Below are 107,810 nucleotides of genomic sequence, written 5' to 3'. Positions count from 1 at the left end.
ACCGCCGGCGAGGACAACAGGCATTTTTCGCTGGGCTTCCCTTGCGGCGGCGGCACCACGGCGATGGCGTTGTGGGAGTGCATGCGCAGTTACATGGAGGTTGGGCCTGATTCCGTGCCGGAAAGTCGGGTCGGCATAGCGCCTTACGAAGAAACGCAAGTCGGGTTGCTCATCACCGATTTGCGCAAAGGGGAAATACTGGGCGTTCTGTGGAGCATTTTCTGCATTACGATTCTGGGCACCTACCTGGCGGAAAAGCTGCAGGATTGGAAGCTTTCCTATCCACCGGAACTGCCCCACCCCGACATCCTCGAATGGTCAAAACCCCTGCCCCCCGAGCAATGGGCCCAACGCTCCCCGGCGCTTGCAGCCGCCATCGTCCAGCGCGAAGCGGAATTGGCCGCTCAAGCCGAGGCGCCGGCATGAGCACGACCGCCGGGGAGCGCATCCTGGCTCCCCGGCGGTCGTGCCGCTCACGCGGCGTCGATGGCGCGCTCCTCCGGCGAGTACATCCAGCGCATCAGCGAGTGCCGGCCGCTGATGCCCAGCTTGATCGCCGCGCGCTTGAGGTAGCTCTCCACGGTGTTGACCTTCAGTTGCAGCTGCTCGGCCAGCTCCGGCGCCGTGCGCCCGGCGAGCAGGCCGACGCACACCTCCGTTTCCCGGTTGGACAGGCGCAGGCCCTGAAGCCGCACGCGGTCGTGGAAGCGTTGGCGCAGGGTGTCCAGGCCTTGCTGCACGATCTCGGGCGAAGGGTGCAGGTGTTCGGCGGGCGGGTGGAGGGCGGTGATGTGTTTCTCCACCATCGGCAGCAGCACCGGCGAGATGTCCTGCAGCAGGCTGCGCTCCTGGGCGGAAAAACGCTGCGACGGGCAGCGGTACACCGAGATCACATAACGGTAGCCGTCCTTGCGCCGGGTCAGGTGCAGCTGCGACGCGTCGGAGATGGTGGCGGGCCCGCATTCGGCCGCCCGGTCGGCCGGGGCGACCGTGCTCAGCTCGGAGAACACCGTCTCGGCCAGCAGGGCGGGGTTCTTCACCGCTTCCGGCTCGTTGCGGGCCGCCGAACGGCCCACCGGCTCAACGCGCATCTGCCGGATGTGCATGGCATCCACCGCCAGTTGCGTGCGGATCAGGTCATGCAGCATCCGCGGAAAGTGGCGGCTGCCGGTGCTGGCGATGACCTTGCCGATGTGGGGGAACAGATGTGAGTTCATATGGTTCATCCATGAGTGGCTATGGGGTACTCGTTTCCGACACACCGGATGCCAACTCCGTGGCTAATGGCTGCGCGTCGGAGATTGGATCCTATCCTAATACAACGATTCAGAGACGGTTTAATGAAGGGGCTATTAGCTAATAACCGCGCAAGGGCCGCCGTTCATTCGCGCACCGGGATGGACAGCGTCGCCCGCAGCCCGCGTCCAGGCAGGTTGACCAGCTCGATGCGCCCGCCCAGGCGCGTGGCGATGGCGTTGACGATGGTCAGGCCCAATCCGGCGCCTTGGGCGTTGCCGCGGCTGTAGAACCGTTCGAACAGACGCTCGCGGTCCGCTTCGTCGATTCCCGGCCCCTGGTCCTCGACGCTCAAGTGGCAGAAGCCGTCGGACAGGGCCAGCCGCACGCTGATCACGCCGTTTTCCGGCGAGAAGTTGGCCGCGTTGGTGATCAGGTTGTTCAGGGCGATGTCGATGGCGGCCGCGTCGGCCCGCACCCGCAAGGGCCGGTCGTCGGCGTCGAAGGCCAGTTCCAGGTGCTTGCTCAGCAACCAGGGGGTGAGCTGCACCAGAGTGCTGCGCACGGTTTCGCTGAGGTCGATGCGCTGCAGGGCCGGCGCGTTGGCCTTGGGGTCGACGCGGGCCATGGTCAGCAGTTGGTTGACCAGACGGCTGGTGCGGTCCACGCCGGCGATCAGGAACGCCAGGGACTCGCGCCGCTCCTGTTCGGTGCCGGCCTCCAGCAGGTTTTGCGCATGCACGCGCAGCACCGCCAACGGCGTGCGCATCTCATGGGCGGCGTCGGCGATGAACCGCCGCTCCCGGCCCAGCACTTCCTGGAGTTGCGCGAGCATCCGGTTCAGGGCGGCTTGCATCGGTTCCAGCTCGCTGGGCAACGGCGTCAGTTGCAGCGGTTCGAAGGAGCCGCTGTCGCGGGCGCGCAGGGTGGCGGCCATGTTCGCCAGCGGCTTGAGGCCCCAGCCGATGGCCAGCCAGATCATCGCGGCCAGGATCAGGCTGCCGATCACGTTCGGCCCCAGGGTGTGGCGGACGATGCGGTCGACCAGGTCGGCGCGCACGTCGCCGCGCTCGCCCACCCAGATGCGCAGACCGTTCTGCTTATCCTCCAGGATGAAGGCCCGCCAGCGGTGTTCCTTCAGGTCCACCACATCGCTGAAGCCGGGATCGCTCGGCGGCGCGGTGAACGACGGTGCGCTGGCGGTGTGCACCAGCACCTCGCCTTTGCTGTTCCACACCTGAAAGGCCAACTTGCGTTCGTAGGGGTGGCCGTCGCCCCGGGGCACCGCCTCGGCCAGCGCCGTGTTGAAGGCGCGGTAGAGGTCGGTCTGCTCCCGCTCCGCCAGCGGCATGCGCATCACCCCTTGCAGCAGGCGGGCGTTCTGCGCCAGTTGCGCGTCGTAGATCTCGGCGATCTCGTGGTTGCTGTCGTGCAGGTTGAACACGCTGAGCACCGTCAGCCCGAACAGCATCAGGCCGATGATGAGGGTCAGGGTGCGGCGTCGGATCGAGGTCAACGGCGCTCCTCCACCAGGTAGCCGACGCCACGGATGGTGCGGATCAGGTCGGTGGAGAACTTCTTGCGCAGGTGGTGGATGTGCACTTCCAGGGTGTTGCTTTCGGCTTCCTCGTTCCAGCCGTAGAGCAGTTGCGTGAGGTGGTCGCGGGTCATGACCCGGCCCGGCGGCGACAGCAGTTCGTGCAGCAGTTGGTATTCCTTGGGCGTGAGCACCACCGGTTCGCCCAGATAAGTGACTTGCTGGGTGCCGGGGTTGAGGCTGATGCCGGCATGCTCGATCAGCATCTGCGCCCGGCCGGCGCTGCGCCGCAGCAGGGCGCGCAGGCGGGCCTTGAGCTCGGCCAGGTCGAAGGGCTTGATCAGATAGTCGTCGGCGCCGGCGTCCAGCCCGGCGATCCGGTCTTCGGTGGCGTCGCGGGCGGTGAGGATGAGCACCGGCAGGTTCGAGCCGCCGCCGCGCAGGCGGCGCAGCACCTCCAGGCCGTCCATGCGCGGCAGGCCCAGATCCAGCACCGCCAGGTCGAAGGTCTCGGTGAGCAAGGCGTGCAAGGCGCTGCTGCCGTCCTTGATCCAGTCGACCGTATAGCCTTCGCGGCTCAGCGCCTGGTGGATGCCCTCGCCGAGGGCCTCGTCGTCTTCGATCAGCAGTAGGCGCACACCGGTTCCTCAGTCGAGTTTCTTGTTGACGTCCGCCAGCAGCGCGGCGATTTCCTTGCGGCGGCCGCTGTCCGCGCTTTCACGGCCCGGACGGGGCGCCGCCTGCTGGGCCTTCAGCAGCGCGGCCCTGGCTTCAGCGTAGCGTTTCTGACGGTAGAGGTGATCGCCCCAAAAGTACAGGCTGTCGATGCCGTCGGGGTTGAGCTGCAGGGCCTGCTTGAGCAGTTGCTCGGCCTTGTCGCTGTCGCCGAAGCCGATCGGCCAGCCCGGCACCCGGTCGTACAGCGCGGCGAGGCTGGTGTAGGCCGAGCCTTGCAGCGCCTTGGGATCCAGGGTCAGGGATTTTTCCAGGTCGGCCTTGGCGTCCTTGGCCTTGCCCAAGGCGCCGAGCCCGCCCTGGGCGCCGGCCCAGCTGCTGGTGACGATGCCTTTCCAGATCCAGGCCTCGGCGACGGCGGGGCGTTCGGCGGTGAAGGCCGTCGCTTGGGCGGCCAGCTGTTCGAAGGCGGCGGCGCGTTGCTTTTCCGGCGTCTCGTATTGGATGTGCGCCCAGCCCTGCTGGATGGCGCTCAGGCGTTGCTGATCGGCGGCGTCCAGCGCCCAGGCGCTCTGGCCGAGTACGGTCAATAGCAGGCACGCGAAGAGTCTTTTCATGGTTTTGGCGTCTCGTTCTCGGTTTTTTCGCTCAGGTGACGGATCAGCGGCAATTGCTTGCGCAGGCCGCGGTCCACCAGGTTGGGCAGCAGGCTGTTCAGGCGCACGAAGAAGCGCTCGGGCCAGCCCAGATACAGGTCGCGGCGGTCGCCGGCGATGGCGTGGAGCACGGCCGACGCGACGGCCTGGGGCGCGTCGACGCTGGCCTTGAGCGCATCGTTCAAGGCTTGGGCGGCGGGGCTGTTCATTGCCGTCCGGGTGGCGCGGGGCGCGACATAGAGGACGTTGATCCGGGTGTCGGCCAGCTCGCGGCGCAACGCCTCGGAAAAGCCGCGCAACGCGAATTTGGTGGCGCAGTAGCTGGCGTAGCCGGGGTAGCCGATCGAGCCGTAGGTCGAACCGACGTTGACCACCATGGCGCTGTCGGCCTGCTTGAGCAGCGGCACCAACAGTTTGGTCAGGCAGATCGGCGCCGTGATGTTCACCGCCATCATCGTGTGGATCTCGCTGTCGTCGAGCTGCTCCAGCATGGCGAAGTGATTGACCCCGGCGGCGTTGATCAGCAGGTTGACGCCGCCGATGGCTTCGGCGGCGACCAGCACCTTGCGGCGGTCGCTCAGGAACGTCAGGTCGGCGGCGACCCAGGACAGCGTATCGGGGTAGCGCTGGAGCAAGGGCGCCAGGGCCTCGTGGTGGCGGGCGACGGCCAGCACCCGGGCCCCGGCCCGGCACAGGGCGTCGGTGATGGCCAGGCCGATGCCGCCGCTGGCGCCGGTCAGCACCACGCGGGCATCACGCAGCTGCATGATCGGCCTCCCCGCCGCGGGGCAAGCCGCGGAACATGTCGGCGTAGAGCCGGTAGACGACTTTCGAGGCGTGGATCACCGCTGCCTGGTCGGCCGGATCGTCCAGCCGGTTCATCAGTCGACGGTAGGTCTGCATGTGCTCGACGTCGAGCGAGCCGTGGGAGCTGAGGTAGCTGAACGCCGTCTCCGGCAGCGCCAGGCGTTCGCGGATGCTGCCCGCCGCATGGGTCGCCAGGGCGATGCTGGTGCCTTCCAGCACGTTGACCATGCCGAACAGGCCCACCGGGTTGCCCCGGGCGATCAGGTCGTAGAGGAAGCTGACCATCAGCTCGATGGGCAGCGACGGCTGCCCGTCGCGCACCGCATCGCGGTCGCCGCCGCACGCGGCAATGTCATCGAGCACCCATTGCTCGTGGCCGTACTCGTCTTCGATGTATTCGCACACCGCCTTGCGCAGCCATTCCAGGCGTGCCGGCAGGCGCGCGCCGCACGCCATCATCAGCGGCACAGTGTGGCGGACGTGGTAGTAGGCCTGGGCGAGGAACGCCCGGTAGCTCTCCAGGGTGACCTGGCCTTGCAGCGCGTCGACGATGACCGGCAGGTTGAACAGCGCGTGGCGTTCCTGCTGCGTGGCTTCTTGCAGGGTGTCGAAAAAACTCATGATGCGGAGTCCTCGGAAAGGGCAGGTTCGGTGAGCAGGCCGTGGTACTGCGCGACGATCGCGTCGCGGCGCGGGCGGCCGTTGGCGGTGAGCAGGCCGTTGGCCGGTGTGAAGGGTTGTGTCAGGCGCGTCCAGCGGTGCACCTGGGCGTAGTCGGGCAACGCCTCGTTGGCGGCGGCGACGGCGGCCGCCAGTTGTTCGTCGGTGCAGTCCGGGCGGTGCGGCCAGAGCAGGGCATGGTTGTGCGCCAAGGCCTCGCCGTACACGAAGGCCTGGGCGATGTGCTGGCGTTGGGTCAGCTCCGACTCGACCCACTCCGGATTGACGTTGCGGCCGAAACTGGTGATGAACTGATGCTTCTTGCGGCCCTTGAGGTAGAGAAAGCCTTCCGGGTCGAACTCGCCGAGGTCGCCGCTGGGCCACCACTCGCCGCTGTGCGGCGGTTCGCCCAGGTAGCCGAGCAGGGTCGAGCCCTTGATCAGCACCTCGCCGTCCTCGGCCAGCCGCACCTCGACGTGGGGCAGGGGCTGGCCGACGCTGCCCGGCCGCCGTGCGCCGGGCCGGTTGAGGCAGACCACCGAGGCGCATTCGGACAGGCCGTAGCCTTCGTAGACCGGCAGGCCGACCCGTTGCGCCCGGTACAGCAGGTCCTGAGAGACCCGCGCGCCGCCGACGGCGGCAAAGCGCAGCGATTGCGGATTGAAGGCTTTCTGTTCGGCGGCGCTGACCAGCAGCAACAGCAACTGCGGCACCAGGATCAGGCTCTCGGGCGCCCGGCCGGCCAGGCAGCCGAGCAGCGCCGGCAGGTCGACGCCGCTGGCGCCGCGGATGCCCAAGGTCTGCTGGCTCGGCAGGCTCAGCGTCGCGCCGGCGTACAGCGCGGCGTAGCTGCCGAGGTTTTCCAGCAGGATCGCCAGCGGCAGCAGGGTCAGGTGATGGCGCGGCGCCGTGGGGGCGCTGGCTTGTTCCAGTTCCCGCGCCACCCGCAGCAGGCTGTCGGCGCTCAGGCACACACCTTTGGGGGTGCCGGACGTGCCGGAGGTAAAGGTCAGCTTGGCGGTGCCGGCGGGCAGGCGGCCGGGGCCGTCGAACGAACGGCACCAGAACTCACCGTTTGGGGTGTAGCCGACGGCGAGCAGTTCCGCGGCCAGTTCCGGCTCGGCGATCACCCGTTCGGCCTGGCTTTGCGCCAGGCAGTGGGCCCTTTGCGCCGGGCTGAAGAACGGCGGCAGGGTCACGCAGGCCAGGCCTTCGAACAGCACCGCCAAGTCCCAGAGCATCGCCTCGACCCCGTTGTCCAGGGCCAGGGCGACCACCTTCACCTGCTCATCGCGCAGACGTTGCTGGCGGTACATCACCTCGGCGTACAGCGTCGTGTAATTGATTTTCAGGGTGTCGCCCCACAGCGCCAGGGCGTTGTCGTTGCGCCCGGCGTGTTCGCGCAGGGTTTCCTGGAATCGTTGCCGTTCAAGCGACATGGCAGGCTCCTTCGAGGGAGGTCGGCAATCCCAGCCGGCTGAACAGTCCGATGTTGCGCAAATGGATGAAGCCGGCGCGGATATTGCCGACGTGCACCCAGGGCTTGCTTTCGTAGTAGCTGCCCCACTGGTGACGGTCGTCGCCCAGGCGTTGCGGGTCGGCGGCGCACAGCGTCACCGGTTTGAGCCCGAGGCGGTGGAAGCTGTTGACCAGGCCGACGTTGCCGGTGAAGGTCACCCATTCCAGGCCGCCCATGGCCAGCAGGTAGGTGATGGCGATGATGCTCATGCGGGCGCTGCCGGTGTCGCTGGCGGCGAGGTTGCCGACTTCGACGATGGCGGTGCGCATCACCGTGCGGTCGGCTGCGGCGCTGATCAGCGGCTCGATCGGTTCGTCCAGGTAACGCTCCAGGAACAGCGGTTCAAGATGGGCGCGGCGCACGCCGGCCACCGCGCACAGCTCACCGGCGCCGTCGTGCATGCCGAACAGCTGCGGCATGAAATGGCGGATGTCGGCGCCGTGGGCCTTTCGGAAACGCTGTTGGATGAACGCTTCGAACGTCTCGCGCAAAGGCTCGTCGGGCAGGGCGCCCGACAGGCGCATCTGCGGTGTCTCGGCCTGACCGAAGTGCAGGGGCAGGGGGATGTTCCAGTCGGAGCCGGGCATGGGGCGGGCGCCTCCCTCAATGGGTTCGGGGACAGTATCCGAGCCATTTCTTAACGAAGTCTGAAGGTGAGAAAAGCGAGGGCCGGGCGGCCATCTTCAGATTGGCTTAAGACTTCGCGGGCAGGGTGTCGCCGTCGGTTCGCCGGCAACCGGATCGAGTCGCCCACACAATCAGGAGGTTCCCCCCATGGCCCGCGACACTGGCGTCAACCGTTACGGAAAACTGTCGATCACCTTGCACTGGCTCATGCTGGCGCTGTTCGTCGGGGTGTACGCCTGCGTCGAACTCAAAGGCTTCATGCCCCGCGGCAGCGAAGCGCGGGGCTTGCTGATGGGCCTGCACGGCGTGTTCGGCGCCAGCATCTTCGTGCTGGTGTGGCTGCGCCTGTTCGGGCGCCTGACCCCGCGCCCGCCGATCACCCCCGCGCCGCCGGCCTGGCAGACCGGCGTGTCGCACCTCATGCACCTGGCGCTGTACGTGCTGATGATCGCCACCCCGGTGCTGGCGTGGCTGATGCTCGCCGCCGGCGACAAGCCGTTCCCCTATTTCGGCTTTCACCTGCCGGCACCGGTGGCCGTGGATCCGGACCTGGCCAAGCAGCTCAAGCATTGGCACGAACTGCTGGGCAGCGCCGGCTACTGGCTGATCGGCCTGCATGCGGCCGCCGGGCTGTTCCACCACTATTGGGTGGGCGACGACACCCTCGACCGCATGCTCGGCGGGCGTGACCGCAGCTGACGCAGCGCGCCGGGCTCAGAGCGTCTGCGGTGCGATCACCCAGACGCTGCACGGTATCTTGTACAGCAGGTGTTCCACCGTGCTGCCGACCAACCGGCCCGCGCCATGGTGGCCGACCCGGCCCATGACGATCATGTCGATGTCATACCCGGCCGCGTAGCTGCACAGCACCTTGGCCGGGTTGCCCATCACCATGTGCCGGCGTTCCGGCGCGATGCCGTTGCGTTCGGCCATGTCTCGGAAGGCGTCGGCCTGGGCGTCGAACAGCGATTTGGCGGCGCTGGAGGAGAAGAACGCCGAGGCATTGTCGAAGCCGAACTCATCGGCGCTGATCGACGACAGGTCATGGGCGTAGATCACATCGAGCTCGGCGTTGCAGATGCTCGCCAGCTTCACGGCCTCGCGCAGGATGCTGTCGTTGAGGTCGGCGTACTGGCCCTCACGGTGGAACGGATCCACCGCCGCCAGGATCCTGCGCGGCAGGGCGTGCCCGACGTGGCTGACGAAATGCAGCGGCACCGGGCATTCGCGCAGCAGGTGGATGTCCAGCGGGGTGAACATCAGGCGCGACAGGAACGATTCCGGCTCCAGGGCTTTGATCAGCGCCGCCATGGGCTGCTCCCTGAGGTGGATGAGGATTTCCTGCAGCGGCCGCTCCACCCACACCACTTCGGTGGTGACCGGCACCCCGATCTTGCGCAGGGGCCGCGCCTGCTCTTCGAGCCACTGGCGATGGCGCTCGGTGTAGCCGATGCGCATCTGTTCCAGCGCCTGTTCATTGACCATCCCGGCGGTGGCCAGCCCCTCCAGATAATCGAAGGCCACGATGTGCAGGGCCGCGTCCGACGCCTTGGCCAACGCCGCGGCGCGGTCGAACGCGGGGCTGTTTTCCATCAGCGGTGAGGCGACCAGCATGAAACGCGAGGGCTCGGACATGACGAAACTCCTGTGGCGAGGCGTTTGGGATCGATGCCCACAGGGTGCGACCGGCGGTGGCGGGGGGCTTGACCTTTATCAACAACCGGCGACGGGCCCGCGTGCCGCCGACGGGCGGTCGGACGTGGCCCGCGTCATGGATTGTTGATCATTATCAAGTGCCGCCAGGGCCCGGCGGCGCAGTCTGGGCGGGGTGCGAGACGCTCGGGGGACAGGCTCATGAATGCCGCGCTGGAACTGGCGGGCGCCGCCGCCGCGCTGGGGATCGGATTGCTCATCGGCCTGGAGCGCGAGCGGCACAAGGGGCGGGGCGACAGCCGCGCCTGCGCCGGGCTGCGCACGTTCGCCATCGCCGCGTTGCTCGGTTACGTCGCGATGCAGGTGGGCGGCCCGCCGCTGGTGGGCGTCGTCGGCGGCTGCCTGGCCGTGCTGGTCAGCGTGGCCTATTGGCGCAGCCTGAGCCGCGATCCCGGCGTGACCAGCGAAGTGGCCTTGATCACCGTGGCCCTGCTGGGCGCGCTGTGCGGCACCGCGCCGGAACTGGCGGTCGCCATCGGCGTGGTGATGGCCGGGCTGTTGGCTTACCGGCGCCGGCTGCACCACTTCGCCCGCAGCCAGTTGAGCGACGCAGAGATGCGCGACGGCCTGGTGCTGCTGATCGCCGCACTGGTGGTGCTGCCCCTCACACCCGACCGCTACCTCGGCCCGTACTCGGCGCTCAACCTGCGCACGCTGTGCACGTTGACCGTGCTGCTGATGGGCGTCGGCGCCGTCGGGCACATCGCCGTGCGCACGCTGGGGGTGCGCTACGGCTACGTCGTCAGCGCCATCGCGTCCGGTTTCGCCTCCGGCACCATGACCGTCGCCGCCATGGGGCACATCGCCCGCCAGGAGCCGGACAACCTCAAAGTGTTGAGCGCAGCCGCCATCGTGTCGAACCTGGCGACGGTGACCCAGATCGCGCTGATCCTCGGCACGGTCGACACGGCGCTGCTGCCGTACCTGCGCAACCCGCTGCTGGCCGGGTTCGGCGCCGCGTTGCTGTTCAGTCTCGGTTTGCTGTTCCTGCGGCCGGCGGCCAACGCCGGGCAGCCGGTCAAGGTCGGCGGGGCGTTCAACCTCAAGCTCGCGCTGGCGGTCGCCTTGACCATGGCCGGGGTGACGTTCCTGTCGTCGCTGATGCTCGACCGCTTCGGCGAGGCGGGCGTGAGGGTGACGGCGCTGCTCGGCGGGTTCGCCGATGCCCATTCATCGACAGCCTCCATCGCCTCGCTGGCCAAGGGCGGGCTGCTGGCCTACAGCGCCGTCGCGACGCCGGTGCTGCTGGCCCTGACCAGCAACGCCCTGAGCAAATGCCTGGTGGCCTGGGTCAGCGGCGGGCGGCGGTACGCCGCGTATGTCATCCCCGGACAGCTCCTGCTGACTCTGGCCATGTGGGCCGGTCTGCTGGTGCATTGAGCGGCGATTCGCCCAAGGGCTGACAAAGATCAACGCGCGCCCGGCGCACAGGCCCATGCTGCAGACGCAAGCCCGACGAGGGCGGGCCGCGCATGGCGCCCGGTTGACGTAAATCAAACGGGTGCGCAGCCCCCGAGGCCAAGCTGAAGGCCTGAAATTGTCTTGCGGAGGCGTGAAATGGATCGATACCGGCGTTTGCTGCTGATCGCTGACCGGACCCTGCATCCGTCCCCGGCCATGTCACGTGCCGTGGCATTGGCGGGGGCGAGCGGGGCCGCGTTGGACGTGCGGGTGTTCGCGGAGCCCGCACCGGTCGTTCACCTGTGGGAAGACAAGATCGACGAGGCCGAATACCAGCGCTACCTGCGCCATCACCGCCGCTGGGTCGCCGATCAGTTGGAGCAACTGTCGGGGCTGGGCCTGGACGTGACGGTGGAGGTGGTGTTCACCACCCACCCGCAATTGGACATCCTGCGCTGCGTGCAGGATCTGCAGCCCGACCTGCTGATCAAGGACGTGACCCTGGAGCCGTTGCTCAAGCGGGTGTTCGTCACGCCGCTGGACTGCCACCTGCTGCGCGAATGCCCGGTGCCCGTGCACCTGGTCAACCAGATCCGCTACAGCCTGCCGCACCGTGTCGTGGCGGCGGTCGACCCGTTCGACCCCGCCGGCATGGCCAGCGGCCTGAACGACACCATCATCCGCTCCGCCAGCGCCTTGGCGATCCAATGCGACGCGCCGCTGCACCTGCTGTATGCCTACGACCTGACGCCGGCGTTCAACGGCGATGCGCCGTTGGTCAGCGGCTGGGGGGCGGACTTCGTCGAGTCCCTGCGCGAATCCATGCACCGGGCCTTCATTGACCTGGCGGAGCGCCATGGCGTGCCGCCCGAACGCCGGCATTTCGTGATGGGCCTGCCGGTGCCGGTCATCAGCGAGTTCGTCGAACAGTACCTGGCCGATGTGGTGGTGATGGGCACCGTGCACCGCACCGGCCTTGACCGGTGGCTGGGCAGCAACACCGAACGGGCGCTCTACTCGGTGCCGGGCAGCCTGCTGGCGGTGGGGCATGCCGCGGGTGAGACACGAACGGGCGATGCCGCCGGCATTGCCGATTGAGGGGACAGACGTGGGTTTCACCCACCTGAAGGGAGATTGGCATGAGCCAGTATCAACGGTTGCTATTGATCACTAACCCGCTCCTGCGCCAGTCGTCGGCGCTGAACCATGCCGCAGCGCTGGCCAAGGCCAGCGGCGCCGGCCTGCACATCCTGGCGCTGATGCCGTCGCTCAAGGGGCTGTCGCTGCTCGAAGAGGGCAACCGCGCGCAGGCGCGGGAGAGCTTCCTGCAGGAGCACCGGCAGATGCTCGACGCTCAGGTGGACAACCTGCGCAGCCGCCGGATCGAGGTGACGTCGCAGGTGGTCTGGGCGCAGGACATCGAGCGCGACATCCTCCAGCACGTCGCCGAGTACCGGCCCGATTTGCTGATCAAGGAAATCGAGCAGGTCTCGTCCCTCAAGCGCGCGTTCTTCACCCCGCTGGACTGGCACCTGCTGCGCCATTGCCCCGTGCCGATCTACCTGGTGGGCGGCAACGGCTACGTGCTGCCGCGCAAAGTGGTGGCGGCGGTCGAGGTCTCGGACAGCGAGTCCGCCGACAGCGAACTGAACGAACGGATCATCCGCCAGGCCAACGCCCTGGCCATCCAGTGCGACGCGGAGCTGCACCTGGTGAGCGCCTGCGACCTGTCGGCGGCCTACCTGGCGGACATGGGCGGCTTCCCCCTGGCCGACCTCACGCGGGCCATGCGCGACGACATGCAAAAGGCCTTTCTGCACCTGGCCAGCCGTTTCGGCGTGCCGTCCGAGTGCCGTCACTTCATCGACGGCCAGCCGGTCAACGTGCTGAGCCAGTTCGCCGAAGAGCGCCACGTCGACGTCATCGTGATGGGCCGGGTGCAGTCCCGCGGCCTGAGCAAACTGCTGGGCAGCACCACCGAGCACATCCTCTACCAGGTGCCTTGCTGCGTCTTGGCGGTGTGAACACGCAGCGCCGGCCACGGCCCTTCGGGAGCGTGCGATGGTCAAGCTCAAGCGGATTCTGTTGATCGCGCCCCGCGAAACGGTGCGCACCCCGGCCTTCGAACGGGCGCGGGCCCTGGCCTGCGCAAGCGGCGCGCTGCTGCACATTGTCGCGTTCGATTACGTCCGGGTGCTGGCCGTGGCCGGCCTGCTGGATCACGAAGCCATGGCCCAGGCGCGGGAAGGCTATCTGCAGGTGCACCGCCACTGGCTGGAACAGCAGGCGCGGTTCCAGCAGTGCGCGGGCCTGCAGGTGACCACCGAAGTGGTCTGGTCCAAGGCGAGCCCGGCGCACCTGCTGGACTACGTGAACGATTTCCATCCCGACCTGGTGATCAAGGACGCCCGCTATGTCGTGGCGCTGGGCCGGGCCTTCCATCGCCCGGCGGACTGGCAACTGATGCGCGAGTGCCCGGCGCCCCTGCACCTGGTCACCGACGCCGTCCACCCCGCGCCGCAGAAGATTCTGGCGGCGGTCGACCTGTCCCACCTCGAAGAACTCACCCAAGGCCTGAACGACCGGATACTGGACGTGGCCGCGACGCTCGCCGAGCGCTGCGGCGCCTCGCTGCACGTGTTGAACGTGACGCGCTGGGCGGTGACGGACGGCGCTCCCTTGAGCAGGCCGACCGCTTGCCTCGACCCGCGCCTGAGCGAGGCGATCAACGACGCCCAGGAAGAGGCGTTCGCGACCCTGGCCGAGCGTTACGGCATCGCCCCGGCGTGTCGGCACCTGCTGACGGGCATTCCCGACGAGGTCATCGTCCGGTTCGCCCGCCAAGGCGCCTTCGACATGTTGGTGTTGGGTTCGGCGTATCGCGGGATCGTGGGGCGCTTGCTCGGCCGCACCGCCGAAAGCGTGCTGAACCGTGCGCCGTGCAGCCTGGTCGTGGTCAAGCCCGCCTCGTGGGAGGACTGAGCGCGGCCCGTGCAGGTTCGGCCCGGCCGACGCGCAGGGCAGGGGAGAGGGCCGACGCCAGTGGTGTTTAAGTCGTGGTGTTTAAAGACACCCACGGTTACTTCCCCAAGGCTACGACGCCTTGCGCCGTTGCCTACGCCTGCGCCAGAATCCGCCGGCTTGTGCGTCTGGGGGGTGGGTCTTATCGTTTTCGGGTCACTGAAGAACAGTGATCGGGTTTGGTAGCCCGGCTTACCTGTCGCATCGCAAAAGCCGTATGCAGGGACTTTTCGTCCTCTGTTTTATGGTGGCCATGCGTAGGGCGTTTTCGGACGCGCCGGGTATCCAGGTGACCGGTCTACCAACCTGCGTATGGCCACCACCCTTCGTTTGGTAGCGAAGCTGATGGCTCCATTTTTCACTCTGGAGATTCATCTATGTTCAAGCCAACACCGAATCCACCCGTCACCGATCCGGCATCCCCGTACGAATCCGCCGATTCGCGAAAACTCAACGAAGCCGCCGAACGCGCCCTCGACCACTACCTCAACCCTCCGTCCCCCCTGTTGGGCCACCGTCAGGCGCCCGAACCGATGTACCTGGCCAACCCGGTCTACGACACCGAATCCCTGCTGGCCAACGCCAGCGAATCCCTGGGCTCGGCCGGCGCCATGCTCAACAACTTCGCCGCCGTGCTGGAGCCCATCCACCGCAAGACCGCCGTCGGCATCGCGCAACTGGTGATGCTGGGGGAGGTGGCGGTGAATCAGGCGCTGGATAACGTCGAGCCCAAGACGTAAGGGACGTAAGGGCAAAACCTCTGCGGCGGGCCGATGAGGGCTGGCCGCAGAGTGAGTATTTGCAGGCCGGTTGTTGAGTGTCGGCCGGAAAACCAACTACAGGAACTCAACATCCGGCGCGAATTCCGGGTATTCGGTTTTCATGTGTGCGAGGCATTTCTGCAGGAGCCTTGCCTCTTCCGGCAAGCGCCCCGACAGAATGTTCCACCCTAAAAGATGCAAGTGCCGGGGCATTTCAACGAGCCCTGTAATGGCATCCCAGAAAGCGTCCCAGTTGCAGCCGTACCAGCCAGGGAACTGAAGTGCATCTCTCAGGATGGCATGCAGTTCGGCGGAACTTCTGACTTCACTCAAGTCAATTTTCACGAGCGATAAGCGGGACATCGTCATTGTCTCGAAGGCTGTTCGCTGGCCTTTTTGGCGTGAGCCTTCAGCAGTTGATTGATCTTTTTCCGGCGGTTCATCGTTTCAGGTCTCTCTAGAGGTCATCCATCTCACCGCAAGACCGCCGTCGGCATCGCGCAACTGTGATGCTGGGCGGGGCTTGCGACGGTGGATTGCGCCGGTCATCGGCCAGAGAGCGTCTGGGCCAGAAACTCGGTGATCAGCGTAGTCACCTGCTGCTGGATCGCCTCACGCGGGCGGCCGTTGTCGCCATCCCGGCAAATGATGCCGTCGCCGGGCGAGTCTTCTTCGAGCAACGCCTGCGCGCCGGGTTTGCACCGCGAAAGGAAGCTGAAGTGACTGGCGTCGCTGATTTCGACGTAAGCGCTTGAGGCCGGGGGCAAACGCTTGGCCAAGTGGGCGGACTCCAGCTGTGCGGGCAGCTCCGGCGACGGCACGCCGGCGGCGATCACCAACGTGGGCACCGGCAGCGCGGCAAGGCTCGCATCGGTCAGCCCCCGTGCCAGGCCCAGGTCCAAGGTGACCACCGCCGTGACGCGTTTATCGCGCCAGTCGGCGCCCTGGGCGGTTCTGGATTCTGCGGTGCCTGCGGGGTTCATCTGCCGGTAAACGGTGCAACTGGCCAACTTCGGGTGGGCTTTGCAGTCATCGGCGAAACGCTCCGGATCGAATCGGGCACCGGCGATCTCGAGCGCAGTCCAGCCGCCCAGCGAGTGGCCCATGACCGCGATCCGGCGCTCGGCCACCGCTCCGAACCTCTCAGGCTGGGCGGTGACGGCCTCGATGGCCCGGCTGATGTCGACGGGACGTTGCCACAACTGCGCTGCGGCCTCAGGGCTGCGGTCGTGGGTGGTGGTGCCGGGGTGGTTGACGGCGGCGACGATGTAACCCCGGTGGGCCAAGGCACTGGCCAGCCAAGTCTGGTTGTTCCAGTTGCCCCTGAACCCGTGGGACAGCACGACCAAGGGATGCTCGCCGGCCGCGGGCGGCGCGTCGCGCACGGCGGGTGCGCCGATGAACACCACGTCATCGCCGATCAGTTGCGTTGCTGCGGCCGTCGCGCCGGGATACCAGACGACCATTTCCACGGCACGCCCGTTGCCCGTGTCCGGCAGTGTCGAAGCATGGAAGCCGACCGGGGGCTCGTCAGCCAGTGCGAGGGTTGTCAGGCCGGTCAGGAGCAGGGCGCCGAAAGCTGTTTTCAATGTCGTTATCGTCCTTGAGCAGAAAAGATCACGAACAACCGGGGCCGCCGTTGGGTGCGCCTGCCTTCGTCCGTGGTCGATACCCGATGCGAGTGCCATTCAGTTGCCTGGGCATTAAGCCTGTTTTCACGTCGGCGCGCACGGGGAGAAAGGCCCCCGGTTGCTTTCGGCGGCCAGATCAGGATAACTGTGGCGCTGAACTGCCTTGAGGGGGATACGCGATGTTCGATCCGGCATCTATCGTGACGTACGTGGCCGTGGTGATCGGCCTGTTCTTGATTCCCGGCCCCGCCGTGCTGTTGGTCATCACGCGCACCCTGCAGGGCGGACGCAAAGTGGGCATCGCCACCGGGCTGGGCGTCGCCTCCGGCGACCTGGTGCATACGCTGAGCGCGGCGCTGGGGCTGTCGGCCATTCTCATGACGTCGGCGCTGGCCTTCAACGTGGTGAAGATCGTCGGCGCCTGCTACCTGATCTATCTGGGCGTGTGCGCCTTTCTGGCCAAGCCGGGCGCTGCCGCACAGGCCAAACTGCCTGCCGTGACCCCGGGGCAGGCCTATTTCCAGGCCGTCGGCGCCGAAGTGCTGAACCCGAAAACCGCGATTTTCTTCCTGGCGTTCCTGCCGCAGTTCATTCACCCGGAATCGGGCTCGTCGTTGAGCCAGTTCGCCGTGCTGGGCCTGATCTTCTCAGGGCTCAGCGCGATCTACACCAGCCTGATCTCCGTCAGCATCCGCCCGTTGAGCCGGTGCATCAAAGGCCTTTCGAAGCTGCGGCGCTGGGAAGGGAAAATCATCGGGACGCTGTTTGTCGGGCTGGGGGTCAAGATCGCCTTGCAGCAGCGCTAGCGCAGCGAACCGCCCCAAACGGTCAAACCGGCGCGGCGTCCTGCGCAACCTCGGCCGACGCCTGACTGGCCTCGGCCGCCATCTTCAACCGGTCCGCCTTGCAGATGTACTTGGGTTTGCTCTTGGGCGCCAGTTTGGCGCTGGCCTTTTTCGCGTGGGCCTTGAGCAGTTGATTGATCTTTTTGCGACGGTTCATTTTTCCACTCTCTTCAGACGACGGCTGCTTCGCACAACCGCGCGGCCATTTCATCAAATCGCCCGGTAACCTTCAAATGCGTTTGCGTCCGGTCGCCGCAAAGGCTTGCCGTTGGCGGGCCGGTTCTGTCGGGTGCAGCCCCAAAAGATCTTGCCCTATACAGATTGCGACATCGCCGGGAGCGATGCATCGATCACCATCTGTTCGAACTGACGGGTCAGCTTCTGAAACCTCGGAGCATCGCAGGCCGAGCAAAGGAAAGGCATTCTCCGCCCCGTGAACATGGCCGTCGGGCCATTGCACGTCGCGCAACCGATATGTGTTGTGACGTAGGCCTTCAAAGGTTCGAGAAGTTGCCCGTTCAGCCGGCTGGCGAGAAAGGCAACCTGAGCGCGATCAAACTGATTGGTCAAACTCAAATGGCGAAGGTGGGTGCAGCGGGCAAGGCCAGTGATATCGTCGTCGCCCAGCTTCAGGTTCGCCAGCGACAGCTTGTTGAGCCTGGGAAGGCGTAACAGCGGTTCGAGGGTGTTTAGGCGCAGCGGTGTCGAGCCGCCCCACAAGGTGCCGGTCAGGCGCAGTTCAGTCAGTTCGCTCAAGGCTTCGATCCCGTCGAGCCGATGCAGTCCCACGCACTCTTCGACGGTGAGGTGCGTCAGGCCTTTCATTTGGAAGACAGGCGCCAGCGTTTCAATTTTCTTCGCCCGTTCCAACTTCAATCGCCGCGTGTTCGTTAACCCGGCGATTCCCTCAAGTGATGTCAGCTTCAGGGGGTGGAGTTGAAGTTCGACGGCGTTGCAATGGGACAGCACGATGGGCCATGTTTTGTCTGAAACGTTGTAAAGCTCCAGCTCATCGGCTTGCGCAAGCTCTTGTTCGGAGAACGGCTGATCCAGTCTCAACATCATGTTTTACGTTCCCCGCAGTCGGTCCGTGAGGTGAGGTCAGGCGGGGAGGCTATCGGCCGCAAGCGCACCTGTCCAGCGAGCGCACGGGGTCGGTTGCTGGCACTGACGCGGCGGGTGAAGTTTGTGCCTTGCCGTAGCCCGGAGTCACCCTTAACCTGCGCGCCTTTTCACTCAGGGAACGAACAGATGCGAGAGCGCAAGGCAGCCCGGCTATTGGTCATCAACCCTTCTCTGGAAGTCCTGCTGTTCAAGTTCTGCCACCACGACGATGCCTTGGCCGGCACCAGCCACTGGGCGACGCCGGGCGGCGGCCTGGAGGAAGGCGAAACGTTTCACGCCGCGGCCATCCGTGAGCTGCGTGAGGAAACAGGCATTCACGTCAACGAAGTGGCCGGCCCCGTGGCGGAGCGCAGAGTGTCGCTGCTGTTGCCGAGCGGAGAACCTGTGTTGGCGGTCGAGCAGTATTTTGTCGTGCATGTTCCGGACAACGGCCTCTGCCGTGCGGAATGGACCGAGCATGAGAAGAAGGTCATGGCTGAGCATCGTTGGTGGTCGGTTCAGGCGTTGAACACTACGCAGGAAACGGTGTGGCCGGAGAATCTGGTGCAGATGTTGATAGGGGCGGGGGACGGGTTGCCTGACTGTTGACGGCGGCAGACATCAATCGCTTCCTGGCTGTCACGCAGTGTACTGATCGTGCCGGCGGTTGCGTCGGCCGGTTGAATCCACAGCCAAGAGCAGACATTCACCGCCATTTTCAAAGCCGCGTGGATACCTAAGTCTCGAAGCACAGGCCCCTTGCCGCTTCGTTCTCCGCTGCGTGTGATCGCCGTACCCCGGTCTTCGACGCTGTGTGCCAAGTGGCTCAGCACGCGCAATCAATGGGGCATGGCGACCAGGACGTATCGTCCATAGCCCAATCATTCATGAACGAGGATGCTGACTGAGCCGCCGGTGATTCGACAAGAGGCTTGATCGACACCACCTCTTGAGCATTCTCGAATCAGACAGCGTGCAGGAAGCTTTTAAAGCTTGATACTACTGGCCGATTACGGTCTTTCACCACCGTTACATTGACTTCCGCCCTATGCTCAATCTGCTCCCACACCTGGCTCCTGTGCGGGAGCCTTTTCTTGCTCGCCCGGCAATCACGCCGACCCGTGTTGGTCCACCATCTCCCGGCCAGCTGGACTCACGGCAGCCATCTTCTACGCCTGGCGCGCATCCATTAGACCGACAGTGCCCACGGTCTGTGGGGTGCCAGCGATTGTGCCGCCGGATTTGCAATGGCGCTGTAGATGGTCGAGGCGCTGATCCAATCGGCGCGCATGAATAGGCATGATCCGTATGCCTATCTCAAAGATGTGCTGACACGACTGCCGACACAGCGGGCCAGTGAGATCGGGTACTTGCTACCGCATCAGGGGACGCTTGCCTGTCTTGTGCAAGGCATGTTGCCTATCCACTTACCAATCATCAGCTGATTGAAAGTTAGCTAATTATCCACACGGTGCTTCTGTATCCAATAAGAGACTCATGTCAAAGCCAGTGATTCGAAAACCTAACTTTCTGTATAAATTCATAGCACGATGATTGTCAGGAGACACTCTGAGCTCTAGCTCACTGATTTTTAGAGCGCCTAGTTCATTTACAAGCTCACAAATAAAACTCTTCCCTATACCTTTACCCTGAAACTCAGGAAGTAAAATTATATCTGACAGAAACGCTGAGTCATTATCAACACTGAACCAAATGTATCCAGCCACCTGCCCCCCAGTTTCGTAAACTCGAAAATGGTTGTTCTTCGTGTTCATTCCTTGCGGCAATGCGACTCTATAGGTTCTGAAAGCCTCTGATCTCGCTTTGGTTTGACTGTAGAGATGGCTAGCCATTAAATCCTGAGCATAATCATCTACAGACAGATTTTCCCATGAATTATATTCGTTATCTCGCATGGGGCGATAAAGAAAAATATCTTTCTCCTTGAGCTCTTCTGTCATTTTTTTACAACTCCAACTGGTTTGTAATGCGTCTGTTCAATAGACCCACGCAGCAGCACTGAATTTAGGGGGTGGGTGTATATATTCCGGATTCAAATCTTGATCTCATATCAATATTCTAAGAAGCATATCGTCCAACCGCATGCGATCACCCGCGCAGAGCTATTATCACACAGATTTGTCCGTCGGCCGAGTGGTAGCAGAGCTGTCCAGTGGTATACGTAAGGTGAACTCACCTAGACAATTCTAGCCATGCAGCAGGCCGCGACCAGACTTGATTATTGGGACTGCGCCCCTCCTGATAACTCCGTGTCCCGGCCTCGCTGGGGTATAAGTTTTTAATCCTTCGATAGCCAGGTTCCGCTGACGGAACCAAACAGTTTGCTCATTAATCCTAGCGTAAGGTGACTCGTTTGTGATTAGCGATCCGTTCCGTGTCCTTGAAGACGCAGATATCGCAGAAGCAGAACGTAACCTTACTTCCATTTTCCTCCCGCCTATGTCGAGTTTTTAAAGGGGGGGAAGTAACGTGGCGAATGCCTATTTTGAACCCGCTGTTATTCTTCCTGGGAGCAGCGATGTCGACATATTTCAAATTGCCGAGTCAGCATGGAACCATAGCGGTGTACCAAAGGACTGGCTCCCTTTCGTTGAGGGCAATGGCGACTACTTCTGCGTCTCACAAAACCGGTGAGGTAAGTTTTTGGTCTTACAATGGCGCGACGAATGAAAGGTGGCCGAATTTTTCGGCGTGGTTTCAGCAGGTCTGTGTAGAGCGCAATTAATACAACCATGAAAAAAACCGAAAGCGGACACAATAGCCTCGTCTAGATATCAAAATTCAGCCAATTTCCGCCGATGCTGACCGGCAGCTATGGGTCGTAAGCAGCCGGCCGCGAACGACTGCTATTGGCCGATAGCCGCCATGGAAAATGAGGCCGCCTTCGACCCACAGCTGACGGCGGCAACAAGCAAAACTCGCCAGTCGCGAATACTCAATCCTACGTCGATAAAACGAGCTACGGTTGTCGCAGAACCTCAACAGCTCAACACCCCCATGAACGGTAACCTTCAGACTACCCAACATGACCACCAAACCCTCCGCCCAAGCCTCCCGCGCTGAGTACGCGCGACGGATTAACCGCGTGCTCAACTACATCGATGCCCACATCGATCAACCTCTGGATGGCGCGCATTTGGCCGACATCGCCAATTTCTCGCGTTTCCATTTCCATCGGATTTTCGCCGCCTGGATGGGAGAGACGCTTGGCAGCTATGCGCAGCGGCGACGACTCGAGAAGGCGGCGTTACGGTTGGCCTGCGGCGGCCATGAAACGGTGCTTGAAACCGCGTTGGCCACTGGCTTCCAGTCGGGCGAGGCGTTTGCGCGGGCGTTCAAGCTCAAGTTCGGCTGCACGCCATCGGCCTGGCGCGACACCACGCCTCAGCGGCTCAAGGCTCAGGCGGCCGCGATCGGGCAGTCACCCGGCGGCCAAGAGAGCAATCCTGATCAGGTCTTCGGCAATCGCCATCAGGCAGGCGAGGGCGCGTTCGGTGAATCTGGCGGCTCTTATCGGCCACTGGAAGCCATCGCCATGGAAGTACGCATCATTGATCTACCAAAAGCGCGAGTCGCGTATCAACGTTTTATCGGCCCGTACGGTCCGGCCATCGGCGAATTCTGGAGAGCGGCCATTGCGCCGTGGATGCACTCCAATGGCCTCAGTGACCAAACGTGCTACGGCATCGGTTATGACGACCCCTCGATCACGCCGGCCGACAAGTGCCGCTATGACGCTTGCGTCGAAGTGCCCGCGCATTTCGTGGCCGGCGGCCAGGTGGATACTCAAGTCCTGCCGGGTGGCCGTTACGCCGTGGCGGGTTTCAAAGGGAAAACCGAGGGATTGGCGAACGCCTGGACATGGTTGACGCGCGAGTGGATGCCGTCCAGCGGACTGCAATGCGACGACCGGCCTTGCTTTGAGAGGTTTGAAGCGGCCACCGCATTTGACGTCCGGACCGGTGAATTCAGCTGCGACATCTGCATTCCGGTGCGGGCGCTGTAACGCAACAGGGAATGGGCCAGCACAAAGGCCCATTACCCTTCCTATGGATGCTGGGATTGACAAAGTCCCAGGCTACTTCGCCTTTGGAATGACGCCAGTCATGTACTGATTCAAAATGCTGCCATCGCTGATTAAGTGACCTATTATATGGGGAGATGTTATATGCACTCCTCCGGTTCAATAGGTTCTTTGCTAAGTTCAAGTGCAATGCCGTATTTCTTCTTCAAATTTTCATCATGTGTGACTACTATCAGGCACGGTATGTTGAGAACGAGCCAGTCAATAATTGTTTGAGAGCTTTTTTCGTCTAAAGCTGATGTTGGTTCGTCCAGTATAATTGTCCGCTTTTCTCTTAAAATAGCTCGGCCAATGGCAATTCGCTGTCTTTCTCCTCCACTCAGTCCACTGCCCGAAATGTCAATAGGACTAGATAGAAAAGTATCTATGTCAGAACCTGATGGAGTCAGCCTTAATAGTTCAACAACCTGTCTCAATCGTTGAGGGCTAACCGTTTCAGCTCCATAGATTAAATTATCCCTAAAAGTTCCAGGTATCAGAATCGGTTTTTGTGGAGCCACGGCGACTTCCGAAAGAATATGGTCACTAAGCGCTTCGGTTATCGAAAGCCCCTTGTAGTATGCGGCACCTGTATATTCGTGCTCAAATCCTAGCAGTACATTAATAAGCGTTGTTTTTCCTGCGCCGGAGCAGCCTGATATTATGTTCATGCCGGTTTTGAATTGGCAGTTGATTTGGTTAAGAATAGGTTTGTTGTCTTTTTTTAGCGAAACACCTTCTAGGGTAAAACCTTCGATCTCTGAGTGCTCTTGAGGGTGAATAGGTTTGATTACACTTTCTTCGATGTATTTAATTCCATCGTTTAAAGATACTAGGTGGGCCTGTAGATTTATAAGGGTTCCGGCTAGCATATGCAGTTGCAAAGTAAACATGGTTATATACCCAACCACCATGACGAAGTCGCCGGCAGTGAAGGTCGAGTCATAGTTAAGCCCTGAAAGCATTATGAAAAATGCTAGCGCTGTACCAATCGCAAGTCCCTGACTAGCGATTTTTACACCCATAGCAAGATTTGCCTTTCTGATGGTATTGACATAATTGTCAAAAAAAGTTCTGCTGGACTGAAATTCCTTCATCAGGGTGTTGTTGAGTTTTATATCGTAGACGCGAGCAAGTCTCTCAATGGTGTAGCTGGACAGGTTGTTGTCAGCCTCGAATAGCGCTCTATGAATGCTAGAGCTAGATTTTGCGACATAAATGGAGATGCTAACTAGTATTATGCAAACAGCGAAAAACAGGGCTGCATACATCGCTCCCATTATTGTATAAAGAACACTTATGGCGATCGTGATTTCTACTATTATGGGGACAATTGTCCAAAAAATACCAACTGTTACCATGCTGAAGCTACTTGATGATCTGTTTATATCTGCAACTACGTATCCCGGATCAAGTTTTTGCTGTGCTCTATATGGGTATCTAAATATTCTGGATACAATGGCCTCGTAAATGGTGGCGTCGCACTTGGCAAGTATCCAAGCGGAAAAGACGCCTCGAATGTTGGAGAGGACTTGTGAGAATGTCCATAAAGCTGCGTAGCACCCGGAGTAAAATAAAAACTCTGCTTGAACGTTGTTTTCACTTTCGAAAGTATTTGCGGCGCTTCGCAACAAGACTGGAAGTAGAGAGTTCAGAACGCTGCAAAAGATGAATATCGCCGATACTGCAGAGAATCCTGCGATGAACCAACGATAGTTGGCTGCTATAATTCTAAAACTCTTAATGTACTGATTGATCCAGTTCATGTGATTTTGCCTCAAATGGTTAAGATTTTTGGTAGCTTTTTTGAGAGATCCTTGTCGTCAGCTATTACTTGCCCATCAATCTCTACCCACGCATGCGAAAGAAAGTCGTACAGTTGAACGCCAATAAAAAAGTCACAGGAAAAATTGTTCCTCGTGGCATGTTTGAATATGCATATAGAAGACTCTAGGCATTTTATTTTGAATGGCAGAACTAAAGAGGCGATGTGGATTCCACGAACGTAATGTTCAAGATTAGCGGTTCGGTCAAGTGGGATTTTTGATGTTGCTTTGTTTTTTGATGCTCTCATCTCATTTAAAGTATCTTCTAGTTCAAACCATGCTAAGTTTATTTTTAGCAGAAATAAGTCCATTAAGGCGCGTAGCGTTGGTAGGAGTTTTGTGTTGCTTGGTGTTTTTATGTTGTTTGTCTTCCAGACATAGTTGTCTAATCCCTCATAGCTTTCGCAAGCCTTATTGAGTGGCTGCAGTTTTTCAGCTGAGTTGTTGATAATGCCTAGCTTGGAGAGCTCTGTAATAACCGCCAGGTATGACGCGCTACGTGTGTCTCCATTGACTAGTGCCCTTGATTGAGATTCATCAAGGATAATATAGGAGTCCTCTCTTTCATTGAGGATTATGAGTTGGTCGTGCATAAGGATGTGGTGCGCATGGGGCTGAAAAGGCATGTTCATATATTCAGACTTATTTTATAAGAGAGGCGCAAATTACTTTAATTAGAAGTTTTTCCATTCCACCAATACCCATCATTGAACGTTTGAGTGCCTTTTCAATGTTGGGAACATTGATCAGGCGTTCTTTTGCAAGCCAACTACCTCTTAGGCTACTCAGGATTTTTTCTTCATGGAGCCTGAGTGCTCTTTGGTATGCGCCCGTGATGTGGCCCTTGTCACTTCTTAGGGGGATGTCTGAATATTTTATTTTGACGGATTTTTTTAGTGGAATTCTAACTTCGTGATGGTTGAACATGTCGTACGGGTTCTGTTTTAACACATAGTCAACCATTCGTTTGGTTGTGAATGGGTACACAACCTTAATTTTTTGTTTGTTTGAAAATAAACTTGAGGCATTCTGGCATAGGGCTTGTGCCACAGCCTGTATATGTTCATCTGATAGATTCTTTGGCTGTTCTATGTTCAGCGAAGGTGGGGTTTTTACGTTTAAAAAGTGATTTCGTAGAAGATTTTCATGATTTCGCTGCTTTCGTTCGCTAACCATCGTTTCATAGAGGCTAGCTCCGCTTAGCTTTGCCACCATTGCAGCAATTTTAACGGCTTGAAAAAAAATTTTATTTCGTAATAAATCATGAAATGCGGCAGCGGGAACAGGATCTAAAAAAAGGTGATCCCCACCGTGACCATCCAGTACAATGTAATCTTCATTCAGTTTATAATTTAGGAACTCTCTCTCTTTTTCGAAGACTTTATCAGACGCCATGCCGGAATGAAGAAATAAGTGATCTCCTGGCTCGATACTCTGAAAAAGATAATGTGGCTCGAACTTGAATAGAAGTTGTTTTACATTTAGTTTTCTGCAAAGGGCGGTGGCAGCGTTGCGATCATTGTTGGAGCTGGATTTTTCATCGGTCCAAGTTATCGCAATAATATTGTCTGCCCCAGCAATTTCTATGGCTGCAAGAAGTAAGCATGTTGAGTCAACGCCGCCGGACAGCCGAACCACAATTTTGCAATGGCCATTTCTTTGATGTTCTTCAGCGATGCAAGTAAGAAGTATGTTAAACGGATCAGGAGTTTCGTTGCTATCAATGCTTTCCTGGTGAGGAAAATTAATTTTGATATTGTCAGTATTATTTTTTTGATCGTGTGTGTACGTACATCCGGGAGGTAGTAATAGGCAATTCTCCCAATAGCTTGAAGTCGTTATTTTTTCTTCGAATGAAATTTGACGAAGGATTTCGTCTTTGTCTAATATTTTGGCTTGGTCATTATCGGCAACGATTTTACCGTTGCTCTTGTTTATGACTATTAGTTTTCCAGAAAATACAGGGTTCACATGTGTTATTTGGTTTTTTTTTTGTCTCTAGGTTTTTATCTGAAAAAGGTGAAAATACCCTATGGGGCTGTCTTTTATTGCTCACGGCCATTCCTTTGGCTTTTCTTTGAAATAACAACTGAGTACTCAATGCTGAGTACTCAGTGAACTATTTAGGGCTTCAATGGTTAGGGATTCTTGGGCCGCCACAGTCTGGCCGATAAACAAAATATTTCCCTTCCATGATGCAGCCTCCACTGTATCCATTTATGGTAGGGCTAGCTTTGAATGTCACGAAGCTGATCCTCGTGGAACGAGGAGCTTGAGCTTTGTTTTTTTGAACATGAATTATTCCTTTATTTATATTCAACTAGGTTACCCTTCAGGGCTGCTAATGAATATCATTCAGCCTTGCTAGATGTCAATAAATATTTTTGTTTTTGTCTTGGTAGGTACTTTTTGTACTGAATACAGCTTTGAGGGCGCTTTAATCGGTAGCGAATCGGTTTTGTATTAATTGTTAACTATCCAATACGAACAATCCGGTTCCCAAGGCACTGTGTGCGCTTCCGTGGAAGCATAAGGTTTATAGTTGACTCTGGTTAGGAAGGTCATAAGTCAATAAGCGGGGTTGGCAGCCTGCTAGGCTCTTAATTTTGCGCGATTAACAGTGTCTTGACCTCCACAAACTCTGATTCGCGTGATGTTATTTCGTGGTTTGGCTAAATTGCTTGATTCTGGTTGTGTTTAACCATGTTTACCGGCGGCGATTGATGTCATTCACAGGCGCTGGCTTACGGTAGGCAGCGGACGTACATGGAAAATATGTCCACCCCATTAGGCTTTCTTGCGTCATCGTGAATGCTCGTCTGCTTTTCTCATGCATCAATTTGAAGGCTACTTCGCCTTTGAAATGACGCCAGTCATGTACTCATGCAAATCGCGAAAGTCATTCACGCTCCAGGCATGGGGCGGAATCTTCACGCCGTTCTCCCGCAGGGTCCTTGGAATCAAGTCGCCGTTGGGGCGAAGAATGACCGAAGACACGATAACGCCCGGATATTCATTGAGCCGTTTCTTGAAGGCGGGTGTCGTCAGGTCCGGTGTCGGCGGGTTGCTTCGCTTGGCCAGCGGGCCGGTGCCTTTGATGTCCGGCCCGTGGCACACGGCGCATCGCTGGGCATAGAGGTTCTTGCCGTTGAGGGTGTCGGCGAAAGCGGGCGTTGTTTGGGGGAGTATTGAACTTGCCAGTAGCGCGATGAGCGTTTTTTTCATTTTCGTCTGTCGGTAGTGATGGGGATGCGTTGGCGCAGTCGCTGTCACGTTTACTGGCGGATCACTGAGATCGCAGTCCGTTGCATGAGGACGTCCTGTCGCACAGAGCCCGGGGATTGTGCAGGGTCTGGAAGTGGAGTTGAAGACCGGGAATCCACAATGGCTATAACCACCGGGTTGCTCATGTTGACTCGGTCTAAAAAGTCCAAAATCCGCCAAGTACGCTTGCACTAGAGTGTCTGGGACGCCGGGTGTCGTTGCGCGTTTTTCAGGGAATAGAGGCGGGATCCGCCAGCATTTTTCAGGGAGAGATTCGAGTCATGCCATTCGTTATGACCGACCCGATTGATCAAGGCAACGGCCCGTTTTGCGGGGCTGCCTGTGCCGTGTATGTGCTGCATTGGCTGAGGGATTTGGGTTTGACGGAAGGGGTGGCGGACGGGGTCAGCGCCGATGTGGACGCGGAAGTCACGCACGCAATGACCTATACCCGCACGGTCGATTGCACTAACTTCCTGGGCAGCACCCCCGCCAACATTGCCACCTACCTGAAAACGCATGAGCCCACCGTCAGCATTTATGCACCGACGGAGATCATCACCAATTGGTCCGTGCGCCCCTGGTACGCCGGGCTGCGCATGGGGCTGCAGACGTGCAGCAGCGTCAACTGGTCGTGCGGCTGCACCTGCGCGATGCCGGGCGGCGTGCTGGGCGATGACTATCTGATCATCAGCCTGATCAGCAAATCGTGGACGGTGCCTTTCTTCAGCTTCGATTTCTACAATGGCCACTTCGTCGTGCACATCAGCGATACCCAGTTGATGGATCCCAATGGCTATATCCGGGACTCTGCCACGTACCTGTCGGGCGGGTATCTGAGCCGTGGGTGGGCATCCGTGGGGCTTGATCTGCATATCTATAAGAATCGGGTGACGGCAGCCACACCGCTCCTGGTTTGATCCTGCTCTCAGGCCCCGTTGCCTGTCCTGGGCCGAGCGACCGACCGCGCGCGCCGTGTCAAAACGGCCAAGGCCACCGCCACGATGAACAGTGCCGGCACGTCACCTGCCAGGTGCCCCATTTGCCCAGACTGGGTAAGCGCCTGGACGGTCATGATGCCTGCGTGCACGGCGCTGGACCACACGGTGAACCCGATCAGGCTCAAGTGGGCCAACGGGTCACGCGCGGCCAGGATCAGGAACACGCCAAGCGTGGCGTAGAGGCCGACGATCATCATCGGGTAGTCCGAGTGACCGGTGTGCCAGGCCCAACCGGACGGCCAGAACACCATGAGCGGGTAGAGGGCAAGGCACGCGAGGCCTGCCAACACCAGCACGATGCGTAAGTACTTGAGGCAATCGACGGCGGTCATGGCGGGCTCCTCTTTGGGCTTGGCTCGGCACAGACTCCAAGTGGGGGATAACAGAAAGTGGACAGATCCATCGGTAACTATAGATCTGTCCCCTTTTTCAAGACGGGTACTCCCTGAGCCCATGCGCCATCACAGAGCCAGCCTCCAGACTGGAACGCTGTCGGCTAAGCACGCTCTCGAATCCATTGCGATCCCGAAACCGGGCGGTGAACTCAAGCAACTCCCGGTTGATCTGGTCAACTGTTCCAACTGTCCCGCCCTCAGCCAATGAATAGGCATCTTCGAAATAGCCGCACAGGCCAAGAGCGTCAGGAAAGTCGTAGTTAGATCGAGACCAAGATCGGTACAGTCCTTGCGCCAAGACCATTCCAAAATCGGGATTCATGAGGAGTTGTTCATGTGCCTTGGCTAGCACATAGGGCAACACCTCTGCGCTGCTCAAGGAGGGTGTCGCGACTCGAAGTAACTGACTTGCAACATCGTACCGATTCGAGCTGCTCATCAGTGCTAGCTCTATCAGCTCATAGGCAGGATCTTCCTGTGCCATGATCTGGTTATCCGCCCATTGCACGATGTCGGATACCTCAAGGACACCGAGTTCTAACGCTTCTCTTAGGTAAGCGATTTGATCCTCAATGCTAGGGTTGTAAGTGTTGCTCGTCATGCTGCCTTCTCGATTGTCCTGCCGGCATCTCTATTCTATTTCAACGATGAAGCTTTGTTGTCTGCCCAGAGAGGACCATGACAGAGCACGGCGAAGGGGGAACTGATGCCCTCGGGGTGCTGCACGCAATCAATCGCAGGCCGACACCTCCCCGAACCCAACATCACCCCCGCAAAAACCGCTCCATCAACCCCGCATATTCCCCCACCTCCGGAAACCCCTCAAAACTGACGGACGCCCCCGTACCCGCCCACGGCAGCTTCTCCGACACCCACGTCTCCATGAACGGCGCATAGTCCTGCGGCCGGTTCAGCAGGCTGCTGCGCACGCCGACAAAGGCCTCGTTCTGCGCAGGGCGGGTGAACAGCCAGGTCAGGCAGTGCGGGCAGAAGTAGTGGCGGGTCGGGCCGTGGAGGCCGCCGATGACCGGGGTGCCTTGGGTGACGGCAAAGCGTTCGGCGGGGAACAGGGCGGTGAGGGAGAACGCGCTGGCGGACATTTTCTGGCAGCCGGTGCAGTGGCAGGCGCTGGTCATGACCGGCCGGCCTGACGCCTGGAAGGTCACTTGCCCGCAACGGCAACTGCCGGTGGCGCAGGGGGTGGGATCGGTCATGGGCAATGCTCCTTTCAGGGGTTGGAGGACGGTTGGCCGGAAGCGCTCAACGCGGCGGCGAACGCTTCGGGAGTGGGGCTTTCGGGCCAGGTCGGGATGCCGGCGGGCAGGTTCAGCCACGGCTGTTTGTGCTTGACCCAGATGTGCGCCACGGGGCTCAGGGCGGTGCGTTCATGGAGGGTGCCGGCGCGCAGCACCCACAGGCCCGGTGCGGCGGAGGTGGTGTTGTAGATCCGCGTGTGGCAGGTCGCGCACAGGTGATGGTGTGAGATTACGCCTTGGTCTTCGTAGGCGTATTCGCGGGTGGGGCCGTCGACGGTGAAGGCGTCGGCGGGCAGCAAGGCGTGCAGCGCGAAGCTGCTGCCGCTCCAGGCCTGGCAGTGCTGGCAATGGCAGGCGTAGACCGCCAGCGGCAGGTCGGTCGTGGAGCGGTAAGTGACGGCGCCGCAGCGGCATCCACCGGCAAGTGTCATGGATCAGGTCTCGTGTCAGTGCGATTTGATGGGTTGGGTACAGCATGCGCGCGTTTCGGATTGATTAGAATTGATCAAACTTGCCCAGCCGCTCATAGGAAATGTATGAACGCCCCTCAGCTCCAATGGGAAACCCAGCGCGTCTTCCTGGCCGTCCTGCGCACCGGCAGCCTGTCCGCCGCCGCCCGTGCGCTGGGCATCGCTCAGGCCACCGCGCGGCGGCGCATCGATGCGCTTGAGCAGAGCGTGGGGATGAGCCTGTTCGTGCGTTCGCCGGCGGGGCTGATGCCCACCGACACCGCCCGGGAACTGATCGGCCATGCCGAATCCATGGCGATGGCGGCCGAGGCCTTTACCCGCGCCGCGTCCGCGCAGGCCAGCGTGCCGGGCGGGACGGTGCGTGTCACCAGCAGCCAGTTGCTTGGCGTGGAAGTGTTGCCGCCCATGCTGCGCGAAATCCGCTCGGCCCAGCCGCAGTTGACGGTCGAGCTCAGCGTGTCGAACCGCCTGGAAGACCTGGCCCTGCAGGAGGCCGATGTGGCGGTACGCATCCGGCGCCCGACGGAGGCGGCCGTCGTCGCCCGCCATGTGGGGGACTTGCGTATCGGTCTGTACGCCACGGCGGATCTGCTCGGGCAGAAGGGCGCGCCTCGCAGTGTGGACGAGTTGAGCGAGTACCCGTTGATCGGCCCCGACCGCAACCTGATGGAAGTGGCGTTTCTGCAGCAGCAGGGTTTTCTCTGCGCCACGGCCCGCACGGTGTTGCGCACGGACAATCACCTGGCCCAGTTTGCCGCGCTCAGGGCCGGGCTCGGCATCGGCGTCTGCTCCAGCCAGTTGGCGCGGCGACACGGGCTGGTGCGGGTGCTGCCGCAGCAAGTGGATTTCCGGGTGGACATCTGGATGGCCATGCACCACGACCTGCGGCGGGTGCGCCGCATCGCGCTGGTGTTCGATGCGTTGGCGCAGTCGATGTCACGTTTTCTGGCGGAGCACTGACCGGCGGGCTCCGTCGGGTCAGGTGTCGGGGGCAGGCCGAGCGTGCGCCTCGTTTTCACTTCAGCGGCACATACACATCCGTCTGCCACTGCGCCTGCGGCACGTCCGTCCCCACGCTCAGGTACTCGAAGAACAACGGCGCATCACGCAGTTCCTCACCGCTGCCCGGCAGCCAGTCGCGGTAGACCGGGTAAATGGTTTCGCCCACGTGATCGGTCGAGCCCACGTGCCGCACCACCGCGCAGCGGCCGGCGGGGATGACGAGGTCGCGCACCCCGGCGTCGTTCGGCGCCACGGCTTCGTGGATTTCGCCGCAGATGTCGAAGCGGAAGTCCTCCGGCGCAATGGTGTCGGGGTTGCCATAGGGGATGCCGAAGGTGCGGCTGGATGCGACAGGCGACTGGCCGCTCTGCTGGCGCCACTGGATGAAGCGTTGCACGCTGGCGTTGAGCCGGCCCGGTGCGCCGCGGTGTTCGAGGGCGGCGACGCGGATCGGGGGGCATTCGACGATGTTGACTTGCATGGCGATGTTCCTTGAGAAGTGAGGGATGGCAAAGACCGCGTGCCAGTGCTTCCAGTCCGGCGCCTTGGCGAAGGCGGCGGGCGAGTTGCCGAACGCCCGCCGGAACGCCCTGGAAAACGCTTCGGGGCTTTCGAACCCGGCGTCGAACGCCGCCTCCAGCACTGTGTGGCCGGGGCGGGCGGTCAGGTTGTGCGCCGCCCGACGCAGACGCATCAGCTGCACATAGCGCGAGACGGGCACGCCGGTGAACGCCGAGAACTGCCGGTGGAAGTGGAACTCGGAGAAGTTCGCCACCCGGCTCAGCGCCTTCACCGACAAGTCGCCTTCGAGGTTGGCGTCGATGTAGGCGAGCACGGCGTTGAAGCGTTTCGCGTAGGCGGTTCGGGTCGGCGTGTCTGCCACGGGCAAGGCTCCTGGGTTGCGGTCGGCCATAGCATCGGTGAGGGCGGCAGGCCCGCGCCTAGCCGCGTTTGCTCAACGCGGGGTTCCGTCCGGCGACCGAATGACATTCGCACAAGACTTCCGGCGCAAAAGCCGGATAATGGCGGCCAATTCGTACAGCCCGCTATTCTGGTAACCCCGCATGGAAATCAAGGTCAACTTTCTCGACAACCTTCGGCTTGAAGCCAAGTTCGACGACTTCACGGTGATCGCCGATCAGCCCATCCGCTACAAGGGCGACGGTTCGGCCCCGGGGCCGTTCGACTATTTCCTGGCGTCGTCGGCGTTGTGCGCGGCCTACTTCGTGAAGCTGTATTGCGAGACCCGCAATATTCCCACCGAAAACATCCGTCTGTCGCAGAACAACATCGTTGATCCGGAGAACCGCTACAACCAGATCTTCAAGATCCAGGTCGAGTTGCCGGCGGACATCAGCGCCAAGGACCGTCAGGGCATCCTGCGCTCCATCGACCGCTGCACCGTGAAGAAGGTGGTGCAGACCGGCCCCGAGTTCGTGATCGAGGAAGTGGAAAACCTCGACGCCGACGCCCAGGCGCTGCTGATGCCGAGTGCGGGCTCGGGCGAGGGCACGTACATCATGGGCAAGGACCTGCCGCTGGAGCAGACCATCGCCAACATGTCCGGCATCCTGGCCGACCTCGGCATGAAGATCGAGATCGCCTCGTGGCGCAACATCGTGCCCAACGTGTGGTCGCTGCACATCCGCGACGCGCAGTCGCCGATGTGCTTCACCAACGGCAAGGGCGCGACCAAGGAAAGCGCGTTGGCCTCGGCGCTGGGCGAGTTCATCGAGCGGCTCAACTGCAACTTCTTCTACAACGACCAGTTCTGGGGCGAAGAGATCGCCAACGCGCCGTTCGTGCATTACCCGGACGAGCGCTGGTTCAAGCCGGGTCCGAAAGACGAGTTGCCGAGCGAGATCCTCGACGAATACTGCCTGGAGATCTACAACCCGGACGGCGAACTGCGCGGCTCGCACCTGTACGACACCAACTCCGGCAACACCCAGCGCGGCATCTGCTCGCTGCCGTTCGTGCGCCAGTCCGACGGCGAGACGGTGTACTTCCCGTCCAACCTGATCGAAAACCTGTACCTGAGCAACGGCATGAGCGCCGGCAACACCCTGGTCGAGGCGCAGGTGCAGTGCCTGTCGGAGATCTTCGAGCGGGCGGTGAAGCGCGAGATCCTGGAAAACGAACTGGCGCTGCCGGACGTGCCGCAGGAGGTGCTGGCCAAGTACCCCGGCATCGTCGCCGGCATCGAAGGCCTGGAGGCCCAGGGCTTCCCGGTGCTGGTCAAGGACGCGTCGCTGGGCGGCGAGTTCCCGGTGATGTGCGTCACCCTGATGAACCCGCGCACCGGCGGCGTGTTCGCCTCGTTCGGTGCCCACCCGAGCTTCGAAGTGGCGCTGGAGCGCAGCCTCACCGAGCTGTTGCAGGGTCGCAGCTTCGAAGGCCTGAACGACCTGCCGGCGCCGACCTTCGAGAGCCATGCGCTGACCGAGCCGAACAACTTCGTCGAGCACTTCATCGACTCCAGCGGCGTGGTGTCGTGGCGCTTCTTCAGCGCCAAGGCCGATCACGAATTCGTCGAGTGGGACTTCTCCGGCCACGGCGAGGACTCCAACGCCCAGGAGGCCGCGACCCTGTTCGGCATCCTCGAAGACCTGGGCAAAGAGGTGTACATGGCGGTGTACGACCACCTCGGCGCGCAGGCCTGCCGGATCCTGGTGCCGGACTACTCGGAGATCTACCCGGTGGAGGACCTGATCTGGGACAACACCAACAAGGCCCTGCTGTTCCGCGAAGACATCCTCAACCTGCACAGCCTCGACAACCGCAGCCTGCGGGTGCTGGGCAAGCGTCTGGACAACAGCGAACTGGACGACTACACCGACATCACCACCCTGATCGGCATCGAGTTCGACGACAACACGGTGTGGGGCCAGTTGACGATCCTGGAGCTCAAGCTGCTGATCCACCTGGCACTGCAGCGCTTCGAACAGGCCAAGGAGCTGGTGGAAGCCTTCCTGCAGTACAACGACAACACGGTCGAGCGCGGGCTGTTCTACCAGGCGCTGAACGCGGTGCTGGAAGTGCACCTGGACGACGAACTGGAACTGGCCGACTACGAGACCAACCTGCGCCGGATGTTCGGCAACGAGCGGATGGACGCGGTGATCGGTTCGGTGGACGGCAGCGTGCGCTTCTACGGCCTGACGCCGACGAGCATGAAGCTCGAAGGGCTCGACCGGCACCTGCGGCTGATCGACAGCTACAAGAAGCTGCATGCGGCGCGGGCGGCGGTGGTGGGCGTGGCCCGCTGATCGCGACCACAACGAGGCACCTAGGGGTGCTTCGTTGTGGGGGACGCGCCTGGAGCGGCCGCTTCAGACTCACCGGTGATGACGGTGGTTCTTCCCGACCGCACTCAGGATATCGAATTGGCCGGTCACTTTTACGCTCTTGCCATTCTCAAGGAAATCCGCTGCGAATGTTCCCTTGGTGTGCCCCGTTACAGGAAGGGCGGTAAGGGTGAGAGTGCCGGCCTCCGCGAAAAAAGCACCTTCGTACGGTCTGGAGTAGTGTATCCAGACATTTGGGTTGTTCCTCAGGTCGTGGGTGCCGAGGTTCGTGTCGTCCTTGAAGAAAACGCCGATCTGAGCTTTTTTCGGCGGCACCCCGTCCTCCACGGTCATGCGGCCGATGACTTCCCATACACGGAGCGTTGAGCCCTCTGGCGTCAGCTGAACGCTCAGCTGATCGGCACGGAAATCGCCCCATTCACTGGAGGCCGTGAACGTGCCGCTGCCGGTTGTGTCTACGACGCCACCGGTGATGCCTGTGATGTCGAAGCTGCCTGCACTGATATGGACGGTGGTGTCGCCGAGCCGGGCCTCGAACTGGAAATCGCCCTCCATCCGTTGCGTTTGCATGTCCAGCTTCAAGGTCAGCGTTCCGGAACGGGAAGCCAGGACGAGACCGTTTCCTGATGAATACCTTATGTACTCGCCACGGGCTTGACCAAGCTGCATGGGGTCGGGCACCAAGGACAGCGTCACAGACGAACCGTCGCCCGGAATGTCCACGGGAACCCAGAAGGCAATGGAGTGCTTTTCACCGTTCGGCAAGGCCTGACTTGCCTGCACGACATAGCGGTTGCCGACCCGGCGAATCTCGAAATCGTCTTGGCCGACGAAGGTCTCTTCGTAGTAGCTGATCGAAGCTTTCATGCTGTTGTTCATGGCTGGCTCCCTGTAGAGGCTCACGGGGGGATCCGTGAGTCCGTAACGTAGCAACGAAACCAACAGCGCATAACTGTCAGAGTTGACAGGTGGGTCAGGCCTGATTCGGCTCCCTTCGCCAGCGCTCGGGCTGCCGGCCGATCATGCCGGGGGCGCACAACACCAGCGGTTGCGGCCCTGTTGCTTGGCCTGATACAGGCAGGTGTCCGCCGCCTTGAGCAAGCTGGCCGGCGTGACGTCGTCGGTCACCGGATGGCCGGTGGCGATCCCGGCACTGGCGGTGACGTAACCCAGCGGATGCCCGCTGTGCTCAAGCCGCAAGGCGCGGATGGCCTGCAGGATCTGCCCGGCCACCTCGATGGCCCCGGCGCCGTCGGTGTTGGGCAGCAGCACGGTGAACTCTTCGCCGCCGTAGCGCACGGCCAGGTCGCCGGGGCGTTTGACCGCCAGCCGGATCGCCTGGCCGACGGCGTGCAGGCAGTCGTCGCCGGCGGCGTGGCCGTATCGGTCGTTGTAGCGTTTGAAGTGATCGACATCGAGCATGATCAGCGACAGCGCCGAACCCTGGCGGCGGGCCAGGCGGATCTCGTCGGCCAGCGTCGCGTCCAGCCGGCGGCGGTTGCCCAGGCCCGTGAGGCTGTCGGTCAGCGCCATGTCGCGCATGGTCTGGTGGGCCTGGCGGATCTCACGCTCCATGGCCATGCGCTGGCGCAACTGGTTCAGCACGATGAGTCCGAACGTGGACAGCACCCCGATCAGGAACACCAGCACCAGGCCGTTCTTCAACAGATCCCGGCGCCAAGGCGCGATGATCGAATCCCGGGACAGGCCGGCCTCCACCACCAGCGGATAGGTGGTCAGGGCGCGGTAGCCGTAGAGGCGTTCGGTGTCGTCGACCACGGCCTTGATCTGCGCGGTGCCGGTGTTGGCGCTGGGCAGGTAGGTCCTGAAAATCTCGCTGCCGGCCAGGCTCTTGCCCACCACCTGGGCGATGAACGGGCGCCGCACGAGGATGGTGCCGTCGCGCAGGGCCAGCACCAGCGCGCCCTTGTCGTCGATCCTGAAATCGCCGTAGTAGTCGACGAAATAGCTGACCTTCACCGTCCCCAGCAGCACGCCGGCGAACGAGCCGTCGGGATTGTTCAGGCGGCGCGAGATGGGAATGATCAGGTCATGGGTGGAGCGGCTTTCCACCACCTGGCCGATGCGCACCTGCCGATCCTCGTGGGTGCGGTGGTACTGGAAGTAGTCGCGGTCTGCGTTGTTGGCCATCTCCGGCGTGACCTCCTTGTCGGTCACGATCCATTGCCCGTCGGGGCCGTAGATGAACAGGCCATGCAGCTGCGGCATGATTTTCGATTGTTGCACCAACAGGTTGTGGATGCGCTTCACATCCATGTTCTGCAGGCCGTCGCCCTCGACCCGCTCGCACAGCCCGGCGGTGAGCACGTCGACTTGGCGGATGGTGTCTTCGGCGTGCTGCGCGGTGGCGCGGGCCAGGTTGGTGACCGAATCGCGGGCAGAGGCGAACGCCGCCCGGTAGTCGCGCCAGGTGCGCCAGCTCTCGACCGCCACAAAAGCGATGACCACCACCAACATGAAGCTGACGGTCAGGCGCAGGGTCGATCCGGCTTTGGCGTGGCGGGAAGGGGGCGGTGCGGCGTGGTCTGTTGTCAGCTCTGGCCGGTTGCGTCCGAGCATCAACATCTCCTTGGGGCATTCTGGACGTATTGCAGGGGGCCATTATGACAAGGATCGGCGCCAAGGTCGGGCCGGTCTTGAGGTTGTCATTGGATTGTCCTTTTTGAGTTGACGGTGAAACGCGTTTCAGCCGATTTATCACCTGAGGGTGACTCATTAATCTGTGCACATCTTGAACGCAACGCACTTCAACAATGAAAAAGGAGCTCCACCCATGACCGCTTACACCTACAACCGCCTCAACAAAGACGACGCCATCGTACTGCTGGTGGATCACCAGACCGGCCTGATTTCGCTGGTGCAGGACTTCTCGCCGAACGAGTTCAAGAACAACGTGCTGGCCCTGGCCGACCTCGCCAAGTTCTTCGACCTGCCGACCGTGCTCACCACCAGCTTCGAGCAAGGCCCCAACGGCCCGCTGGTGCCGGAACTCAAAGAGATGTTCCCCGACGCGCCGTACATCGCCCGTCCGGGCCAGATCAACGCCTGGGACAACGAAGACTTCGTCAAGGCGATCAAGGCCACCGGCCGCAAGCAGATCATCATCGCCGGCGTCGTGACCGATGTGTGCGTGGCGTTCCCGACCCTGTCGGCGCTGGCCGAAGGCTTTGAAGTGTTCGTGGTGACCGATGCCTCCGGCACCTTCAACACCACGGTGCAGCAAGCGGCCTGGGCCCGCATGTCGGCGGCCGGCGCGCAACTGATGAACTGGTTCTCGGTGGCTTGCGAACTGCACCGCGACTGGCGCAACGACATCGAAGGGCTGGGCAACCTGCTGTCCCAACGCATCCCGAACTACCGCAACCTGATGAACAGCTACGCGGCGCTGTCGGCGCGTCAGGGTTGATCGAACCCGACCACTGAAACAAAAGGCCTGCTTGTGAAAGCAGGCCTTTTGTCGTTTCAGAACCGGCTCAACCGATACGGCGCCAGATCCGGCAGTTGCCCGCTCTGGGTCGTCAGCGCAGACGCCATTCGCACCACCAGTTCCGCCGTCACCGCCGCCTGGGTGAGCCCCAGGTGCTGGTGGCCGAACGCGAGCAGCACCTTGCCGTCGCAGGCCTGGTCGATGATCGGCAGGGAGTCCGGCAGCGAGGGGCGAAAGCCCATCCAGGGGGTGGCGGCGTCGGCGTTCAGCGGGGTGCGGAACAGGCCGTCGCTCAAGCGGTGCAGCTGCCAGGCGCGGGCCATGGTCGGCGGGCGCTCAAGGCCTGCGAACTCGACGGTGCCGGCCAGCCGCAAGCCTTCGGCCATCGGCGTCATGATGAACTTGCGTTCCAGGGAGGTCACCGGGAAGGGCAGGCGTGCGTGTTCCTGGGGCAGCATCAGGTGATAGCCGCGTTCGGTGTCCAGCGGCACCCGTTGGCCGGTCAACGCAGTGGTGAGCGCTGCCGAGTGGGCGCCGCAGGCGATCAGCACGCGGCGGGCGTGCAGCGCGCCGGCGTCGGTCGTCAGCGCGACGCCTTGGCCGCTCAGCCGGCCGCCCTGTACTTGCCGCGTCAGGAACTGCACGCCGCTGGATTTCGCGGCGTCGACCAGTTCGCGCACGACCCGGTAAGGGTCGAGGAAATGCCCGGTGGCGGGAAAGAACAGCCCGCCCTGAATGTGCGGGCTGAGCTGCGGCGCGACGTCTTGCACCGCACCGGCCTGCCAAAGGTCCACCGGCACCTGTTGCTGGCGCAGGCGTGCCTGAAGCGCTTCGATGGCCGCACGGGACTCGGGCCGTTCGAACACCAACAGCGAGCCGTCCACCTTCAGCAGGTCGGGGCGCTGGATGTCACCGAGCAACCGGTGCCAGGCGTCGAGCGAATGTTCATTGAGCGCCCGCAAAGCCGCAACGGTGTGGCGAAACGGCGCCGGGCGCAGGTTCAGCAGCAGGCGGGTGAACCAGGGCAGGGCCCGCGGCAGGTATTTCCAGTCCAGGCGCAGCGGGCCCATGGGGTCCATGAGCATGGCCGGCAGGCGCTTGAGGATCGACAGGTCGGCGATCGGGAACACCTGCTCGGTCGCCAGGTGCCCGGCGTTGCCGAACGAGGCGCCGTGGCCGGGCGCCTGCCGGTCGATCACCGCCACCCGCAGGCCTTGCCGCGCCAGGCGCAGCGCACAGGCCACGCCGATGATGCCGGCGCCGACCACGGCGATGTCGTGCGTGTCGTCGGTCATGGCCTAGGCTTCCCTTTGGCCGTCGAGCAGCCGGCGCAGGCCCAGCGGATTGGCCTGGCGCAGCGCTTGCGGCAACAGCGCGTCCGGGAAGTCCTGGTAGCAGACCGGGCGCAGGAAACGCTGGATCGCCGCCGTGCCGACGGAAGTGCTGCGTGGGTCGGAGGTGGCCGGGAACGGGCCGCCGTGCACCATCGCGTCGCAGACTTCGACGCCGGTGGGCCAGCCGTTGACCAGCAAGCGTCCGGCCTTGCGCTCCAGGGTCGGCAGCAGGGCGCGGGCCTGATCCAGATCGTCGTCGTCCAGGTGTAGGGTGGCGGTGAGTTGACCTTCCAGGTGCTCGGTGACCCGGCGGATCTCGTCGAAGTCCTCGCACTGCACGACCAGCGAAGCGGCGCCGAACGCTTCGGCCTGCAAGCGGCGGTCGGCGAGGAAATCGGCGGCGTCGGTCACGAACAGGTGCGCCTGGCCCTGGTTCGGCCCGGTGGCGCGTTGGCCGACGGCGGCGATGCGCGCGTGCGGGTGTTCGGCCAAGGCGTTCACGCTGGCCTCGAATGCACTGAAGATGCCCGGCGTGAGCATGGTCTGGGCGGCGCTGCGTTGAAGGTGCTCGGCGGCGCTGGCGACGAAGGCGTCCAGCGCCGGCCCCTTGAGGGCGATCACCAGGCCGGGGTTGGTGCAGAACTGGCCGGCGCCCAGGGTCAGCGACGCCACGAAGCCTTGGGCCAGGGCCTCGCCCCGGTTGCGCAGTGCCGCCGGAAACAGCAGCACCGGGTTGATCGAGCTCATTTCCGCGTACACCGGGATCGGCTCCGGGCGCGCCTGGGCGGCCTGGCACAGGGCGAGCCCGCCGCTGCGCGAGCCGGTGAAGCCGACGGCTTTGATGCGCGGGTCGCTGACCAGCGCGATGCCGACCTCAGGACCTGAGCCGTAGAGCAGCGAAAACACCCCCTCCGGCAATCCGCAGGCCTTCACCGCACGGGCCACGGCGCGGCCCACCAGTTCGCTGGTGCCGGGATGGGCGCCGTGGGCCTTGACGACCACCGGGCAGCCCGCCGCCAGCGCCGACGCGGTGTCCCCACCGGCCACGGAGAACGCCAACGGGAAATTGCTCGCACCGAACACCGCCACCGGGCCCACCGGCACCTGACGCTGACGCAGGTCGGCGCGGGGCAGGGGCTGGCGTTGCGGTTGGGCGGGGTCGATGCGCACGTCCAGCCATTCGCCGGCCCGCACCGTGCGGGCGAACAGGCGCAGTTGCTGGCAGGTGCGGCCGCGTTCGCCCAGCAGGCGCGGCCGCGGCAGGCCGGTTTCGGCCATGGCGCGGTCGATCAGCGCGTCGCCGAGCGCTTCGATCTCCTCGGCGATGGTGTCGAGAAACTCGGCGCGCCGTTCAACGGGCGTTTCACGGAACGAATCGAAAGCGGCCTCGGCCAAGGCGCAGGCCTGTGCGACCTGCTCGGCGTCGCCGCCGAGGTAGGCCGGCTCCAGCGCGGTGTCGGTGGTCGGGTCGATCCCTCGGATCGCCTCGCGGTGGCCGGTGACGGCGTGTTGGCCGATCAGCAGTTTGCCCGTCAGGGTCATGGCGTGTACCTGGTCAAGAGAATGAGGCCCGCCGCAGGTGCCTGCGGCGGGTGGGCGCGCAGCGCAGGTCAGGCGAGGTTCTGTTCCGCCGACCAGTTTTCGTACCAGTGGCGGAACAGCGCGTACTGGTTTTCCGCGTAGCGGCGCTGGGCGTCGGTGAGCGCGTCGGTCTCGTTGAAGTGCAGGGTGTATTCCTTGTCGCCGTTGAGCACCATCAGGTGCTTGTAATACAGCACCAGGTCGGTGCCTTCGTCGAAGGACGACAGCACTGCCAGCGCCGACTCCAGCTCACGGGCCTGGCGACGGGCCTTGGCGTCGCCCTTGGCCGCCTGCTTGCTCAGGGCCACCAGTCGCAGCACTTCCCGGGGCAGGGCGTTGCCGATGCCGGTGATGGCGCCGGTGGCGTTGCAGTTGACGAAGCCGTGCACCACCTGGGTATCGACGCCGACCATGAGGGTCACGTCGTCATCCTTGGAGGTGATGTGTTCGGCGGCGTAGCGCAGGTCGGCGGCGCCGCCGAACTCCTTGAAGCCGATCAGGTTCGGGTGCTCGCGGCGCAGTTCGAAGAATAGGTCGGCGCGGGTGGCGAAGCCGTAGTAGGGGCTGTTGTAGATCACCGCCGGCAGCTTCGGCGCGGCGTTGAGGATGGCGGCGAAGTGGGCCTTCTGCGCGGTCGCCGAGGCGCCCCGGGACAGCACGCGGGGAATCACCATCAGGCCCTGGGCGCCGACCTTGGCCGCATGGGCGGCATGGGACACGGCCTCGCGGGTGTTGACCGCACCGGTGCCGACGATGGTCGGGATACCGGCGGCCACCAGGCGCGCCACGCCTTCCTGGCGCTCGGCTTCGGTCAGCAGCGGCCAGTCGCCCATGGAGCCGCAGTACACGACTGCGCTCATGCCGATGTCGATCAGCTCGCGCCCCTTGGCCACCAGCGCGTCGAAGTCCGGTTTGCGCTGTGGGGTGCACGGGGTCATCAGGGCGGGCATGCAGCCGGTGAAAATGTTGTCGCTCATGGTCGTTCTCCAGGGTTCAGTGATTGATCGGGTTGAAAAGCGGCGCGGCGGCTCAGATGCCCCACGCGAACGGATCGGTTTCGTCGATCAGCAGGGTGCTGTCGGCGGTCATGTGGGCGCGGCCGGTGATGGCGGGGCGAATGCGTTCGCCTTCCCATTCGTAGCGGCCCTCGAAGCGGCTGCCGGTGACGCTCGCCTGCACCCAGCGCTGGCCGGGCGCAAGCTTGCCGTCGGCGGCCAGGCACGCGAGCTTGGCGCTGGTGCCGGTGCCGCAGGGCGACCGGTCGTAGGCCTTGCCGGGGCACATGACGAAGTTGCGGCTGTCGGCCTGGGCGTCGGCGGCGAACAGTTCGACATGGTCGATCAGTGCGCCGTCCTCACCGTGGATGCCTTGGGCTTCGAGGGCCTTGAGCATCGCCCAGGTGAACTCGGTGAGGGCTTCGGCGTTGTCCAGGGTCAGCGTCTGCCCGTGCTCGGAGACAAGGAAGAACCAGTTGCCGCCCCAGGCGATGTCGCCGAGGAAGCGGCCGTGGCCCGGCACGTCTACCGGCACCTGTTTGCGGTGGCGGTAGGCGGGCACGTTGTACAGGGTCACCGCGCCGTCCTCGTGCAGGACCGCACTGACCGGGCCCACCGGCGTGTCGATCTTGTGCACGCCGGGCGCGATCAGGCCCAGGTGCGCAAGCGACGCGACCAGGCCGATGGTGCCGTGGCCGCACATGCCCAGGTAACCGGCGTTGTTGAAGAAGATCACGCCGCAGGTGGCCTCCGGCGACACCGGTTCGCAGTACAGGGCGCCGACCAGCACGTCGTTGCCGCGGGGCTCCAGCAGGCAGGCGCGGCGCCATTGGTCGTGGTGCTGGCGCAGGGCGTCGCGTTTTTCGGCCATGGTGCGGCCGGGCAGGTCGGGGAAGCCTTTCATCACCAGGCGCGTGGGTTCGCCGCCGGTGTGCGAATCGATGACGTGTACTCGTTTCATGGACGTGTCCCGTTGAGTGGTTTCAGTAGGCGCCGGCGGTGCGCGGCTTGGCGGTGGCGTGGTCGGAGGCGGCGGCTTCGCTTTCGTCATCCTCGGATTCCAGCTGCAGCAGGTGCGCCGGCACGCCGGTCGCCGCGCCCCAGTAGTAGATACCGGTGGCGCAGGCGGCCACGACGAGGGTGTCGAACGGGTGGGCAAGCAGGCCCAGGCCGCCGAAGGTGCCGAGTTTCGACAGCACCAGGGTCACGGCGTAGAACGCGATCAGCCAGGCCGAGGAGCGCACTTGCCGCGCCAGGCTCAGGTGGGCGGTGGGCACGAACCGGCCGCACAGCAGGTACACGACGAACATCAGGATCTGCAGGCCGAGCAGCCAGGACACGGTGTTCCAGCCCGACCAGTAGACGATCAGCGCGGCGATGATGAACGACACCGGCCCCAGCACGCCCATGCGCTTGACCCGGAACGGGCGCGGCAGGTCCGGCGCGTTGCGGCGCAGCGCCGCCACGGACACCGGCGCCACGGCATAGCTGAGCACCAGGGCGGCGGACACCACGTTGATCAGCGCTTCCCACGACGGGAACGGCAGCGTCCAGAACACCGACAGGCCGAAGGTCAGCCACAGCGCCGGGCGCGGAATCCCGGACTGGGCGTCGATGCGGGTGAAGACCTTGAAGAAGGTGCCGGTCTGCGCCCAGCCGTAGATCACCCGCGGGGTGGCGTTCATGTAGATGTTGCCGCAGCCGCTGGGGGAGATCACCGCGTCGGCCACCACCAGATAGGCCAGCCAGCCCACGCCCAGCGCCAGGGCGATGTCGCGGTAGGGCAGGGCGAATTCCTTGGTCACGCCGGCCCAGCCGTTGGCGAGCATTTCGGTGGGCACGCCGCCGAGGAACGCCACTTGCAGCAGCACGTAGATGGCGGTGGACAGCAGCACCGACAGGATCAGCGCGATCGGAATGGTGCGCTGCGGGTTCTTCACCTCGCTGGCCACCGAGATGATCGGGGTCAGGCCGAGGTAGGCGAAGATGATCCCGCCGGCGGACACCGCCATCTCCACACCGGACAGGCCGAACGGGGCGAAGCCCTGGACCTGGAAGTTCTCTGGCTTGAAGAAGGTGAACAGCACGCCGATCACCAGCAGCGGCACGATGAACTTGAACACGCTCACCAGGTTGTTGGCCTTGGCGAAGGTCTTCACGCTGCGGTAGTTGAGCAGGAAGAACACGCAGAGCAGGCCGAACTGCACCAGCCAGCCCAGCAGCGTCGGGTCGCTGCTGCCGGCCTTGGTCAGGCCGGGGAACCACGCCGCCGCGTATTGCCGCGACGCCACCACTTCGATCGCCACCAGGCTGGAGAAGGCGATCAGGGTGATGAAGCCCATCAGGTAACCGAGCAGCGGCCCGTGGGAATACACCGGGTAACGCACCACGCCGCCGGCCCGGGGCAGGGCCGCGCCCAGTTCGCAGTAGACGATGCCCAGCAGCAACACGGCGAACCCGCCCAGCAGCCAGGAGAAGATCCCCGCCGGCCCGGCGATGGCGGACACGTGGCTGGCCGCGAACAGCCAGCCCGAACCGAAGATCGCACCGAGCCCGATGAAGGTGAGGTCGATCAATGAGAGTTGTTTCTTGAACTTGCCTTGGCCTGACATGGCATCGCCTTCTTGTGAGTTATTGGATAGGCAGTCGTGACGTCATTGGAACGGCCAAACAATGAACCCATCGGCTGCGGCGCGATTGATGTTTTGTGCAGGCACCGATGACGAAATCGGCACAGTCGCGGTTCCGCGCACCAGCCCTCGACACGCCGTCGGCGTTGCTGCACTCTGCACCCGGACTGCATTGCACCCGGACTGCAGTGCACCCGGACCGCATTGCACCCGAACCGCATTGCATCTGGACCGCATCGGGCCGGACCATCCGCCGGAGGGAGAGACTCACCATGCACGACGCATTCGCGATCCTGTGCCAGGGCGACGACGCGCACCGGCCCCGCACGCTCCAAGAACTGCTGGCGGGGGTGGGGCTGCTGTTGCCGATGCTGGATGCGATCCCCAACGCGGCGATCTTCATCAAGGACGTGGAGGCGCGGTACGTCCTGGCCAACCGCACGCTGGTGCAGCGCTGCGGGTTGAAGGACCTCAAGCCGCTGCTGGGCAAGACCAGCGCGCAGGTGTTTCCGGCGCAGCTGGGGCCGGGCTACACCGAGCAGGACCGGCGGGTGCTGGAGGAAGGGTGGGTGCTGGAGGACCAGCTTGAGCTGCACCTGTACGGCAGCCGCGAGCCGGGCTGGTGCCTGACCCACAAGCGGCCGCTGTACGACCGCGACGGTGCGATCATCGGCCTGGCGGGGATTTCCGTGGACCTGCAGTCGGCCAGCGAAACCCACCCGGCGTTCCAGCGGCTGGCGGCGGTGGACGAACACATCCGCGCCCATTTCAACCGGCGTGTCACCCTGGGCGAGCTGACCCGCATCGCCGGCATTTCAGTGGCGCAGCTGGAGCGCTACTGCAAGCGGGTGTTCCACCTCACGCCCCGGCAGATGATCCAGAAAGTGCGCCTTGAGCATGCGCACCGGCTGCTGCACACCGACCTGCCGATCACCGAGGTCGCGCTGCAGTGCGGCTACACCGACCACAGCGCATTCACCCGGCAATTCAAGGCCTCGACCGGCTTCACGCCGCGCCAGTACCGGCAGGCGACCGCGCCGTGAAGGCGGGCGCCTTGCGGATCAAGGGGCGCGTCGCAACGCCAAGGCGAGGGACATCTTGCCGATCAGCGCGGCGATTTCCTTGGCGCCGAAGCAGCGGAACTTGACGCTGCCGGCCGGGGTGTCGAGGCGCACGATCTTGGTCACGAACCCGCCCTCGACGGTGACCTTGCGGATCGCGGCCATCGGCACTTCGATGTCCATCGTGCCGGTCTGCACCGCGCGGTTCATGGCGTTGGCGCTCAAGCGCACGGCGCGCTGGGTGACCTCCACCTTGCCGCCGACCCACAGGCCGCCGTACGCCTCCTTGAACGCGTCCAGCACTCCGGCCAGGACAGCGACATGGCCTTCACCGACGTCGTCATAGAAATCGGCGACTTCGTCGTCGTTCATTTCGGCATCGGCCACCAGAAAGTTGGCCAGTTTCGATTTCAAGATCTCTTCGCTCATCCATGCCTCTCCATGATCGGGTTCGCCCTCCCAAAAACAGATGCCTGTTTACCTGATCGCGGTGCCGGAGGCCAACCGAATGTCTAGCGCCGATGCTGCTTCGGTGCCGGCCCAGTGCGTTTTCGCCAAGGCCTGCTAGCGTTGATCCTTCATCGTCAATCAGCCGACAGGAATGGATGCCATGAGCCAACGAACAACCTTGTGTCTCGTGAACGTGAGCGGGCACGACATCGCGGCCATGCTGGTCAGCGGCGCCAGCGGCTTCGAAAAGGGCAATGACCCGTCGGGGTTCATCCACGGCCCTTTGCCCAACCAGGATTCGGTCACAGGTTACGTCGAGCTGATTGCCGCCCCGGCGAACTTCACCGTCGGGCTGACCTTCGCCGACGGCACCACCCTGAGCTTCACGGACGACCAGCAAAGCGCGCAGACCCGGCACATCGGCGTGATCCCCCACACCGGCACGGCGCAGGGCCTGGAGGTGTGGCGCAGCACCGGGGGCGATGTGGGCGACAGCTCCCACGGCACCAACGGCCTCTACATCCGGACGGTGGCGGTGCCCGACCATTCCGGCTGGATGGGGGCGCTGCAGAAGCGCAAGCCCGGCATCCTGCTCAACGACGTGACGATGCCCGGCAGCCACGACGCGGGCATGTACGTGACCCACGACTATCCGTTGGGGGGCGGCGGCGAGTGGGCCAAGACCCAGAGCCTGACCACCCTGCAGCAGCTTCAGGCCGGTTCGCGCTATTTCGATCTGCGGATCTGCTGGCGCGACGGCCACCTGTCGACCTATCACGGGGACACCGGCTACGGCGCCTACGGGGCGCTGCTGAGCGACATCCTCACGGATGTGCAGGCCTTTCTTACCGGCCCCAGCGGCAATGAGGAAGTGGTCATCCTCAAGTTCTCCCACACCTACACGGACACGATCGACAGCATCATCGACGTGGTGAAGACCCAGTCGATGCGGCTGATGCTCCCGAAACAGGGCTCGGGAACCAATCTCGCGCAGACGCCGTTGAGCATGATGAAAGGCAAGATCGTCATGGTGTTCGACAGCGAGTTCGAGGGGGAGTGGGACCAGGCGCAGGGGATCTGGCCGTACTTCGACACGACGGAAAACCCGTCGTCGGTCATCGGGCGGGATCTGACGGTCTACGACCATTACGCCGACCAGACCGATTACCCGACCATGGCCGGCGACCAGACGGCCAAGCTCGGCAAATACGGCGGTTGGGGGGACAGTTATCTGTTCTTGCTGTCGTGGACGTTGACCGGGGACACGCAGGTGCGCGATATCGAGGTGCTGGCCGGCATGGCCAACCCGTGGTTGCCCCAGGTGCTTGCCGACAAGACGCTCAGGCAAGGGCGGCGCCCGAACATCGTTTACCTCGACTTCATCGACCCTTGGCTGTGCGGGGTGATCCTCGGACTGAACGACCAGGTGCTGATCCGTCGCTACAACTACGCATCGGCAGGCGGCATCGGCGATTGCCTGGGGATGTGCCCGCCCTCGGGGGGCTGGCAGTTTCCCGTTCCGCTGTTCTACGCGCCGACGGTGGCCGCTGCCGGCAACGTGCCGGTCTACCAGTACCAGGCGCACGATCCTGAGCGCTACTGCTACACCCTGGACAGCGACTTCCCGTTCGGCACCCGCGAGCAGGCGCCGTTCTTCGGGCTCGTCGCCGGGCAGCCGGACAGTGCACCGCTGTACCAGTACATCAAGCCGTTCACCGACAAGCACGGCAAGCCGCAGACCGCCTATGGCTACGGCCTGACGACGACACCGCCGGCCGGCTGGGGCAACAGCGGCGTGGCGTTCGACGTGTTGCCGTATCGTTGAGGCGCTTCGGCGGGGGCGGTGAGCAGGTGGCCTGCCGGGTGTTCGCGGGGTCGGCAACGGCGGACATCTGGCTTACACTGGCCGCCGTTTTTCCATCCACCGACAAGAGATAGCCATGGCCAACGCGGACATCACCTTCATCCCCGATCCCGATGCGGACTCCATTTCCTCCGACGTCGCCGGCTTCGGCGGCCTGCTGGTCTCCACCCAGATCCCGACCCGCGCCGACGGCAGCCTTGAGCTGGGCGACATCACCCTGCAAAGCGAATGCACCCTGCAAGCGCTGAAAGTGGCGCTGGAGAAGGCCGGCAGCTCGATGGACCGGGTGCTGCACCTGACCATCTACCTCACCGACATGGCCGACCGCGCGGCGTTCAACGAAGTCTACAAGCGCTTCTTCGCCAAGCCTTGGCCAGTGCGCGCCGCCGTCGGCGTGGCCTCCCTGGCCGTGGACGGCATGCGCGTGGAAGTCACCGCCATGGCCGCCAAGGCCTGATCCCGATCCCTTGGCGGGAGCGAGCGGGTCAGCCAATGATGATGTCGGCAATGCCGGCCTCATCGCTGGCAAGCCAGCTCCCACAGTGATCCCAGGTGTTCGCAATCGCTGTACACCACCAAACCCTGTGGGAGCTGCGGTGCGACGATTCGACTTGCCAGCGAAGAGGGCAGTCCTGCCGACATCTGTGGTGCCTGACCCACCGCCATCGGGCAGGGCACGCGTGCCGCCCGGCCGTTTCGCAGCTACAATGCGCGCCTCAACCGTGTCAGCCTGATTAAAAAAACTATGTCCTTGCCCAAGCATCACCTGGAACTGCTCAGCCCTGCCCGCGATGTGGCCATCGCCCGCGAGGCCATCCTGCACGGCGCCGATGCCGTCTACATCGGCGGCCCGAGCTTCGGTGCGCGCCACAACGCCTGCAACGAGGTGAGCGAGATCGCTGAGCTGGTGAAGTTCGCCCGCCGCTACCACGCGCGGATCTTCACCACCATCAACACCATCCTGCACGACAACGAACTGGAGCCGGCGCGTAAGCTGATCCATCAGTTGTACGACGCCGGCGTCGATGCGCTGATCGTCCAGGACCTGGGGGTGATGGAGCTGGACATCCCGCCGATCGAGCTGCACGCCAGCACCCAGACCGACATCCGCACCTTGGCACGGGCCAAGTTCCTCGATCAGGCCGGTTTCTCCCAGCTGGTGCTGGCCCGTGAGCTGAACCTCAAGGAAATCCGCGCCATCGCCGACGAGACCGACGCGGCCATCGAATTCTTCATCCACGGCGCGCTGTGCGTGGCGTTCTCCGGGCAGTGCAACATCTCCCACGCGCAGACCGGCCGCAGCGCCAACCGCGGCGACTGCTCCCAGGCCTGCCGCCTGCCGTACACCCTCAAGGATGAGAAGGGCGGCGTGATCGCCTACGAAAAGCACCTGCTGTCCATGAAGGACAACAACCAGAGCGCCAACATCCGCGCCCTGGTCGAGGCCGGCGTGCGTTCGTTCAAGATCGAAGGGCGCTACAAGGACATGGGCTACGTGAAGAACATCACCGCCTACTACCGCCAGCGCCTGGACGCCGTGCTCGAAGACCGCCCGGACCTGGCCCGCGCCTCCAGCGGCCGCACCGCGCACTTCTTCGTGCCGGATCCGGAAAAGACCTTCCACCGCGGCAGCACCGACTACTTCGTCAGCGAGCGCAAGATCGACATCGGCGCGTTCGACTCGCCGACCTTCACCGGCCTGGCCGTGGGCACCGTGGAGAAAGTCGGCAAGCGTGACCTGCAAGTGGTCACCCACGAGCCGCTGTCCAACGGCGACGGCCTCAACGTGCTGATCAAGCGCGAAGTGGTGGGTTTCCGCGCCAACATCGCCGAGCCCAAGGGCGAGTTCGACGAAGACGGCGAAAAGCGCTACCGCTACCGCGTCGAGCCCAACGAAATGCCGGAAGGCATGTACAAGCTGCGGCCGAACCATCCGCTCAACCGCAACCTCGACCACAACTGGCAGCAGGCCTTGCTCAAGACCTCCGCCGAACGCCGGGTCGGCGTGTCGTGGGCGGCGCGTCTGCGCGAAGAGCGTCTGGAACTGACCGTCACCAGCGAGGAGGGCGTCAGCGCCAGCGTGGCCCTGGACGGCCCGTTCGGCCTGGCCAACAAGCCGGAGCAGGCGTTGGAGCAACTGCACGACCTGCTCGGCCAACTGGGCACCACCCAGTACCACGCCACCGCCGTCGAGCTGGACGCGCCGCAGGCGTTCTTCATCCCGAACTCGCAGCTCAAGGCCCTGCGCCGCGAAGTGATCGACGCGCTGACCGAGGCGCGGATCGCCGCCCACCCGCGTGGCGGGCGCAAGGCCGAGACCACGCCGCCGCCGGTGTACCCGGAGTCGCACCTGTCGTTCCTGGCCAACGTCTACAACCAGAAGGCCCGCGACTTCTACCACCGTCACGGGGTCAAGCTGATCGACGCGGCCTACGAGGCCCACGAAGAACCGGGCGAAGTGCCGGTGATGATCACCAAGCACTGCCTGCGGTTCTCCTTCAACCTGTGCCCGAAACAGGCCAAGGGCGTGACCGGCGTGCGCACCAAGGTGGCGCCGATGCAGCTGATCCACGGCGACGAGGTGCTGACCCTCAAGTTCGACTGCAAGCCGTGCGAGATGCACGTGATCGGCAAGATGAAAGGCCACATCCTCGACCTGCCGCAGCCGGGCAGCGTGGTCGGCCACATCAGCCCCGAAGACCTGCTCAAGACCATCCCCCGCGCCCCGCACTGACCGGGTGCCGGCGCGCGCCTCCGCGTCGCGCCGGCCGCCGGCTCAGCCCACGGACTTCAGCGGGATCGGCCCCTGGAGCCGCTCCGTCAGGGTGGCGCAGTACCAGTCGTCGAACTGGCACACGCCGGTCTCCGCCGTTTCCGAGTAGGGCCCCGGCTCGTAGGACGGCGACGTCACGCCGCGCTGCGTGCCTTCCACCAGCGTGCGGTCCTGGTCGTTGGTGGCGAGCCAGACCTTGGTCAGCCGCTCGATGTCGTAGTCCACGCCTTCCACCGCCGAACCGTGCACCAGCCACTTGGTGGTCACCAGCGTCTCGGTGGCGCTGATCGGCAGCACCCGGAAACTCAGCGCATGGTCGCCCAGGAAGTGGTTCCAGGTGGACGGGTAGTGGAAGTACAGCAGCGCGCCGATGTCCGGTTCGCCGGTCTTGTCGAGCCTGCCGGCCACCGCCGGCTTGCCGTCCAGGGTGTAGCTCACCGCGCCGGACGACAGCGGGATGCGGGTCATGCGGAACTGGCCTTTGATGTCCATCACCAGGCGGCTCGGCAGCCCGGCGCTCTCGCAGGTGTTCCAGTAGGCCGACAGCACGGGGTCGTCCTCGCCGCTGGTGCCGCCCACCGACAGGTTGTCGACGAACGACTTCAGCAGCTCAGGGTGCGAACCGTCGCAGTGGTAGCACTCGCGGTTGTTCTCGAACACCAGTTTCCAGTTGCCCTTTTCGACGATGTTCGACTCGAACGCCACTTTGCAGTCGTCGAGGAAGTGCGGGGCGAGGAACGGGCTGACTGCCTTGCGGAAACCCTCGAAGTCCGGCGCCTTGGCCGCGACGCAGACATAGATGTAGCTGTGCACGATCTCGCAGTGCACGGGCTTGAGGTTGTATTGCGTCTTGTCGAAGTCCTGGCCCATGTTGCCGGCGAACAGCAGGTTGCCGTCCAGCTCGTACGTCCACTTGTGGTAGGGGCAGACCATCTTCGCCACCTTGCCGTGATCGGCTTCGCAGATCTTCGCGCCGCGGTGGCGGCAGGCGTTGTGGAAGGCGCGCACTTCGCCGTCCTTGCCGCGCACCACCGCGACCGGGTAATCGCCGACCTGCAAAGTGAAGTACTGGCCCGGCTTGGGGATCTCGAAGGTGTGCCCGGCGAAGATCCAGTCCTTGTGCCAGAGGTGCTCCAGGTCCTGCCGGTAGACCTCTTCGTCCTTGTAGAGGGCGCCCGGCAACGAATGCCAGGGTTTGCGCTGTTTGATCAGGTCAAGCACGGTGTCTTTGTTGTTCATTGTTTTCCTCGCCATGAGCGTTGGGGCCGGTTTCCCGCCGGGGATGACTGACAGCAGCCTATCCCCGGGAGGAAAACCGTCACAAACGACATTTGCTGCGGGCAATCGATGCGTTGAGGTTATGGAACGGAGCGGTCGGACGCCTGGAACAGCGGCTCCAGCGCCACGATGGCGGACGGTGCCCGGGCCAGTTGCCGCACGGCCTGTTTCACGGCCTGGGCGTGTTCCTGGCCGAGGCGGGCAGCGAACAGATCGAACTTGTGTTCGAGCTCCAGCGCCGTGAGTGCCGTGGCGGGGTCGCCACGGGCGGCGGTGATGGGGCTGACGACCTGGCTGCCGTCTTTGCGGGTGACGGTGAGCCGCGAAAGGATTTCGCCGGGGAACCGCGCCGAGAGATCGGCGGCCTCGACGACCTCGATGCGCCGGCTCAGGGCCAGGATGTCGGCGGCGTGGATGGCCGCGCCGGTGACTTCTTCCGGCCCCAGCCGGCCCCTGACGATCAGCGCCGCCAGCGGGAAGGCGAGGGCGTACTGGGCCTGGTCGGCGTCATGCGGCGTGTGGCCTTGCAGGCACATCGACTCGTAGAAGGTCTCCACGCGGAGCGTTTCGATGGCGTCGGCGGTGAGGCCGGGATCGATGCGCTGCAGTTCCAGCATCGCCGTCAGCGCCGGCTGCGCCCAGCGGCAGACCGGCCAGGGCTTGAAGTACTGGCTGTCGATTTCCCAGCGCTGGCCGAGGTCGCTCCAGTGTTCGGCCACCGAGGCATCCTCGACCGTTTCCGCCGGCGCGCCGGTCACGCCCTCCATGGCCATCAGCAGCGCATTCAGCCCGGTGAACGCCCCGGCGCCGTGGGCGTCGCGCAGCATGGTCGGCGCCAGCACCACGCGCATCATCGGGCAACGGGCGCTGAAGTATTCGGCGATGCCCAAGGCATGGCGGAAGGTCGCTGCGTCGAAGTCCAGCAAGCGGGCACCGGCGCAGACCACGCCGATGGCCGAGAACCCGCCGGAGGCGTGGTAGGTGGGCGAGGTCGCCATCAGCGCGGTGCCGGCGCGCAGGGCGGTTTCATAGCCGATGCACAGCGCGGTCAGCAGTTCATGGCCGCTGATGGCCTTGCCTTGCCGGTGCAACGCATCCGCCAGGGCGAGCAGCGCCGGCACCACGGTGGCGCCGGCATGGCCCTTGGAACGGAAATGGCCTTCATGGGCGTCGAGGCTGTCGGCGCAGAAGCCACCGGCCCAACCGGCCCCGAGCACGTTGACCGGATGGCCGTCGAAAGGCAGGCGGCTGGTGAAGGCCGCGGCGGGGTAGTGCGACCGGGCGAAGCGGCGCAGCATCGTACTCGTGTCGTTGGACGCGGCGCCCGCCATCACGCCGACGATGTCCAGCAGGCTGTCCTGCAGGATCTCCCGGGTGCGGGGCGGCGCGTCGAGGAAATCGAAACCGCGGCAGAATTCGTAGAGTGACATTCAGCAATTCCTTCCTGTGAGAGAGCCGAACCAGTGCCTGGCCGGCGCGGCTCAACAATGGGTCAGGAAGGCGGTGAGGCTCCAACGACATTTTCGCCGTGCAATCGATAACCGGACCGAATGCACAGCACCCTGGCTCAGCGGCGGGGGAACTTGGAGAGGATCCACTCGCGAAAGCGCCGCAGGGCGTCTTCGTTGTCCGCGCCGTCCCGGCAGCTGAGGTAGTGCCAGCTGTTGCGCAACTGGACTTCCTGCTCGATGGGGCGCACCAGCAAGCCTTGCTGCAGCAGCGGCGCCACCAGGTGGTTCCAGCCCAGCGCGATGCCCTGATGGGTCAGCACCATGCTGATCAGCAGGTTGTAGTCGTTGGCGTTGAAGATCTGCGGGCTGGCGGCCGGCCGGTCGTCGATGTCGATGGCCTGGAACGCCAGCCACACGCCCCAGTCGACGTGCTCGGCCACCTGCGAGCGGCCGTAGGGGCTGAGGTTCAGCAGGGCCGAGTCGCGCACGCCTTCGATGGTCGAGATCTCCGGGTGCTTCTCCAGGAACTGCGGCGTGCACACCGGGTAGATGATGTCGTGGCACAGCGGGTAATTCCTGTACCCCTCGCGGATGCGCGCGATCTTGGTGATGAAGATGTCGGGCTGGACGCCCGGCTCCATGGTCAGGAAGTTCTGCGTGGTGATCAGGTTCAGCTCGATGCCCTCGCTTTGGGCGAAGAACTCGGGCAAATGGTTCGACAGCCACAGGGCGGAGAACGCCGGCGAACAGCAGACGGTCAGGACTTTCTTGCCCGACTGGCTGCTGCGGATGCGCTCGGCGGCCTGGGCGATGTTGACGAACGACAGCTGCGCGGCATCGAAGAACAGCGCGCCCGCCGAAGTCAGTTCGACGGCGCGGCCCACCCGGGTGAACAGCTGCGCGCCCAGGTAGCTTTCCAACTCGCGGATCTGCCGGCTGATGGCGGCCTGGGACACGCACAGCGCTTCGGCCGCCCGGGTGAAGCTCAGGTACTTGGCGGCCGCGACGAACGCCTTCACCGCCCGCAGCGACGGCATTTTCAAAAGGACGGTGTCTGGGTCCACATGCTTGGTCATCGGTACAGCCTCCTCACGGTACGCCTGCGCTGTGCATTGAAGCGCGACGAGGGTATCGGATGCCTGCGCGCGGGGATATGCCGGTGTCGCAGCAAGGATAGCCCCGGTCGCTGGCGGACGTTCTTCGCCTGCTCCGGCAACGGCCTGCGCAATCGATAACCCGACGTTATCAACTGGTGCCTGTAAATGTCGTTGGAATGTAAACAGGGATGCTAATAGATTTGAATCGTCCCTCTTTCCTGGGGCCCCAAAAACAATAAAAGGAAACCCGTCGTGACGACCTATAAGCATGACCGCTGCCGCTCAACAACAAGTTCGCCCCAATGCATATCGCCAAGTAAGCCATATGCACAATGCGAAGGAGGCAAGGTATGAATCGCTGCGACGACATCATTTGCGTAAAGAACGTCTATAAAGTGTTCGGCACTCATCCGGAACTGGCGATGAAGTTGATCGAAGAGGGCGCCTCGAAAGCCGAAGTGTTCAAGAAGACCGGCCAGGCCATCGGCGTGTTCGACGCCAACTTCTCGGTTCGGCGCGGCGAGATCTTCGTCATCATGGGGCTGTCCGGTTCGGGCAAGTCCACCATGGTCAGGCTGTTCAACCGCCTGATCGAACCCACCAGCGGCAGCATCTTCCTCAACGGCAAGGAAATCACCGGCCTGGGCGACAAGGACCTTTTGCAGGTGCGGCGCAAGGACATGGGCATGGTGTTCCAGTCGTTCGCCCTGATGCCCCACATGAGCGTCATCGACAACGTCAGCTTTGGCCTTGAGATCAGCGGCGTCGGCGAAAAGGAACGCTACTGCCGGGCCATGGGCGCCCTGGAACAGGTCGGCCTGGCCGGCCAGGAATTCAGCTTTCCCCATCAACTGTCCGGCGGCATGCAACAGCGTGTCGGCCTGGCCCGAGCCCTGGCCAACGACCCGGCGATCCTGCTGATGGACGAGGCGTTCTCCGCCCTCGACCCGATGATCCGCAGCGAAATGCAGGGCGAGCTGATCAAGCTCCAGGCCGAACAGGACCGCACCATCATTTTCATCTCCCACGACATCGAAGAGGCCGTGCGCATCGGCCACCGCATCGCGATCATGGAAGGCGGGCGCGTGGTGCAGATCGGCACGCCGCGCGAGCTGCTGTGCAATCCGGTCAACCAATACGTGCGGGACTTCTTCAACGGCTTCGACACCAGCCGGATCCTCAAGGCCGGCGACATCGCGCAGCAGGACGCGGCCATCACCTATACGCCGGGGCAGCAGACGCCCATCCGCGCCGAGGCCTCATTGAAGGAAATATTCCATCTTGTCGCCGCGTCGGCCGCGCCCATTCCGGTGGTGGATGAAGTGGGCCTTTATAAAGGTTCGATCTCCCAGGGGCATCTGCTTAGTTGCCTCTGCAATAACTGAACAGTTGTTCTTTCGAAATGCCAAGCGGTAGATGAAGGCGAGGTAGCATCATGTCGGACTTTAACTTTATGGATCCTTTCCAAAGTTTGAACATTCCTTTGGGAACTTGGGTCGAGACCGTCCTTAAATATCTGGTTCATAACTTCCGGGACGTGTTCCGTTCCATTCGCTGGCCGGTCGACCAAGTGCTCGACGGCGTCCAGTGGAGCCTGCTGTCGGTGCCGCCGACGGTGTTCATCCTCATCGCCGGCCTGATCAGCTGGCAGATCGGCGGCAAGCGCATCGCGATCTTCAGCGTGGCGACGCTGACCGGGCTCGGCCTGATCGGCGTGTGGAACGACGCCATGGTCACCCTGGCGCTGGTGCTGACCTCGCTGCTGTTCTGCGCGGTGATCGGCATCCCGCTGGGCATCCTCTGCGCTCGCAGCGACCGCACCGAAATGGTCATCCGCCCGGTGCTCGACGCCATGCAGACGCTGCCCGCGTTCGTGTACCTGGTGCCGGTGGTGATGCTGTTCGGCATCGGCAACGTGCCGGGGGTGATCGTCACGATCATCTTCTCCGTCGCGCCGCTGGTGCGCCTGACCAACCTCGGCATCCGCCAGGTGCCGGCGGACAAGGTCGAGGCGGCGCGAGCGTTCGGCTGCACGCCGACGCAGATGCTGATGAAGGTGCAACTGCCGCTGGCCGCGCCGACGATGATGGCCGGGCTGAACCAGACCCTGATGCTGTCGCTGTCGATGGTGGTCGTCGCGTCGATGATCTCGGTCGGCGGCCTGGGCCTGATGGTGCTCAGCGGCATCGGCCGCCTCGACATGGGCCTGGCCAGCGTCGGCGGCGCCGGGCTGGTGCTGCTGGCGGTGTTCCTCGACCGCCTGACTCAGGCCATGGGCGAGCGCAGCAGCGACTTGGCGACCGGCCAGCGCTGGTACCAGACCGGCCCGGTCGGCCTGGTCATGAAACTGAAGAAAAAGAAGAACGTGGCCCGCGCGGTCATCAATTGATCCTTTCTGCTCACCGAACAACACTCCTAAGCGTGGTGAAACATGAAATTGGCAAACCTTAAGCAAAGCGTCGTGGCGACCGTGGCGGCGTCTGTCCTGGGCACCTTTCTGAGCGCGGCGGCTTTCGCGGCCGACGCCGCCAAGCCCGGCGCCGGCGTGTCGATCACCCCGATTTTCCCGACCATCGCCGAAGAGCGCTTTCGCGGCGAGGTGGTGATCGCCGGCCTCAAGGAACTGGGCTACGACGTCAAGCCGCCGAAGGAGACCGACTACCCGGCGATGTTCCTGGCGCTGTCCTACGGCGATGCGGATTTCACCGTGCACGAGTGGGAGCACCTGCACGAATCGTTCTACGAGAAGGCCGGCGGCGACGACGTGATGGTCAAGGTCGGGCAGATCATGAAGGGCGTGCTGCAGGGCTACCTGATCGACAAGAAGACCGCCGAGGCCTACCACATCAAGGACCTCTCGGACCTGAAAAAGCCGGAGATCGCCAAGCTGTTCGACAGCAACGGCGACGGCAAGGCCGACCTCACCGGCTGCAACCCCGGCTGGGGCTGCGAAGTCATGGTCGAGCACCACATGAAGGCCTACGGCCTGGGGCCGACGGTGGTCGACAACCGCGGCTCGTACTTCGCCCTGATGGCGGACACCATCGCCCGCTACCAGCAAGGCAAGCCGGTGCTGTTCTTCACCTGGGTGCCGCAGTGGATCTCCAGCGTGCTGGTCGAGGGCCGCGACGTGGTCTGGCTGCCGGTGCCTTACACCGACCTGCCCGAGGGCAAGGAAAGCCAGGACACCTTCTACGAAGGCAAGAACCTGGGCTTCCCGGTGGACACGATCAACGCCGTGATGAACAAGGACTTCGCCGCGAAGAACCCGGTGGCCCGCAAGTTCCTGTCGGAGGTCAGCATCAGCACCGCCGACGAGAGCGCGCAGAACCTGCGGATGCAGAACGGCGAGAAGTCCCTGGCCGACATCAAACGCCATGCCGCCGAGTGGATCAAGGCCCACCAGGCCGCCTACGACGGCTGGCTCAGCGATGCGCGGGCCGCTGCGGGCAAGTGAGCCCGGGCGGCAGACAGGCGGCCGGGCAACGGCCGGTTCAACGAAGGTCAAGGGGAGGCGCGAGATGGACACTTTCCAGAGCACATTGAAACTGCAGAACATCGGGTTCCGGCCATCCGCGCATTCGGCGGGGCATGAGCGCACCGTGCGCGTGGCGTTCATCCTGCTCGACCATTTCTCGCTGACCAGCCTGTCCACCGCCATGGACGCCCTGGCCACGGCCAACTTGATCAACGGCGACACGTTCTACAAAGTCTCCACCTGGTCGTTGCAGGGCGGCCCGGTGGACAGCGACGTGGGCGTGCCGCTGTCGTCTGGCCGGTTGGTGGCCGAAGGCTTCAGCCATGACGCGGTGATCGTGGTCGGCGGCCAGCGCGTGCGGCTGTCGCCCCAGCCGCTGCTGCGCCGGGTGCTGAAACGCACGGCCGCCGGCAAAGGCGTAGTGGCGGGGTGCTGGAACGCGGCGTTCTTCCTGGCCGACGCGGGCCTGCTCGACGGCCAGGACTTCGCCTGCCACAGCGACAGCCGCGCGTTGCTCGGCGAGTACTTCCCGCACTTGAGCGACAGCGGCTGCGACGTCGCCTTCGGGCAGCGTCGGGCCACCTGCGCCACGGCGCCCTCGGCCCTGGACATGGTGCTGGCGATCATGGAGGAACTGGGGGCGGGCAGCGATGCGTCGCGGGTGGGCGAAATCAAACGGGTTCACCAACCCCGGTCGCAGGTTCCGCCGCGCGGCGCCGAGGTTCGCCCGGCGCTGATCCCCAAGCCGCTGGACGCCGCGCTCTCGCTGATGGAACGGCACATCGAGGAGCCGCTGGAGATCGACGAGATCGCCAGCCACGTCGGTGTGTCCCGCCGGCAACTGGAGCGACGGTTTGCCCAGTACCTGAAGGCGGCGCCCAACCGCTATTACCTGGAACTGCGCCTGACCCGGGCGCGGCAACTGATCGTGCAGAGCGACCGCTCACTGACGGACGTGGCGCTGGCCACGGGGTTCGTCAGCTATCCGCACTTCTACAAGCGGTTCAAGGATCTGTTCGGGCTGCCGCCGATGACCTTCAGGGACTACCACCATGTGCATGAGCACCACGGCGGGCGCTACGCCGTCGCCGCCGGCTTCTGACTGAAGCGCCTCCACCGGCGCTCCGTTCGACAGTTGTTTTCATCAAACGCCACTGCGCGCGTTCGCTGCGTGCCGGGTTCGATTTGCCCTTTGGATACTAAACGGTTCAACACTATGAAAGTCAGTTCGTTGCCCGCCGATGATGACAGCTGCGGCTGGTTCCACTTAAGCCGCCCGCGCAGCCCCGAGCCCGGCCACCGGGGGCACACCAGCGCCCGTTGGGTGGTGGTGGGCGCCGGTTTCACCGGGCTCGCGGCGGCCCGGCGGCTGGCGCTGAATTTTCCCGACGACAGCGTGGTGCTGGTCGAGGCCCAGGAAGTGGGGCTGGGGCCGTCGGGCCGCAACGCCGGGTTCGCCATCGACCTGCCCCACGATATCGGCGCCGAGGACTACATCGGCGACATCGGCCTGGCCCGCACCAGCCTCAAGCTCAACCTGGCCGGGCAGTCGATCCTGCGCGAGCTGGTGGACCAGTTCGGCATCGAGTGCCAGATGAAGGCCTGCGGCAAGTACCAGGCCGCCGTGGAGGACCGCGGCATCGCGGTGCTGGATGCCTATCGCCTGGGCCTGGACAAGCTCGGCCAGCCTTACCAGATGATCAATGAGGACGAATTGCCCGAGCACCTGGGCACGCGGTTCTACCGCCGGGCGCTGTACACGCCGGGGGCGGTGCTGCTGCAACCGTCGGCGCTGGTGAAAGGGCTGGCGGACAGCCTGCCGGCGAACGTCACCCTGTACGAGCGCACGCCGATCCTGGAAGTGGAGTACGGCGCCAAGACCGTGCTCCGGCACGCCTACGGCAGCCTCACCGCCGACAAGCTGATCCTGGCCAACAACTCGTTCGGCATGCGTTTCGGTTTTCTGCAGGGCCGCATGCTGCCGATCTACACCTACGCCAGCATCACCCGGCCCCTGACCGCCGACGAGCAGGCGCGGCTGGGCGGCAAACCCTACTGGGGCGCGATCCCGGCCGACCCGTTCGGCACCACCGTGCGGCGCACCCCGGACAACCGCCTGCTGATCCGCAACAGCTTCAGCTTCAACCCCGACGGGCGCAGCAACCGCAAGTACAACGAACGCTTCGTGCGCCGCCACAAGGCCTCGTTCGACCAGCGCTTCCCGATGCTGCCGGACGTCACGTTCGAGTACACCTGGGGCGGGGCGCTGGCCATGTCGCGGAACCACAACGGCTTTTTCGGCGAGCTGGCGCCCAACGTCTACGGCGCGCTGGGCTGCAACGGCCTGGGCGTCACCCGCGGCACCGTCACCGGCCAGTTGCTGGCCGACTGGCTGGCCGGCGCGCGCGACCCCTTGATCGATTTCCTGCTCGAAGCCCCGGGGCCCAACGGCAATCCGCCCGAACCGTTCCTGTCGCTGGGGGTGAACATGAACCTCAAGTGGGGGCAGTACCGCGCGGGCCGGGAAAGCTGAACGCCACGTTTTCGCAACCGTTTGAACATCGCACACACTGGAGAAGACCCATGAACTTTGACGGCATCTTTACCCCCGCCATAACGCCGCTGTCCGCCGATGGCCAGATCGATTACGCCGCGTTCGCCGAGGTGATCGAGCACCTGATCGAATCCGGCGTGCACGGCATCGTCATCGGCGGTTCCACCGGCGAGTACTACGCCCACACCGCCGCCGAGCGGCTGAAGGTGGCCGAGCAGGCGAAGGCGTTCATCAAGGGCCGCGTGCCGCTGGTGATCGGCACCGGCGGCATCCGCACCGAAGACGCGGTGTACTTCGCCGAACACGCCAAGTCCCTGGAGGCCGACGCCATCCTGGTGGGCTCGCCGCCCTATGCGCTGCCGACCCAGCAGGAAATCGCCGCCCACGTACTGGCCGTGGACGAGGCCGCGGGCCTGCCGATCATGCTCTACAACTACCCGGCGCGGATGGGCGTGGGGATGGGCAACGAATTCTTCGACGCCATCGCCGGCTGCAAGAACATCGTCGCGATCAAGGAAAGCTCCGGCGACACCGCGCGCCTGCACCGTCTGGCCCACGCCTATCCGTCGATCCAGCTGTCCTGCGGCTGGGACGACCTGGCCCTGGAATTCTTCGCCTGGGGCGCCCGCAGCTGGGTGTGCGCCGGCTCCAACTTCCTGCCCCGCGAGCACGTCGCGCTGTATGAAGCGTGCGTCCTGGAAAAGAACTTCGACAAGGGCCGGCGGATCATGTCGGCGATGCTGCCGCTGATGGATGCGCTGGAAAGCGGCAAGTTCGTCCAGTCCATCAAGTACGGCTGCGAGCTGGCGGGCCTGCGCGCCGGCGGCGTGCGCAAGCCGATGCTGGCGCTGGACGCCGCCGAGCGGCAGGCGCTGGAGCGCGTCGTCACGACGCTCAAGGACAACGTCGCCCGCATCGTCGGGGAGGCCTGACATGAGCGATCTTCTGAGCCGTCAGCAATACCGTGACCTGGCCGCCGGGCTGGAACTGCGCAACCGCGCCTTCATCGACGGCGCGTTCTGCGCGGCGTTGTCCGGCAAGACCTTCACCACCACCAACCCGGCCACCGACGAGGTGCTGACCGAGATCGCGGCGTGCGGCGCCCAGGACGTGGACGCCGCCGTCGCCGCCGCCAAGCGGGCGTTCGACGACGGCCGCTGGCAATCGCTGGCGCCGTCGGCGCGCAAGTCGGTGCTGCTGCGCTTCGCCCAACTGCTGGAGGACAACGCCCACGAACTGGCGCTGCTCGAAAGCCTGGACAGCGGCAAGCCGATCCGCGAATGCCAGACCATCGACGTGCCCGAGACGATCCATACGCTGCGCTGGCACGCCGAACTGATCGACAAGGTCTACGACGCGACGGCGCCCACCGGCTCCGGCGCGGTGACGATGGTCGTGCGCGAGCCCATCGGCGTGGTCGGCCTGGTGCTGCCGTGGAACTTCCCGCTGCTGATGCTGGCCTGGAAAATCGGCCCGTCCTTGGCCGCCGGCTGTTCGGTGGTGGTCAAACCGGCCAAGGAAACCACCCTGAGCACCCTGCGCGTGGCCGAGCTGGCGCACCAGGCCGGGATCCCGGCGGGCGTGTTCAACGTGGTGCCAGGCGGCGGCAAAGAGGCGGGCGAGCCGCTGGGCCGCCACCCGGACGTGGCCATGGTCAGCTTCACCGGTTCCACCGACACCGGCCGGCTGTTCCTCAAGTACTCCAGCGAATCCAACCTCAAGCGCATCGTGCTGGAGTGCGGCGGCAAGAACCCGGCAGTGGTGATGAACGACGTCGAAGACCTCGACCACGTCGCCCGGCATGTGGTCAACGGCGCGTTCTGGAACATGGGCGAGAACTGCTCGGCGTCGTCGCGGCTGATCGTGCACGCCGACGTCAAGGAAGCCTTGCTCGAACGCATGCTGGCGCAACTGGCGGACTGGAAGATGGGCGATCCGCTGGATCCGGAGAACCGCCTGGGGTCGATGATCAGCAAGGCGCATTTCGACAAGGTGCGCGGCTACCTCGACGAAGCCAGGGATCGACAGCTCTCGCTGCGGGTCGGCGGCGACACGGCCAAGGGCATCTTCGTCGAGCCGACGATCATCGATGGCGTCACCCGTGACAGCCGTCTGTTCCAGGAGGAAATCTTCGGCCCGGTGCTGGGCGTGACCACCTTCACCACGGTGGACGAGGCCATCGACCTGGCCAACGACACCGCCTACGGCCTGGCGGCGTCGGCCTACACCGGCAGCCTGCGCCATGCGCTGAAACTGTCGCGGGGCATTCGTGCCGGCATCGTCACGGTGAACTGCTTTGGCGAGGGCGACGCCTCCACGCCGTTCGGCGGCTACAAGGAGTCCGGCTTCGGCGGGCGCGACAAGTCGGTCTGGGCCCACGACCAGTACACGGAGCTGAAGACGATCTGGATCGACGCCTCTTGACGCGCAGGCGTTAAGGGCCGGCGGCGTCTTCCACGGCGCCGTCGGCCGCCGGCTCGTCCCAGATCAGGCGCGGGTCGAAGCTCATCGCCGAGAGCATGGTGAACACCACCACCAGCCCGAAGAACAGAATGCCCGGCCGTGGCTCGATGTCGCCCAGGGCCTGGAACTTCACCAGTGCCGCCACCAGCGCCACCACCAGTACATCCAGCATCGACCAATACCCGATCAGCTCGACGAAGCGGTACAGCTTCGAACGCTCGCGCCGGGCCCAGGCGCTGTTGCGCTGCACGCTGACCAGCAGCAGCGACAGGGCGACGAACTTGATTCCCGGCACCGCGATGCTGGCGATGAAGATGATCAGGGCGATGTCCCAGGCGCCGTGCTCCCAGAACTCGATGACCCCGCTCATGATCGTGCTGTCGGCGCCGTTGCCCAGCAGGGTGGTGTTCATCACCGGCAGCAGGTTGGCCGGCACGTAGAAGGCCAGGGCCGCGAACATGTAGGCCCAGGTGCGCGCCAGCGAGTTGGTCTTGCGCCGGTGCAGCGGGGCGTCGCAGCGCGGGCAGGTGTGCGGTTCGCCGGTCATGTCGCAGGCCAGCCCGCAGCTGTGGCACAGGCACAGGTTGAGTTCGGCGGCGGTCGGCGGTCGGTTCATGGCAGCTCCCAGAGGTCGCGCACGTCGCGCCCGGCGATGCGGATCAGCAACAGGCTCAATACGGCGAGGGCGAACAGGCCGATGCCCGGCAGCACATCCAGCATGCCCGCCAGCTTGAACACCGCGACCATGGCGCCGAGCAGGCACACCTCCAGCATGCTCCAGGGGCGCAGGGTCTCCAGCCAGCGCATGCACAGCTTGAAGCCCGGCGCCCGGTGCGCACCGAGGGCGAAGCACAGCACCCAGATCAGCAGCACCAATTGGAACGCCGGGGCGATGATGATCGCGATCGCCGCGACCATGGCCATGAAGGTGATCGGCCCCTGGCTCAGGGCGAGCACCGAGTCCCACAGCGTCGCGCTGTTCTTCAGGCCCTGCATGCTGATGCTCATCACCGGGTAGAAATTGGCGAACAGCCACAGCATGGCGGCGGTGAAGCTCAGGGCCAGGCGCTGCTGCACGGTCATGCCGCTGTAGCGCTGGAGCACGCCGCCGCAGCGCACGCAGAGGGTCTTCTGGTGCTTGGCGAGCGTGGCCTTGCGGTACACGCCATCGCAGTGCTCGCAGATGATCAGGTCGGTGCTGGCCATGGGCGCGCTCGACGGAAAACGGAAGGGCGGGGACTCATTGAATATAGAAGGGCGGGGGCAATCGGCAAGCGCAAAAAAACGGCCCGGAGGGGATTCCGGGCCGCTGGGGGGCGAGCGGTTAAAGGTGATCGGCGTCGATGATGGCCTGGGCGAACGCCTTCGGGTTCTCCTGGGGCAGGTTGTGGCCGATGCCGCCGTCGATCAGGCGGAACTGGTACTTGCCGGTGAAGCGTTTGGCGTAGTCCTCCGGAGCCGGGTGCGGCGCGCCGTTGGCGTCGCCCTCCAGGGTGATGGTCGGCACGCCGATGGACGGCGCGGTGGCGAGCTTCTGCTCCAGCGCCTCGTAGCGGCTCTCGCCCTGCACCAGGCCCAGGCGCCAGCGGTAGTTGAACACGGTGATGGCGACGTGGTCGGGGTTCTCCAGAGCCTTGGCGCTGCGGTCGAAGGTGGCGTCATCGAAGGCCCACTTCGGCGAGGCGGTCTGCCAGATCAGCTTGGCGAAGTCGTGGGTGTTCTTCGCGTAGCCGGCGGCGCCGCGGTCGGTGGCGAAGTAGAACTGATACCACCATTGCAGCTCGGCCTTGGGCGGCAGCGGGTTCTTGCCGGCGGCCTGATTGCCGATCAGGTAGCCGCTGACCGACACCAGGGCCTTCACACGCTCGGGCCACAGCGCCGAGACGATGTCCGCCGAACGCGCGCCCCAGTCGTAGCCGCCGAGCACGGCTTGCTTGATCTTCAGGGCGTCCATGAAGTCGATGACGTCGCTGGCCAGGGCGGCGGGCTGACCGTTGCGCGGGGTCTGCTCGGACAGGAAACGGGTGTCGCCGTAGCCGCGGGCATACGGCATCAGCACGCGGTAGCCCTTGGCCGCCAGCTGCGGTGCGACGTCGTCGTAGCTGTGGATGTCGTAGGGCCAGCCGTGCAGCAGGATCACCACCGGGCCGTCGGCCGGGCCGGTTTCGGCGTAGGCCACGTCCAGCAGACCGGCCTTGACGTGCTTGAGCGGGCCGAACGGCAGGTCGGCCTTCACGCTGGCGGCGGCAGGCTGGGGCGCTTGCGAAGTGGCGGCCTGGGCCACGCCGAACGCGCCGAACTGCATCAGCGCGGCGGCAAGCACCGACAGGCCCAGCAGACGGCGGCTGGTGGCGCAAGAGGTGGCGTGCAGGGCTGGCTTCATGGGAACTCTCCTTGGCATGGGATGGGCGAGGGGTTCCGGCTGAACCCTTCAGGCTTGGGATCCATTAAAGCCCAGGGACGTATCCGGGCTGTTTCCGGTTGCGATGCCAGATGCCGGGGGATGTATCCCGATGGCGTCTGTACACACTGAGATACAAACCTGCTGCAGTGGGAACCAGACCTGTGGTGTGCATGAATCTTGTGAACACCTGGGATACCTGTGGGAGCTGGCTTGCCAGCGATGGCGGTGGGTCAGGCAACAGGGGTGTCGGCAGTGGTGGCCTCATCGCTGGCAAGCCAGCTCCCACAGGTTTTGCGGGGTGCCTGGATCTTGTGGACACCGGCGATACCTGCGGGAGCCAGCCTGCTGGCGATGGCGGTGGGTCAGGCAACAGGGGTGTCGGCAGTGGTGGCCTCATCGCTGGCAAGCCAGCTCCCACAGGTTTTGCGGGGTGCCTGGATCTTGTGGACACCGGCGATACCTGCGGGAGCCAGCCTGCTGGCGATGGCGGTGGGTCAGGCAACAGGGGTGTCGGCAGTGGTGGCCTCATCGCTGGCAAGCCAGCTCCCACAGGTTTTGCGGGGTGCCTGGATCTTGTGGACACCGGCGATACCTGCGGGAGCCAGCCTGCTGGCGATGGCGGTGAGGCAGGCAACTTAAATGTTGGCAGTGCTGGCCTCATCGCTGGCAGGCAAGCTCCTACAGGTTTTGCGGGGTGCCTGGATCTTGCGGGCAACCGGGATACCTGTGGGAGCTGCGGTGCGACGACTCGACTTGCCAGCGATGGCGGTGGGTCAGGCAACTGAGATGTTGGCTGTGCTGGCCTCATCGCTGGCAAGCCAGCTCCCACAGGTTTCTGAGGTGTACAGGGATGCTGCGGGCAGCCGGGAATCCTTGTGGGAGCCAGCCTGCTGGCGATAGCGGTGGCTCAGGCAACAGCTGTGGCTCAAGCCGCAGGCGGTGGTTTCGCCAATTCGATACCCTCGGCGCCCAGGCGTTTGAGGATCTCGAACAGCAGGTCGCTCTTGGTGATGCCGACGATCCGGGGGCTGGCGACGTAGCCGGTGACGGTCAAGGTGATGCCGTCGGGCGAGAGTTTGCTGAAGCGCACGAACGGCGCCGGTTTTTCCAGGAGGGTCTCGTGTTCGCGGTAGGTGTCCAGCAGCAGGTTCTTCACCTGCTCCGGGTCGATGTCCAGCGGGAACATCAGCTCCAGGGTCGCCACGCCCTGGGCGCTGCCGCCGAGGGTGACGTTGCGCAGGTTCTGCGAGATCAGCTGCGAATTGGGCACGATCACGATCGATCGGTCGCTCAACTGGATCTCCGTGGCGCGCACGTTGATGCGGCGGATGTCGCCCTCCACGCCGCTGATGCTGATCAGGTCGCCGACCTTCACGGGCCGTTCGGTGAGCAGGATCAGGCCGGAGACGAAATTCTTGACGATCTCCTGCAAGCCAAAGCCGATACCCACCGACAGGGCGCTGACGATCCACGCCAGGTTCGTCCACTGCACCCCCAACGATGACAGCGTCAGCAGGATCACGAACGCATAGCCGATGTTGGAGAACAGCGTGCTGAGGGACGCGCACATGCCCGGGTCCATGTCGGTCTTGGGCAGGAACTCATTGTCCAGCCAGCGGCGCAGGGCGCGGATCAGGTAGATGCCGATCATCAGCGCCAGCACCGCGTTGAGCAGATGCCCCGGCACGATGTTGAGCTTGCGCAGGCCGGCGCCGCCGAGGATCGCCACGATGTTGCTGACCAGTTGCCCCAGCGTGGTGCCGATGCCGCCGACGAACAGGGTGATCACCGTCAGCAGCAACAGCGCGGCGCGGCCGAAGCCGGCCAGCAAAATCGACAACTGATCCAGGCGCCGGTCGCTCATGCCCAGCAGGTGCTTGAGCGCCTTGCCGCTGGCGTGGCGGGGTGAGAACAGGAATTCGCAGCCGTCCTTGAACAGCTGCATCAGCAGGTAGAAACCGGTCAGGACGATGTAGCTCCAGATCAGCTCGTAGATCACGAAGCGGGCCAGGGACACGTACCCGGTGAGCAGGGCGATCAGCGAGACCACCATCGACACGCTGGTGATGGCGTAGATCGCCCCGGCCAGGGTGCTGACCTCCGCCGACGCGCCGTTGGCCATCACCAGCGCCTTGCGCACGTTGCCGGTGCGCACCAGCATCGTCACGATGATCGCCAGCACGAACAGGGCCACCAGCCCGCGGATGCCCATCACCAGTTGGCTGCTCATGCCGGCGGCGGCGCACATCTGCGACAGCGTCACCAGCACCAGCAGCGTCCCGGCCAGCAGCCGCGCAAACGGCTTGAGCGCTTTCGCCACCGGGTCGGCGATGTCTGGCAGGCGCCACGACGGGTGCTCGGTGGACAGCAATGCCCGGCTCAGGCCGGTGATCATCACGCAGGCGTACACGGTCTTCTCGAACTCGGCGGAAAAGCTCGCCAGCATCGGCGTCAACGGCTCGTTGCGGGTGCAGGCGTAGTACAGCAATTGCAGGGCCACGCCGGTGGTGAGGATGGTGGCGATCGCCGAGGCACTGGCCAGCGCGCTGCGGCGCAGGCGGCCCTCCGGCATGCGGTGGATGCAGAACTGCGCCATCTGGCGGTCGGCGAAGCGCCGGCCCAGCGTCCAGATCAGCAAGGCCAGCAGCACCAGCACCGTGGTGTAGAAACGCTGGCCGGGCTTCCACACCTCGGCGCCGGTCGCCTTCACCTGAGCGATGAATTCGCCCAGGCGCTGACGGTCGTCCGCCGACGGTTCGAGCATCGGCCGCCAGAAATCCGGGTTGAGGATGCTCAGCGTGCCCAGGGTCAGTTCGCTTTCCAGCAGGTTGCGACGGATGCCGGCGATCTGGTTGATCAGGTCGGCGGCGCTTTCCTTGAGGGTGGCCAGGTTCTTCAGGGCGGTGTCGACCCTGGCCTTCTGCGCCGTGAGCGAGGCCCGCTGCGCCGCGATGTCGGCCTGTTCCGGGGCCACGCCTTCGGCCGGCGCGGCGCCGAGCACGCCCAGTTGCACCGTCAGTTGCGCCTGTTGCGGCAGCAGCGCGGCGGAGAGCCGGTCGATGTCCAGGATGTAATCCTGCACCCGGTCCTGGGGCGCTTCGAGCTGGTTGTAGTTGCTGGCCGAGGAAATCTCCTGCTTGAGGCCGTCGAGCCGTTGTTGCAAGGCCTGCAGGTCATCCGTCGACACCCCCGGCAGCGGCGCGGCGCCGGCATCGGCGGCTTGCGCCACATCCTCGGCCGACACGCCGACGGCCATCGGGCCGAACAGCACCAGGGCGACGAACAGCAATGACTTCAAGGCGTTGCGCATGGGAAGGCTCGATTCCGGTTGATCACACAGTCTATGAGGTTAGGTGATCGAACCCGGCGCCGATGAAAAGTTTCACCACGCCCGGGGCCTGTCCGTAATCCTGGCTTAATGCCTGTCCGGTGAGATCGCCGGCACGTGTCCACCCACCCGCGTTTGCACGCACCCGAAGGCGCCACTAGACTCCTGGCCATGAAACGCTACCTGCGGCTTTGTCTCATCTTCCTGATCAGCCTGGCGCTTCCCCTCAGCGGGATGGCGGGCGTTCCGGCGCCGACCGAGCCTTGCCCGCTGAAAACCATGGGCATGGCGATGATGGACGGCATGGGGATGGACTGCTGCCAGGACATGGGCAAGGACACCAAAGCCTCTCACGGCACGCCCTGCAAACCGGGCCAGGAATGCAAGACCGGCGGCCTGTTGCAGGTCGCCGTGTTCAAGCCGCCCGTCACCGTGTTCAGCCCCGTCACGCAATCCTTCTTCAGCGATTCCCTGCCGGCCTCGACCCCGTCCGGGGTGTGGCGACCGCCCCGCGCCTGATTCCTGCAATCCATTGAAACCCATTCCGCCCGACGCGGAATGAATGGGCTGTGCGCGCCGTTTGGCCCGCGCACAGCGGATGTGCACAGGAATCGACACCATGAAACTCAAGTGCTATGGCACCGGGTGGCCGCTCGCGGTCGGCCTGGTCGCCAGCGTGCTCGCCGGACCGAGCCTGGCCGGCAGCCTGACCCTCGACGAAGCGCTGCGCCTGGCCGAAACCGGCGCGCCGTCGTTGACCGCGCAGGACGCCAAGATCCAGGCCGCCGGCAGCGCGGCCATTCCGGCGGGCGAACTGCCGGACCCCAAACTGCTGCTGGGCGTGCAGAACTACCCCATCGGCGGGCCCGACCGTTGGAGCCTCGACCAGGACTTCATGACCATGCAGACGGTCGGCCTGCGCCAAGAGGTGCCCAACCGCGACAAACGCAACGCTCGCATCGAGGTCGCCGACGCGGCGGTGGAACGCGCCACCGCCGAGCGCCGGATCGAACGGCTCAAGGTGCGTCAGGCCACGGCGCTGGCCTGGATCGGCGCTTATTCGGTCGAACGCAAAGCCGCGCTGCTGGACGGCCTCAACCGGGAAAACCGCCTGCTGGCCGACACCGTCCGCGCCCGCATTGCCGGCGGCCGGGCGGAACCGGCGGACGCCGTGACGCCCAAGCAGGAAGCGGCGCAACTGGCCGAGCGCCAGGATGACTTGATCCGCGAGCGCGCCCAGGCCCAAGCGGCGCTCAAGCGCTGGATCGGCCCGGCCGCCAGCGACACGCCGGCCGGCAGCCTGCCGGACTGGCCGGTGGACGCCCAGACTTTCAAGCACCAACTGCAGCATCACCCGGAACTCGCCGCGTTCGCGCCCATGACCCGTGAAGCCGAGGCCAAGGTGCGGGAGGCCGTGTCGGAAAAACGCTCGGACTGGAGCTGGGAAGTGGATTACCAGCACCGTGGCCGCGAGTTCGGCGACATGGTCAGTGTGCAGCTGTCATGGGATTTGCCGCTGTTCCCCGAGACCCGGCAGAACCCGAAGATCGCCGCCCGCCAGGCCGAACTCAGCCAACTGGAGGCCGAGCGCGAGGCGTTGTCCCGCGAGCACACCGAGCAACTGGAAACCGACTTGGCCGAGTACCAGCGGCTGGACCGTGCGGTGGCGCGCAACCGCGACAGCCTGGTGCCGCTGGCGAAGGAGAAGGCCGAGCTGAGCCTGGCCAGCTACCGCGCCGGCAAGGGCGACCTCAACGCCGTGGTCAACGCCCGCCGTGAGCTGATCGAAACCCGCCTCAAGCAGATCGACGTGGAAGAACAGCGGGCCCTGACCGGCGCGCGCCTGCACTTTGCCTATGGAGACACACGCCCATGAACCTCAAACACTGGAACGGGGCACTGCTGGCCGGCCTGGCGCTGGCGATAGGCGCGGCCGGCGGCTACGGGATCGCCCGGCAAGGGCAGGGCGTCGAGCCCGCCGCCGCTTCGGCGCCAGGCGCGCCGGCGCCGGACGAGCGCAAGGCGCTGTACTGGTACGACCCGATGTTCCCTGCGCAGAAATTCGATAAGCCCGGCAAATCGCCGTTCATGGACATGCAACTGGTGCCCCGGTACGCCAGCGGCGCGGGGGAGAGCGCCGCTGTCAGCATCGACCCCGGCCTGACCCAGAACCTGGGCCTGCGCCTGGCGCCGGTCAGCCGTGGGACGTTCGCCTCAAGCCTCGACGTGACCGGCGTGTTGGCCTTCGACGAGCGCGATGTGGCGGTGGTGCAGGCGCGCACCGCCGGGTTTGTCGAGCGGGTCTACGCCCGGGCACCCGGCGACGTGCTGCCCGCCGGCGCCGCCCTGGCGGACCTCCTGGTGCCCGACTGGGCCGCTGCGCAGACCGAGTTCCTGGCCCTGCGCCGCAGCGGCGATACGGCGCTGCTGGCGGCGGCCCGGCAACGGCTGCAACTGACCGGCATGCCCGCCGGCCTGATCGCCCAAGTGGAACGCAGCGGCAAGGTGCAAGCCAACCTGACCGTCACCAGCCCGCTGGGCGGTGTGTTGCAGGAACTCAACCTGCGCACCGGCATGACCGTGGCCACCGGCGAGACCCTGGCCCGGATCAACGGGCTGGGCAACGTCTGGCTGGCGGTGGCCGTGCCGGAATCGGAAACCGGCTCGATCAGCGCCGGGCAAACCGTCGAAGCGCGGTTGCCGGCGTTTCCCGGCACGGTGCTGCGCGGCACGGTCAGCGCGATCCTGCCGCAGACCAACCCCGACAGCCGCACCCTGCGCGTGCGGGTCGAACTGCCCAACCCGGACGGCCGATTGCGGCCCGGCATGACGGCCCAGGTACGCCTGACCCGTACCACCGCGCAAAGCGTGCTGTGGGTGCCGAGCGAAGCGGTGATCCGCACCGGCCGGCGTGCGCTGGTGATGCTCGCCGAAGACGGCGGCCGCTACCATCCGGTGGAGGTGCGCCTGGGCCAGGAAAGCGACGGCAAGACCGCGATCCTCGGCGGCCTGGAGGACGGGCAGCAGGTGGTCGCTTCCGGCCAGTTCCTGCTCGACTCCGAAGCCAGCCTCAAGGGCATCGTCACCGCGCCGCTGGACACCGACGGGAACGCAGCGGGGAACCAGCCATGATCGCCGCGCTGATCCGCTGGTCCGTCGCCAACCGCTTCCTCGTCCTGTTGGCCACATTGTTCGTCACCGCGTGGGGCGTGTGGTCGGTGCAGAGCACGCCCATCGACGCGCTGCCGGACCTGTCCGACGTGCAGGTGATCATCCGCACGCCGTACCCCGGCCAGGCGCCGCAGATCGTCGAGAACCAGGTCACCTATCCGCTGTCCACGACGATGCTGTCGGTGCCCGGCGCGAAGACCGTGCGCGGCTATTCGTTCTTCGGCGACAGCTTCGTGTATGTGCTGTTCGAGGACGGCACCGACCTGTATTGGGCCCGCTCGCGGGTGCTGGAGTACCTGAGCCAGATCCAGGGCCGCCTGCCGGCCAACGCCAAACCGGCGCTGGGCCCGGACGCCACCGGGGTCGGCTGGATCTACCAGTACGCGCTGGTGGACCGCAGCGGCGGGCATGACTTGGCGCAGTTGCGCGCCCTGCAGGACTGGTTCCTCAAGTTCGAGCTCAAGACCCTGCCCAACGTCGCCGAAGTCGCCACGGTGGGCGGCATGGTCAAGCAGTATCAGGTGCAGCCCGATCCGGTCAGGCTGGCCAGCCTCGGCATCACCCTGGCCGAAGTGCGCGAGGCCATCGCCCAGGCCAACCAGGAAACCGGCGGCGCGGTGCTGGAAATGGCCGAGACCGAGTTCATCGTCCGTGCCTCCGGCTACCTCAAGACCCTCGACGACTTCCGGGCGATCCCGCTCAAGCTCGGTGCGGGCGGGGTGCCGGTGACCCTCGGCGACGTCGCCACGGTGCAGACCGGCCCGGAAACACGCCGGGGCATCACCGAGCTCGACGGTCAGGGCGAAACCGTCGGCGGCGTGGTGATCCTGCGCAGCGGCAAGAACGCCCGCGAGACCATCGCGGCGGTCAAGGCCAAGCTCGACGACATGAAAAGCAGCCTGCCGGCCGGCGTGGAGATCGTCACCACCTACGATCGCAGCAAGCTCATCGACCGCGCCGTGGACAACCTCAGCCACAAACTGCTGGAGGAGTTCATCGTGGTGGCGCTGGTGTGCGGGATCTTCCTGTGGCACCTGCGCTCGTCGCTGGTGGCGATCATCTCGCTGCCGGTGGGCGTGCTGATCGCGTTCATCGTCATGCGCCACCAGGGGCTCAACGCCAACATCATGTCGCTGGGCGGGATCGCCATCGCCATCGGCGCCATGGTCGACGCCGCCGTGGTGATGATCGAGAACGCGCACAAGAAGATCGAAGCCTGGCACGCGGCCAATCCGGGGCAAGACCTCAAAGGTGAGCGCCACTGGCAGGTGATGACCGAAGCGGCGGCGGAGGTGGGGCCGGCGCTGTTCTTCTGCCTGCTGATCATCACCTTGTCGTTCATCCCGGTGTTCACCCTGCAAGCGCAGGAAGGGCGGCTGTTCGGCCCGCTGGCGTTCACCAAGACCTACGCCATGGCCGCGGCGGCGGGGCTGTCGGTGACGCTGGTGCCGGTGCTGATGGGCTACTGGATCCGCGGCAAGATCCCCGACGAGCGCCGCAACCCGCTCAACCGCTGGCTGATCCGGCTCTACCAACCGGCGCTGGACGCCGTGCTGCGTCGGCCGAAGCTGACCTTGGCGGTGGCGCTGCTGGTGTTCGTCAGCGCGGCGTGGCCGATGTCGCGGCTGGGTGGTGAGTTCCTGCCGCCGCTGGATGAAGGTGATCTGTTGTACATGCCGTCGGCGCTGCCGGGGCTGTCGGCGCAGAAAGCCGCGCAACTGCTGCAGCAGACCGACCGCCTGATCAAGACCGTGCCCGAGGTCGAGCACGTGTTCGGCAAGGCCGGGCGCGCCGAATCGGCCACCGACCCGGCGCCGCTGGAGATGTTCGAGACCACCATCCAGTTCAAGCCCCACGCGCAATGGCGCCCCGGCATGACCCCGGAAAAACTGGTGGAAGAACTCGACCGCGTGGTGCGGGTGCCGGGCCTGACCAACATCTGGATTCCGCCGATCCGCAACCGTATCGACATGCTCGCCACCGGGATCAAGAGCCCCATCGGCGTGAAGGTCGCCGGCAACGACCTGACCCAGATCGACGCCGCGACCCAAGCCGTGGAGCGCGCCGCCAAAGGCGTGCCCGGCGTCAGCTCGGCCCTGGCCGAACGCCTGACCGGCGGGCGCTACATCGACGTGGACATCGACCGCAGCGCCGCCGCGCGCTACGGCCTGAACATCACCGACGTGCAAGCCATCGTGGCCGGCGCCGTCGGTGGCGAAAACGTCGGCGAAACCATCGAGGGCCTGGCGCGTTTCCCGATCAACGTGCGCTACCCGCGCGAATGGCGCGATACCCCCACGGCCCTGGAGCAACTGCCGGTGTACACGCCGTCCGGCAGCCAGGTCACCTTGGGGATGCTGGCGAAGGTCAAGGTCAGCGACGGCCCGCCGATGCTCAAGAGCGAAAACGCCCGGCCGTCCGGCTGGGTGTATATCGACGTGCGCGGCCGCGACATCGCCTCGGTGGTCGGCGACCTGCGCCGGGCGGTCGGCGAGCAGGTCAAGCTGCAGCCTGGCATGAGCCTGAGCTACTCGGGCCAGTTCGAGTTTCTGGAACGGGCCAACGCCCGCCTGAAACTGGTGGTGCCGGCCACGCTGCTGATCATCTTCGTGCTGCTGTACCTGACCTTCGCCCGCTTCGACGAAGCCCTGCTGATCATGGCCACGCTGCCCTTCGCGCTGACGGGCGGGGCGTGGTTCCTGTACCTGCTGGGCTACAACCTGTCGGTCGCCACCGGGGTCGGCTTCATCGCGCTGGCCGGGGTGTCCGCCGAGTTCGGTGTGATCATGCTGCTGTACCTGAAAAACGCCTGGGCCGAACGCCAGGACCAAGGCGAAAACGGCGAAGCCGATCTTGTCGCCGCCATCCGCGAAGGCGCCGTGCAACGCGTACGCCCCAAGGCCATGACCGTGGCCGTGATCATCGCCGGCCTGCTGCCGATCCTACTGGGCAGCGGCACCGGCAGCGAAGTCATGAGCCGCATCGCCGCGCCCATGGTCGGCGGCATGGTCACCGCGCCGCTGCTGTCCCTGTTCGTCATCCCGGCGGCGTATCGCCTGATGCGCCGTCGCCGCTTGCCCGTTGCACCCACTCAACCTGAAGGAGTCACCCCATGAAACTCATCCCCATCACCGTCGCCGGCACCCTGGTCGCCTTCGCGTTCGCCGCCGGGGCAGACGACATGCCCGGCATGAAAATGGACGGCATGCCCACCCCGCAAACGGCCCCCGCCACCCAGCAAACCCCGGCGGCCGAGGCCCAAGGCACGATCAAGGCCCTCGACCCCGACAAACACACCGTGACCATCGCCCACGGCGAAGTGCCCACCCTGCAATGGCCGCCGATGACCATGGGCTTTGCCGCCACCCCGGCGCAGTTGGCCGGTTTGGCGGTGGGGGATCGAGTGAGGTTTTCGTTTCGGATGGAGGGGAGTAAGGCGGTGATCGTTTCGATCAAGCAGTAAGGTGCAGGCGTAAAAAAACCGGCGCGAGGGTTCGCGCCGGTTTTTGTTTGTGCGGTGTTCAGATCGACCGCTGATTCACCCGCTCCGTCAGCGCCTGCGCCGACTCCTTGCGCTCCGAATAACGGTCCACAAGGTCCGGCCGCTCGCGCAGCAGCAGCGTGAACTTCACCAGTTCCTCCATGACGTCCACCACGCGGTCGTACAGCGCGGAGGGCTTCATGCGGTTGTGTTCATCGAACTCCAAGAACGCCTTGGGCACCGACGACTGGTTGGGGATGGTGAACATCCGCATCCAGCGGCCCAGCACGCGCAACTGGTTGACCACGTTGAACGACTGCGAACCGCCGCACACCTGCATCACCGCCAGGGTCTTGCCCTGGGTCGGGCGGATCGCGCCGAGGGCCAGCGGCACCCAGTCGATCTGCGCCTTGAACACCGCCGACATTGCGCCATGGCGTTCCGGCGAACACCAGACCTGGCCTTCCGACCACTGCATCAGCGTCAGCAGCTCCTGCACCTTGGGATGGTCGCTCGGCGCGTCGTCCGGCAACGGCAGGCCCGACGGATTGAAGATCCGCGTCTCGGCCCCGAAATGCTCCAGCAGCCGCGCGGCTTCCTCCACCAGCAAACGGCTGAACGAGCGCGGGCGGTTGGAGCCGTAAAGCAACAGGATGCGCGGCTTGTGCGCGGTCGCTTCCCGGTCGCCGGTTTGAATCAATGAAGGGTCGAGGTTAGGCAGCTGGGCAGTCATAAAAGGCTCCGGTTACAGGGTGCCGATGCGGTCGAGCTCACGCTTGAGCGCGTCCCGGTCCAGTTGGGCAAAGGGCAGGGCGAAGAAGGCCCGGCAGCGGGCATCGATGCGGGCGAGGGTGGCGTGGAAGGCTGCGCGCACAGCGGCCTCGTCGCCCACCACGTCCGACGGATCCTCCAGCCCCCAATGGGCTTTCAGCGCCGGGCCGAAGTACACCGGGCAGGCTTCTCCGGCGGCCTTGTCACACACGGTGATGACGATGTCCGGCGGGTTCGCCGCAAAGGCGTCGTTGCCTTTGCTGCTCAGCCCCTCGACGGCAATGCCGGCCTCGCGCAGCGTGGTCAGGCTGCGCGGCAGCACCTGGCCCTTGGGGAAACTGCCGGCGCTGACCGCCTCGAAACCCGCAGGCGCCAGGTGATTGAACAGCGCCTCGGACAGAATGCTGCGGCAACTGTTGGCGGTGCACATGAACAGAACTCGCATGGTGAATCCTCAGCAGCAGGCGGTTGAATTGAGCGGGCGATCCCCCATGGCCGCGAGCCGCGCCGTGTTGTCCGCAAGCCACGCCGCATTGGCCGCCAGCGTAAGGTCCAGCATCTCGCGCACCCAGGCCGGCAACTGCGGATTGAGCCGGTAATACACCCACTGGCCCTGACGCCGGTCGAGCAACAGCCCGCAGGTGCGCAGCTGCGCCAGGTGCCGGGAAATCTTCGGTTGGCTGTCGTCCAGCGCACACACCAGCTCGCACACGCACAACTCGCCTTCGCGGGCGATCAACAGCGTTGCGCGGGCACGGGTCTCGTCGGCCAGGCATTTGAAAACGGAGGCGGGGTTGAGCATGGGGGAGGGCTCGGGGATATGTGAGGTTGCGAATATACGGATATCCATATATGTAGGGCAAGAGCTGTTTTGAAACGAACGCGGGTTATCGGACGAGATAACCCGCTTGTAGAGAGGGACGAGGTTGCATCGGCCTCAACGCTTGCTGAACGCCAACCGCGCCGCAAACAGCACAAAGATCATCCCGGTGGTGCGGTCCATCCAGCGGATCACGCTTTCACGGCGCAGAAACCCCGACAACGGCTGCGTCGCGCCGATCAGCACCATCGACCACGCCAGCCCCAGCACCACATGAATGCTCACCAGCCCGAACGTCCACGCCACCAGCGGCTGCCCCTGGGGAATGAACTGCGGCAGAAACGACACATAGAAAATCCCGACCTTGGGGTTGAGCACATTGCCCAGCATGCCCTTGAGGAACCAGTTGCCCCCAGCCTTGCCGCTGGCCTCGGCGGGCGCCAGCGAACGGCGCGGGCGCAGCAGCATGTTCACCCCGAGCCACGCCAGGTACGCCGCGCCGCAATACTTCAGCAGGTTGTAGCCCAACTCCGACACCGCAATCAGCGCCCCCAACCCGAACGCCACCGCCGCGCCCCACACCAGGCACCCGGCATTGATCCCCAACGCCGCCCGAAACGCCTGCCGCTTGCCCTCCACCGTGGCGGTGCGCAACACCAACGCCGTGTCGAGCCCGGGCGTGAGGGTCAACAGCGTGGCGGCAAACGTGAAGGCAAGAAGGTTGTCGGCGATGGACATGACGGCACAGGCTCCGGGTGAAGGTGCGGGCACGTTAGCCTGTTCAGGCCGGCGGATCCAGCAACGACACCAGCCGCGCCTCCAGCGAACCGCCGTCCACCTCCAGCAACACCAACGTCACCGGCAACCTGAACCGCCGAGGCCCGGCACTGCCGGGGTTGATGTACAACCGCCCGTCGCGCCGCTCGATCAAGGGTTTGTGGGAATGGCCGGTGATGACGAGTGAAATGGCCGGGTCGAGATCGGCGGGGACGTCGGCGATGTTGTGCACGAGGAGGGTGGGGTGGCCGTGCAGGTCGAAGGTGAGCAGGTCGGGCAGATCTTGCGCCCAGGGACTGTTCACGTCGTTGTTGCCGCGCACGGCGTGGACCGGGGCGATGGCGGCGAGTTGGGTGAGGATGTCCGGGTTGCCGATGTCACCGGCGTGGATGATGAGGGAACAGCCTTGGATCGCGGCCAGGGCTTCGGGGCGGAGGAGGTTGTGGGTGTCGGAGAGGATGGCGGTGGACATGGGGGGGATCCGGGGGCTGCTTTCGGTGCTGAGCTACTGCAGGGCCTGTCTGATGGCGAAATGCCTACGCTGCGGTTAGGCTGAAGATACTTCAGGGAGGGCATGCGAATGAGTCAGTACCTATTGAGCTTTGCCAGAAGCCACTTAAGTGGCAAATCGGATGGCTATCTGGCCCTTCTCTGGTGCATGGCCAAAGCGAGCCAGGATCGTGGACGCTATTCAGACCACATCAAGTCCTATCTCGCGTCGAGCGCTGACCAACTACTGAATACTAATTTTCAACGTATCGGTGCGCTGTTTAAAAGGGGGCTGGAGTCTAGGCCTGAACTGGACTGGGTGGCGCCTTCAGGCCTCAGCCCTTTGCTGGATTTGCAGGTTAAAAACTTCAGGGGCTTCGGCGAGTTGTCTGCGGATGACAGGGGATGCTTTCTGCGTTTTAGTAAAATGAAGAACATCTTCTACGCACCTAATGGTGGGGGGAAGTCTTCGCTTTGCGAGGCGATTGAGTACGGCACGACCGGGCATATCAAAGAAGCAGATCGCCGGAAAACGAAGGTGAAGGCCTACATTGCGAGGGGCAGTGTAAAACCGACGCTGTCGTTGGTAGGCAGGGACAGAAAAGCCGTGACCAAGAGTCTAGCTTGGTCAGCTTGCTTCATTGATCGCAACCGTCTTCAAGAGTTCTCATTGCTCGGTTCTAAGGATACTGGGAGCGCTGAAAGCGATGTAGTGGCCAGCCTCTTCGGCCTTGAAGAGTTTCAAGAGGTCATCGGGCGGTTCGTGAAACCGGAGAGCTTCAATCTCACCCAGTACTTGAAGCCAGACCAGGCCGAAGCGTTGACCCAGGTTGAATTAGACCGAAAAGACCTCCTTGCCGAGCGCCAAGGTCACTTCAAAAGCATGACTGAAATCAATGACCAAGTATGCGAGGCGCTCGGTCTGCAGTCGGATCAGCAATCTGCTGTTCGAGTTAGATTTTTGCGGCTTAAGAGCGAGATCGAACTGAAGATCCGCAAGGCGGAGCAACTGAAACTTGCAGAAGCTCCGGTCATTGATTCTTTCGTTCGAATCGAGCGCGCAGCACGTGTCGCTCGCTACCTTCTTGCCCGAAAATCGAAGATCGAGGCTTTGTTTTTAAAAAGTGCCAAGGATGTTAACTACGAAGCCGTTTACTTGGCCATTAAAGACCTGGGGCAAGTGGAAGAAAATGACATCTGTCCAGCATGCTCTACTCCATTGCAACTCGTCGTGGAGAACCCATTTGAAAAGGCAAAGCGAGAGCTTCAGGCCTTAAGCCGGCTGGAGCGTTTAAGAGCTACTGACCAGCGCAATGACGAGAAGATTCTTCAAGTTGTTAGAGCGGTGGCCGCTGGACTTGCGGGAGTCGAAAAGAACACTCGGCTGGATATCCCTTGTCGTCTTCATCTAGACGACCTCAAAAGCGAACTGGCCAACCTCCAGACATCCCCCGACCGAGGAGCGCGTGCGGCATCCGTGCTAAGTTACTTTGACTCGCTTGTTAGAGATGAGGCAGCCGAGATCGAGACTTACCTACAGGCTTGTAAGCAGAAGGACGAAGTGTTCGCGCAAGCTTCGCAGGAGATCTCCCGCCTAAGTAGTTCGGTCGAGTTACTCCAGCAGAAGCAAGATGCAATCAAAGACCTGTTTGGTGCCAAAAATACCTGTAGAAAACTGATTGATATTGCAGGCAAAAAAATTGCGGGCCTCATTGTCCGACGAAATTGTTTAAAACGTGATGATGCCGATACGGCTCGGTTCAATACCCTCATTCGTCAGTTGCAGGATGAGTACAGCAACCTCTATCAAGATCTGCTGGCGTACAAACTGCACCTTGAGAAAGCACGTATTACTGGGATCGAGGCGAAAGCGGCTGAGTACTACAAAACCATCAACGATCATGACGATGAGCATGAGCGTATTGATGCTATCCGCTTCGAGAAAATCAACGAAAGCTATCGAATCAAGATCAACGGTGCGAACGGTACAGTGCAGGACGCTTTCTCGGTGTTGAGCGAAGGGCACCTTCGTGTGCTCGGCCTTTCGCTTCTGTTGGCAATGGCAGAGAAGAATAAGCTCCCACTGATCATCTTCGATGACGTCGTGAACGCGATCGATAGCGATCACCGGTCGAACATCATCGATCTATTTTTCTCTGACCGTTACCTTCGGTGTACTCAGATGGTCGTGACAACACATGACCGTCTGTTCTGGGAGCGCTTCTGCATCATCGCTGATCGGCACCCTCAAGCCGATCAGCATGCGAGTTGCGTTTTGAGTTATACGAACAAAGGTATCGTGGCGATCGACCACTCCGGTGGATTTCAAGGCAAGGTGCACGATGCATTGCGCGTTTATGACGTGAGGCAGGCATTGATATATTGCCGGATTTGGTTTGAGTCAATTGTGATCGAGTACTGCCTGGAAAACGCCGTGTCTATCACTGCTCAGTTCGGTAAGTCTCAGCTGAAGAAGAACGTATATCTACAAGTCAGTTTGGAGAGAACCTTCTCACTGATCGAGCCGGTGCTCGCTTATGATCCTGTCCATTTCAATCTGATCAAAAATGATTTGGTGAACTGGGACGGCCAGAACCAGGAACACCATGCATTTGATGAGGGAAGTTTGAATTTCGTACATTCAAAAACCAGCAAGGAAGTAGTCAGGATCTACGACGCGATTCGCTTACTTGAATGCCAGCTTTTCCCTCTCAAGAAGGACATTACATGTAAGGCATTGCTGGTTGAAGTGAACGATAAGATCGATCAGTGGGTAGGGAAGCTTGCCAAGCTTGGCCAGGCCCCAGAAGCGGTGCAAAAGGACGCTGAGACACGCCTGAGCCTCTTGCGCAGGCGGGCAGATGAGCTGACTCAGGAGCTAGCTTACATCGCTGTTTGCCTTGCCGAGATGGCCAAACTGAATCTACCAAACGCCCAGATGCAGTCGGATGATGAGCTTTTGGAAGAGGAAGGGTAGGAAGCAAACGTCCGCTTTTGGCCCAAAGCTGCCGGTCGTGAAGGGCAGCTTTGGGCCAAAAGCGGACTGCCGTCAAGAGTAGCCACGTCTACGTAGACGAGGTGATGGCTTTTCGCTTACCTTCGTGCCCATTCGCGTTCGATCAACAAGGACAAATGGACATGCTGTTGACATCTGTAAAGGTTGGCCCTTTCCGCTCAATCAATGAGCAGCAGACAACTGAGATCGACCCCCAAGTCACTGTCTTGGTGGGGATGAATGAAGCCGGAAAGACGGTCTTTCTCAGAGCTTTGCATAAAGCCAAGGATGCTCTGGACAAAGAGAGATTCGACATCACCGAAGACTATCCACGCAAAGACCTGCTGACATATAAGCGACGCCACGAGGAGTCGCCTGAAGATGCCGTCACCCTAACCTACGTAATCGACGACACTGAGGCATCTGAAATCAACGTAAAAATCGGTTGTGACATAAAGGCCGGATTCAGATTCACAGTGTCACGTAACTACAAAAATACTAGTTCAATTGGGTTGAATATTCCCGAAACGCCAGTACTCAAAAACCTCGCAACTACCGTAGGGCTGAGCGAAGGTGCAGTAGCCGTCCTCAGCAAAGCCACCTCGCTGAGGGAAGCACTACTAGGCCTAAAAGGCATCAGCCTGACGAACGAGGCTGACACAGAATTCGTCCAAGGGCTCGAAACTCGTGTGAGCGGTGCACGTGCGGACTGGTCGTCGGTATGTTCCTACGAAGCTTGGGAGTTGCTATCACCGCAGATTCCTAGCTTTCTTTATTTTAGCGACTACGACCTTCTGCCTGGAAAACTTAATCTCAAAGATCTTGCGAATCGCTTAGCCACCGCAAGCAAAGATCCAGCTAATGCCCACAAGCAGATCGAGCCAAAGCATCAAGCAGTGATCGCCCTACTACGCATGGCGGGAGTTGAACTGGACGACTTCTCGAATGGCACCTCCTATGAAGAATTGAAGGCACAGATCGAATCGGTATCGATCAACCTTACTGATCAGATTCTGGAATTCTGGAAGCAGAACGAAGACCTCGAAGTCGAGATCGATATTCGGCCTGATGCGTCAGATGCCGCCCCATTTAACGACGGGCCTAACCTCTACCTGCGGATCAAAAACAAAAGACATCGTGGTGTTACCACCCCATTCGATCAGCGCAGCCGAGGCTTCATCTGGTTCTTTAGTTTTTTAGTGTGGTTTGACAGCGTCCAGCAGCAACTCAGCATGGTCGGCAGTACAGCCAGTAATAATCTTGTACTGCTTCTGGACGAACCGGCCCTAGCTCTGCATGCCCTCGCTCAGTCTGATTTTTTGCGTTACATCGACGATCTTGCTGAGACCCACCAAGTCATCTACACGACTCACTCACCGTTCATGGTGAATTCACATCGCCTGCACCAAGTGAGGGTAGTGGAAGACAAGCCACGCCAAGGGACGGTGATTTCTTCTAACCTTTCCGGGTCGGATTCCAAGACAATTTTCCCACTGCAGGCCGCCCTAGGTTGGAATATTGCTCAAAACCTATTCATCGCCGAGCGAAACTTGCTGGTCGAGGGTATCTCGGAACTCACTGTACTCCAAGCGATGTCTAGAGCCGTTGAAGAGACTGGAGGAGTAGGACTTGATCCCCAAATCACAATCGTCCCCGTGGGGGGATTGAGCAACGTAGCGACCTTCGTGTCACTCCTGGGAGGCAATGGGTTAGCATTTGCTGTTCTGCATGACTATAGCGGCAAGAGTGATCAGAAGCTCGACGCCATGGTGCAGCAGAAATTGCTAAATCAGAAGCAAGTCTTTAATTTTTCACAATTCAAAAACCTAGGAGCAGACGAAGCGGACGCTGTTGCCACCGACCTCGAAGATCTCCTAGACCCCAAAGCGTATCTCGAACATTTCAACGAGGTCTATTCCAAAGTTCTTGCTGGAACAGTCTTAAAACTGGAGGATTTGCCGCAAGCAGATCGGATCGTACAAAGGATTGAGAAGCAGCTGATAAGCAGTCAGGTCAGCGTTCGACCAACTCCTGGATACAATCATTTTGCAGTGGCTGCTGCTTATGTGGCGGTACCGCCTAAGAAGATCAGTAAAGACGTAATTCAGCGATTTTCGAAGCTTTTCGAGACGATAAACCAAGCATTGCGCTGATTTTTTTTGTCGCAACCTAAAGCATAAACCTTGCTGTTCCGGCCTCATGCCATGTGAGTTATCAGGCCATGGTCACTGGCAGTAGGTTACCCAAAGCTCATTAACTCCGGTAGCGAAGCTTTGGCTCGTCATAGCGATAAACGAGGGAAATCAGATGTCAGCTTTGGGTCGAAATCAGCCTTTTCTGTATGGCAGCTTTTGGCCCGTAGCGGTCGCTTGCCAACGTCCGCTTCTGGTCGTTAGCTGCCTACGGCGAAGGGCACCATACACTGACAATTGACTTGAAACGATATTTACCCAGGCCGACTGGAAATTCGCGTTCTCTATCGATATCGCAATTGCACAGCCATTTCAGCGATCTTGACCGTCGCAATCAAGTGATGGCATAAAGGCTTCAAGATTGCAGAATTCATGTCACTTACTTGTCTAAGGGTTTTATGACTTCATTTTTTCACTATACATCTGGAACGGCTCTACTCGGAATAATAAGTAATAGTGAGTTCTGGGCTACAGACATAAGCTTTCTGAATGATCATAAAGAGCACATAATCGGATATGAAGCCTCTTTAGAGTACATAGAGGAATTAAAAGAGAAAGAGGACGAGCCCGAGCTTGGGCCATGGCTAAAGATGCTGTATCAGCAGCTAATCACCTATCTGAGAACCAACGTAATTGCTCGGCAGACATATGTCGTGTCTTTCTCAAAAAATCCCGACAGCATCGCGCACTGGTTCAGTTACTGTGAAAAAAACCAAGGATATTGCCTCGAATTTGAAGAAGAAGCTTTTTTTGAGAATGGCGAGTCCGAATTTTTAACAGGTTTTACAACAATATTTGCAGATGTCAACTATGCAGATGCGGAGTCATTTAGGAAAAAACTCGGCGAGGTTGTTTCTAAGCAATCAATACTTAATATCATGCTGGATTCCCAGCGCGCTGCCGACTTAGTTGGGGTGGATGTTCAGGTTCAAGATGACCCTATTGCCGAAAAGTATCTCATGGCTGTTTCGAACCGTTTGATGAATGAGTTGTTTTCAAGGTTGATAGTGTCGAGTTGTTCTTACAAGGATAAAGGCTTCTCACACGAAGCGGAAAGGCGATTGGTGTTACTTCAGAAAAACGTAAATGTTAATTCCGCTGCAGAAACGCCGGTTATGAAATTTCGCGAGAAGAACGGCGCGATATTTCCATACGCTCCGGTTCGCTTTAATAGAAACAGCATTAAGAGGATCATCATCGGTCCATGCGCTGATTACGAGTTTAAAAAATCGGGTTTGCTGAAGCTTCTCAAATATTACAACTTGGAATGTGAAGTCGAACCGTCTTCTAGCTCTTTACGATTCACTTGACGCGCGTAAATCGAGAAAGGTATCTGATGCGATCAGCCGACGCCTAGGATCTCCTGATGTCATTCTCTTCAAGAGAAATTGTCCGTCAATTGAATTCTCACTTTCAGAACGGGCCCGTTTCCGATAACTGGTTCTCAACAAAAAACGCTATCGAAGGTGATCTTATTTCAACCAGAGTTTTCCCTTAAATGGTAGTCCGCTCTTGGCCGTTTTCTGCCTGTCGCGAAGGGCCGTTACCAGCCCAAAACGGACACTAACGTCTGAATTGAACGGGGTTGCGAGAATTTACGCGTAGGTCAGGTGGAATGATTTGGTGAGCGTCATGTGGCAGCATCTTTGTTTGAAACGAACCATCTGGCTCTCAATTTGGTTTAGCGGTTCCGTCGGACTCTTCCTTGAATTTAAACGCGCCCGTGTTGGGGTCATAGATTCCAAGTGCAGACATCTTTCCCTCCGCGAATTGAACGACGATATTGAATTTCTCATAAGAATAGGCTCGGCGTAATTCATCCTTAGCTCGCGAAACATAGGATGGTGGGCCAAGCTTTTCATCAAGTTCTTGCAGGCTGTCGTAGTGCCCAACTCCATGGAGAGACGGGCCGTTATGCATTGGCCCGAAATACATAACCGACCGAACGCGATCGTTCGTGAAATAGACGACGTAATCGCCTTCGATCGTTTCATATGGTCGGTAGAGCCAGAGGCCGTTTTCAAGGCGCCGGGTTGGTTCTCCTTTCTTAAATTTGACATCCCCAGCACTGTCGTTAAGAGACACACCCCATAGCTCTGTGAGTTTTCTGGGGCGGTCTTCGTACTGCTGGTACAGATAGGCAATAGAACCACCAACTAACCCGAGTCCAACAATGATGCCGAGCGGCCACAGAAGTATCTTCTTCCAGTTCCATCTGTCCTTCGTGGCAATAAAAAGTGCCACCGTACCCAAGAAGACGGCTGATAGAAGTATTCCTGTCCCGAGTTCCATATTCTTACTTTCTACCCTGTGCTGAAATCGTAGCCATTACCGGCTGACGCTCAACGTATGACGTGAGGGGCCGCCGTAGCGGCGAAGCCGTGAAGGGAACCCCCAAACGCAGCTTGTGGGCGGTGCCTCTCGACGGGATTGTTAGGTATCGAGTCAGATGATGTCTGGCTGTACATTTCAAGAGCTCCTCCCTTAGCTGGCGGTGTTCTGGCTTGCAAGGCTAACCTCGGAGAGGGCCGCTCACAATCCCTGCTCCACCGATCTTTCGAGACTGACTACTTTTGGCCGAAAGCCGCCGCTAGTGACGGCTTTCGGAAGAAACACTTACCTGCGGCTAACCCATGCAGGCCAGCCGCAGCCCCCCACACCTACTTCGGCTCAACGTTATCCAACGCCTGATTCACCGCCACTTCCCCCAGCATCACCAACTGCGCAATACCGATGGCCGTCTTGCGGTGCATCGGCTCCAACACCGCCGCAAAATTATTGAGCATCGCGCTCGCCGAGCCGAGGGATTCGCTGGCGTTGGCCAGCAGGGACTCGGTGTCGTAGACCGGGTTGGCCAGGTACATGGGTTCGGGCTCGGGGCGGGCGCCCATGATGTTGGGTGGGGGATTGAGGTAGTGGTCGAGGGCGCGTTCGGCGGCTTCGTTGAGTTTTCGGGACTCGGGGGATTCGTACGGGGATGCCGGGTCGGTGACTGGTGGGTTTGGTGTTGGTTTGATCATGGTGAAACTCCCTTGTGTCGTCATAAGGAGCCATCACCCCCTCGCTACCAAACGATGGGTGGCGGCCATGCACAGGTTGGTAGACCGGGACACAAGGAGACCGGCGCGCCCGAAGACGCCCTGTGCATGACCACCATAAAACCGAGACGATAGAACGCCGCGCTGGTGTGCTGTGCACCTTGTGTTGATCTCGGGCTACCAAACCCGATCACCGTTTTTCGATGACCCGGAAACAGTAAAACCCGCACCCTAGACGCACAAGCCGGCGGATTCTGGCGCAGGCGTAGGCAACGGCGCAAGGCGTTGTAGCCTTGGGGAAGTAACGGCGGGTGTCTTTAAACGCCACCAGAAAAGCTTAAACAACGACCTGCCTTTTCCATGCGAGCACCTGGAGTTGAGCGGGCGTGACTACCTAGGCATTTGCCCGGTCATCAACTTGGCAGGGATGAGCAACGTATTGGTGTAATACGCTTCGTACCCATAGGCGGTAATGCGCACTTTGCAGGGGATTGCCGCTTGCGACGCCAGCAGGGGCCTGATGGCGTCGTAGTCATTCAGGTCGCGTTGGGTTCCATTCGGCTGGGTGTAGTAGAAGACGAGCTCGGAAGAAAACGTGTGATGGGGCCGGGTCTCGCTGATCGCGGTCACCCGTCCTTCGGCTCGGATGTCGATGGTGTGTTCCGATGAAAAGTCCAGGTCTCGATTGAGGGAGCAAATCAGGGTAGGGGAAAGTTGGTTGGTCTTTTCGTAGTCGTTGAAAGCGTTCTGCAGATCCACCGTGGCGCTAAAGCGCGCCGTGAGCAGATGGCTGGGGCCACGTTCAAAAGACGTTAACGTGAGGTCGGCCGGTCGGATGTTCGCCGTTTTCGTGCATCCGGCGCAGAGAAGTATCGCGAAGCCAATAATGCTGCGGAGTTGACTCACTATGTTTACCGTCCTTGGAATTTCGTCGCGAAGGGTGCCGTAAGTCGCGGTCGCCTTCAACCGATGCAGAATCGTTAGTGCGGCCATCAAACAGAGCCATTCTGTAGACGGCAGTAGCGCGCCCATTGCGCTCATTCACCTTTGCGGTACAGGCTCACCTTGGAATCCCCAAACCCGCCCTCATAACATCGCCTACACCCACACCCCGAGAGGACAGACCATGACCCGTCAAACCGAAACCGCCATTCTCGCCGGCGGCTGCTTCTGGGGCATGCAGGACCTGCTGCGGCGCTATCCCGGCGTGCTGCACACCCGCGTCGGCTACACCGGCGGCGAGGTGCCGAACGCCACGTACCGCAATCACGGCAACCACGCCGAAGGCATCGAGATCGTCTTCGATCCTGCGGTGATCAGCTACCGCCAGATCCTCGAATTCTTCTTCCAGATCCACGACCCCACCACGCCCAACCGTCAGGGCAACGACCGGGGACCGAGCTACCGTTCGGCGATCTATTACCTGAACGAACAGCAACGGGACATCGCCGAGGACACCGCCGCCGACGTCGATGCGTCAGGCCTGTGGCCGGGGCGGGTGGTCACCGAAATCGAACCGGCGGGGCCGTTCTGGGAGGCGGAGCCGGAGCATCAGGATTACCTGGAGCGCATTCCGAACGGTTACACCTGCCACTTCATCCGGCCGAACTGGAAGTTGCCGAAGCGGGGTTGAGTCCATCGCCAGGCAGGTTCTGTTTCCGTTCTCTGATGGGGCGCCAGTGCACGCTGCGATCCTGGCGCCCCATTTGCGCAATGGCGGTTTTGGCCGGGCGCGGTCATTTATCCGGGTGACTGAGAATGAATGTTCCGAACGGACCGCGGATTGCCTTCCAAACCGAAGTTAAGGGCTATATTCAGCAAGGAGGTGTTTTCGGAAGGCTGGCGAGTCTCCAGCAGGACATGGGGTAGACCATCAATCCGATATTGACCAATCGTGATCACGCTCTGCTTATCAGGGATGAAAGATGGATACTTTTATCGGTGTGTGCGCAGGTGTCATTGGGATCATTCTCGGTGTGATCGGCGTTATAGCGTCGCTGCATCCACCCAAGGCAAACAGCACAAAAATGCTCGTGATCGGCCTGTTTGTGGTGCTTTCAGCGCTTGCTGTCACTACAACGATAGTTGATCGCCAATGGGCGCAACGACAAAGCCTGGAGGTTGAGCATACGCTGAGTTCGTTGAAGGGCTCTTTGGCCAATCTCACTGAGCTGAATGCCCGGCTTTCTCGAGATAACGTGGATCTTAGGGAAAAGATAGATGAAGCGGCGAAAGCACCTCAACGTTTAGCCTTACAGCAAACTCTGAAACACGATATTGAACGGCACCTTGAACAGGTTTCGGAGTTCATACGCACCAAAACTGAAGAATTCGAAAAAGGAAATTGGCAAGCATCAGGGGAGGAACGTGTCAGGCAAGTAGAGCGTTTTCGCAGCCAGTTAGCGGGGGAGTATGTGTCGAAATATTTTTTCGATACGCGGGCATTGCTTTTGCGCTGCGTTGAATTGGGACTAATTCCATCTCGGGATTTTGCTATTGATGGAAGGTTCATTGAGGCAGGGCTCATTCCCTATCTGGATGACCTTAGGGCGCTTCATGAAAAGATGCCTGACTGATAACGGTTGCGGACCGGTCGTAGTGTGGACGAGATCGCATTCGCTAAAGTTGGCTGCTGATATTGCTGCCTTGGATTGAACGGTAGGTTGTTGGAAATGGTATATGCCAGCGCCCGGCGCTGATGAGGCAAAGCCATGCCGCGTGTTGGGCGGAGCATGGCTTTAGTGCGCTTCAGGGGTTAACTGTCTGAACTTCGGATGTCACCCTAATGAAAAAACTCAAATTTTGGATCGGCCGAATTTAAGTCAATCGTTACCGGCTTCTGACTTTTAATGGCTCCTGGGACTGGAGGGCCTTCGGTAATGCTGCGATTGATTATTTCACCCGTTCGAACATCGAAGACTTGACGTTCCTTTATGCCGTTAAAATAGTTTCGCTCTCGGATTGCATTGTTCCCGTCAAAACTGTCCATTTGCTTGTAGCCGCCATCGAATTTCTGAAAGCCCGGCCCCGAATCAGCATAGGCGCTCATGATGATCGAATTGCCGGATGCCAATGTAGATGGCTGGCTAGGAAAGGCAAACCACTGGCTCATGTTTCCGTATTGGATGAAAACATCACCTTCATCCCAGACGGAAAAATTCACCTGATAGTCTGCGCCGCCTCTTTTTATTGATACGGGAAGTTCGTTTACTGGTTTCTTTCCCCAGTATTTTTTGAAGAATTCTACATTGATTCTTTCTGAGTCGGTTCTAGGAAGCTTGTTGATGCTTGCGTAGATGGCGTATGCGGAATTGATCAGTGAAGGAATGACTACCAAAACGCCTGCCAGTCCTACAATTGTCTTTTTCAGCTTGCTCCATCCGTCGTTCGGTTCTTTGTCCGCCATTTTAACAGTCCTCCATGCCATCGCTTCACTATGGGGTGGGCTCCATGGGGCTGAGCATCACAGATTGTAATTTAGCCCGCATCGGCGGTTTCGCCAGTTTATGAATGCGCTGCATCAATGGCTATGGAGTCAGTAGCATCGAGTTCTAATAAAGCATTAACTACTCGCAATGTTTGCACTAAGAAAAACAACAATCAGCTTTTCTCATTAATAAGTAGCTGACTATTTATAAGCTCGCTGCTTAAACACTTGGCATCGTTGTTCGGCGAACGGGCAGCCTAAGGCGCCGGCAACTCAACCCGCGCCACCAACCCCGTCCCCGGCCGGTTGTGCAGCGTCAGGTCCCCACCTTGTTCCCGCACAATCGCCCGCGCCGACGAGAGCCCCAGGCCGACGCCGCCGGTGTCGCGGTTGCGCGAGGTCTCCAGGCGCACGAACGGGTCGAACACTCGCTCCAGCGCGTCTTCGGGGATGCCCGGGCCTTCGTCGCTGACCTCGATGCAGATCGCGTGGGGGCCGACGCTCAGGGCGATGCGCGGGCGGCGGGCGTATTTCTCGGCGTTCTCCAGCAGGTTGACGATCACCCGTTTGATGCCCAGCGGGCGGCCGTCGTAGACCAGGCGGGCGGGGCCGCTGAAGTCGACGTCGATGCCCTGGTCGCGGTAGTCGTCGACGATGGTTTGCAGCAGTTCCGAGAGGTCGAACGCGGTCGGCGCTTCCGGGCGGGTGTCTTCGCGGAAGAACGTGAGCGCGGCGTTGATCATCGACTGCATTTCTTCGATGTCGCGCACCAGTTTGTCCTGTTGGCTGAGGTCGTCCATGAATTCGCTGCGCAGGCGCATGCGGGTCAGCGGGGCGCGCAGGTCGTGGGAGATCGCCGCGAGCATGTGGGTGCGCTCGCCGATGAAGTGCTGGATCTGCGCCTGCATGGTGTTGAAGGCGATGATGGCCTGGCGGATCTCTTCCGGGCCTTCGGCCTTGATCGGCGGCGCGTGCAGGTTGCGGCCGAAGTGCCGGGCGGCGCTGGCGAACCGTTGCAGCGGCCGCGCCAGTTGGCGGGTGGCGACCCAGGCGACCAGCACGGTGGCGATCAGGCCGAGCAGGATGACGATGGCGATGCGGGTGTGGATCTCCAGGCCCCAGCTGCGCGCCGGCGGCGTGAACGACAGCCAGCTGCCGTCGGCCAGCCGCAGGAGGGCGACGTAGCGGCCCTCGGTGCTGCCCGCCGGCCAGTCATTGGGGTTGTAGACCTCGATCGTGCGTCCGGTGCCCAGTAAGGTCTGCAGCACGGTCTCTCGGCCTGCCGAGGCGTCGTCGTCCACGTTGATTTGGCTGCCTTCCCCCGGCAGGCCGAAGTCGGCGCGTTGGGGCTTCCAGACCACATTGAGCAGCGGGCTGCTGGCGGCGCTGGCCAGTTGCGGCCGCAGCGGGGCGGGCGCGGCGTCGATCACGCGCACGGTCATGGCGATCTGCTCCAGCAGGCCGGTGCGCTCGATGGGCGGGCGCGCCCAGATGCCCGCCACCTGGACGAACAGGGCGTTGAGGGCCAGCGAGGCGACCATGGCCGCGACGATGGTCAGCGCGATGCGCCGGCTCAGGGTGTCGCGCCGCAGCAGTCGGCGGATCATGGGCGGGTGACCTTGGCGGAGAACATGTAGCCGCCGTTGCGCACGGTGCGGATCAGGTCCGGGCGTTTGCTGTCGGGCTCGATCTTGCGCCGCAGCCGGCTGACCTGCACGTCGATGCTGCGGTCGTAGACGTCGTGGCCCTGGCCGTGGGTCATGTCGATCAGTTGTTCGCGGGTGAGGATGCGTTGCGGGTGTTCGAGGAACAGTACCAGCAGGTCGAATTCGCCGCCGGACAGCGGGATCATCACGTTGTCCGGGGAGCGCAGTTCGCGGCAGGTGATGTCCAGGCGCCAACCGGCGAAGCCGATCACCGGCCGCGAGGGTTCGCTGGCCGGGTCGGGCCGTTCGCCGGTGCGCCGCTGCACCGACCGCAGCCGGGCGAGCAGCTCCCGCGGGGCGAAGGGTTTGGTCACGTAGTCGTCAGCGCCCAGCTCCAGGCCGACGACCCGGTCGCTGAGCTCGCCCATGGCCGTGAGCATGATGATCGGGATGCCCAGTTGCGTGTGCACCTTCTGGCACAGGCTCAGGCCGCCTTCGCCGGGCAGCATCAGGTCGAGGATGATCGTGTCCGGCCGCTGCCGGGCAATCGCCGCCCACATGGCCTGGCCGTCGGCGGCCACGTCCACCTCGTAGCCGTGCTGGACGAAGAACTTCTTCAGCAAGGACAGGATTTCCACATCGTCGTCGACGATCAGCAGTCTGCTCACGTTCACGGGGTTCCCTGGCGGCCCAAAAGAGGTGCGACTCTAAAACCATTCGGGTGTGCGGGTCATATATTTCAATCGAGCAACATTTCTGCGGCCCGGACATCAAGCGGACATCCTGCCGCAAAACCCCTCGTGCACTCTGCTCGCCATTCCAAACGAGGGGGCTTTATGACGATTCAGAAAAGCACATGCATTGCCGTCCGCCACGCCACGCAGCGCCCGTTGGTGCTGCGCCAGCGCACCACGGTGCCCAAGCACGACAAGCCGATCCTGTTCCAGGAGTCCTGCCTGGGCTTGAGCGACGACCAGAGCCAGATCGTGCTGCGCCGCTATTTCGAGCGGTACAGCCCGTCCGGCACCGAATGGGTGGAGTACGTGCACACCCTTCCGACGGCCGACCTCATCCACTGGATCATGATCCATGGCCAGTTGCGCGTCGAAGGCTCGGAAACCATCCCGCCCGCCCAAGCCTCCGCCTGACGGACACCCAGGAATTGCACGGATGAAAAACAGATATTCGGTATCGCTGCTGTTCGTCGCCACCCTGAGCCTGTCTGCGTGCAGCAGCAAGAAGGTCGAACCGGCCACGAATGCGGGCTTTCTGCGCGACTACAGCGTTTTGAAGGAACACCGCACGCCTTCCGGCCAGACCGCCCTGAGCTGGGTCAGCCCGGCCTTGAAGCGGGGCCGGTACAAGCAGGTCTACATCGCGCCGAGCCGGTTCTACCCCGACGTCGCGCCGACCGAACGCATCCCCCAGGGCACGCTGTACACCGTGACCGCCTACTACGATGCCGCGCTGCGCTATGAACTGGGCAAAGTCGTGCAACTGTCGTCGAAACCCGGCCCGGACACCTTGACGGTCCGGCCCGCCATCACCCGCGTCGCCGCCAGCACCCAGAGCCTGCGTTATTACGAATGGCTGCCGGTGACGCTGGTGGCCGCGGGCGTCAGCACTGCCACCGGCATCCGAGACCAGGACAGCGAAATCACCACGGAAGTGTCCTTCGAGGACGGCGCGACCGGCGAAGTCGTCGCCCAGGTAATGCGCAAGGGCACCGGCATTCCGCTGGACGATGATAAACAAGTAATGACCGCGGCCAACGTCAAGTCGGTGCTGGACGGGTGGGCCAGTGATTTGCGGGAGTCTTATGTGAGGGGGTATCGGTGAACGTCGCCGGCGTCGGCGGTGTGTGACGCTGCCGGTATCTTCAGATCCCAATCGAGTGATAGCATGTGGCCTTCATGGAGGTGAGGCCCGGCTATCGGCCGCCTCGGTCACAGTGCAGGGACACGCGATATGAAGAACAAACTGGCCATCGGCAAACGTCACGAGTTCGCCATTTGGGGTGATTTGCTGAAGGAGGGGTTCGACGTCTTTCCCTCTTTGGTCGATGACAAAGGCATCGACGGCATCGTCGGGCACAATGGCCGTTACTTCGAAGTCCAGATCAAGAGCGGCCTCAACTGGAACAATCAGCGCGGGCTGAGTCGCGCCGCGGTCAGCGCGAACCCTGACCGGATCTTCCTCATCTACAACACGACAGCACGCCAAGTCCGCTACTTCACCGGTCAGCAGATCCTGAGTGAGGATGAATGGGCGCAGTCCATCGATTGGCGCCTGTCTCAAATCAAGCTTCCACAGCGCATGCTCGATAAGTACCAGACCCATAACTGGGACGGTTTTGTCGCTTATCTGCGCGCGGATCCATCGATTCCGGCCTGAGCCGCGAGCCACACTTTTCTTGCAGGGCAATGCGGTCGCGCAGTGCCTTCTTCCTTCCGCCCCATGCGAGCCGGCCGTCAACGATGACGTTGCCGGCGTTTCTTCAATACAGGGATTTACCACGTGAAAAAAATTGCCGTACCGCTGCTTGCATCGTTTCTGGCCTTGCAGGGCTGTGCAGAGATGCCGGACTACTCGAACGCAAACGCCGGTGAAACGGTCGATGAAGCGCGCTACACCGTGCTGGAAACCGAAACCTACGCAGTAAGGCCTCAGCGCCACTTTCTGGATCTTCAGCCGGACCTGAACATCATCAGGGTCAACGACGAGAAAGTGGGGAACATCCCGTTCTCCACCTACTACTACAAGAATGACTCCCCCCAGCGTGCGGTGTTGAAGCCCGGCAAGTACACGGTCCAACTGGAGTACCACTTGCCCAGGAAGTTCTTGTTCACGAACCTTGAGTTCGAGGGCAAGCCTGGCCAGAAGATCATTGCCCGCTCCAAATACGTGGGGCTGGACCGGCTGCAGATCTGGCTGGAGGATGTCGCGACGGGTGAAGTGGTGAGCAAGGGGATGCACTGACCGGCGTTCTTGAGCCCGAGTTGAAGGCGTTGGTTCGGTGCATCAAGTTTCGGTACATCCGTGTGCAGTGACAGGTACACAGACAACAAAAAGCCCGGCTGATGAAGCCGGGCTTTTTGTTGTGCGCGTTGATCAAACCCATGGATTCAGACTGCCCGACGTTCGGCCAGACGGTCTGCGCCCCCTTCGGCGATGGCGTCACTGAACAGCGGGTCGGTCTCGGTGGCGGCGACCGCATCACTGAACAGTGGATCGGTTTCGGTGGCGGCAACGGCATCGCTGAACAGCGGGTCGGTCTCGGTGGCGGCGACCGCATCACTGAACAGCGGGTCGGTCTCGGTGGCGGCGACCGCATCGCTGAACAGCGGGTCGGTCTCGGTGGCGGCAACGGCGTCGCTGAACAGCGGGTCGGTTTCAGTCGCGGCAAAGGCGTTCAGGGCGAAGAGCGAGAAGGCGATGCCGAGGAGGGTTTGGCGTTTCATGGTGATCTGCTCCGGTGCAGTGGTTGGGTATGGCGCCGATCCTACGCTCCGGGGCAGATAAGAGAATTTCATTGAATTAATGGTTGTTATTGATGTGGTCAATTATTCAGTCGCTGAGCGACCCATCCTGATTCACCCCGATTCCAGCAACAGTGTTTGTCCAATCCCCCGATTTTTACCCCGCCCGCCACCCCTTAGCATCGTCCCCAATCCGTGAATGAACACGGTTCCCCCAGAGACGGTGAACATCATGAACCTCAAGAAAATGGCGTGGGTTGTGCTCCTCGGCGGTTTCGGCGCGCAGGCGTTTGCGGCCGCGGCGGACGCCGAAAACCTTCCAGTGGAGACTTACAGCTCCGCGACGCAACTGGACATCGAACACGTGATTTCCATCACCGAACCCGCCAACGAGTGCGCTCCGGTGCCGGTGCGGATGACGTATGAGGACTCCCACGGCGAGCGGCATGTCCTGCAGTATCAAGTGATGGGTTCGGGCTGCTCCAACGGTTGAGCCCGGTGCACGGGATGGAGGGTCGACACTCCATGTCCGCTGCGTTCAAACGGCCTTAGCGCCGACGATGTCTTCATCCGATGCCAGCAGTTGCGGTATCGCGGTCTTGAGAAATTCCACCCAGGTCTTGATCTTCGCATCGACGAACTTGCGCGACGGGTAGATCGCGAACAGGTTCAACTCCTCCAGCCGGTAATCCGGCAGCACCCGCACCAATGTCCCCGCCCGCAGGCCGTCCACGGCCGATGCGATCGGCTGTATGCCGATGCCCATGCCTTTTCTGATCGCGATGCTCATGCCGTCGGCGGTGTTGATGTGGAAGGGCGACAGGGGAATGGTGATGGTTTGCGTGCCTTCGGGCCCTTCGAATGTCCAGTTCTCCACCGGCATCACCGTGTTGACGATGCGCAGGCACTCGTGCGCGCTGAGTTCGCCGGGGGTGGCGGGTTTGCCGTGCTTGGCCACATAGCCGGGGGCGGCGCAGAGGATGCTGTAGGTGATGCCCAGGCGTTGGGCGACGAAGCCGGAGTCGGGCAGGTCGCGGGCCAGGACGATGGACATGTCGTAGCCTTCTTCGAGCAGGTCCGGGACGCGGTTGGTCAGGGTCAGGTCGAACATCACCGTGGGGTGGATCTCGCGGTAGCGGGCGATGGCGTCGATCACGTAGTGGTTGCCGATGGCGGACATGGCGTGGATCTTCAGGCGGCCGACGGGCAGGGTCTGGGCGGTGCCGGCCTCTTCGTCGGCTTCGCGCACGTCGTCGACGATCTTTTCGCAGCGTTGCAGGTAGCGCGCGCCGGCTTCGGTGAGCGCCAGGCGCCGGGTGGTGCGGTTGATCAGGCGCGTGTGCAGGCGAGCTTCGAGGGCGGAGACGGCCTTGGAGACATTGGTCGTGGTGGTGTCCAGCAGTTCGGCGGCGGCGGTGAAGCTGCCGCTTTGGGCCACGGCGATGAAGCAGCGCATGCTTTGGAATACGTCCATCGGGGTCGTCTCGGGTGGGGTGCGGGCATTATAGGGGCGGCTCAGGCGCTTTTTGTGGTGAGGGAGCCAGCGCCCTCACCACAGGGGCAAGTCAGCGTTTGTGGGTTTGGGGGATGAAGCCCGGCACGCCGGTTTCGACCACGGAGTTGAAGCGGATCCGCGTGGCGATGTCGTCCTTGATCTCCTGCATCGCCCGCATCGGCAGAGTGTCGATGTCGATGTTCTCCTGAATGTGCCCCGGCGTCGCCGACGTGGTGAGGAACGCGGTGCCGCGCTGCACCGCCCAGGCCAGCGCGACCTGGGCCGGGGTTTTGCCGACGCGCCGGGCGATGCCGGTGAGGACCGCGTCGTCCAGCACGTTGGGCGTCATGCCGTGGCCCAGCGGGGCGAAGGCCAGGAGGATGATGCCGTGGGCCTTGCAGAAGTCGAGCATCTCCCATTCCGGCAGGTACGGGTGGGATTCGATCTGCACGACGGCGGGTTTGATCCGGGCGGCGGCGACGATCTCCTTCAGCGCCTCCAGGGTGATGTCCGACAGCCCGATGGACTTGCACCGGCCTTCATCCACCAGGCTTTCCAGTGCCCGCCAGGTGTCGATCAGGCGCACCTCGCCATCGTAGATAACGTGGCCGAACACATCGCGCGGATCCTGGTCGTCGCCGGCCTTGAAGGCGAACGGCGTGTGGATCAGGTAGCAATCGATGTAATCGGTGCCCAGCCGCTGGCAACTGGCCTCGAAGGCTGGTTTGACCCGCTCGGGGCGGTGATTGGTGTTCCACAGTTTGGTGGTGATGAACACGTCTTCGCGGCGTATGGTGCCGGCGGCAAACGTCTGCCGGAAGGCCTCGCCGATCTGGGCTTCGTTGCGGTAGCGCTCGGCGCAGTCGAAGTGGCGAAAGCCGGTTTCCAGCGCGCATTTGACCGCGTCGGTGGTGGTGCTCAGGTCGCGGAACAGGGTGCCGAACCCCACGGCGGGCATCGCGCCTGCGCCGTTGTTGAGCGGCAGGCGGGTGTCGCGCAGGGTGTCGTGGAAGGCTTCGTAGGTCATGGCGTTTCTCCGGGTGCGGGCGTTAAAGGGTGGTCGGAGCCGGGCGGCTGGCGAGGCGTTGGTCGCGGGCGCCGACGGCGTTGCCGCCGAGGGCCACGTACAGGCGCACGGCGTCGAGGTAGCGCGAGGTCTTCACCTGGATCTGCCCCAGCAGCGCCTGCTGATAGGCGCGTTCGGCCTCCAGCACTTGCAGCAGGCTGTTTTCGCCTTGGGCGAAGGCCTGCCGGTTGAGGCGCAGGCTGGTGTCGGCGGCGCGCAGGGCGTCGCTTTGGGCCTGGTCCTGCTCGGCGCTGTGGTTGATCGATTGCAGGGTGTCCGCCACTTGGCCGAAGGACTGGATCACCGTCTGCTGATAGCGGGCGAGGGCGGCGTTGTAGCCCTCGACGGCGCCTTGGCGTTCCGCCTCCAGGGTGCCGCCGTTGAAGATCGGCGCGGTCAGCCCGGCGGCGAAGCCCCACAGCGCGGCGGCGCCGTTGCCCGACGCGGCCTGGGCCAGCGAGGCCGACAGTTCGACGTGCGGATAGAGGTTGGCCGTCGCCACGCCCACCGCCGCGCTGGCGATGTGCAGCTCGGATTCGGCTTGCAGGATATCCGGGCGGGTGCGGGCCGTTTCCGACGGCAGGCTGACCGGGATGTTCGACGGCAGGGCGAACTCGTCGAGGGTGAAGTCCGGCGCGATCCAGTCCGCCGGGCCTTTGCCGGCCAGCACCGACAGCGCATGCCGCGCCGCGTCCCGTTGCTGGGCCAGGGGCGGCAGCAGGGTGCGGTCCTGGGCCAGGCGGGTTTCGGCCAGCGACACGTCGATCCGGGTGCTGACGCCGCTCTGCTGCGCCTTGCGCACCAGGTCGAGGTTCTTCGCGTCGTTGGCCAGCAGGGTCTGCACCGCGCCGATCTGCGCGTTGGCCGAGGCCAGCAGCAAGGCCTGGCTGGCGACGTCGCCGGTCAGGGTGAGGTACGCGGCTTCGTAGCGGTGCCTTTGCAGGTCGGTCGCGGCTTGCTGCGCCTCGACCTGGCGCTTGTTGCCGCCGAACACGTCCAGGTCGAACGCGACCCGCGGACCGATGGCGTAAAAGTTCGACACGCTGGGCTGCGGGCCGTTGTGGGTGCGCTGGCGTCCGGCGGTGGCGGCGAAGTCCACCTGCGGGTACAGCGCGCCCTCGGCGGCGGCCACCGACGAGGCGGCCTGGCGCAGGGTGGCGTCGGCGGCCGCCAGTTCGAGGTTGCCGTCGATGGCGCGGCGCATCACTTGATCGAGCTTGGGCGAGCGCAGCGCCGCCCACCAGTCGCCGTCGAGGCGCTTGCCCATGTCGAAGCGCTGCTCGGCCTGCGGATCGTAATGCTGCGAGGCGTTGGCGGCGGGCCGCTGGAAGTCGGGCCCGACGGTGCAGGCCGACAGCGACACCAGCAGGGCCAGTGCGCTGAAGGCGGTCGGGATCGCAGACGGGGTGAAGCGTGCAGAAGTGTTCATTGTCCAGACTCCACGAAAATCAGTTGGCCGAAACGGGCTTGCGCAGGAACAGCACCAGCGGGCTCACCACCAGCATCGCCACCAGCAGGATCTTGAATTGGCCCGTCACGGCGATGAACGCCGCCTGGTGGGTGGCCAGGTGATTGAGGCCTTCGAGCGCCGGCAGCGAGGTCGGCAGCGCCGTGCGGTAAGGCGTCAGTTGGCTGACCAGCGCCGAATGCACCGCCTGGGTGTTGTTGAAGAAAAAGATCTGCACCACCGCCACGCCCAGGGTGCTGCCGTAGACGCGAATCAGGTTGAACAGGCCGGTGGCCTCGGGGCGCAGCTTCGGTTCGAGCGTGCTGAAGGCGACCTTGCTCAGGGCCGGCATCAGGATCCCCAGGCCGACGCCCTGGATGAACCCGCTCACCGCCACGGGCGTCCAGTCCATCAGCGGCGAATAGCCGAGCATCAGCCAGTTGGCGTAGCTCACCAGGGCAATGCCTGCGGCGATCAGCCAACGGGCGTCGACCCAGGCCGGCGCACGGATCGCCAGCAGGAACGCGCCGACCAGGCCGATGCCGCGCGGCACGGTCAGCAGGCCCGTGGTGTCCGGCGGGTAGCCGAGGATCTCGTCGAGCATCGGCGAGGTCAGGGCCATGGTCGACAGCAGCACGAAGCCGAAGGCGAAGAAGATCGCCATCGACAGCAGGAAGTTGCGGTCGGCGAACAGGGCCTTGTTGAAGAAATGCGCCTTGGCGGTCAGCACGTGCACGGCGAACAGGTAGAACCCAAGGGCGCAGGCCAGCGCCTCGGTCCAGATTTCCGGCGAATCGAACCAATCCAGCCGTTCGCCGCGGTCCAGGAGCATCTGCAGGCCGATCATGCCGAGGGTGAAGGCGCCGTAGCCGAAGAAGTCGAACGAGGGGCGCTGTTCGGCTTTCTTCTGCGCCAGCAACAGAGTGACCGCCAGAAAGATGTACGCCACCAGCGGCAGGCTGAGGTAGAACATCGGCCGCCAGTCGAAGTGCTCGCAGATCCAGCCGCCCAGGCTCGGCCCGCTGACGATGCCGAGCAGCACCAGCGCCGTCCATTTCGGCCCGAAGGCGGGGCGGCGTTCGGCGGGCAGCGTCTCCAGGGCGATGCCCATCGACAGCGGCGCCAGCACCCCGGCGGCGAGGCCTTGCAGGATGCGCGCGGCAATGAACGCCAGCGGCGTTTCGGCCAGGGTGGCGAGCCACAGGCCGAGGGCGAACGCGACCAGCGCCGTTTGATAGACGCGCTTGAGCCCGAAGCGCCCGGCCAGCCACTGCGCCACCGGCGTGGTGACGGCGCTGGCGGCCAGGTAAGCGGTGAAGATCCAGCCGGCCTGGTCGTCGGTCATCGATACGCTGCCCTGGATCAGGCGCAGCGCGGCGTTGGGCAACGGCAGGTTGGCCGATTGCAGGTAGGTCGCGAGCAGGGCGACGTACCGCAGCGCCCGCGCATCGGCCGTCGTGGACGCGGTGACGGCGTTCATCACGCGTTACCTGCGCTGAGCAGCGATTTGAACGGATACCACCACGGCGTGCGGTGCCCGGTGTCGACGGTGACCGTGGCGCTGGTGCCGGAGAACAGCGGCAGGGCCGGGTCGACGTCGTCCAGTTCCAGGCGCACCGGAATCCGCTGCACCACCTTCACCCAGTTGCCGGTGGCGTTCTCCGGCGGCAGCAGGGCGAAGTCGGCGCCGGCGCCGGGGCTCATGCTGATGACATGGGCCTGGAATTCGCGGTCCGGGTAGGTATCGAGGGTGATGGTGGCGCGCTGGCCGGGCCGCATGTGGGTCAGCTGCGTCTCGCGGAAGTTGGCTTCGACCCAGACCTCCCGGTCGGAGATCAGCGCAAACGCCGCTGCACCGTTATTGACGTAGTTGCCCACCTGCAAGTCGTCGACCTTGGCGACGATGCCGTCCTCGGGCGCGGTGACCGTCGCGTAGGACAGGTACAGCTGCGCTTCGTCGAGCTGGGCCCGGGCCTCGCGCACGGTCGGGTGGCTGTCGGGGGCGATGTCCGGATTGCCGTTGAGGGCGATGACGGTGCTGGCGATCTGTTGCTCGATGGAGGCGATGCGCTGGCGCGACACCTTCAAGTCAGTCTCGGCGCGCTCGTACAGGGCCCGGGAGACGAACTCGGTGGCGATCAGGGCCTTCTTGCGGGCGAACTCCTTTTGGTCGAAGTCCGCCGACTCCTTGGCCGATTGCAGTTGCGCCTGCTGTTCGCGGTAGCTGGCCTTGAGGCCGTCGATGCGCAGGCGGGCATTGCTGAGTTGGGCTTCGGCCCGGTCGACGGCGATCTGCAAGGGTTTGGGGTCGATGCGAAACAGTACCTGGCCCTTGCGCACGGACTGGTTGTCGTCGACGGCGATCTCGATGACCTGCCCGGACACCCGTGCATTGATCGATGCCTTGGCCACGCGGGCGTAGGCGTTGTCGGTGGACACGAACGGTTCGCCAGCCCGGTAGTGGCTGTAGCCGACCACGGCGAAGAGGGCGGGCAGGCCGGCCATCAGCCACGGTCGCAGCTTCTGCTTGAGGGGCTTTCTCGGCGGCGCGTCGTTCAGGCGCGGGCCTGGGTGTTCGTGGGCCGGTGCGGCGGTGAGGTCCAGTTGCTGTGTCATGATCGATACACCCTTGTCCGGGACATCGGGCCGACCGGTGCGCATTCGCCCGCGGCCCTGACGTGATTGGTTGCTGTGAGTCATCAAGTCCATGGGCGGCGGGAGGATCGCTCCACCGCTGTTTCGTCGTCGCTGCACCCGGTCCGAGCGCTGTTACAACAAACCCTGCCAACCAAGGAATTTCTGGTTCCTTGTTTTTGTGCGATGGTGTAAGAATATGAGCGAGAAATCTTTCCCGCAAGGAATTTATACGAGATGGCACAAAATAAACCGACAACAGGAAAAGGCCGCGGCCGCCCGCGTGCCTACGATCCGCAAACGGCGTTGCAACAGGCCCTGGGCGTGTTCTGGAACACCGGCTATTCCGCCGCCTCGCTGGACAGCATCGCCAGCGCCGCCGGCATGAACCGCCCGAGCCTGTACGCCGCGTTCGGCGACAAGCACGCGCTGTACATCAAGGCGCTCGACCAGTATTGGGACACGGCGCACGCCGCCATGCAGGCGGCGCTGAACGACGCCAGCCTGCCCCTGGAACAGGCGCTGACGCGGTTCTACGGAGGGCAGTTGTCGATCTACTTTTCCGGCGACGGCGCGCCGCGAGGCTGCTTCGCCATCGGCACGGCGACCACCGAGGCGGTGGAGGATCCGGAGATCCGCGAGGTGCTGTCGCGGCGCCTCAGCCAGCTGGATGCGGACCTGGAGCAGCGCCTGCGCCGGGCCGTCGAGTCCGGCGAGCTGAAGGCTGGCGTGGATGCGGCGGCGTTGGCCCTGCTCGCGTCGTCGCTGCTGCACAGCATTTCGATCCGGGCGCGGGCGGGCAAGTCCCGTCAGGAACTGACCGAACAGGCCAAAAGCGCCGTGCGGGTAATCTGTGGGTGAGGGTGGCCATGGACGGGCTTGAGGACATTCTGGCGCCGGGGCTGTCCGTGGTGTTCTGCGGGATCAATCCCGGTTTGCTTGCTGCGGCCCAGGGGCACCATTTTGCGGGACGGGGCAACCGTTTCTGGCGCACCCTGCACCTGGCCGGGTTCACGCCCGACGAGCTGCGCCCGGAACAGGATCGCTCGATCTTGTTGCACGGCTGCGGGTTGACGGCGGTGGTGGAGCGGCCGACGGCGAGGGCGGATCAGTTGGCCGCCCATGAGTTCAGCGCGGCGGCAGCGGCGTTCGAGGGCAAGATCCTGCGCTACGCGCCGCGTGTCGTGGCGTTCCTGGGCAAGGCGGCCTACGCCGGGCTGACCGGCCAGAAGACGGTGGCGTGGGGGCTTCAGACGCAGGCGTTCGGCAACGCGGCGGTGTGGATCCTGCCCAATCCCAGCGGACGCAACCGGGCGTTTTCACAGGATGAACTGGTGGCGGCTTATCGCCCGCTGCGCGAGGCGGTGGTTCAGCGGTCCTGAAGCCAGGTGTTCACCACTCGCCGGTCCAGCTCTTCCCAGTCCGCCATGCCCAGCACCCGCGTGGTGTTCAGCCCGCGCAGGTAGCCGCGCAGCTGATTGGCCACCGCCGTGACGCGCTCCGGTTCGGTCGCCTCGCCCAGGGCAGTCTCGTACTCCACCAGGTAGTCGGCCACGCGGTCGCGGAATTCGGGCAGGACGGTGTCGCGGATCAGGTCAAAGGTTCGCACTCGGGGTTTCCTCACGGGTTGTTCTGATTGTGGTCGCACGGCTGCCAGTCTGCACGGCGGGCAACTATTGCTTCAAGTAATAGTGACCATCAAGAAACGCAAGTTCTGCTTTGCGGCCGATGGGCGGAAAATCGCCTCCATCGAAACGCAGCTCAAGGAATTTGCGCGATGAAGACTCTGACCCGACTGGCTATGGTCGCCCTGATGATGGGCGGGGTGGCCGCGACCGCACCGGCCAACGCAGACGACGCCCGGTCGTGCCATTTTCTGCCCGTCGCCGCCAGTTCGGCAGGCTTGCAGCACTCCCAGACCGTTGGCGTGCTGTACAGCGAAAACACCCTGGAAAACCTGCAATACCTTGAGCGCTACCACGATGTGGCGGTGAACGGCGCCAAAGGTGCGCTGGATGCGCGGATCCGCGACGCCTTCGTCAGCAGCTCCGACCCGGAACTGGCCATCGACTGGCTGATGAGCTCGCTGCAACAGCAGTTTCTCTCGGTGACGGTCTACGACAGCCTCGATGCGCTGGTGCAGGCCCACCCGGACGTGGTGGTGATGCTCGACACCCACAACCGTCTGCTGACCCAACGCAACAGCCAGGTCGAGGCGCGTTTCGCCGCACGGTTCTACGACGCCGACCTGCAATACATCGGCAAGGCCGAAGGCGCCGTGGAAAAACAGATGCCGTCGGTGTGGGTGCACAACAAGGCGGCGCCGGAGATCGCCGCGCAGATCGCCCGGCAGCGCGACCTGCAACTGAACGCCTTGCGGCAGTTTGACGACTCGCTCAAGGCCCTGGTGGCCGCCGGCTGATCCGGGGCCCCGAAAAACACAACGGCAACGACGGCGCCCGTGACGCCAAACGTTGCCGACGAACCGAACCTTTGTTTTCAGGATGTGATCCATGCGTGCTTTTTTCTTCTCCGCTTTCGCCTTGGCCGTCGCGACGCTCGCCGGCTGCGCCAGCGCACCGAACGACCCGAGCCTGACCTTGCAGACCAGCAAGACACCCGCCGAGTACGCCGATTGCGTCGTGCCGAAACTGCAGGGCCGTGCGCTGAACCCGAGCGTGTCGCAGACCCAGCGCAGCTACCGCATCGTGGTGCCGAGCAAGGTCGCCGCCGACAACGTGCTGGAGGCCTACAAGTCCGGCAGCGGCGGCAAGGTGTTCGTCTACGAGCGCCACTTGCTGGCCTCCAACTTCACGCCGTCGAGTTTCGAACGCGCCGCCCAGGACTGCCTGTAACACGCAATACCCGCTTGCTCTGAACGCTCCTTTGGTTGGCCGCAACCAACCAAATTCCCTTGCCCCGCTCTGCGGGGCTTTTTTTTGCGCGCGCGGCCGGGCCGGCGTCTACAGTTCCCGGACGTCAACCGGAGAGGGCAGCCATGAACACGGAAAACACCCAATCAGCCTCCGCACTCATCGACCAACGGATCGCCGAACTGGCCGACTGGCGCGGTGAAACGCTGGCGCATGTCCGCGCACTCATCCATCAGGCCGTGCCCGAGGTGGTGGAGGAATGGAAGTGGCGGGGCGTGCCGGTGTGGTCCTGCGGCGGCATCCTCTGCACCGGGGAAACCTACAAGTCTGCGGTCAAGCTGACCTTCGCCAAGGGCGCCGCGCTGGACGATCCCGCGGGGCTGTTCAACGCCAGCCTTGAGGGCAACACCCGGCGGGCCATCGATGTGCATGAGGGCGAACGCCTGGACGAAGCGGCGTTCAAGGCGCTGATCCGGTCGGCCGCGGCCCTGAACGGTGCGAAGAAAAAGGCCTGAAGAACGGACGGATCGCGCAGGAACCGGACAGATCGCGCAGGGATTTGCGGCGGGCGGTGTTTTGTCATATTGAGCAACATTTGATTCCCGACAGTGGCCAGCCCAACGGTTTTCCATGAGGCTGCACTGTGTTCCGACGTCTTCTGTGTTCGCTGTCCGTTTTGAGCGTGTCCATCGCCACCGCCCAGGCCGCTGCCCTCGATACGCCTCGCCTGCAAGGCATCGACAACTTCCGCGACATCGCCGGCACCACCGACGCGTATGCCACGGCCCACGACGGCACGATGCGGGCCAGGGTGTTCTACCGCTCCAACGCGCTGACCCCGGTGGGATCGGACTTGGCGACCCTCAACGGCCTGGGCATCACGGCCATCTACGACCTGCGCACCCCCAGCGAAATCGCCGCCACGCCGGACACCCTCATCAGCGGCGCCCGTTACAGCAACATCGACATCATCGGCAGCGTCACCTCGGGCGCGAACATCACCACGGTGTCGTTCCACAGCGCCGCGGAGGCCGTCGCGATGATGCAACAGACCAACCGTGCGTTCGTCAGCGACGCCGGCATGCGCAGCCAGTTCAGCCGCTTGTTCAACGAGCTGGCCAGCGCCGACGGCGCCGCGCTGTTCCACTGCACCGCCGGCAAGGACCGCACCGGCTGGACCGCGGCGGTGCTGCAGAGCATCGCCGGGGTGAACAGCGCCACGATCATGAGCAATTACCTGGCGACCAACGACTACACCGCCGCCCGGGTGGCGAAGACCCTGGCGATGATGCCGGCGAGCATGGCGACGATCTATGCGCCGCTGCTGGGCGTCGAGGCCAGTTACCTGCAAGCGGGGCTGGACCAGGTGACGGCCCAGTACGGCAGCATGGACAACTACCTCAAGCAGGGGCTCGGGCTGTCCCAGGAAACGATCTATGTGCTGCGCGGCAAGATGGTCGAGTACAACAGCCTGCCAGGCGAGGCGGGGCTGGCCGGCAACGCCGCCGCCGGGGCGCAGTTCCTGCGGCAGTTGCAGGGCACTGCGTTGTCGGGCACCTACAGCGCCTACAACTATTACCTGCAATCGGCCATCGACGCGGGCAGCCTGGGCGGGGGCGAGTCCACCGTCGGCGGGCAGGTGCATGCCGACGCGGCCAGTTACCTGTTGCGCCAGAACGCGATGATCGACCGGGCGGCCGCGCCTTATGCCAGCGGGACGGACTTGAAGGTCGGTCAATATCGGTTGTGGACGACGGTGCTGGCGGGGTATCTGGGCACCGACGGTTCATCCCACGCGGCCAGCAGCAACGAACATAGCCAAGGCACGATGGTCGGGGCGACCCGGCGCTTCACCGAACAGCTCAGCGGCCATGCCGGTTTCGGCTACAGCAACGGCAGCGTCGGCGGGGTCGGGGGCGAGGCGGACACGGATCTGACGTTCTTCTCGGTGGGTGCGCGCTTTGCGCCGGACGGGTTGGAGCGGGGGCTGTTCGTCGATGCCAACGCCAATGTCGGCTGGTTCGATTACGACAGCAAGCGCGACCTGGGCGGTGGTTTGGGTACGGCCAAGGGCGACAGCCATGGCAACCTGTCGGGGGCGACGCTGGCGCTCGGGTATCGCCTGCCGTCGGGCGGGGTGACCCTTGAGCCGAGCCTTGGCGTGCGGGTCAGCCATCTGGATCTGTCGGGCTTCAAGGAGAAGGGCAGCGAACTGGCTCTCGACGTGGACGGCATCCAGGCGACCCGCCGCAGCGCCGTGGCCAATCTCGACGTGGCGTTCGCGCCGGTGCGGATGGGCGAGTGGCGATTGGTGCCGGGTGTGCAGGTGGGGTATGAGCATGTGCTGGGCGATCGTTCGGTCGACAGCCAAGGGCACCTGCTGGGCCTGGACATCGAACAGCGCGCCGCCTACGACAACCGCGATGCGTTCACCGGCGGCGTCAACCTCACCGCCAGCCTCGGCGCCCTGAGCCTGGGCGCCGAACTCGGCGCCAGCGGCGGCGGTGACAGCCACGGCTTCGGCGGCGGCCTCAAGGCCAGCTACCTCTTCTGAAGCCTGTGCCACAGGTATCCCGGGTGTTTGCAGGATCTAGGCACACCACAAAAACCTGTGGGAGCTGGCTTGCCAGCGATGAGGCCATCACAGCCGACATCTCCGGTGCCTGACCCACCGCTATCGCCAGCAGGCTGGCTCCCACAGGTATCGTCGGGGTTCCCAAGATCCAGGCACACCACAAAAACTGTAGGAGCTTGCCTGCAAGCGATGAGGCCGGCACTGCCGACATCACCATCACCAGCAGCCCGTCTCCTACAGACGCAAGCCTTTGCGCAACGCCGCCGGGCTCACGCCATAGGCCTGCTGAAAGTACTGGCAAAACCTGCCCACATTGCTGAAGCCCAACCGCAGCGCCACGTCGGTCACCGACGGCGCGCCGGTCCGGGCCAGGATGTCGTGCGCATGCTCAAGCCGTACCCGGCGCTGATAGGCGACGATGGACATCCCCGCGAACCGTCGGAACC

The 107,810-nt window shown here is 62.9% G+C and carries 103 protein-coding genes and 3 pseudogenes (1 of these 106 only partly in view); 48 read left to right on the top strand and 58 right to left on the bottom strand.

The genetic code is table 11. The annotated features are described in order from the left end of the window. Positions 1–426: pseudogene (locus tag CAG41_RS20455) on the top strand (hypothetical protein); the annotation flags it as partial. 47 nt (positions 427–473) lie between these two features. On the opposite strand, the gene CAG41_RS20450 reads toward CAG41_RS20455, so the two are convergent. The 8 genes from CAG41_RS20450 to CAG41_RS20415 form a co-directional block, all read right to left on the bottom strand. Next, positions 474–1,217 (bottom strand): helix-turn-helix transcriptional regulator, encoded by a 744-nt coding sequence (locus CAG41_RS20450; protein ID WP_085632835.1) that lies wholly within the window; start codon positions 1,215–1,217, stop codon positions 474–476. Between the two features lie 164 nt (positions 1,218–1,381). Further along, positions 1,382–2,752, bottom strand: coding sequence for an ATP-binding protein (locus tag CAG41_RS20445; RefSeq protein WP_085707402.1), 1,371 nt, complete (start codon positions 2,750–2,752; stop codon positions 1,382–1,384). Then, positions 2,749–3,411, bottom strand: a complete 663-nt coding sequence (locus CAG41_RS20440) for a response regulator (protein ID WP_085585510.1) — start codon at positions 3,409–3,411, stop codon at positions 2,749–2,751. The genes CAG41_RS20445 and CAG41_RS20440 overlap by 4 nt, the downstream gene beginning before the upstream one ends. Before the next feature lie 9 nt (positions 3,412–3,420). Next, a complete protein-coding gene (locus CAG41_RS20435) occupies positions 3,421–4,065 on the bottom strand; it encodes a tetratricopeptide repeat protein (RefSeq protein ID WP_085585512.1) in 645 nt (214 codons plus the stop codon). Next, positions 4,062–4,871, bottom strand: coding sequence for an SDR family oxidoreductase (locus CAG41_RS20430; RefSeq protein ID WP_085585514.1), 810 nt, complete (start codon positions 4,869–4,871; stop codon positions 4,062–4,064). The genes CAG41_RS20435 and CAG41_RS20430 overlap by 4 nt, the downstream gene beginning before the upstream one ends. Further along, positions 4,858–5,532, bottom strand: a complete 675-nt coding sequence (locus CAG41_RS20425) for a TenA family transcriptional regulator (RefSeq protein WP_085585516.1) — start codon at positions 5,530–5,532, stop codon at positions 4,858–4,860. The genes CAG41_RS20430 and CAG41_RS20425 overlap by 14 nt, the downstream gene beginning before the upstream one ends. After that, positions 5,529–7,010 carry an AMP-binding protein gene (locus tag CAG41_RS20420; RefSeq protein WP_085632839.1) on the bottom strand — a complete coding sequence of 494 codons (1,482 nt, stop codon included), beginning with the start codon at positions 7,008–7,010 and terminating at the stop codon, positions 5,529–5,531. Before CAG41_RS20420 ends, CAG41_RS20425 begins: the two co-directional genes overlap by 4 nt. Further along, on the bottom strand, positions 7,000–7,677 hold the full coding sequence (locus tag CAG41_RS20415) for a thermostable hemolysin (protein ID WP_085585520.1): 678 nt from the start codon (positions 7,675–7,677) through the stop codon (positions 7,000–7,002). Before CAG41_RS20415 ends, CAG41_RS20420 begins: the two co-directional genes overlap by 11 nt. 187 nt (positions 7,678–7,864) lie before the next feature. On the opposite strand from CAG41_RS20415, the gene CAG41_RS20410 reads away from it, so the two are divergent. Further along, a complete protein-coding gene (locus CAG41_RS20410) occupies positions 7,865–8,416 on the top strand; it encodes a cytochrome b (protein WP_085632841.1) in 552 nt (183 codons plus the stop codon). A gap of 15 nt (positions 8,417–8,431) precedes the next feature. Here the strand turns inward: CAG41_RS20410 and CAG41_RS20405 are convergent, their stop codons facing one another. After that, positions 8,432–9,352 carry a universal stress protein gene (locus CAG41_RS20405; RefSeq protein WP_085585524.1) on the bottom strand — a complete coding sequence of 307 codons (921 nt, stop codon included), beginning with the start codon at positions 9,350–9,352 and terminating at the stop codon, positions 8,432–8,434. A gap of 219 nt (positions 9,353–9,571) precedes the next feature. On the opposite strand from CAG41_RS20405, the gene CAG41_RS20400 reads away from it, so the two are divergent. From CAG41_RS20400 to CAG41_RS20380, 5 genes are all read left to right on the top strand, one after another. Continuing rightward, positions 9,572–10,810 (top strand): DUF4010 domain-containing protein, encoded by a 1,239-nt coding sequence (locus tag CAG41_RS20400; protein WP_085632842.1) that lies wholly within the window; start codon positions 9,572–9,574, stop codon positions 10,808–10,810. A gap of 177 nt (positions 10,811–10,987) precedes the next feature. Then, a complete protein-coding gene (locus CAG41_RS20395) occupies positions 10,988–11,929 on the top strand; it encodes a universal stress protein (protein WP_085695078.1) in 942 nt (313 codons plus the stop codon). A 41-nt stretch (positions 11,930–11,970) separates the two neighbouring features. Beyond that, positions 11,971–12,855, top strand: a complete 885-nt coding sequence (locus CAG41_RS20390; protein ID WP_085632844.1) for a universal stress protein — start codon at positions 11,971–11,973, stop codon at positions 12,853–12,855. 37 nt (positions 12,856–12,892) lie between these two features. Then, the gene (locus CAG41_RS20385; RefSeq protein ID WP_085639348.1) at positions 12,893–13,813 is read left to right on the top strand and encodes a universal stress protein; all 921 of its coding nucleotides are present in this window, start codon (positions 12,893–12,895) and stop codon (positions 13,811–13,813) included. Positions 13,814–14,229: 416 nt separating this feature from the next. Next, a complete protein-coding gene (locus tag CAG41_RS20380; RefSeq protein ID WP_085585534.1) occupies positions 14,230–14,592 on the top strand; it encodes a DUF6124 family protein in 363 nt (120 codons plus the stop codon). A gap of 96 nt (positions 14,593–14,688) precedes the next feature. On the opposite strand, the gene CAG41_RS20375 is transcribed toward CAG41_RS20380, so the two are convergent. The 3 genes from CAG41_RS20375 to CAG41_RS20370 form a co-directional block, all read right to left on the bottom strand. Continuing rightward, complete coding sequence (locus CAG41_RS20375) at positions 14,689–14,976, bottom strand: barstar family protein (RefSeq protein WP_085585536.1); 288 nt, start codon at positions 14,974–14,976, stop codon at positions 14,689–14,691. A gap of 2 nt (positions 14,977–14,978) precedes the next feature. After that, a complete protein-coding gene (locus CAG41_RS28390; RefSeq protein WP_139831384.1) occupies positions 14,979–15,056 on the bottom strand; it encodes a DUF2986 domain-containing protein in 78 nt (25 codons plus the stop codon). Positions 15,057–15,158: 102 nt separating this feature from the next. Continuing rightward, positions 15,159–16,202 carry an alpha/beta fold hydrolase gene (locus tag CAG41_RS20370; RefSeq protein ID WP_085707401.1) on the bottom strand — a complete coding sequence of 348 codons (1,044 nt, stop codon included), beginning with the start codon at positions 16,200–16,202 and terminating at the stop codon, positions 15,159–15,161. A 221-nt stretch (positions 16,203–16,423) separates the two neighbouring features. On the opposite strand from CAG41_RS20370, the gene CAG41_RS20365 reads away from it, so the two are divergent. Further along, on the top strand, positions 16,424–17,050 hold the full coding sequence (locus CAG41_RS20365; protein WP_085585540.1) for a LysE family translocator: 627 nt from the start codon (positions 16,424–16,426) through the stop codon (positions 17,048–17,050). 22 nt (positions 17,051–17,072) lie between these two features. On the opposite strand, the gene CAG41_RS20360 is transcribed toward CAG41_RS20365, so the two are convergent. Together CAG41_RS20360 and CAG41_RS20355 are read right to left on the bottom strand one after the other, a co-directional pair. Then, positions 17,073–17,246, bottom strand: a complete 174-nt coding sequence (locus tag CAG41_RS20360; RefSeq protein ID WP_085656477.1) for a DUF2986 domain-containing protein — start codon at positions 17,244–17,246, stop codon at positions 17,073–17,075. Positions 17,247–17,401: 155 nt separating this feature from the next. Further along, the gene (locus tag CAG41_RS20355; protein ID WP_085632850.1) at positions 17,402–18,154 is read right to left on the bottom strand and encodes a hypothetical protein; all 753 of its coding nucleotides are present in this window, start codon (positions 18,152–18,154) and stop codon (positions 17,402–17,404) included. A gap of 186 nt (positions 18,155–18,340) precedes the next feature. On the opposite strand from CAG41_RS20355, the gene CAG41_RS20350 reads away from it, so the two are divergent. Further along, complete coding sequence (locus CAG41_RS20350) at positions 18,341–18,802, top strand: NUDIX hydrolase (RefSeq protein ID WP_085707400.1); 462 nt, start codon at positions 18,341–18,343, stop codon at positions 18,800–18,802. Positions 18,803–19,455: 653 nt separating this feature from the next. After that, positions 19,456–19,638 (top strand): annotated as a pseudogene (locus CAG41_RS20345) (transposase domain-containing protein); the annotation flags it as partial. 15 nt (positions 19,639–19,653) lie between these two features. Here the strand turns inward: CAG41_RS20345 and CAG41_RS20340 are convergent. Continuing rightward, entirely contained in the window at positions 19,654–20,154 is a 501-nt protein-coding gene (locus CAG41_RS20340) for an N-acetyltransferase (RefSeq protein ID WP_085707399.1), read from the bottom strand. 415 nt (positions 20,155–20,569) lie between these two features. On the opposite strand from CAG41_RS20340, the pseudogene CAG41_RS29200 reads away from it, so the two are divergent. Next, positions 20,570–20,939, top strand: a pseudogene (locus CAG41_RS29200) (SMI1/KNR4 family protein). Positions 20,940–21,299: 360 nt separating this feature from the next. Next, positions 21,300–22,220: a GyrI-like domain-containing protein gene (locus CAG41_RS20330; protein ID WP_256576803.1), complete on the top strand. Its 921-nt coding sequence runs from the start codon at positions 21,300–21,302 to the stop codon at positions 22,218–22,220. Positions 22,221–22,378: 158 nt separating this feature from the next. Here CAG41_RS20330 and CAG41_RS20325 read toward each other — a convergent pair whose 3' ends face one another. From CAG41_RS20325 to CAG41_RS20310, 4 genes are all read right to left on the bottom strand, one after another. After that, on the bottom strand, positions 22,379–24,043 hold the full coding sequence (locus tag CAG41_RS20325; protein WP_085632858.1) for an ABC transporter ATP-binding protein: 1,665 nt from the start codon (positions 24,041–24,043) through the stop codon (positions 22,379–22,381). A gap of 11 nt (positions 24,044–24,054) precedes the next feature. Continuing rightward, positions 24,055–24,696, bottom strand: a complete 642-nt coding sequence (locus CAG41_RS20320; RefSeq protein ID WP_170930294.1) for a lasso peptide biosynthesis B2 protein — start codon at positions 24,694–24,696, stop codon at positions 24,055–24,057. A gap of 49 nt (positions 24,697–24,745) precedes the next feature. After that, positions 24,746–26,074 carry an asparagine synthase-related protein gene (locus tag CAG41_RS20315; protein WP_178081845.1) on the bottom strand — a complete coding sequence of 443 codons (1,329 nt, stop codon included), beginning with the start codon at positions 26,072–26,074 and terminating at the stop codon, positions 24,746–24,748. 876 nt (positions 26,075–26,950) lie between these two features. After that, positions 26,951–27,328 (bottom strand): cytochrome c, encoded by a 378-nt coding sequence (locus CAG41_RS20310; protein WP_085632865.1) that lies wholly within the window; start codon positions 27,326–27,328, stop codon positions 26,951–26,953. A 332-nt stretch (positions 27,329–27,660) separates the two neighbouring features. On the opposite strand from CAG41_RS20310, the gene CAG41_RS20305 reads away from it, so the two are divergent. Beyond that, positions 27,661–28,287 carry a hypothetical protein gene (locus tag CAG41_RS20305; RefSeq protein ID WP_139831381.1) on the top strand — a complete coding sequence of 209 codons (627 nt, stop codon included), beginning with the start codon at positions 27,661–27,663 and terminating at the stop codon, positions 28,285–28,287. Positions 28,288–28,295: 8 nt separating this feature from the next. On the opposite strand, the gene CAG41_RS20300 is transcribed toward CAG41_RS20305, so the two are convergent. The 4 genes from CAG41_RS20300 to CAG41_RS20285 form a co-directional block, all read right to left on the bottom strand. Then, a complete protein-coding gene (locus tag CAG41_RS20300) occupies positions 28,296–28,700 on the bottom strand; it encodes a DUF6632 domain-containing protein (protein ID WP_085585554.1) in 405 nt (134 codons plus the stop codon). A gap of 97 nt (positions 28,701–28,797) precedes the next feature. Then, entirely contained in the window at positions 28,798–29,364 is a 567-nt protein-coding gene (locus CAG41_RS20295) for a hypothetical protein (RefSeq protein ID WP_256575569.1), read from the bottom strand. Between the two features lie 163 nt (positions 29,365–29,527). Further along, positions 29,528–29,977 (bottom strand): GFA family protein, encoded by a 450-nt coding sequence (locus CAG41_RS20290; protein ID WP_085585556.1) that lies wholly within the window; start codon positions 29,975–29,977, stop codon positions 29,528–29,530. A 14-nt stretch (positions 29,978–29,991) separates the two neighbouring features. Then, positions 29,992–30,450, bottom strand: coding sequence for a GFA family protein (locus CAG41_RS20285; protein WP_085585558.1), 459 nt, complete (start codon positions 30,448–30,450; stop codon positions 29,992–29,994). Between the two features lie 105 nt (positions 30,451–30,555). On the opposite strand from CAG41_RS20285, the gene CAG41_RS20280 reads away from it, so the two are divergent. Further along, positions 30,556–31,449 carry a LysR family transcriptional regulator gene (locus tag CAG41_RS20280; protein WP_085707395.1) on the top strand — a complete coding sequence of 298 codons (894 nt, stop codon included), beginning with the start codon at positions 30,556–30,558 and terminating at the stop codon, positions 31,447–31,449. A 55-nt stretch (positions 31,450–31,504) separates the two neighbouring features. Here CAG41_RS20280 and CAG41_RS20275 read toward each other — a convergent pair whose 3' ends face one another. Continuing rightward, entirely contained in the window at positions 31,505–32,404 is a 900-nt protein-coding gene (locus CAG41_RS20275) for a GyrI-like domain-containing protein (protein ID WP_371856125.1), read from the bottom strand. A gap of 151 nt (positions 32,405–32,555) precedes the next feature. On the opposite strand from CAG41_RS20275, the gene CAG41_RS20270 reads away from it, so the two are divergent. Then, positions 32,556–34,760 carry an OsmC domain/YcaO domain-containing protein gene (locus CAG41_RS20270; protein ID WP_085632871.1) on the top strand — a complete coding sequence of 735 codons (2,205 nt, stop codon included), beginning with the start codon at positions 32,556–32,558 and terminating at the stop codon, positions 34,758–34,760. Between the two features lie 69 nt (positions 34,761–34,829). On the opposite strand, the gene CAG41_RS20265 is transcribed toward CAG41_RS20270, so the two are convergent. Then, entirely contained in the window at positions 34,830–35,678 is an 849-nt protein-coding gene (locus CAG41_RS20265; protein WP_085632873.1) for a hypothetical protein, read from the bottom strand. A 141-nt stretch (positions 35,679–35,819) separates the two neighbouring features. Beyond that, complete coding sequence (locus CAG41_RS20260) at positions 35,820–37,379, bottom strand: sensor domain-containing diguanylate cyclase (protein ID WP_085632875.1); 1,560 nt, start codon at positions 37,377–37,379, stop codon at positions 35,820–35,822. Positions 37,380–37,593: 214 nt separating this feature from the next. On the opposite strand from CAG41_RS20260, the gene ycaC reads away from it, so the two are divergent. Continuing rightward, positions 37,594–38,226 (top strand): isochorismate family cysteine hydrolase YcaC, encoded by a 633-nt coding sequence (gene ycaC, locus CAG41_RS20255; protein WP_085585570.1) that lies wholly within the window; start codon positions 37,594–37,596, stop codon positions 38,224–38,226. 56 nt (positions 38,227–38,282) lie between these two features. Here the strand turns inward: ycaC and CAG41_RS20250 are convergent, their stop codons facing one another. The 5 genes from CAG41_RS20250 to CAG41_RS20230 all read right to left on the bottom strand — a co-directional run bounded on the left by CAG41_RS20250 (position 38,283) and on the right by CAG41_RS20230 (position 44,769). Further along, complete coding sequence (locus tag CAG41_RS20250; RefSeq protein ID WP_085632877.1) at positions 38,283–39,542, bottom strand: FAD-binding oxidoreductase; 1,260 nt, start codon at positions 39,540–39,542, stop codon at positions 38,283–38,285. Between the two features lie 3 nt (positions 39,543–39,545). Continuing rightward, the gene (locus CAG41_RS20245) at positions 39,546–41,123 is read right to left on the bottom strand and encodes an aldehyde dehydrogenase (NADP(+)) (RefSeq protein WP_085632879.1); all 1,578 of its coding nucleotides are present in this window, start codon (positions 41,121–41,123) and stop codon (positions 39,546–39,548) included. Positions 41,124–41,191: 68 nt separating this feature from the next. Continuing rightward, positions 41,192–42,139, bottom strand: coding sequence for a dihydrodipicolinate synthase family protein (locus tag CAG41_RS20240; RefSeq protein ID WP_085585576.1), 948 nt, complete (start codon positions 42,137–42,139; stop codon positions 41,192–41,194). 52 nt (positions 42,140–42,191) lie between these two features. Next, positions 42,192–43,118, bottom strand: coding sequence for a 4-hydroxyproline epimerase (locus CAG41_RS20235; protein ID WP_085585578.1), 927 nt, complete (start codon positions 43,116–43,118; stop codon positions 42,192–42,194). Positions 43,119–43,140: 22 nt separating this feature from the next. After that, on the bottom strand, positions 43,141–44,769 hold the full coding sequence (locus CAG41_RS20230; protein ID WP_085639296.1) for an APC family permease: 1,629 nt from the start codon (positions 44,767–44,769) through the stop codon (positions 43,141–43,143). Positions 44,770–45,059: 290 nt separating this feature from the next. Here CAG41_RS20230 and CAG41_RS20225 point away from each other — a divergent pair, with 290 nt between their 5' ends. After that, positions 45,060–45,830 carry an AraC family transcriptional regulator gene (locus CAG41_RS20225; protein ID WP_085585582.1) on the top strand — a complete coding sequence of 257 codons (771 nt, stop codon included), beginning with the start codon at positions 45,060–45,062 and terminating at the stop codon, positions 45,828–45,830. Between the two features lie 18 nt (positions 45,831–45,848). Here the strand turns inward: CAG41_RS20225 and CAG41_RS20220 are convergent, their stop codons facing one another. After that, positions 45,849–46,277: a hypothetical protein gene (locus tag CAG41_RS20220; protein ID WP_085656465.1), complete on the bottom strand. Its 429-nt coding sequence runs from the start codon at positions 46,275–46,277 to the stop codon at positions 45,849–45,851. A gap of 181 nt (positions 46,278–46,458) precedes the next feature. Between CAG41_RS20220 and CAG41_RS20215 the strand changes: the two genes are divergently transcribed. From CAG41_RS20215 to CAG41_RS20205, 3 genes are all read left to right on the top strand, one after another. Next, the gene (locus CAG41_RS20215) at positions 46,459–48,123 is read left to right on the top strand and encodes a hypothetical protein (RefSeq protein ID WP_139834987.1); all 1,665 of its coding nucleotides are present in this window, start codon (positions 46,459–46,461) and stop codon (positions 48,121–48,123) included. Between the two features lie 115 nt (positions 48,124–48,238). Continuing rightward, positions 48,239–48,619, top strand: coding sequence for a RidA family protein (locus CAG41_RS20210; RefSeq protein ID WP_085585588.1), 381 nt, complete (start codon positions 48,239–48,241; stop codon positions 48,617–48,619). A gap of 288 nt (positions 48,620–48,907) precedes the next feature. Next, on the top strand, positions 48,908–50,896 hold the full coding sequence (locus CAG41_RS20205) for a U32 family peptidase (protein WP_085585590.1): 1,989 nt from the start codon (positions 48,908–48,910) through the stop codon (positions 50,894–50,896). A 42-nt stretch (positions 50,897–50,938) separates the two neighbouring features. On the opposite strand, the gene CAG41_RS20200 is transcribed toward CAG41_RS20205, so the two are convergent. The 3 genes from CAG41_RS20200 to CAG41_RS20190 all read right to left on the bottom strand — a co-directional run bounded on the left by CAG41_RS20200 (position 50,939) and on the right by CAG41_RS20190 (position 54,740). Next, positions 50,939–52,174: an aromatic ring-hydroxylating dioxygenase subunit alpha gene (locus CAG41_RS20200; protein ID WP_085707393.1), complete on the bottom strand. Its 1,236-nt coding sequence runs from the start codon at positions 52,172–52,174 to the stop codon at positions 50,939–50,941. 119 nt (positions 52,175–52,293) lie between these two features. Continuing rightward, a complete protein-coding gene (locus CAG41_RS20195; RefSeq protein WP_085707392.1) occupies positions 52,294–53,643 on the bottom strand; it encodes an MmgE/PrpD family protein in 1,350 nt (449 codons plus the stop codon). 137 nt (positions 53,644–53,780) lie between these two features. Further along, positions 53,781–54,740: a LysR family transcriptional regulator gene (locus CAG41_RS20190; protein ID WP_085707391.1), complete on the bottom strand. Its 960-nt coding sequence runs from the start codon at positions 54,738–54,740 to the stop codon at positions 53,781–53,783. 371 nt (positions 54,741–55,111) lie between these two features. On the opposite strand from CAG41_RS20190, the gene CAG41_RS20185 reads away from it, so the two are divergent. The 7 genes from CAG41_RS20185 to CAG41_RS20155 all read left to right on the top strand — a co-directional run bounded on the left by CAG41_RS20185 (position 55,112) and on the right by CAG41_RS20155 (position 63,217). Next, entirely contained in the window at positions 55,112–56,146 is a 1,035-nt protein-coding gene (locus tag CAG41_RS20185; RefSeq protein WP_085632892.1) for a glycine betaine/L-proline ABC transporter ATP-binding protein, read from the top strand. A 50-nt stretch (positions 56,147–56,196) separates the two neighbouring features. Beyond that, positions 56,197–57,150 (top strand): glycine betaine/L-proline ABC transporter permease ProW, encoded by a 954-nt coding sequence (gene proW / locus CAG41_RS20180; protein ID WP_085585600.1) that lies wholly within the window; start codon positions 56,197–56,199, stop codon positions 57,148–57,150. 42 nt (positions 57,151–57,192) lie between these two features. Further along, complete coding sequence (gene proX, locus CAG41_RS20175) at positions 57,193–58,218, top strand: glycine betaine/L-proline ABC transporter substrate-binding protein ProX (RefSeq protein ID WP_085585603.1); 1,026 nt, start codon at positions 57,193–57,195, stop codon at positions 58,216–58,218. 64 nt (positions 58,219–58,282) lie between these two features. Further along, on the top strand, positions 58,283–59,341 hold the full coding sequence (locus CAG41_RS20170; RefSeq protein WP_085632897.1) for a GlxA family transcriptional regulator: 1,059 nt from the start codon (positions 58,283–58,285) through the stop codon (positions 59,339–59,341). Positions 59,342–59,455: 114 nt separating this feature from the next. Next, entirely contained in the window at positions 59,456–60,772 is a 1,317-nt protein-coding gene (locus tag CAG41_RS20165) for an FAD-binding oxidoreductase (protein ID WP_085632899.1), read from the top strand. Positions 60,773–60,822: 50 nt separating this feature from the next. Beyond that, positions 60,823–61,725: a dihydrodipicolinate synthase family protein gene (locus tag CAG41_RS20160; protein WP_085632901.1), complete on the top strand. Its 903-nt coding sequence runs from the start codon at positions 60,823–60,825 to the stop codon at positions 61,723–61,725. Between the two features lies 1 nt (position 61,726). Next, the gene (locus CAG41_RS20155; protein ID WP_085656456.1) at positions 61,727–63,217 is read left to right on the top strand and encodes an aldehyde dehydrogenase; all 1,491 of its coding nucleotides are present in this window, start codon (positions 61,727–61,729) and stop codon (positions 63,215–63,217) included. A 10-nt stretch (positions 63,218–63,227) separates the two neighbouring features. Here the strand turns inward: CAG41_RS20155 and CAG41_RS20150 are convergent, their stop codons facing one another. From CAG41_RS20150 to CAG41_RS20125, 4 genes are all read right to left on the bottom strand, one after another. Beyond that, positions 63,228–63,872, bottom strand: a complete 645-nt coding sequence (locus CAG41_RS20150; RefSeq protein ID WP_085585614.1) for a paraquat-inducible protein A — start codon at positions 63,870–63,872, stop codon at positions 63,228–63,230. Further along, entirely contained in the window at positions 63,869–64,462 is a 594-nt protein-coding gene (locus CAG41_RS20145; protein ID WP_085632907.1) for a paraquat-inducible protein A, read from the bottom strand. Before CAG41_RS20145 ends, CAG41_RS20150 begins: the two co-directional genes overlap by 4 nt. Before the next feature lie 118 nt (positions 64,463–64,580). Then, a complete protein-coding gene (locus CAG41_RS20140; protein WP_085585618.1) occupies positions 64,581–65,639 on the bottom strand; it encodes an alpha/beta fold hydrolase in 1,059 nt (352 codons plus the stop codon). A 946-nt stretch (positions 65,640–66,585) separates the two neighbouring features. Further along, positions 66,586–68,970, bottom strand: coding sequence for a DUF3772 domain-containing protein (locus CAG41_RS20125; protein WP_085585620.1), 2,385 nt, complete (start codon positions 68,968–68,970; stop codon positions 66,586–66,588). Between the two features lie 189 nt (positions 68,971–69,159). Between CAG41_RS20125 and CAG41_RS20120 the strand changes: the two genes are divergently transcribed. The 5 genes from CAG41_RS20120 (at position 69,160) to CAG41_RS20100 (ending at position 75,622) form a co-directional block, all read left to right on the top strand. Continuing rightward, positions 69,160–69,507: a hypothetical protein gene (locus tag CAG41_RS20120; protein ID WP_085707388.1), complete on the top strand. Its 348-nt coding sequence runs from the start codon at positions 69,160–69,162 to the stop codon at positions 69,505–69,507. A gap of 100 nt (positions 69,508–69,607) precedes the next feature. Next, on the top strand, positions 69,608–70,864 hold the full coding sequence (locus tag CAG41_RS20115) for a TolC family protein (protein ID WP_085707387.1): 1,257 nt from the start codon (positions 69,608–69,610) through the stop codon (positions 70,862–70,864). Then, a complete protein-coding gene (locus tag CAG41_RS20110; protein ID WP_085707386.1) occupies positions 70,861–72,120 on the top strand; it encodes an efflux RND transporter periplasmic adaptor subunit in 1,260 nt (419 codons plus the stop codon). The genes CAG41_RS20115 and CAG41_RS20110 overlap by 4 nt, the downstream gene beginning before the upstream one ends. Continuing rightward, a complete protein-coding gene (locus tag CAG41_RS20105; protein WP_085707385.1) occupies positions 72,117–75,275 on the top strand; it encodes an efflux RND transporter permease subunit in 3,159 nt (1,052 codons plus the stop codon). The genes CAG41_RS20110 and CAG41_RS20105 overlap by 4 nt, the downstream gene beginning before the upstream one ends. Beyond that, positions 75,272–75,622, top strand: a complete 351-nt coding sequence (locus CAG41_RS20100) for a copper-binding protein (protein ID WP_085707384.1) — start codon at positions 75,272–75,274, stop codon at positions 75,620–75,622. The genes CAG41_RS20105 and CAG41_RS20100 overlap by 4 nt, the downstream gene beginning before the upstream one ends. A gap of 58 nt (positions 75,623–75,680) precedes the next feature. Here the strand turns inward: CAG41_RS20100 and arsH are convergent, their stop codons facing one another. The 5 genes from arsH to CAG41_RS20075 form a co-directional block, all read right to left on the bottom strand. After that, positions 75,681–76,373 (bottom strand): arsenical resistance protein ArsH, encoded by a 693-nt coding sequence (gene arsH / locus CAG41_RS20095; RefSeq protein ID WP_085707383.1) that lies wholly within the window; start codon positions 76,371–76,373, stop codon positions 75,681–75,683. Positions 76,374–76,385: 12 nt separating this feature from the next. Beyond that, on the bottom strand, positions 76,386–76,856 hold the full coding sequence (locus CAG41_RS20090; protein ID WP_085707382.1) for an arsenate reductase ArsC: 471 nt from the start codon (positions 76,854–76,856) through the stop codon (positions 76,386–76,388). A 9-nt stretch (positions 76,857–76,865) separates the two neighbouring features. After that, a complete protein-coding gene (locus tag CAG41_RS20085) occupies positions 76,866–77,213 on the bottom strand; it encodes a metalloregulator ArsR/SmtB family transcription factor (protein WP_085585636.1) in 348 nt (115 codons plus the stop codon). 135 nt (positions 77,214–77,348) lie between these two features. Further along, positions 77,349–77,969: a LysE family translocator gene (locus CAG41_RS20080; protein WP_085707381.1), complete on the bottom strand. Its 621-nt coding sequence runs from the start codon at positions 77,967–77,969 to the stop codon at positions 77,349–77,351. A gap of 43 nt (positions 77,970–78,012) precedes the next feature. Further along, positions 78,013–78,480, bottom strand: a complete 468-nt coding sequence (locus CAG41_RS20075; RefSeq protein WP_085707380.1) for a metallophosphoesterase family protein — start codon at positions 78,478–78,480, stop codon at positions 78,013–78,015. 108 nt (positions 78,481–78,588) lie between these two features. On the opposite strand from CAG41_RS20075, the gene CAG41_RS20070 reads away from it, so the two are divergent. The 3 genes from CAG41_RS20070 (at position 78,589) to CAG41_RS20060 (ending at position 84,994) form a co-directional block, all read left to right on the top strand. Further along, positions 78,589–81,474 carry an AAA family ATPase gene (locus CAG41_RS20070; protein ID WP_085707379.1) on the top strand — a complete coding sequence of 962 codons (2,886 nt, stop codon included), beginning with the start codon at positions 78,589–78,591 and terminating at the stop codon, positions 81,472–81,474. Positions 81,475–81,635: 161 nt separating this feature from the next. Further along, positions 81,636–83,645, top strand: coding sequence for an AAA family ATPase (locus tag CAG41_RS20065; protein WP_085707378.1), 2,010 nt, complete (start codon positions 81,636–81,638; stop codon positions 83,643–83,645). Positions 83,646–84,082: 437 nt separating this feature from the next. Continuing rightward, positions 84,083–84,994 carry a DUF2971 domain-containing protein gene (locus CAG41_RS20060; RefSeq protein ID WP_085707377.1) on the top strand — a complete coding sequence of 304 codons (912 nt, stop codon included), beginning with the start codon at positions 84,083–84,085 and terminating at the stop codon, positions 84,992–84,994. Positions 84,995–85,355: 361 nt separating this feature from the next. Here the strand turns inward: CAG41_RS20060 and CAG41_RS28385 are convergent, their stop codons facing one another. From CAG41_RS28385 to CAG41_RS20050, 3 genes are all read right to left on the bottom strand, one after another. After that, positions 85,356–85,976 (bottom strand): hypothetical protein, encoded by a 621-nt coding sequence (locus tag CAG41_RS28385; RefSeq protein ID WP_139834986.1) that lies wholly within the window; start codon positions 85,974–85,976, stop codon positions 85,356–85,358. A gap of 368 nt (positions 85,977–86,344) precedes the next feature. Further along, a complete protein-coding gene (locus CAG41_RS20055; RefSeq protein WP_085707376.1) occupies positions 86,345–86,704 on the bottom strand; it encodes a DUF6124 family protein in 360 nt (119 codons plus the stop codon). 408 nt (positions 86,705–87,112) lie between these two features. Continuing rightward, positions 87,113–87,754, bottom strand: a complete 642-nt coding sequence (locus CAG41_RS20050; RefSeq protein WP_256582622.1) for a hypothetical protein — start codon at positions 87,752–87,754, stop codon at positions 87,113–87,115. A gap of 94 nt (positions 87,755–87,848) precedes the next feature. On the opposite strand from CAG41_RS20050, the gene msrA reads away from it, so the two are divergent. Together msrA and CAG41_RS20040 are read left to right on the top strand one after the other, a co-directional pair. Next, positions 87,849–88,355 carry a peptide-methionine (S)-S-oxide reductase MsrA gene (gene msrA, locus CAG41_RS20045; RefSeq protein ID WP_085585650.1) on the top strand — a complete coding sequence of 169 codons (507 nt, stop codon included), beginning with the start codon at positions 87,849–87,851 and terminating at the stop codon, positions 88,353–88,355. A 292-nt stretch (positions 88,356–88,647) separates the two neighbouring features. Next, positions 88,648–89,298, top strand: coding sequence for a hypothetical protein (locus CAG41_RS20040; RefSeq protein WP_085656444.1), 651 nt, complete (start codon positions 88,648–88,650; stop codon positions 89,296–89,298). A 206-nt stretch (positions 89,299–89,504) separates the two neighbouring features. Here the strand turns inward: CAG41_RS20040 and CAG41_RS28380 are convergent, their stop codons facing one another. The 3 genes from CAG41_RS28380 to CAG41_RS20030 all read right to left on the bottom strand — a co-directional run bounded on the left by CAG41_RS28380 (position 89,505) and on the right by CAG41_RS20030 (position 92,463). Next, entirely contained in the window at positions 89,505–90,128 is a 624-nt protein-coding gene (locus tag CAG41_RS28380; RefSeq protein WP_139834232.1) for a hypothetical protein, read from the bottom strand. 278 nt (positions 90,129–90,406) lie between these two features. Further along, the gene (locus CAG41_RS20035) at positions 90,407–91,756 is read right to left on the bottom strand and encodes an ATP-binding protein (RefSeq protein ID WP_085585652.1); all 1,350 of its coding nucleotides are present in this window, start codon (positions 91,754–91,756) and stop codon (positions 90,407–90,409) included. Next, positions 91,753–92,463 (bottom strand): response regulator, encoded by a 711-nt coding sequence (locus CAG41_RS20030; protein WP_085585779.1) that lies wholly within the window; start codon positions 92,461–92,463, stop codon positions 91,753–91,755. The genes CAG41_RS20035 and CAG41_RS20030 overlap by 4 nt, the downstream gene beginning before the upstream one ends. A gap of 168 nt (positions 92,464–92,631) precedes the next feature. Between CAG41_RS20030 and CAG41_RS20025 the strand changes: the two genes are divergently transcribed. The 4 genes from CAG41_RS20025 (at position 92,632) to CAG41_RS20010 (ending at position 94,774) form a co-directional block, all read left to right on the top strand. After that, on the top strand, positions 92,632–92,943 hold the full coding sequence (locus CAG41_RS20025; protein ID WP_085585654.1) for a hypothetical protein: 312 nt from the start codon (positions 92,632–92,634) through the stop codon (positions 92,941–92,943). A gap of 22 nt (positions 92,944–92,965) precedes the next feature. Then, positions 92,966–93,634 carry a DUF3313 domain-containing protein gene (locus CAG41_RS20020; protein ID WP_085585656.1) on the top strand — a complete coding sequence of 223 codons (669 nt, stop codon included), beginning with the start codon at positions 92,966–92,968 and terminating at the stop codon, positions 93,632–93,634. A gap of 129 nt (positions 93,635–93,763) precedes the next feature. After that, positions 93,764–94,189 carry a hypothetical protein gene (locus CAG41_RS20015; protein WP_170930011.1) on the top strand — a complete coding sequence of 142 codons (426 nt, stop codon included), beginning with the start codon at positions 93,764–93,766 and terminating at the stop codon, positions 94,187–94,189. A 123-nt stretch (positions 94,190–94,312) separates the two neighbouring features. Then, positions 94,313–94,774 (top strand): hypothetical protein, encoded by a 462-nt coding sequence (locus tag CAG41_RS20010; RefSeq protein WP_085585660.1) that lies wholly within the window; start codon positions 94,313–94,315, stop codon positions 94,772–94,774. A gap of 146 nt (positions 94,775–94,920) precedes the next feature. Here the strand turns inward: CAG41_RS20010 and CAG41_RS20005 are convergent, their stop codons facing one another. Then, entirely contained in the window at positions 94,921–95,256 is a 336-nt protein-coding gene (locus tag CAG41_RS20005; RefSeq protein ID WP_085707375.1) for a hypothetical protein, read from the bottom strand. A 250-nt stretch (positions 95,257–95,506) separates the two neighbouring features. Between CAG41_RS20005 and CAG41_RS20000 the strand changes: the two genes are divergently transcribed. Further along, the gene (locus tag CAG41_RS20000) at positions 95,507–95,767 is read left to right on the top strand and encodes a DUF2790 domain-containing protein (RefSeq protein ID WP_085633015.1); all 261 of its coding nucleotides are present in this window, start codon (positions 95,507–95,509) and stop codon (positions 95,765–95,767) included. A gap of 45 nt (positions 95,768–95,812) precedes the next feature. On the opposite strand, the gene CAG41_RS19995 is transcribed toward CAG41_RS20000, so the two are convergent. From CAG41_RS19995 to CAG41_RS19975, 5 genes are all read right to left on the bottom strand, one after another. Then, positions 95,813–96,748 carry a LysR family transcriptional regulator gene (locus CAG41_RS19995; RefSeq protein ID WP_085585664.1) on the bottom strand — a complete coding sequence of 312 codons (936 nt, stop codon included), beginning with the start codon at positions 96,746–96,748 and terminating at the stop codon, positions 95,813–95,815. A gap of 91 nt (positions 96,749–96,839) precedes the next feature. Then, positions 96,840–97,796, bottom strand: coding sequence for an aldo/keto reductase (locus CAG41_RS19990; RefSeq protein WP_085632946.1), 957 nt, complete (start codon positions 97,794–97,796; stop codon positions 96,840–96,842). 22 nt (positions 97,797–97,818) lie between these two features. Continuing rightward, positions 97,819–99,264 (bottom strand): efflux transporter outer membrane subunit, encoded by a 1,446-nt coding sequence (locus CAG41_RS19985; RefSeq protein WP_085632948.1) that lies wholly within the window; start codon positions 99,262–99,264, stop codon positions 97,819–97,821. A 19-nt stretch (positions 99,265–99,283) separates the two neighbouring features. Beyond that, positions 99,284–100,762: a DHA2 family efflux MFS transporter permease subunit gene (locus CAG41_RS19980; protein ID WP_085632950.1), complete on the bottom strand. Its 1,479-nt coding sequence runs from the start codon at positions 100,760–100,762 to the stop codon at positions 99,284–99,286. After that, the gene (locus CAG41_RS19975) at positions 100,762–101,898 is read right to left on the bottom strand and encodes an HlyD family secretion protein (RefSeq protein WP_085585674.1); all 1,137 of its coding nucleotides are present in this window, start codon (positions 101,896–101,898) and stop codon (positions 100,762–100,764) included. Before CAG41_RS19975 ends, CAG41_RS19980 begins: the two co-directional genes overlap by 1 nt. Before the next feature lie 255 nt (positions 101,899–102,153). On the opposite strand from CAG41_RS19975, the gene CAG41_RS19970 reads away from it, so the two are divergent. Together CAG41_RS19970 and mug are read left to right on the top strand one after the other, a co-directional pair. After that, positions 102,154–102,777 carry a TetR/AcrR family transcriptional regulator gene (locus CAG41_RS19970; protein WP_085632952.1) on the top strand — a complete coding sequence of 208 codons (624 nt, stop codon included), beginning with the start codon at positions 102,154–102,156 and terminating at the stop codon, positions 102,775–102,777. Positions 102,778–102,785: 8 nt separating this feature from the next. Further along, positions 102,786–103,298: a G/U mismatch-specific DNA glycosylase gene (gene mug / locus CAG41_RS19965; RefSeq protein ID WP_085632954.1), complete on the top strand. Its 513-nt coding sequence runs from the start codon at positions 102,786–102,788 to the stop codon at positions 103,296–103,298. On the opposite strand, the gene CAG41_RS19960 is transcribed toward mug, so the two are convergent. After that, positions 103,286–103,525: a hypothetical protein gene (locus CAG41_RS19960; protein ID WP_085632956.1), complete on the bottom strand. Its 240-nt coding sequence runs from the start codon at positions 103,523–103,525 to the stop codon at positions 103,286–103,288. The genes mug and CAG41_RS19960 overlap by 13 nt on opposite strands. A gap of 168 nt (positions 103,526–103,693) precedes the next feature. On the opposite strand from CAG41_RS19960, the gene CAG41_RS19955 reads away from it, so the two are divergent. The 4 genes from CAG41_RS19955 (at position 103,694) to CAG41_RS19940 (ending at position 107,343) form a co-directional block, all read left to right on the top strand. After that, positions 103,694–104,338: an ATPase gene (locus CAG41_RS19955; protein WP_085585682.1), complete on the top strand. Its 645-nt coding sequence runs from the start codon at positions 103,694–103,696 to the stop codon at positions 104,336–104,338. Positions 104,339–104,429: 91 nt separating this feature from the next. After that, entirely contained in the window at positions 104,430–104,771 is a 342-nt protein-coding gene (locus CAG41_RS19950; protein WP_085585684.1) for a hypothetical protein, read from the top strand. A 143-nt stretch (positions 104,772–104,914) separates the two neighbouring features. Further along, positions 104,915–105,304 (top strand): DUF1801 domain-containing protein, encoded by a 390-nt coding sequence (locus CAG41_RS19945; RefSeq protein ID WP_085632958.1) that lies wholly within the window; start codon positions 104,915–104,917, stop codon positions 105,302–105,304. Positions 105,305–105,432: 128 nt separating this feature from the next. After that, positions 105,433–107,343, top strand: a complete 1,911-nt coding sequence (locus CAG41_RS19940; protein WP_085707374.1) for a tyrosine-protein phosphatase — start codon at positions 105,433–105,435, stop codon at positions 107,341–107,343. 255 nt (positions 107,344–107,598) lie between these two features. Here CAG41_RS19940 and CAG41_RS19935 read toward each other — a convergent pair whose 3' ends face one another. Beyond that, on the bottom strand, positions 107,599–107,810 hold the 3' portion of the coding sequence (locus CAG41_RS19935; protein ID WP_371917483.1) for an AraC family transcriptional regulator. Its footprint extends 718 nt past the window's final position; only the last 212 of its 930 coding nucleotides appear in the window; its start codon lies off the right edge, out of view; it ends in the stop codon at positions 107,599–107,601.

The organism is Pseudomonas sp. B35(2017) (assembly GCF_002113645.1).
In the GTDB taxonomy this organism is placed as follows: Bacteria; Pseudomonadota; Gammaproteobacteria; order Pseudomonadales; family Pseudomonadaceae; genus Aquipseudomonas; species Aquipseudomonas ekonensis.
The sequence above is the reverse complement of the archived record's forward strand: the minus strand, read 5'-3'. Positions and strand labels throughout refer to the sequence as shown.

What these genes read in the sequence shown, in the direction of transcription:
- CAG41_RS20105 (WP_085707385.1), top strand. Translation starts at nt 72,117, where the DNA reads ATGATCGCCGCGCTGATCCGCTGGTCCGTCGCCAACCGCTTCCTCGTC.
- CAG41_RS20125 (WP_085585620.1), bottom strand. Translation starts at nt 68,970, where the DNA reads ATGCGCAACGCCTTGAAGTCATTGCTGTTCGTCGCCCTGGTGCTGTTC.
- CAG41_RS20425 (WP_085585516.1), bottom strand. Translation starts at nt 5,532, where the DNA reads ATGAGTTTTTTCGACACCCTGCAAGAAGCCACGCAGCAGGAACGCCAC.
- CAG41_RS20260 (WP_085632875.1), bottom strand. Translation starts at nt 37,379, where the DNA reads ATGCTCGGACGCAACCGGCCAGAGCTGACAACAGACCACGCCGCACCG.
- ycaC (WP_085585570.1), top strand. Translation starts at nt 37,594, where the DNA reads ATGACCGCTTACACCTACAACCGCCTCAACAAAGACGACGCCATCGTA.
- CAG41_RS20070 (WP_085707379.1), top strand. Translation starts at nt 78,589, where the DNA reads ATGAGTCAGTACCTATTGAGCTTTGCCAGAAGCCACTTAAGTGGCAAA.
- CAG41_RS20055 (WP_085707376.1), bottom strand. Translation starts at nt 86,704, where the DNA reads ATGATCAAACCAACACCAAACCCACCAGTCACCGACCCGGCATCCCCG.
- CAG41_RS20120 (WP_085707388.1), top strand. Translation starts at nt 69,160, where the DNA reads ATGAAACGCTACCTGCGGCTTTGTCTCATCTTCCTGATCAGCCTGGCG.
- CAG41_RS20110 (WP_085707386.1), top strand. Translation starts at nt 70,861, where the DNA reads ATGAACCTCAAACACTGGAACGGGGCACTGCTGGCCGGCCTGGCGCTG.
- CAG41_RS20145 (WP_085632907.1), bottom strand. Translation starts at nt 64,462, where the DNA reads ATGGCCAGCACCGACCTGATCATCTGCGAGCACTGCGATGGCGTGTAC.
- CAG41_RS20435 (WP_085585512.1), bottom strand. Translation starts at nt 4,065, where the DNA reads ATGAAAAGACTCTTCGCGTGCCTGCTATTGACCGTACTCGGCCAGAGC.
- CAG41_RS20170 (WP_085632897.1), top strand. Translation starts at nt 58,283, where the DNA reads ATGGACACTTTCCAGAGCACATTGAAACTGCAGAACATCGGGTTCCGG.
- CAG41_RS20165 (WP_085632899.1), top strand. Translation starts at nt 59,456, where the DNA reads ATGAAAGTCAGTTCGTTGCCCGCCGATGATGACAGCTGCGGCTGGTTC.
- CAG41_RS20360 (WP_085656477.1), bottom strand. Translation starts at nt 17,246, where the DNA reads ATGAACCGTCGCAAAAAGATCAATCAACTGCTCAAGGCCCACGCGAAA.
- CAG41_RS20280 (WP_085707395.1), top strand. Translation starts at nt 30,556, where the DNA reads ATGAACGCCCCTCAGCTCCAATGGGAAACCCAGCGCGTCTTCCTGGCC.
- CAG41_RS20090 (WP_085707382.1), bottom strand. Translation starts at nt 76,856, where the DNA reads ATGCGAGTTCTGTTCATGTGCACCGCCAACAGTTGCCGCAGCATTCTG.
- CAG41_RS20415 (WP_085585520.1), bottom strand. Translation starts at nt 7,677, where the DNA reads ATGCCCGGCTCCGACTGGAACATCCCCCTGCCCCTGCACTTCGGTCAG.
- CAG41_RS20400 (WP_085632842.1), top strand. Translation starts at nt 9,572, where the DNA reads ATGAATGCCGCGCTGGAACTGGCGGGCGCCGCCGCCGCGCTGGGGATC.
- CAG41_RS20160 (WP_085632901.1), top strand. Translation starts at nt 60,823, where the DNA reads ATGAACTTTGACGGCATCTTTACCCCCGCCATAACGCCGCTGTCCGCC.
- CAG41_RS19990 (WP_085632946.1), bottom strand. Translation starts at nt 97,796, where the DNA reads ATGACCTACGAAGCCTTCCACGACACCCTGCGCGACACCCGCCTGCCG.
- CAG41_RS28390 (WP_139831384.1), bottom strand. Translation starts at nt 15,056, where the DNA reads ATGAACCGCCGGAAAAAGATCAATCAACTGCTGAAGGCTCACGCCAAA.
- CAG41_RS20320 (WP_170930294.1), bottom strand. Translation starts at nt 24,696, where the DNA reads ATGCACGACCAACTCATAATCCTCAATGAAAGAGAGGACTCCTATATT.
- CAG41_RS20390 (WP_085632844.1), top strand. Translation starts at nt 11,971, where the DNA reads ATGAGCCAGTATCAACGGTTGCTATTGATCACTAACCCGCTCCTGCGC.
- CAG41_RS20215 (WP_139834987.1), top strand. Translation starts at nt 46,459, where the DNA reads ATGAGCCAACGAACAACCTTGTGTCTCGTGAACGTGAGCGGGCACGAC.
- CAG41_RS20100 (WP_085707384.1), top strand. Translation starts at nt 75,272, where the DNA reads ATGAAACTCATCCCCATCACCGTCGCCGGCACCCTGGTCGCCTTCGCG.
- CAG41_RS20230 (WP_085639296.1), bottom strand. Translation starts at nt 44,769, where the DNA reads ATGTCAGGCCAAGGCAAGTTCAAGAAACAACTCTCATTGATCGACCTC.
- CAG41_RS19970 (WP_085632952.1), top strand. Translation starts at nt 102,154, where the DNA reads ATGGCACAAAATAAACCGACAACAGGAAAAGGCCGCGGCCGCCCGCGT.
- CAG41_RS20245 (WP_085632879.1), bottom strand. Translation starts at nt 41,123, where the DNA reads ATGACCCTGACGGGCAAACTGCTGATCGGCCAACACGCCGTCACCGGC.
- CAG41_RS20020 (WP_085585656.1), top strand. Translation starts at nt 92,966, where the DNA reads ATGAAAAACAGATATTCGGTATCGCTGCTGTTCGTCGCCACCCTGAGC.
- CAG41_RS28380 (WP_139834232.1), bottom strand. Translation starts at nt 90,128, where the DNA reads ATGGCGGACAAAGAACCGAACGACGGATGGAGCAAGCTGAAAAAGACA.
- CAG41_RS20325 (WP_085632858.1), bottom strand. Translation starts at nt 24,043, where the DNA reads ATGAACTGGATCAATCAGTACATTAAGAGTTTTAGAATTATAGCAGCC.
- CAG41_RS20050 (WP_256582622.1), bottom strand. Translation starts at nt 87,754, where the DNA reads ATGGGCGCGCTACTGCCGTCTACAGAATGGCTCTGTTTGATGGCCGCA.
- CAG41_RS20190 (WP_085707391.1), bottom strand. Translation starts at nt 54,740, where the DNA reads ATGACCAAGCATGTGGACCCAGACACCGTCCTTTTGAAAATGCCGTCG.
- CAG41_RS20225 (WP_085585582.1), top strand. Translation starts at nt 45,060, where the DNA reads ATGCACGACGCATTCGCGATCCTGTGCCAGGGCGACGACGCGCACCGG.
- CAG41_RS19980 (WP_085632950.1), bottom strand. Translation starts at nt 100,762, where the DNA reads ATGAACGCCGTCACCGCGTCCACGACGGCCGATGCGCGGGCGCTGCGG.
- CAG41_RS20025 (WP_085585654.1), top strand. Translation starts at nt 92,632, where the DNA reads ATGACGATTCAGAAAAGCACATGCATTGCCGTCCGCCACGCCACGCAG.
- CAG41_RS20300 (WP_085585554.1), bottom strand. Translation starts at nt 28,700, where the DNA reads ATGACCGCCGTCGATTGCCTCAAGTACTTACGCATCGTGCTGGTGTTG.
- CAG41_RS20080 (WP_085707381.1), bottom strand. Translation starts at nt 77,969, where the DNA reads ATGTCCATCGCCGACAACCTTCTTGCCTTCACGTTTGCCGCCACGCTG.
- CAG41_RS20355 (WP_085632850.1), bottom strand. Translation starts at nt 18,154, where the DNA reads ATGATGTTGAGACTGGATCAGCCGTTCTCCGAACAAGAGCTTGCGCAA.
- CAG41_RS20375 (WP_085585536.1), bottom strand. Translation starts at nt 14,976, where the DNA reads ATGTCCCGCTTATCGCTCGTGAAAATTGACTTGAGTGAAGTCAGAAGT.
- CAG41_RS28385 (WP_139834986.1), bottom strand. Translation starts at nt 85,976, where the DNA reads ATGGAACTCGGGACAGGAATACTTCTATCAGCCGTCTTCTTGGGTACG.
- CAG41_RS20210 (WP_085585588.1), top strand. Translation starts at nt 48,239, where the DNA reads ATGGCCAACGCGGACATCACCTTCATCCCCGATCCCGATGCGGACTCC.
- CAG41_RS20405 (WP_085585524.1), bottom strand. Translation starts at nt 9,352, where the DNA reads ATGTCCGAGCCCTCGCGTTTCATGCTGGTCGCCTCACCGCTGATGGAA.
- CAG41_RS20365 (WP_085585540.1), top strand. Translation starts at nt 16,424, where the DNA reads ATGTTCGATCCGGCATCTATCGTGACGTACGTGGCCGTGGTGATCGGC.
- CAG41_RS19975 (WP_085585674.1), bottom strand. Translation starts at nt 101,898, where the DNA reads ATGACACAGCAACTGGACCTCACCGCCGCACCGGCCCACGAACACCCA.
- msrA (WP_085585650.1), top strand. Translation starts at nt 87,849, where the DNA reads ATGACCCGTCAAACCGAAACCGCCATTCTCGCCGGCGGCTGCTTCTGG.
- proW (WP_085585600.1), top strand. Translation starts at nt 56,197, where the DNA reads ATGTCGGACTTTAACTTTATGGATCCTTTCCAAAGTTTGAACATTCCT.
- CAG41_RS20235 (WP_085585578.1), bottom strand. Translation starts at nt 43,118, where the DNA reads ATGAAACGAGTACACGTCATCGATTCGCACACCGGCGGCGAACCCACG.
- CAG41_RS20155 (WP_085656456.1), top strand. Translation starts at nt 61,727, where the DNA reads ATGAGCGATCTTCTGAGCCGTCAGCAATACCGTGACCTGGCCGCCGGG.
- CAG41_RS20305 (WP_139831381.1), top strand. Translation starts at nt 27,661, where the DNA reads ATGACCGACCCGATTGATCAAGGCAACGGCCCGTTTTGCGGGGCTGCC.
- CAG41_RS20015 (WP_170930011.1), top strand. Translation starts at nt 93,764, where the DNA reads ATGAAGAACAAACTGGCCATCGGCAAACGTCACGAGTTCGCCATTTGG.
- CAG41_RS20140 (WP_085585618.1), bottom strand. Translation starts at nt 65,639, where the DNA reads ATGAAGCCAGCCCTGCACGCCACCTCTTGCGCCACCAGCCGCCGTCTG.
- CAG41_RS19950 (WP_085585684.1), top strand. Translation starts at nt 104,430, where the DNA reads ATGCGTGCTTTTTTCTTCTCCGCTTTCGCCTTGGCCGTCGCGACGCTC.
- CAG41_RS20060 (WP_085707377.1), top strand. Translation starts at nt 84,083, where the DNA reads ATGACTTCATTTTTTCACTATACATCTGGAACGGCTCTACTCGGAATA.
- CAG41_RS20265 (WP_085632873.1), bottom strand. Translation starts at nt 35,678, where the DNA reads ATGAACAACAGCATGAAAGCTTCGATCAGCTACTACGAAGAGACCTTC.
- CAG41_RS20040 (WP_085656444.1), top strand. Translation starts at nt 88,648, where the DNA reads ATGGATACTTTTATCGGTGTGTGCGCAGGTGTCATTGGGATCATTCTC.
- CAG41_RS20240 (WP_085585576.1), bottom strand. Translation starts at nt 42,139, where the DNA reads ATGAGCGACAACATTTTCACCGGCTGCATGCCCGCCCTGATGACCCCG.
- CAG41_RS20290 (WP_085585556.1), bottom strand. Translation starts at nt 29,977, where the DNA reads ATGACCGATCCCACCCCCTGCGCCACCGGCAGTTGCCGTTGCGGGCAA.
- CAG41_RS20115 (WP_085707387.1), top strand. Translation starts at nt 69,608, where the DNA reads ATGAAACTCAAGTGCTATGGCACCGGGTGGCCGCTCGCGGTCGGCCTG.
- CAG41_RS20395 (WP_085695078.1), top strand. Translation starts at nt 10,988, where the DNA reads ATGGATCGATACCGGCGTTTGCTGCTGATCGCTGACCGGACCCTGCAT.
- CAG41_RS20205 (WP_085585590.1), top strand. Translation starts at nt 48,908, where the DNA reads ATGTCCTTGCCCAAGCATCACCTGGAACTGCTCAGCCCTGCCCGCGAT.
- CAG41_RS20150 (WP_085585614.1), bottom strand. Translation starts at nt 63,872, where the DNA reads ATGAACCGACCGCCGACCGCCGCCGAACTCAACCTGTGCCTGTGCCAC.
- CAG41_RS20195 (WP_085707392.1), bottom strand. Translation starts at nt 53,643, where the DNA reads ATGTCACTCTACGAATTCTGCCGCGGTTTCGATTTCCTCGACGCGCCG.
- CAG41_RS20410 (WP_085632841.1), top strand. Translation starts at nt 7,865, where the DNA reads ATGGCCCGCGACACTGGCGTCAACCGTTACGGAAAACTGTCGATCACC.
- CAG41_RS19945 (WP_085632958.1), top strand. Translation starts at nt 104,915, where the DNA reads ATGAACACGGAAAACACCCAATCAGCCTCCGCACTCATCGACCAACGG.
- CAG41_RS20430 (WP_085585514.1), bottom strand. Translation starts at nt 4,871, where the DNA reads ATGCAGCTGCGTGATGCCCGCGTGGTGCTGACCGGCGCCAGCGGCGGC.
- CAG41_RS20295 (WP_256575569.1), bottom strand. Translation starts at nt 29,364, where the DNA reads ATGACGAGCAACACTTACAACCCTAGCATTGAGGATCAAATCGCTTAC.
- CAG41_RS20250 (WP_085632877.1), bottom strand. Translation starts at nt 39,542, where the DNA reads ATGACCGACGACACGCACGACATCGCCGTGGTCGGCGCCGGCATCATC.
- CAG41_RS20035 (WP_085585652.1), bottom strand. Translation starts at nt 91,756, where the DNA reads ATGATCCGCCGACTGCTGCGGCGCGACACCCTGAGCCGGCGCATCGCG.
- mug (WP_085632954.1), top strand. Translation starts at nt 102,786, where the DNA reads ATGGACGGGCTTGAGGACATTCTGGCGCCGGGGCTGTCCGTGGTGTTC.
- CAG41_RS19995 (WP_085585664.1), bottom strand. Translation starts at nt 96,748, where the DNA reads ATGGACGTATTCCAAAGCATGCGCTGCTTCATCGCCGTGGCCCAAAGC.
- CAG41_RS19985 (WP_085632948.1), bottom strand. Translation starts at nt 99,264, where the DNA reads ATGAACACTTCTGCACGCTTCACCCCGTCTGCGATCCCGACCGCCTTC.
- CAG41_RS20000 (WP_085633015.1), top strand. Translation starts at nt 95,507, where the DNA reads ATGAACCTCAAGAAAATGGCGTGGGTTGTGCTCCTCGGCGGTTTCGGC.
- CAG41_RS20275 (WP_371856125.1), bottom strand. Translation starts at nt 32,404, where the DNA reads ATGGCCGACCGCAACCCAGGAGCCTTGCCCGTGGCAGACACGCCGACC.
- CAG41_RS20085 (WP_085585636.1), bottom strand. Translation starts at nt 77,213, where the DNA reads ATGCTCAACCCCGCCTCCGTTTTCAAATGCCTGGCCGACGAGACCCGT.
- CAG41_RS20005 (WP_085707375.1), bottom strand. Translation starts at nt 95,256, where the DNA reads ATGAAACGCCAAACCCTCCTCGGCATCGCCTTCTCGCTCTTCGCCCTG.
- CAG41_RS20285 (WP_085585558.1), bottom strand. Translation starts at nt 30,450, where the DNA reads ATGACACTTGCCGGTGGATGCCGCTGCGGCGCCGTCACTTACCGCTCC.
- CAG41_RS20075 (WP_085707380.1), bottom strand. Translation starts at nt 78,480, where the DNA reads ATGTCCACCGCCATCCTCTCCGACACCCACAACCTCCTCCGCCCCGAA.
- CAG41_RS20310 (WP_085632865.1), bottom strand. Translation starts at nt 27,328, where the DNA reads ATGAAAAAAACGCTCATCGCGCTACTGGCAAGTTCAATACTCCCCCAA.
- proX (WP_085585603.1), top strand. Translation starts at nt 57,193, where the DNA reads ATGAAATTGGCAAACCTTAAGCAAAGCGTCGTGGCGACCGTGGCGGCG.
- CAG41_RS19955 (WP_085585682.1), top strand. Translation starts at nt 103,694, where the DNA reads ATGAAGACTCTGACCCGACTGGCTATGGTCGCCCTGATGATGGGCGGG.
- CAG41_RS20065 (WP_085707378.1), top strand. Translation starts at nt 81,636, where the DNA reads ATGCTGTTGACATCTGTAAAGGTTGGCCCTTTCCGCTCAATCAATGAG.
- CAG41_RS20270 (WP_085632871.1), top strand. Translation starts at nt 32,556, where the DNA reads ATGGAAATCAAGGTCAACTTTCTCGACAACCTTCGGCTTGAAGCCAAG.
- CAG41_RS20420 (WP_085632839.1), bottom strand. Translation starts at nt 7,010, where the DNA reads ATGTCGCTTGAACGGCAACGATTCCAGGAAACCCTGCGCGAACACGCC.
- arsH (WP_085707383.1), bottom strand. Translation starts at nt 76,373, where the DNA reads ATGACTGCCCAGCTGCCTAACCTCGACCCTTCATTGATTCAAACCGGC.
- CAG41_RS20200 (WP_085707393.1), bottom strand. Translation starts at nt 52,174, where the DNA reads ATGAACAACAAAGACACCGTGCTTGACCTGATCAAACAGCGCAAACCC.
- CAG41_RS20340 (WP_085707399.1), bottom strand. Translation starts at nt 20,154, where the DNA reads ATGACAGAAGAGCTCAAGGAGAAAGATATTTTTCTTTATCGCCCCATG.
- CAG41_RS20450 (WP_085632835.1), bottom strand. Translation starts at nt 1,217, where the DNA reads ATGAACTCACATCTGTTCCCCCACATCGGCAAGGTCATCGCCAGCACC.
- CAG41_RS20385 (WP_085639348.1), top strand. Translation starts at nt 12,893, where the DNA reads ATGGTCAAGCTCAAGCGGATTCTGTTGATCGCGCCCCGCGAAACGGTG.
- CAG41_RS20380 (WP_085585534.1), top strand. Translation starts at nt 14,230, where the DNA reads ATGTTCAAGCCAACACCGAATCCACCCGTCACCGATCCGGCATCCCCG.
- CAG41_RS20185 (WP_085632892.1), top strand. Translation starts at nt 55,112, where the DNA reads ATGAATCGCTGCGACGACATCATTTGCGTAAAGAACGTCTATAAAGTG.
- CAG41_RS20220 (WP_085656465.1), bottom strand. Translation starts at nt 46,277, where the DNA reads ATGAGCGAAGAGATCTTGAAATCGAAACTGGCCAACTTTCTGGTGGCC.
- CAG41_RS20350 (WP_085707400.1), top strand. Translation starts at nt 18,341, where the DNA reads ATGCGAGAGCGCAAGGCAGCCCGGCTATTGGTCATCAACCCTTCTCTG.